The organism is Mesorhizobium sp. B1-1-6, assembly GCF_006443035.1.
Classification (GTDB): domain Bacteria; phylum Pseudomonadota; class Alphaproteobacteria; order Rhizobiales; family Rhizobiaceae; genus Mesorhizobium.
The window spans coordinates 223478-322442 of record NZ_VFWR01000008.1 but is presented as its reverse complement, the minus strand read 5'-3'; the positions used below and the strand labels follow the sequence as shown (position 1 = coordinate 322442).

Genomic DNA, 98965 nt, shown 5'->3' with positions numbered 1-98965 from the left:
AACAATCGAGGCAGCCGAATGCAGGAACTACTTCGAAAACGCAGGCTACGCTTCCGTCAAGATATGAAACGCTCTAGGGTGCCGCCGTTCAGCCACGGCGTCAGGCACCACCACCAGCTTGCCGACGAAATCCTTGGCGATGAAATCGGCTTGGGCGCGGTGGAAATCGGAAAGCCTGTAGACGCCGCCGACCAGCGGCCGGATCTTGCCTTCCTCGATATAGCGCACGATACGGCGGAAATCCGCACGTGTGCCCTGGCTCGAGCCGTGAAGCTGAAGCTGCTTGAGATACATGGTCCTGAGATCGAGCTGGACGACCGGGCCGGCGATGGCGCCTGCGGTGGTGTAGCGGCCCTCGGGCCTCAGGATGCGCAACAGATCGTTGAAGATCGCGCCGCCGACAAGGTCGGCCACGACGTCGATGGGCTGGCCGCCGGTCGCCTTGGCCACGGCTTGCGGCAGGTCGGCCACGCCACGGGTGATCACGGCTTCGGCGCCGATGTCGAGCACTGCCTGCTCCTTGCCCTTGCCGACGACGGCATAGGGAATGGCTCCGCGCGCCCGCGCCAATTGCACGATGCCGGAGCCGACGCCGCCCGAGGCGCCGGTGACCAGCACGCGTTCGCCGGCCTTGAGCCCTGCACGTTCCAGCATCTGCTCGCCGGTGAGATAGGCGCAGCAGAAGGTGGCGAGTTCGACATCGCTCAAGTCAGTGTCGACGATATGGGCGTTCTCGGCCGGTAAAGCCTGGTATTCGGCGTAACCGCCGTCGCGGCCGTGGCCCATATAGTCAATGTCGGCGAGCGAATCGTCGTCGCGATTGTAGATCGAGAAATCAACCATCACTCGTTCGCCGATGCGATCCGGCGAGACCCCTGCGCCAACGGCGGCGACGGTGCCGACCGTGTCGGTGCCCTGGATGCGCGGGAAGGACAGCGTGTTGCCCTGGCGCCGCCATGTCGACACGGCCCCTGCGTCCTCCTCCGTGCCATAGGCGCCCTGGCGCACCCAGACGTCGGTGTTGTTCATGCCGCAGGCGGTGACCTTGACCAGCACTTCGCCGGCGGCGGGCACAGGCACTTTCACGTCGGTGCGGTAGACGAGCTTTTCCGGGCCGCCGTGGCCGGTAAGCTGCACGGCCGCCATGGTGGCGGGGAGGGTGGGATGAGAGGTCATCGCGTTCACTTCCGAATACTTTGTACGTTGGCGCTGCCCCTCACCTTTACCCTCTCTCCGTGAACGACGAGAAGGTGCCGGCAGGCGGATGAGGGGCAGCGCCGATCTCGACAATTAGAGATTGGCGAACACGCTCCTCACGGCATCGGCGGTCTTGGCCACCACGGTGTCAGCCTCCTCGCGCGTCAGGCAAAGCGGTGGGGCGAAGCCCAGAATATCGCCCTGCGGCATGGCGCGGCCGATGACCCCGCTTGCGGCGAGGGCCGTGGCGATCTGCGGTCCGATCTTCTGCGCCGGATCGAAGAACACACGGTCGTCCTTGTCGGCGACGAACTCGACCGCCGCCAGCATGCCGTCACCGCGCACCTCGCCGACGTTCTTGTGGCCGCCGACGGCCTTGGCCAATTCCGCGCGGAAATAGGCGCCGGTCTCGCCGGCATTCCTCACCAGATCCATCTCATCGATCAGTTCGAGATTGGCCACACCCGCGGCGACGCAGATCGGATGCGCCGAATAAGTCCAGCCGTGACCGAGCGAGCCGAGCTTGTCGGAGCCCTGCACCAGCACCTGCCACATCTTGTCGGCGACGATGACGCCCGACAGCGGCGCGTAGGCGGAGGTCAAGCCCTTGGCGATGGTGATCAGGTCCGGCTTGATGCCGTAATGGTCGGAGCCGAACATGGTGCCCAGCCGGCCGAAGCCCGTCACCACTTCGTCGGCGACCAGGAGCACGTCGTACTTCTTCAGCACCGCCTGGATTTTCTCCCAGTAGCCGGCGGGCGGCGGCACGATGCCGCCAGTGCCGAGGATCGGCTCGCCGATGAAGGCGGCGACGGTCTCGGGGCCTTCGGCCAGGATCATCTCTTCCAGCTTGTCGGCGCAATGCTGCGAGAACTGCTCCTCGCTCATCGAGCGGTCGGCGCGGCGGAAATAATAGGGCGCCTCTGTGTGCAGGATCGGCGCGCGCGGCAAGTCGAAGGCATTGTGGAAAAGATCGAGCCCGGTCAGCGATCCCGTCATGATGCCGGAGCCGTGATAGCCGCGCCAGCGCGAGATGATCTTCTTCTTCTCCGGGCGGCCAAGCACGTTGTTGTAGTACCAGATCAGCTTGATGTTGGTTTCGTTGGCATCCGAACCGGAGAGGCCGAAATAGACCCTCGACATGCCCTTCGGCGCACGGTCGATGATCATCTTCGACAGTGTGATCGAGGCCTCGGTGCCGTGGCCGACATAGGCGTGGTAATAGGCGAGGTTCGTGGCCTGGGCGGCGATGGCGTCAGCGATCTTCTGGCGGCCATAGCCGACATTGACGCAGTAGAGGCCGGCGAAGGCATCGATACTTTTTCTGCCGTTGCTGTCCCAGACGGTGACGCCTTCACCGCCGGCCATGATGCGCGTCGGCGATTCACCGCGCGCGTGGGTGCCCATATGCGTCGAGGGATGGAAGAAGTGATCACGATCCCAGGCGGCGAGTTCGTTGGACTGGTCGAGCATTCTTTTGACTCCTTGAGGAACGTGGACGCGGCTTAAGCGACGTCCAGGCAAAGATATTTGAGATCGGTGAAAGCTTCGAGCCCCTGACGCGAACCCTCGCGGCCAATGCCGGACTGCTTGACGCCGCCGAACGGGATCGGCGCACCGGTGATCTTGACGCGGTTGATGGCGACCATGCCGTAGTCCAGCGCCCTGCCCAGGCGCTGCTGGCGGGCGCCGTTCTCGGTCACGACATAGGCGACCAGACCATATTCAGTGGCGTTGGCGCGCGCGGTCACCTCGTCCTCGCTGTCGAACGGCGTCACGGCTGCGACCGGACCAAACGTTTCTTCGCGCATGATCAGTGCCTCGTCAGATACGTCAGCCAGCAGCGTCGGCTGGTAAAACAACGGGCCGGCCTGGTGCCTTATGCCGCCAACGAGGCAGCGGGCGCCATGGGCGAGCGCGTCGGTGACCTGCTCCTCGACCTTCTTGACGGCGCGCTCATGCATCAGCGGGCCGATGTCGCTTTCGTCGGCAAGGCCATTGCCGGTCCGCAGCGCCTCGATGCGCTTGGTGAAGGCGGCGCAGAAACGATCGTAGATCGGCCGCTGGACATAGATGCGGTTGGCCGCGAGGCAGTCCTGGCCGGACGTGGCGAATTTGGCGTCGACGGCGATGCGCACGGCCTTGTCGAGATCGGCGTCGGCAAAGACGATCAGCGGCGCGTGGCCGCCAAGTTCCATAACCAGCCGCTTCATCGTCGGCGCGCTCTGGGCCGCGATCAGCCTGCCGATCTCGGTCGAACCGGTGAAGCTCATGGCGCGCACGCGCGGGTCCTCGCACATTCGCCCGACAATGATCGACGCCTTGCCTGTGACGACATTGAAGACGCCGGCGGGCAGGCCGGCGCGCTCGCCGAGTTCGGCCAGCGCCAGCGCCGAGAGCGGCGTTTCCGAAGAAGGGTGGGCGACGATGGTGCAACCGGCGGCAAGGGCCGCAGCCGCCTTGCGGGTCAGCATGGCGGACGGGAAGTTCCACGGCGTCACGACGCCGACGACGCCGAGCGGCTCGCGCCGCACCGTCATTTCCGCGTTCGCCAGATGGCTGGTTACGCTTTCGGCGTTGAGGCGCTTTGCTTCCTCGGCATACCATTCGACGAAGGAGGCGGCATAATCGATCTCGCCGAGCGATTCCTTCAAGGGCTTGCCCTGTTCCAACGTCATCAGCAGAGCGAGGTCATCCTTCGCGGCGATGATGAGGTCGAACCATTTGCGCAGGATTTTCGAGCGCTCCTGCGGCAACAGAGCCCGCCAGGCAGGGAAAGCGCGCGCCGCCGCGTCGATCGCACTTGCCGTCTGGCGGCCATCGAGCGCGGCGACGAAGGCCACCGTGGCGCCGGTCGCGGGATCGGTGACCTCGAAGCTCTCCGCCGCCTCGCTTGCCGTCCAGTGCCCGTCGACATAGGCAAGCTCGCGCAGCAGCCGGCGGTCGGCGAGGCGGTCGAGCGCCTCATGGCGGTGCGAACGGGCAAAGTGCGCGGACATCATCGATTGCTCCCGATTGGGGTGACGCCGCAAGACTAGGGGCGTCGGCGCGAAGGATGAGGCTGTTTAGGTGCAGCTATATAGAGAGATTCTCTCTATTCGGCCGGAGAGCAGGACGATCTGTCTAGCCGCAGGGGTGGGGCGGGTGCTTTCGCGCGTTCTCCGAGCGTACGGTGCCAGATGAACGCTGGTTTCGATCTCAGGACTGCACCGGCAACAGATCGGCAAGCGGTAGCACGGTCTCGTCCTTCACCGTCTTGATGACGATGTAGGTGAAGTAGCGATCGATGCCGATTTCGCGTTCGAGCAAGGCATCGACCAGCCGCTGATAGGTATCGATATCGCGCGCCATCACCTTCAGAACGTAGTCGACGCCGCCGCCCACCGACCAGCAGGCTACAATCTCAGGTATGTCGCGGATGACACGCTCGAAGCGGTCGAAATCGGCCTGGCGGTGGCTGGCCAGCGTCACCTCCATCAGCACGGTGGCGACGGGTGCGACGACGCGCATGGCAATCGAGGCATGATAGCCGGAGACGATGCCGGCCTTTTCCAGCTTGCGCAGCCGCATCCAGCACGGCGTCGGTGACAGGCCGACCTTGTCGGCCAGCGCCAGCTTGGTGATGCGCCCGTCACGCTGGATCGCGTCGAGGATTCTGAGGTCGATCGGGTCGAGTTTCGCGGCGGCCATCTGTATCCACTTTTTGGTCCGCCGTACCATGACGGCGCATTATTTCGATTGTCAATTGCACTGATTTCGATCTCTAATAAGTCATGACATTGTGGCAACCTGATCCCGCGCTCATCCGGCGGCCCGCCTACCAGTCGCTGGCCGACCAGTTCGCACGCGCCATTCATGACGGGCGGCTCGCAAACGGCGCGCGGCTGCCGACGCATCGCCGGCTGGCCGACGAGTTGAAGCTGTCGGTGCAGACGGTCAGTCGCGCCTATGAGGAACTGATTCGCCGCGGCCTGATCTCGGGCGAGATCGGCCGCGGCAGCTTCGTCCAGACGCAGCGGCGCGAGCCTGAGCCGCCCTATCTGCCGGAGCGGCTGGGCGAAGTGATCGATCTCTCGATCCTGAAGCCGGTCTGCGAGCCGATGCATCTGGAGCGGCTAAAGCAGGCGCTGGGCTGGCTGGCCGACAACCTGCCGTCGAGTTCGGCGCTGTCGTTCCGGCCCAACATGGTGTTTCCCCGTCACCGCGCCGTGGCGGTCGAGTGGCTGAAACTGTGCGGTCTCGATGCCTCGCCGCAGAATATCAGCCTGACCAATGGCGCTACCGCCGGCATGACGGTGGCGCTGATGAGCGTGGCGCCGCCCGGCTCGACCGTCGCCACCGAGGCGATCGGCCACCATACGCTGGTGCCGCTCGCCCGCTATCTCGGCTTCAACCTCGAAGGCCTGCCGATAGACGGCAATGGCCTTATCCCGGAAGCGCTGGACGAGGCCTGCCGGATCTCCGACATCCGCGCCGTGTTCGTGCAGCCTTCGGTGATCAACCCGACGGCGACGCTGATGGATGCGGCGCGGCGCGAGCAGATTGCGGCGGTTGCGCGCAGGCACGACATAGCCATCATCGAGAACGACGTGCTGGGGCCGCTGGTCGAGGACCGGCCGCCGCCGGTCGCCGCCTTCGCGCCTGAACGCACGCTCTACGTCACGTCCTTCACCAAGATCGTGGTGCCGGGCCTGCGCATCGGCTATCTCGCCGCACCCGACCGCTATGTCGCCGCGGTCGCCAACCGGCATCTGGTTTCCAACTGGATGGCGACGCCGCTGGTGGCGGAAATCGCCACCAAATGGGTGACCGACGGCACCGCGATGGAACTGGTGCGCTGGCAACGCACAGCATTGCGGCGACGCCAGGACATCGTCGCCGAGGTGCTGGCCGGCGTCGACTATCGCACCCGGCGCGACGGACTGCATGTCTGGTTGCAGTTACCGGCCGACCGTGCCGAGGAGAGCTTCGTCGCCCAGGCGCGCCTGCAAGGCGTGGCGATCGCGCCCGGCGCTTCCTTCCGCATCTCGCAAGCGCCCTGGCAACCGGCGGTGCGCATCTCGCTGGGTTCGACCACCGAGGGGGAACTGCGCGCCGGCCTCGGCGTTGTCACCAAGTTGCTGCTTGGCGACCCTGAGCATCTGCTGCTCGCAATCTAGCGAGATGTGCCGCTATCCAGACGATGCCGATCGCCAAAGGCGTCCCCGGTGCTGTCATTTTCGGTTCGACTTGATCTCGATCTCGGCACATTGCTAGGCACTGAATGCCCAAGAATTGTCCGGGATCAGAATAATTGTCATGATATTATTTTCCCAATTGACATGATTTGGCGGGTTCCGCATCGTTAAGGGCATAGGCTTCTCCAGCACGGGAAATTCGTTTGTCCGCATCCGCGCCTATCATCAAGGTCGATGGCATTTCGAAAAGCTTCGGCACCTTCAAGGTGCTGGATGGCCTGTCCATGCAGGTCATGCCCGGCGAGAAGCTGGCGCTGATCGGCCCGTCCGGCTCGGGCAAGACGACGATCCTGCGCATCCTGATGACGCTGGAGCGCATCGATGGCGGCCACATCCAGATCGACGGCGAGCATCTCTATCACATGGAGCGAAACGGCCAGCTGCTGGCTGCCGACGAGCGGCATCTGGCCAGGATGCGCCAGAAGATCGGCATGGTTTTCCAGCTGTTCAATCTGTTCCCGCACAAATGCGTCATCGACAATGTCACGCTGGCGCCGATGCTGACCAAGGGCACGCCGCGCGCTGCCGCCGAGAAGCGGGCGATGGAATTGCTCGACATGGTCGGCATGGCCGACAAGGCCAAGGCCATGCCGGCACAGCTTTCGGGCGGCCAGAAGCAGCGCGTCGCGATTGCCCGCGCGCTGGCGCTGTCGCCCCGGATCATGCTGTTCGACGAGGTCACCTCGGCGCTCGATCCCGAACTGGTCGAGGAGGTGCTCAACGTGATGCGCAAGCTCGCGGCCGAAACCGACATGACGATGCTGCTCGTCACCCATGAAATGGGCTTTGCCCACGACTTCGCCGACCGGGTGCTGTTCTTCGACCGCGGCCGCATCGTCGAGGAGGGCAAACCCGATGAGATTTTCCGCCATCCCAAACAGGAGCGCACGCAAGGTTTCCTGAAGAAGATCATCGCGGCCGGACATCGCGTCTGACCGCCATGCCAGAGGCGGCGACACCGTCCGCAAGGGCGGTATTGCCGTCCTGAAATGACTGCAACCAAGAACACAAACATGGAGTTGGGAACAATGAAAAAACTTGGCATTCTGGCCGGCGTCGCCGGTCTTGCGCTGACCGCGGTGCTCGCGGCCTCGAACATCGGATCGGCCGACGACAGCAAGCTCGAGCAGCTGAAGGCGCAAGGCTTCGCCCGCCTCGCCATCGCCAACGAGCCGCCCTACACGGCGGTCGCCGCCGACGGCAAGGTTTCGGGCGCCGCGCCCGACGTGGCGCGGGAAATCTTCAAGCGGCTGGGCGTCGCCGACGTCGCCGCCTCGATCTCGGAATATGGTGCCATGATCCCCGGCCTGCAGGCCGGCCGCTTCGACGTCGTCACCGCCGGGCTGTTCATGAAGCCGGAGCGTTGTGCGGCGGTTGCCTATTCCGAGCCGGTGCTGTGCGACGCCGAGGCGATGCTGGTGAAGAAGGGCAATCCGAAGGGCTTCAAGAGCTATGAGGATGTCGCCAAGGACACCTCCGCTACCATCGGCGCGCCCGGCGGCGGCACTGAGGAGAAGCTCGCGCTCAACGCCGGCGTGCCGCGTGACCGCGTCATCGTCGTGCCCGACGGCCAGAGCGGGCTGAAGATGGTGCAGGACGGCCGCATCGACGCCTATTCGCTCCCCGTCCTGTCGATCAACGATCTGATGAAGAAGGCCAATGACCCGAGCCTCGAAGTCATAGCACCCGTGCAGGGCGCGCCCGTCTATTGCGACGGCGCCGCTTTCAAGAAGGGTGACGAGGCGCTGCGCGACGCCTTCGACGTCGAGCTCGCCAAGATGAAGAAGTCGGGCGAGTTCGCCAAGATCATCGAGCCCTACGGCTTCTCGGCGGCGGCGGCGATGTCGACGACGCGCGACAAGCTCTGCGCGGCGAAATAAGCGCTTTTCCCTTCTCCCCGTCCACGGAGAGAAGGTGGCTGAAGGGCCGGATGAGGGGCAGCGCGCGTTTTTGCGAGCTTGGAGCCGCGCCTCATCCGCCTGCCCGTCCTTCGCGGCAGCTGCGCTGCAGCTAAGGAGGGTGAACCGGCAACTTCTCCCCGTGAGAGAGGAGAAGTTGCTAAAACCAAACGTTGGAAGCCTCTGATCCATGACCCAATGGTCCGGCTATCTCGGCCTGATATTGCAGGGAGCGCTTGTCACCATCGAGCTGACGCTGATGGGGTCGGTGCTGGCCCTCGTGATGGCCTTCCTGGCCGGCATGGGGCGGCTGTCGCGCTTCTTCGCGTTGCGGGCGCTCGCCACCGCTTATATCGAGTTCTTCCGCGGCACATCGATTTTCGTACAGCTGTTCTGGGCCTATTTCGTGTTGCCCCTGGCGGGCGTCGAACTCACTCCGCTGCAAGCCGGCGTGCTGGCGCTGGGCCTCAATGTCGGCGCCTATGCGGCGGAAGTGGTACGCGGTGCCATCCAGTCGGTCGGCGCCGAGCAGTACGAGGCCTGCACGGCTCTCAATCTCGGCCGCTGGCAGGGCATGCGCCATGTCATCCTGCCGCAGGCGCTTCTTGTGATGCTGCCGACCTTCGGCAACAACGCCATCGAACTGCTCAAGGCGACATCCGTCGTCTCGCTGATTTCGCTCGCCGATCTCACCTTCCAGGCGCAGGTGGTGCGCTCGCAGACCGGCAGCACGCTGATGCCGTTCACCACCATCCTGGTGATCTATTTCGCGCTCGCGCTCGTCATCTCCTGGGGCGTGCGGTCGCTGGAGCGGCGCATGGCGCGCGGCCTCGACGGAGTGCGCGTCTGATGGATTGGGCCCTGTAATGGATTGGGACTGGGATTTCGTCCGGCAGATTCTGCCGACGCTGATCGAGGGGGTGAAGATCACCATCCTGGCGACGGTGCTCGGCTCGGTGCTGGCGGCAATCGTCGGGCTGGGCATCGCACTGGCCCGCCGCTCGCCGAACAAGATCATGTCGCGCACGGTCGGCTGGGCGGCCGAATTCATCCGCGGCACGCCGCTGCTGGTGCAGCTCTACTTCATTTTCTACGTGCTGCCCGATTTCGGCATCCTGCTGCCGCCGCTGGTGGCCGGCGTCATCGGGCTTGGGCTGCACTACGGCACCTATACGGCGGAGGTCTATCGCGCCGGCATCGAGAACGTGCCGCGCGGCCAGTGGGAGGCGGCCAAAGCCTGCAATCTCAGCGCTCGGCAGACCTGGACCCACATCGTCATACCGCAGGCAATCCCGCCGATGATCCCGGCGCTGGCCAATTATTTCATCGCCATGTTCAAGGAGACGCCGCTGCTGTCGGCGATCACCGTGCTGGAGCTGATGAACCAGGCCAAGAGCGTCGCCAACACCTATTACCGCTATGTCGAGCCGATGACGCTGGTCGGCGCCTTCTTCCTGATCATCAGCCTTTTCTCGGTTATGCTGCTGCGCTGGCTGGAACATCGCTACGGCAAGATCGAAAGGTAGTTCCCATGAAGCCGCTTCCCGAAATCAGGCTGATGCCGACAAGGCCCGCACTCGAGGTGCGCCCGTTGGAAAAGCGCGTCGGCCTGATCATCCTGGCCACCGACCACACCAGCGAGCCGGACTTCCGTCGCATGGTGGCGAGTGAGAGGATCGGCATCTATGTCGCCCGCATCCCCTATAAGAATCCGACCACGCCTCAGAATCTGCGCAAGATGCAGCCCGAACTGACGGCTGGCGCGGCGCTGATCCTGCCGGACGAACCGCTCGACGCCATCTGCTACTCCTGCACGTCGGCCTCCGTGGTGATCGGCGATGCCGAGATCGAGGCGGCGATCCAGGCGGCCAAGCCTGGCGTGCCCGTGGTCACGCCGCCGATGGCGGGCGTGCGCGGACTGAGGGCTCTGGGCGCGAAGAGGATCAGTATTCTCACCCCCTACACCGTCGAGACGAGCCGGCCGATGGCGGCCTATTTCGCCGAACGCGGCTTCGAGATCGCCAGCTTCACCTGTCTCGGCTTCGAGGATGACCGCGAGATGGCGCGCATTGCGCCGGCAGCCCTCGTCGATCTGGCGCGCGAGGCGACTGACCCGCAGGCCGAGGCGTTGTTCGTGTCCTGCACGGCGCTGCGCTCGGCGCTGGCGGTTGCCGCGATGGAACAGGCTATCGGCCGCCCGGTCGTCACCAGCAACCAGGCGAGCGCGTGGAATTGCCTGCGACTGTGTGGCGATGATGTGCCGCGTCCGGAGTTCGGGCGGCTGACGACCTTGCCGCTTGGACAGTAAGGTCATGTCCTGCATGCACGAGCGACCCATGACGCACGCCGTCGCCCTTTCAGACATCCGCGCCGCGCGCCAACGCATCACCAGCAAGGTCGAGCCGACACCGGTCGTGCCATCCGAGAGCCTGTCGGAGCGGCTCGGCCTTCCCGTTCACCTCAAGCTGGAGCACCGCCAGATCACGGGCAGCTTTAAGCTGCGTGGCGCCTCGAACGCCATTGCTTCGCTCAATGCCGAGCAGCGGGCACGCGGTGTTGTCGCGGCTTCGACCGGCAATCACGGCCGCGCACTCGCCCATGCCGCCAGGCTCGAAGGCATGCGCGCGGTTGTCTGCATGTCGCGGCTGGTGCCTCGGAACAAGCTCGATGCCATCCGCTGCCTCGGCGCGGAAATCCGCATTGTCGGCGACAGCCAGGACGACGCGCAGCAGGAGGTCGAGCGGCTGGTGGCGCAAGAGGGTCTCGTGATGCTGCCACCCTTCGACCATCCCGACATCATCGCCGGGCAGGGCACGCTCGGGCTGGAGATCATGGAGCAGGTTCCTGGCGCCGCTCTGGTGCTGGTGCAGCTCTCCGGCGGCGGGTTGGCCTCCGGGATTGCCGCAGCGGTCAAGGGCGTCAGGCCGAGCACAAAGGTCGTCGGCATCTCGATGGCGCGCGGCGCGGCGATGAAAGCCAGCCTCGATGCGGGGCGCCCGGTGCAGGTGGAGGAGCTGCCGACGCTGGCGGATTCGCTCGGCGGCGGCATTGGCCTCGACAACCGGCTGACCTTTTCCATGTGCCGAGACCTGCTCGACGACGTCGTGCTGCTTTCCGAAGACGAGATCGCCGCCGGCATCCGCCATGCCTATGAACAGGAGCGCGAGATCGTCGAGGGCGCCGGCGCGGTCGGTATCGCTGCGCTGCTTGCCGGCAAGGTGAAGCCAAACGGACCGGTGGTCGTTCTGCTTTCCGGTCGTAATATCGATATGAGCCTGCACAGAAAGATCGTTTGCGGCGAAGTAGTTGCGGAGCGCGCCTGATGAACCGGATGACCATCCTTACCGAGAAAGAACTACGCGAGATCGTAGCTCTCGATCTCGACGCCGTCGCTTGCGTCGAAAACGCCTTCCGGGCGCTCGCTACCCTGCCGGTGGCGATGCCGCCGATCCTGCGGCTCGACATCCCCGAGCATCGCGGCGAGGTCGACGTGAAGACCGCCTATGTGCCTGGCATCGATGGCTTCGCCATCAAGATCAGCCCCGGCTTCTTCGACAATCCCAAGCTCGGCCTGCCCAGCGTCAACGGCATGATGGTGCTGCTGTCGGCAAAAACCGGTCTGGTCGAGGCGTTGCTGCTCGACAATGGCTATCTCACCGACGTCCGCACCGCAGCCGCCGGGGCGGTCGCCGCAAAACACCTGTCGCGGCCGGACTCATCCATTGCCGCCATCTTCGGCGCCGGCGTGCAGGCCGGATTGCAGCTTGAGGCGCTGCGCCTGGTGCGGCCGATCGAAGAAGCCCGCATCTGGGCGCGCGACGCGGCCAAGGCGCAAGCCGCGGCCGGCGCCTTGAGCGAAAAACTGGGCATCGTGGTGCGCGCAGAACCGGATGCGGCCAAGGCGGTCGCCGGCGCCGACATCATCGTCACCACCACGCCCTCGACAGAACCATTGATCAAGGCCGGCTTCGTCTCGGCCGGCCAGCACATCACCGCCATGGGCTCGGACGCCGAGCACAAGAACGAGATCGCACCGGCAATCCTGCGCATGGCCGATCTCTATGTCGCCGACAGCGCAAGGCAGACGCGCCGGCTCGGTGAATTGCACCATGCCATCTCCGCCGGCGTGATGGCGGCGGACACGGAGGTGGCCGAACTCGGTCAGATCATCGCCGGCGAACGGCATGGCCGGCGTGCGGCGGACGACATCACCATCGCCGACCTGACCGGCACCGGCGTGCAGGACACCGCGATCGCCACGCTAGCCCGTGACCGGGCCCGGGTCGCGAAAGCCGGAACCATTTTTGAAAGTTGATGCTGGCCGCAAGAGCATGATCCGGAAAAGTGGGAACCGGTTTTCCGAGGAGATCATGCTCAAACAAAAAATTACCTGGAGCCAGATTCAACGGAAGTTGAAGCGGGTTCCAGGGCCCAACAAACGAGGACCAACAAAATGCAACCGAATTTGAAATTCTCGCGAAGCGAGTATGCGGATCGCCTCGCCAAAACGCGGAAAGCCATGGCGGCGAAAGGCGTCGATCTGCTTATTGTCAGCGACCCCTCCAACATGGCCTGGCTCACCGGCTATGACGGCTGGTCCTTCTACGTGCATCAGGCCGTCATCGTGCCGCCGTCGGGCGAGCCGGTCTGGTATGGCCGCGGTCAGGACGCCAACGGCGCCAAGCGCACCGCCTATCTCGCGCATGACAACATCGTCGGCTATGCCGATCACTATGTGCAGTCGACCGAGCGCCATCCGATGGATTTCCTGTCGAGCGTGCTTGCCGATCGCGGCTGGGGCAAGCTGACCGTCGGCGTCGAGATGGACAATTACTGGTTCTCGGCCGCCGCCTTCGCCTCTTTGCAGAAGCACCTGCCCAATGCCCGTTTCGTCGACGCCACCGCGCTGGTCAACTGGCAGCGCGCTGTGAAGAGCCCGACCGAGATCGACTATATGCGCAAGGCCGCCCGCATCGTCGAGGCGATGCACCAGCGCATCGTCGACAAGATAGAGGTCGGCATGCGCAAATGCGATCTCGTCGCCGAGATCTATGATGCCGGCACGCGTGGCGTCGACGGCATCGGCGGCGACTATCCAGCGATCGTGCCGCTGCTGCCGTCGGGCGCCGACGCCTCGGCGCCGCACCTGACCTGGGACGACAAGCCGATGAAGTCGGGCGAGGGCACGTTCTTCGAAATCGCCGGGTGCTACAACAGGTATCATTGCCCGCTGTCGCGAACAGTGTTCCTCGGCAAGCCAACACAGGAATTCCTCGATGCGGAGAAGGCGACGCTCGAAGGCATGGACGCGGGGCTCGCGGCAGCCAAGCCCGGCAACACGTGCGAAGACATCGCCAACGCCTTCTTCGCGGTGTTGAAGAAATATGGCATCGTCAAGGACAACCGCACCGGCTACCCGATCGGCCTTTCCTATCCGCCGGACTGGGGCGAACGCACGATGAGCCTGCGCCCCGGAGATCGCACCGAGCTGAAGCCCGGCATGACCTTCCATTTCATGACCGGCCTGTGGCTGGAGACGATGGGGCTGGAAATCACCGAATCCATCCTGATCACCGAGACGGGCGTCGAGTGCCTGGCCAATGTGCCGCGCAAGCTGGTGGTGAAGAATTGAAACCGATGTCCGACCTTCGTCCGTCGCCGGTCTCGCCCTCGGTCGATTTCGATCGCGACGGCGCACAGCACGGTTTCCTGCGCCTGCCCTACAGCCGCGACGATTCGGCGTGGGGCTCGGTGATGATCCCGATCTGCGTCCTGCGCAACGGCAAGGGGCCGACGGCCCTGCTGACCGGCGGCAATCATGGCGACGAATATGAAGGGCCGCTGGCGCTCTATGATCTGGCGCGCACGCTCGATCCCGCCCAAGTCAGCGGCACGGTCATCATCGTGCCGGCGATGAACTATCCGGCCTTCCGCGCCGGCACGCGCACCTCGCCGATCGACAAGGGCAACATGAACCGCAGCTTTCCAGGCCGGCCAGACGGTACGGTGACGGAAAAGATCGCCGATTATTTCCAGCGGGAGCTGCTTCCCCGCGCGGATATCGTGTTCGACTTCCATTCCGGCGGCAAGACGCTGGACTTCGTGCCGTTCTGCGCCGCCCATACGCTGCCGAACAAGGCCCTGGAGCAGAGGGCCTTCGCGGCGGTCGAAGCCTTCGCGGCGCCGTTCTCGATGCGCATGATCGAGATCGATGCCGTCGGCATGTACGATACCGCCGCCGAGGACATGGGCAAGGTGTTCGTCACCACCGAGCTCGGCGGTGGAGGCACGTCGAGAGCCGAGACGGTGCGGATCGCCCGGCGCGGCATGCTCAACGTGCTGAGGCATGCCGGCATCGTTGCCGGTGCGGTCGAAAAGACGCCAACCCAATGGCTCGACATGCCGTCCGGCGATTGCTTTGCCTTCGCGGAGGAAGACGGCATGGTCGAGACGATGGTCGATCTCGGCGAGCCTGTCGAGAAGGGCGCGGTGCTGGCGCGCATCCATTCCACCGGCCGAACCGGCATCGCCCCCCAGGAGATCCGGGCAAAAATGTCGGGCATGTTGGCGGCGCGGCATTTCCCCGGCCTGGTCAAGGCCGGGGACTGCGTCTCGGTGGTTGCCGCATTGGTCGACTAACGGAAGGGTGGGCCTGCACGGCGGGCAGGCTTGGACCTATCTCGCATTCTTCCACCCTGGATCCAGATAGCGGCCGGCGAGCCAGCCCGGCCGCGCTCACGGCTCCGGCCGGCGCGTCGCGGCGGCACGTGCCTTGCCATCGCCTCAGACATCCAAAGCCACCGTCATCGAAGAGGCGCCGGCGCGACGACTTGTTCCGGCGCGAACTCGGGTATCAAAGAGTATGACTTTGCTGCCATACTCGCGATAAAGAGGGTGTCGGAATGCAACAAAAATGGGATTTCTGGATCGACCGCGGCGGCACGTTCACCGATGTCATCGGCCGTGATCCCGAGGGCGGCCTGCATCCGCGCAAGCTTCTATCCGAAAATCCCGAGGCCTATGCCGACGCGGCCATCCAGGGCATTCGCGACCTTCTCGGCCTGCGCCCCGGCGAGCCTATACCCGCCGGGCTGATAGGCGACGTAAAGATGGGCACAACGGTCGCCACCAATGCGCTGCTGGAGCGCAAGGGCGACCGCGTGCTTTTGCTCATCACCAAGGGATTTCGCGATGCGCTGAGGATCGCCTATCAGGCGCGGCCCGACATCTTCGCCAAGGAGATCATCCTCCCCGAACAGCTCTACGAGCGCGTCATCGAGGTCAACGAGCGCGTGCTTGCCGACGGCTGTGTCGAACGGCTGCTCGACATCGCTGCCTGTCGCCCGGCGATCGAACAGGCAAAGGCGGACGGCATCGACGCGGTCGCCATTGTCTTCATGCACGCCTGGAAATATCCCGATCACGAAAAGGCAGTCGCAAAGGTCTGCCGCAAGCTCGGTTTCGGCCAGGTTTCGGTCAGCCACGAGGTGTCGCCGCTGATCAAGCTGGTCGGCCGCGGGGACACCACCGTGGTCGACGCCTATCTGTCTCCGATCCTGTCGAGATATGTGCAAAGGGTAGGCCAGGAACTCGGCGTTCTCTCCCCCCTCGAGGGAGAGATGTCAGCGAAGCCGGCAGAGGGGATCGCCGCAGAAGGCACCACCAAGACGTCGAACCCCGTCGATCCGACCCGACCCGGCGGCTTCGCCGCCACCCTCCCCTCGAGGGGAAGGGAAAATCCCCGCCTGATGTTCATGATGTCTTCTGGCGGGCTGACCGCCGCGGACCTGTTCCAGGGCAAGGATGCGCTGCTGTCTGGCCCGGCCGGCGGGGTCGTCGGCATGGTCGAGACGGCAAAGATCGCCGGCTTCGAAAAGGTGATCGGTTTCGACATGGGGGGCACCTCCACCGATGTCGCCCATTATGACGGCGAATATGAGCGCGCCTTCGATACCGAGGTCGCAGGCGTGCGCGTGCGCGCGCCGATGATGCGCATCCACACCGTGGCGGCCGGCGGCGGCTCGGTCCTGCACTACGAAGCAGGCCGCTTTCGCACCGGCCCGGACTCCGCCGGCGCCAATCCAGGCCCCGCCGCCTACAGGCGCGGCGGCCCGCTCGCCGTCACCGACGCCAACGTCATGCTCGGCAAGCTGCAGCCGGATTTTTTCCCGACCATCTTCGGCCCCGGCCAGAACGAGCCGCTCGATGTGGACACCGTTCGCCAGAAATTCACCGCGCTCGCCGCCGAAATCGGCGACGGCCGCTCGGCCGAAGCGGTCGCCGAAGGTTTCGTCACCATCGCGGTCGAAAACATGGCGAACGCCATCAAAAAGATCTCGGTGCAGCGCGGCTACGATGTCACCGAATATCTCCTGAACTGTTTTGGCGGCGCAGGCGGCCAGCACGCCTGCCTGGTCGCCGACGCACTCGGCATGGAGGCGGTGCTGATCCATCCGTTTTCCGGCCTGCTGTCGGCCTACGGCATCGGCCTGTCTTCGGTCTTTGCCTCACGCCAGCAGGCCTTGCTTGCACCGCTGGCGGAAGAATCCAGACGGGCAATCGAAGGCCTGATCGCGGCCTTGCAAACCGCCGTTGTCGCGGAACTCGCCGCACAAGGCATCGCCGAGGACGCGGTGATCGCCAGACCGGCGCTGCAGATCCGTTATGACGGCACCGACACCGCACTTCCGGTGCATTTCGACCATGGCTCGATGTTGCGGGCGAGGGCCGATTTCGAGGCCGCTCACAAGGCGCAATTCGGTTTCGTCTATGAGGACAAGCCGATGATCGTCGAAGCGGTGAGCGTCGAGGGGATGGAGGCGGGCGGCGAGCTGAATGCCGAAGCCTATGCGCCGGCGGGGCAGCCATCAAAAGCCAGGGCCGAGGAGGTCCGGCGGATCTATACGGAAGGAAAATGGCACGAAGCCGACGTCTGTCGGCGCGAGGCCTTGCGGCCGTCCGATCGGGTCGCCGGCCCCGCACTAATCATCGAGCCCAACCAGACGATCGTCGTCGAGCCGGGCTGGCAGGCCGAGATCACGGCCAGGAACCACGTGCTGATGCGGCGCACCAGCAAGAAACGCCGGCAGGCAGCACTTGGCACCGAGGCCGATCCGGTGATGCTGGAAGTGTTCAACAATTTGTTCATGTCGATCGCCGAGCAGATGGGCGTGACGCTGCAGAACACCGCCTATTCCGTCAACATCAAGGAAAGGCTGGATTTCTCCTGCGCCGTTTTCGACCGGAACGGCGCGCTGGTCGCCAATGCGCCGCATATGCCGGTGCATCTGGGCTCGATGGACCGCTCGGTCGAGACCATCATCCGGCTGAATTCCGGCGACATTCATCCCGGCGACGTCTTTGCCCTCAATGCCCCCTATAATGGCGGCACGCATCTGCCCGATATCACGGTGGTAACGCCGGTTTTCGAGGAAGAGCGGCCGATTTCCCCCACAAGAGGGGAGATTAGCCAATCGCCCAAGATCCTCTTCTGGGTGGCCTCGCGCGGCCACCACGCAGACATCGGCGGCACCGCGCCGGGCTCGATGACGCCACTTGCCACCACGGTCGACGAGGAAGGCGTGCTGTTCGACAATTTCCGTATCGTCGATCGCGGAAAGTTCCGCGAGAATGAGCTGCAGACGCTGCTCACCGATCACCGCTATCCGGCCCGCAATCCGCACCAGAATATCGCCGATCTCAAGGCGCAACTCGCTGCCAACGAAAAGGGCGTGGCGGAGCTGCGCAAGATGGTGGCGCATTTCGGGCTCGATGTCGTGGAGGCCTATATGGGCCATGTGCAGGACAATGCGGCCGAGAGCGTGCGGCGCGTGATCGAGCGGCTGCCGGATACATCGGCCTATGAATATCCCACCGACACCGGCCAGGTGATCAAGGTGAAGATATCGGTCGACCGGCAAAAGCGCGAGGCGACGGTCAATTTCACCGGCACGTCGCCGGTGATGAAGAACAATTTCAACGCGCCAGAGCCTGTCGCCCGGGCCGCGGTGCTCTATGCCTTCCGCGTCATGGTCGAGGACATGATCCCGATGAATGCCGGTTGCCTGAGGCCGATCAACATCATCATCCCGGACGGCTCGATGCTGAAACCCGCCTATCCCGCCGCCGTCGTCGCGGGCAACGTCGAGACCTCGCAGCACGTCACCAACGCGCTGTTCGGCGCCATGGGCGCCATGGCCAATGCGCAAGGCACCATGAACAATTTGACCTTCGGCAACAGCAAGTACCAGTATTACGAGACGATCTGTTCCGGTTCGCCCGCCGGCGAGATGAATTCCGGCCGCGGCTTTGCCGGCACGTCGGGCGTTCACACCCATATGACCAATTCGCGCCTTACCGATCCGGAAATACTGGAGCTGCGGTTTCCGGTGATGCTGGAGGATTTCCACATCCGCGAAGGCTCCGGCGGCAAGGGCAGGTGGAATGCCGGCGACGGCACGAAGCGCACCATCCGTTTCCTGGAGAAGATGGAATGCGCCATCCTGTCCTCGCATCGCAACCGGCCGCCGCAAGGGCTTGACGGCGGTGGCGATGGCGAGGCCGGCTCGACCAAGGTGCGCCGCAAGGACGGCAAGGTCGAGGTGCTGAAAGCCTGCGACCAGACGGTGCTTCAGGCCGGCGACGCCGTCATCGTGACGACGCCGACGCCCGGAGCGTTTGGAAGGCCGGAGCCAGGGCCGTCCAACGTTTGATAGAATCGCGGAACCGCTCTATCCATTTTTTGGAATCCGGATTTCCCTTGCCTTTCACACCGGGCCTTCGCCATGCCAAGCAAATCCCCATTGAAGACACTGGCGCCCGATGGACTCGGGCCGACCGTCACCGTCGGCGAGATCCTGGTGGAGATCATGGCCACAAGCCGTGGCAATGGCTTTCTCGAGCCCATCGAGCTGACCGGACCTTATCCGAGCGGGGCGCCGGCGATCTTCATCGACCAATGCGCCAGGCTTGGCGGGCGGGCCGGCATCATCGCCTGCGTCGGCGACGATGATTTCGGCAGGATCAATGTCGAGCGCCTGCGCCGGGACGGTGCGGATGTCACGGCCATCGCCGTCAGCCCCGACTATCCGACGGGCAGCGCCTTCGTGCGCTACCGCGAGGACGGTTCGCGCGACTTCGTCTACAATATCGGCAAATCGGCCGCGGCGCGGGTCGGCTTGACCCCTGAGGCCAGGGCGCTGCTGGCGCGTTCGGGCCATTTGCACGTCATGGGCACCGCACTCAGCATTCCCGTCATTTGGGAGGTGCTCGACCATGCCATCGATGTGGTCAAGGGACGTGGCGGAAGCATCTCGCTCGATCCCAATCTTCGCAAGGAACTGCTCGGCCATGGCCAGACGCGCGAGCGCTTCGCACGGCTTCTCGACATTGCGGATCTGATCCTGCCGTCGGGTGAAGAACTCCACACCGCTTCGGGCAACGACAATGAAGCCGACGCGCTCGCCTCGCTGTTTGCCCGCGGCGCCGGCGAGGTCGTCGTCAAGCGGGGCGCGTTGGGCGCGTCCCTGTTCGGCGCCGACGGCAGCCGCGTCGAGTCGCCCGGCTTCCTGGTCGAGGAGATCGATCCGACCGGCGCGGGCGACTGTTTTGGCGGCGCCTACATCGCCTGCCGCAGGCTCGGCATGCCTGCCGTGACCGCCCTCGATTACGCGAATGCGGCAGGCGCGCGCAACGTCACGCGGCAAGGCCCGATGGAAGGAGCCGGCACGCGTGCCGAACTCGATCTGTTCATTGCCAACACGCCAAGGCGACGCCCGTGACCGATCCATTGCTGAAACTTGCAAATTCCCGGCGTCAAGGCGCGGCGGAAGGCATCACCTCCGTCTGCTCGTCCCATCCAGTCGTGATCCGGGCCGCAGTGCGCGACGCCGCGTTGTTCTCCCGGCCGCTGCTGATCGAGGCGACCTGCAACCAGGTCAACCAGTTCGGCGGCTATACCGGCATGCAGCCCGCCGACTTCGTCGCGGCGGTGACCGCTATTGCCGGCTCCGAAGGCCTTGCGCCCGAGCGGGTCATCTTCGGCGGGGATCATCTCGGTCCCAATCCATGGCGAAGGGAAGATGCCGGCGCGGCCATGGCGAAGGCCGAGGACATGGTGTCCGCCTATGTCCGGGCCGGTTTCCGCAAGATCCATCTCGATGCCTCCATGGGATGCGCGGGCGAGCCGGCGGCGCTGGATGACGCTACGATTGCCAGGCGCGCCGCCCGCCTGGCGCGCAAGGCCGAGGACGCCGCCAGCGGGACCGACCGGCCACTCTACGTGATCGGCACCGAGGTTCCGCCGCCGGGCGGAGCGGATCATCTCATCGGCGAAATCAGCCCCACAAGCCTGTCCGCGGTCCAGCACACACTGGCGGTGCATCGGCAGATCTTCCACGAGAACGGCCTCGCAGACGCCTTCTCGCGGGTCATCGCCGTGGTGGTGCAGCCGGGCGTGGAGTTCGGCAACGAGAACGTGGTCTTCTACGATCGCGCCAAGGCGCTGCATCTGCGCGAATTGCTCGACCAGGAAGCGGGCCTGGTCTACGAAGCCCATTCCACCGACTATCAGACGCAAGCGGCCCTACGCGAACTGGTCGAGGACGGCTTTGCCATCCTCAAGGTGGGGCCGCAGCTGACTTTCGAACTGCGCGAAGCGCTCTATGGGCTGGACCTGATCGCCTCCGACCTGTTGCCCGACTACGGCGCGCGCCCGCTTTATCAGACCATGGAAGCGCTGATGACGGCCGATGCCAAGGACTGGCACAGCCACTACCACGGCTCTGCGGCGCAACAGCGCGTGCAGCGGCATTATTCGCTGTCGGACCGCATACGTTACTACTGGAACCATCAGAAGGCGATGGAAGCTGTCCAGCGATTGACAGCCGCCCTGTCGGGGCTGGCCGTGCCGGTGACGCTGTTCCATCAGCATCTGCCCGCGCTTGACCGCTTTGCCGGGCAGCCGCTCGATCCGGAGGCGGTGTTGGTGGCCGCGGTTCAGCAGGCGCTGGAGGGCTACCGCTTCGCCTCCAGCGGTTGAGCGGCCGATAGCCAGGGGACGCAGTTCGGTCATTTCGACGACTTGTCGGCTTACTTGCTTGAGGTGTGCCTGCACCGGAGTAATAGTCGCGACGGAATGGCGAGGAGGAGGATATGACGCTGAACTTCGACCCAAGGGCGAAGGCCGCGACGCTCTACCATGGTGAATTCCGGCCGATGTTCATCGGCGGCAAATGGGTCGCTGCGCAGTCCGGACAGGAGATGCAGGCGCTCAACCCGGCGACGGGGCAGGTGTTGGCGACGGTGCCGCGCGGAGGCGCCGCCGACATCGACGCGGCGGTGGCGGCTGCGCGCACCGCTTTCGAAGGTCCGTGGTCCGGATTTTCGCCTTACGAACGGCAGTGCGTGCTGCTCAGGATCGCCGATCTCTTCGAGAAGAACTGGGAAGAGCTCTGCGTCTCCGACACGCTCGACATGGGGCTGCCGATCACGCGCACGCTCGCCAACCGGCGCCGGGTCATCGGCATGCTGCGCTTCTATGCCGGGATGGCGACCGCGCTGCATGGCGAATCAATCGACAATTCGATCCCGGGCGAGATCGTCAGCTTCACCCGGCGCGAGCCGGTGGGCGTGGTCGGCGCCATCATTCCCTGGAACGCGCCGACCGCCGCGTCGATCTGGAAGATCGCGCCGGCGCTGGCGACTGGCTGCACGATCGTGCTGAAACCTTCCGAGGATGCATCGCTGACGCCGCTTTTGATCGCGCGGCTGATGCAGGAAGCGGGCGTTCCCGACGGCGTCGTCAACATCGTCACCGGAACCGGGGCCGAAGCCGGCGCGCGGCTCGCCGAACATCCCGACGTCAACAAGATCGTCTTCACCGGCTCGACGCTCACCGGCCAGGCGATCGCCCGGGCGGGTGTTGCCAATCTAAAGCGCGTTTCATTAGAACTCGGCGGCAAGTCGCCGCTCATCGTGTGCCGCGACGCCGATATCGACAAGGCCGTTCCGATCGCGGCGATGGCTGTCTTCGTGCATTCGGGCCAGGTCTGCATCGCCGGTTCGCGGCTGTTCGTGGCGCGCGAAATCCATGACGAGTTCGTGCGCCGGCTCGCTGACTTCGCCGGTAGGCTGCGCATCGGCCACGGCATCGAAGCCGAAACCGAAATGGGGCCGCTCATCAATGCGAGGCAGGCCGGCAAGGTTGAGGGTTACATCAAGGCGGGCAGCGAGGAGGGCGCGGAACTGGTCGCCGGCGGATCGCGCCTGACCGGCGGTCTCTATGACGGCGGCAATTTCATCGCCCCAACCGTCTTCGGCGCAGTGTCCGACACGATGACCATAGCGCGCGAAGAGATCTTCGGGCCGGTTATCTCGGCAATGCCCTTCGATACGCTTGACGAAGCCGTCGCCCGCGCCAATACAACGCCCTATGGGCTGGCCGCCGGCATCTTCACCACCCATCTCGGCACGGCGCACAAGCTCGCTCGCCGGGTCAAGGCGGGTTCCGTCTGGGTCAACATGTACCACGCCATCGACCCCGCCGTGCCGTTCGGCGGCATGAAAATGTCGGGCTACGGCCGCGAGGGCGGCATCGAACATCTGCACGAGTATCTGGAGACCAAGTCGGTATGGATCCAGACCGACTAAGGCCTTTGTCGGTTGTCAGGCGAGCCGGCCTGCGCCGCCGGTTCCCAGGCTGCCGCTCATGCACGCCGGCTGCAAATCAACCGGCGCCCGTTCTCAGGAACTTTTCTTTATCCGGCGATTTTTGGATATAAGATGAAATCCGGTTGGCCAGGAAGGTATTGTCGATGACGACGAAACGCTTCGCGATCTGCGCTCTCGCCCTTGTGATGGGCTGCGGCATCGCCTCTTCGGCGTCCGCCGGGGCCAGGCACCGCCACCACCAGGGCGAACCCGAACGCTATGTTCCCGCTGACGGCGATATTATCGACATACTGTTCGGCGGCCCGCGCTACTATGACCGGCAGCTTGTCACGACGGCCGCCGGCGCCTGTTCCTACCACCGGGTGGGGCCGGATGCGAATGCGCTGAACAAGATCAACGATCACCATTGCGGAAAATAGCGGGCCGACCGCTCCGCAAGCAGGCTCATGACGCTTCCCATCCGGGAAAGCGGTCCGGCCGCAGCCATGTCTGGGCTGGGCTGCCATTGCCGGAAAACACGGCGTCAACCAGCCAGCGCGCGGTGGCGGGGGCGGCATGCATGCCGATGGAACCCATGCCGCCATGCACGAACAGGCCCTCGACGGCCGTCCTGCCAGCGACCGGCAAGCCATCGGACAGCATCGGGCGGTTGCCGGGATAGACGTTCCTGACCTGCGGCGCGCCGAGGCCCGGCAGCATGCGCAGCGTGCGGCTGGCGATCCGGCTCGCCATGTCGGTGTTGCGGACGAGATCGCGGAAGGCCGGCTGGACGGAGGCGCCAAGCCTGGCATCGCCGCCGCCCATGGGGTTGAGGCAGATGGCTTCCACCGCCGGCTGGTCGTCGCGCTGCGCGGCGACATCGGCAAGGCCGTCGAGCCTCATGCGCCGGCCGAGCTCTTCCTGATCCGGCCAGGTCAATTCCTCGACGATCCAGGGCAGCTCGAAGTCGAGTTTTCCCAACTGGATCAACCAGCCGCGGCCGGCGGTGAAGGGCAGGCCGGGCAGCGGTCCGTCGCCGACGGTGCGGCGCAGAAGGTCCGACATCCACAATCCGTTGGCGATGAAGACGAGATCGGCGGGAACGATCCCCTGGTCGGTCAAGATACCCTGGACCTTGCCGCCCCTGGAGAAGATCTGGGCGACGCGCAGGCCAGTACGGATCGTCGCGCCGGCCTCACGGGCGGCGTGGGCGAAGGCATGTGTCGCGCCCATGGGTTCCAGCGTCCATGCACGGCCGACGGAATAGGCGCCTGCCACGTTGAAGCCGACACGCGGGTGGTCGCGCGCCAGTTCCTTGCCCGTGATCTTTTCCATCGCCACGCCGGCTTCCCTGTAGCGGTCGGCCACGGCGGCAGTCGCCTCGAAACTCGCCTCGTCTTCGGAAATCAGCAGATGTGCGATGGCGGCGAATTCGAAGGGAACGGGTCCGTCGGCAAGCTCGGCATAGATCGCGACGCTGGCGTCCAGCAGTTCGACGACCTCTTTCTGCGGGCCGGTGAGCAAGGTGCCGGTGTTTCGTCCTGAGGACTCGGCGGCGATCATGCTCTGCTCGAGGATCGTCGTCTTGAGACCGTGGCGGGCCAGTTCATAGGCGAGCGTGCAGCCGGCGATGCCGCCGCCGATGACCACGGCATCCATTGGTGTCTGGACGCGAGTCGAGTTGAAGGACATGGAGCGCAGCCTCCTCCCAATGAAAGCATCTCGTATACTCGTATACGAGATGCTTTTCAAGTATGCCGCCCACGACTGCCGCAAGTGCCGCCACGATATCGTCTTCGGTCCGAGCCGGGCGCAGGCCAGTCGGCGATTTCCTCAGCAAAGGCGGGTAGCCTATTCAACGACTTGCGGCTGAATCCGCAAGTTCGGCACGAATCTCCGCACCATGTTCGTCGCGTGCCGGACTTTTCGCCGGTGCCTTTGCCGTCCGTTTGGAAAAACGGGGGGCGGAGGCAGCTTGGAGGGCGCCATTCTCGACCAACCAGGAGCCGCGTGCGGCCATGTGCGGATGCAGCGCCGCCTCATGCGGGCTGAGCACAGGCCCGACGCAGGCATCCGTTCCTTCGAACAATTTCATCCACTCGTCTCGGGATTTTTCGGCAAAGATCGCTTCCAGCCGGCTGCCGAGCTCAGGCCAGAGGCCGCGGTCGAACTGAGCGGCGAACTGCGGATCGCCGCCCAGACCAAGCCTGTCGAGGAACAGCGCATAGAATTTCGGCTCGACGCACTGGACGCTGATGAAGCCGCCATCAGACGTGCGGTAGACGCGGCACCAATGCGGTCCGTCCAGAAGGCTCCGGCCACGCTCGGCGGCAAGCCCGCCGGATGGTGCGAGCGACATCAACAGGTTCATCATATGGGCCGAGCCGTCGACGATCGCCGCGTCGACGACCGTGCCTTCACCACCGGCGCGGGCGTTCATGATGGCGGCCAGCATGCCGATCACCAGATAGAGCGCGCCGCCGCCTATGTCGCCGACCAGCGTCGGCGGCGCCATTGGCGGCTCGCCCGGCAGGGAAGCATACCAGAGTGCGCCCGACACGCCGGTATAGTTCATGTCGTGGCCGGCGGTGCGGGCGAGCGGGCCTTCCTGCCCCCAGCCGGTCATGCGGCCATAGGCCAGGCGAGGGTTGGCGGCCAGACACACATCTGGACCAAGCCCGAGACGCTCCATCACGCCCGGCCGGAAGCCCTCGATCAGGCCGTCGGCGGTGGCGATCAGGCGCATCAGCACGGCAACGTCCCCGGCATCCCTGAGGTCGAGCGCGATAGAGCGCTTGCCGCGATCGAGCAGCGAGCGCTCGGGAAGGCCCGGCACGGATGCATGCTTGCGGTGGACGACGATCATGTCGGCGCCGAGATCGGCGAGCAGCATGCCGGCAAAGGGCGCCGGCCCCAACGCCTCGATCTCGACGATGCGGATTCCCCTGAGCATCCCACCCTCCACGGCATTCAAACTTTCGGTAAGGCACACTTTTGGTGTCACGCAGGGGCGACGGTGTGTAACCCTGCTCTTTTGGCATTGAAGCACGTGTCGCCGGTATATACGTCAGGGCCATGAAAAAAATCGGTTTCTTGTCATTCGGGCACTGGACGCCCTCGTCGCAATCGCAGGTGCGCTCGGCGTCGGACGCGCTGTTGCAATCCATTGATCTCGCCGTCGCGGCCGAGCAACTCGGCGCTGACGGCGCGTATTTCCGCGTCCACCATTTTGCCCGACAGCTCGCCTCGCCATTTCCGCTGCTGGCGGCGGTCGGCGCCAAGACCAGCCACATCGAGATCGGCACGGCGGTCATCGACATGCGCTACGAGAATCCGCTCTACATGGCGGAGGACGCGGGTGCCGCCGACATCATCGCAGGCGGGCGCCTGCAGCTCGGCATCAGCCGGGGCTCGCCCGAACAGGTGATCGATGGCTGGCGCTATTTCGGCTACGCGCCGCAGGAAGGCAAAAGCGACGCCGACATGGCGCGGCATCACGCCGAGGTCTTCCTCGACACGCTGCGCGGCGAGGGCTTCGCCCAGCCCAATCCGCGGCCGATGTTTCCCAACCCGCCCGGCTTGCTGCGCCTGGAGCCCCATTCTGAAGGCCTGCGCGAGCGCCTCTGGTGGGGTGCCGCCACCAACGCCACTTCGGAGTGGGCGGCGAAGCTGGGCATGAATTTGCAGAGCTCGACCCTCAAATTCGACGAAAGCGGCAAGCCCTTCCATATCCAGCAGGCCGAGCAGATCCGGATCTATCGCGAGGCCTGGAAGGCGGCCGGCCATGAACGCGAACCGCGCGTCTCGGTCAGCCGCAGCATTTTCGCGCTGGTCGACGACCGGGACCGCGCCTATTTCGGGCGCGGCAATGAGGGCCGCGACCAGATCGGCTTCATCGAGGAAAACACGCGGGCGATCTTCGGGCGCAGCTACGCCGCCGAGCCGGACGTGCTGATCAAGGAGTTGGCCGAGGACGAGGCGATCGCCGAGGCCGACACGCTGCTGCTCACCGTGCCCAACCAACTCGGCGTCGACTACAACGCCCATGCCATCGAGGCGATCCTGACCCATGTCGCGCCGGCGCTGGGTTGGCGCTGACAGCCGAGCCGTGTAACCATCGCTGCTGCGGACAGTTCAGGAGGTTCACTGCATGGCAAAGAAGGCCTTGATTGCCTGGGGTGGGTGGGAAGGCCATACGCCCCAGCGCAGCGCCACTGTGGTGCGCGACATGCTGGAGCGCAATGGATACACGGTCACGCTCGGCGAGGGCACGGGGATGTTTGCCGATCCGGAGTTGAACTCATTCGATCTCATCGTGCCCGTCATCACCATGTCGAAGATCGAAAAGTCCGAGCTGCAGAATCTGACGCGCGCGGTTCGACAGGGAACGGGACTCGGCGGTTTCCACGGCACGATGGGCGACAGTTTCCGCAACGAGCCGGACTATCAGTTCATGACCGGCGGCCAATGGGTCGCGCATCCCGGCGACATCATCGACTATCGCGTGGTCATCACCAAACCGGACGATCCGATCACGAGAGGCATTAGCGACTTCGCCTACCGGTCGGAGCAGTACTACATGCATGTCGACCCGAGCAACGAGGTGCTGGCGACGACCACCTTCACCGACGAGCATTTCCCGGGCATCGGCGGCGTCGACATGCCGGTTGTCTGGAAGCGAAGATATGGCGCAGGCAAGGTCTTCTACAGTTCGCTCGGACACACGGCGGATGAGTTCGCGATGCCGGAAATGGCTGTCATCGTCGAGCGTGGTTTGCTCTGGGCCGCGCGGGGGTAGCTGCCCACTGAAACCGCGACAGCCTACCAATCGGCGACGCGATCGCCGCCTGTGAATTGCGCGCTCTTGCCGGTGTATTCGAACAGTTCGATCTTCACGCCGTCGGGGTCGCGCAGCCAAGCCTGATAGGTGTCGTCGCAGGCGAGTTTTTTCGCGGTGACCTCCACGCCCCTGGACGCGATATGCGTGATCGCGGCGTCGATATCCTCCACCTCCAGGCAGAAATGGTTGATCTGGTTCGTCTCGCTGAACCGCGCACCCTCTTTGTGAAAAACCTCGATATGGCTGCGGCCGCCGCAATTAAGGTAGAAACCGAAAATCTTTCCGTCGCGCAGGAAATTGAACTGGATATCAATGCCCAGGACATCCTCGTAGAAGCGCCGTGTCTCGTCCAGATCATTGGCGAAGATGCAGACATGGGCGAGTTGTTTGACCTTGATCATGGCTGGCTCCTCATAATTTCGCAGGTTCACATAGCCCGGCGCGAAATTGGCCCGCGTGGGCTCATCGTCATTCAATCCCGCCGGTGACCACATAGGCGCCCGCGCTGCGTCCATCCCGCAGCCGCATCACCGCCGTGACGATCGAGCCGTAGGGGCCGCGCCAGACGCTGTGGATCCGTTGATGCTCCGCGGCCGGGACAAACGCCCGGCCGGTCAAACGCGCGCCGGCTCGCCGCATCGCTACGGCCTCTCCGTTGACATGCACCTTGATGCAAGCGTGCTCCGTCTCGGTTGCGTCGACGGGGAGGTCGAGCGTGATGACGATCTCGTCCTGATCGCCGCTGTCGCGCGTCTCGGCCGCAAGCTTGATTGCGAGCGCGGGCGCCTCGCCATTGCCGGCTTGAGTGGGCCGGCGCGAAAACACGTCATCGGCCAGTTCGGGCGTGCGCGGCGGGCGTGTGCGGCGCCGCGTGGAGCGCTCGTAATCGCCGGCTATGCGCAACAGCCTTTCATCGTCATAGGCCTTGCCGGCGAAGGTCAGGCCGACCGGCATGCCGATGTCGGCCATGGTGCCCATCGGCACGGTAACGGTCGGGATGCCGAAATGCCGCCACACCAGATTGCCGTTGGCGACCCAGGTGCCGTTGCGCCAGGCAAGCGCGGCGGAGGCCTCAGTGATGTCGGCATCGGCGGGCCCGACATCGGCGACGGCAGGCAGCACGACGGCATCAAGCCTGTTCGCGTCCAGCCAGTCCTCGAAATCGAGCCGCCGCGTCGCTTCCAGCCCTTTCAGCCCGTCCTCCATCGTCGGAATGGCCCGGAACGGCGTGACGCCTGATTTCGCGCGCTCGACATACTGTGCCAAGTCGAAACCGCCTTCATAACGGTCGGGCAGCGTGCCCGGTGGCTGCGGAAAGATTTTCGGGCCGTCGACCGAAACGAGATCGGGAATGTTCAGATCGTCGTTCGCGCGCAAAAAATCATCCCAGGCTGAGATGCAGAGGTCCCAGATCTCGCGATCGGCGAAGTCCGGCGGCACCAGAGCGCGGTCGACCATGGTGCGCGCGCCGGGGCGATCGCGCTCGTAGTTGGAGACGACAGGAAAATCGACCTCCATCACCTCGGCTCCAAGCCGTCTCAGGTCCGCCGCCGCTTGCTCCCAGAGATCAAGCACGGAGGCGCGGGTTTCGATCGGCCGGTCGGCGCCGCTGTCGCGGCCGATATACATTCTGGGCACGCCAAGCCGCATGCCTTGCAGCGACCCCGCTAGCACCAGATCGGTATAGCGCGGCGGTCGGATTTCGGAACTCTTCGGCAGCGCGATCCAGGGCTGCGCGCGCCAGAAATCGCCCCGCGTCTCGGGATCGTCGGCGACGATCACATCCAGCAATTCGAGCATGTCGGGCACGCTGCGCGTGTGCGGCACGACGACATCCATGGTCGGCACAAGGGGCCAGTTGCCGCGCACCGAAATGACACCGCGCGAGGGCGTATAGGCTACCAGCGCGTTGTTGGTGGCCGGCGCACGCCCGGACGACCAGGTTTCTTCGCCAAGCCCGAAAGCGCAGAAGCTCGCCGCTGTCGCGGTGCCCGAGCCATTCGAGGAGCCGGACGCGAAGGCGGCGGTCAGGTAATCGGCATTGTAGGGGCTTTCGGCGCGGCCATAGACTCCGCGCTGCATGCCGCCATTGGCCATGGGCGGCATGTTGGTGAGGCCGATCAGCACCGCGCCGCCGGCGCGCAGCCGGGCGACGGTGAAGGCGTCCTCGTTGGCGATGAGATGCTCGAAGGCCGGCGAGCCGGCGGCAACAGTCAAGCCGGACACTTTGTAACTGTCCTTGGCGGTGTAGGGGATGCCATCGAGCGGGCCGAGCGTCTTGCCCTGGCTGCGGCGCCGATCCGAAGCCGCGGCGTCCTCGAACATATCAGGATTGAGAACCGGGACCGCATTGAGGCTAATGCCGTGCCGGTCGAAATGCGCGATGCGCCTGAGATAAGCACCGACAAGTTCGACGCTGCTCACCGTGCCGTCGTCGAGTGCGCGCCGCAACTGTTCGATCGTCGCTTCGACGATGTGAAAGCTGGCATCGATCATCTTCTGGCCCCTGGCGATCGTTTCCAGGCATGGATGAGCGAGGCCGCCGGCTTCGGCAAGGGCCAATCGCGATTGACGGTGGTCCTGGCGGGTCGGGCGCGGTGCCGCGATTGCATATCCCGGTTGGCAAAAAGCGGCTGACCGATGCAACCTCTAATAGAGACGGCGCGTCAGGTGCCTTCTGGAGCGGCGAGGTCCGGATCCGGCAACGAGGAGTTGCGCCTCTGGTGTCGTCCGTGGGCAACTATTCGCCAAATAGTGAATATCAGTCCCTCAAAACGACTTGCAAGCGTAAGCTGAAGCTCGCAGAAGTTGCGGCGGAAGCATGCATTGAAGAAAACTCATGCCGCCATCCCAGCATGAAGGGGGAATCATGCCTGACCAGAATGCCCTAATCCGCGCTGCCATAGGGCGGCTGCTTGCCGAAAAAACCGGAGTTGCCGCCCTTTCAATGAAGGAAAGCATCGAGGAATTGCTGGAGCGAACCGGCGAGATGGTGACCGAGGACAGCCTGCAGGATCTGCTGCTCGAGATGGCCGAGGTCCGTGGAATGACGGTTGTTCTCGACGTTTAGCGAAGCCGTTCCGCCACAGCCCGGGCGTGGCGTGCCGGCTCGCCCCGATCGGCCATCCGGCCTGCCTCACCCCAGCAAGCTGCGCGCCGTGCGCATGAAGATCTTCGACCCGATCGGGATCAAATCGTCGGGGAAATCATAGTCGGGATTGTGCAGGGCAGGGTGGCGCTCACCGGCGCCGAGGAAGAACATGGCCGACGTCGCGCTGTGGCCGAACAGGCCGAAATCCTCCGAGGCGCGCATCGGCAGGGCTTCTTGCGTGTGCGCGACGCCCTCTTCGTCGAGGGCGCGTTGCAGATGCTCCACCGCGTCCGGCGCGTTGACGCTGGCGACAAAGATCTCGTGGTAGTCCCGGCTTGCGGACAGGCGATGCTGGCCCGCGATCTTCGTGACCAGCGCTTCCGCGGCGGCGCACAGATCCGCCATGCGCTCGTCGCGCCTGGTGCGCAGCGTCGCCCAGACCTCGGCGTGGGCGGGCGCGATGCCGAACACGGCTTCGCCCATCTCGGCGTGGGTCACGGTGACCATGCCGAAATCGTCGTCGGCGAAAGTTCCGCGCCCGAGCGCGGGCAGGGCAGGCATCAACGCGCTGATCGCCGGCATCGGCGAAATTCCGGTCTCGGGCATGGAGGAATGCGCGGTCTTGCCCTCCAGCACGATGCGCATGCCGCGCGAGGCGCAGTTGACCACGCCGGGCTTGAGCCGCACCTCGCCGAACGGCACGCCGGGCAGATTGTGCAGCGAAAAGGCGAAATCGGGCGCGATCTCGCCGAAACGGGGGTCGGCAACGACACCGGCGGCGCCATTGCCGGTTTCTTCCGCCGGCTGGAACATCAGCACGACGCGACCGCTTGCAGGCCGCTCGCGCCCGAGCTGGCGTCCGAGCGCCGCCAGGATCGCGGTGTGTCCGTCATGGCCGCACATATGCGACTTGCCCGGCACGCGCGAGGCATGCGGCACGCCGGACAGTTCCTCGATGGGCAGCGCGTCGAGTTCCGAACGAAACAGGACGGTTGGTCCGTTTTTGCCGCTGTCGTAGACGGCCGCGACACCATGCCCGCCCAATCCGGTCAGCACCTTGTCGGGATTGGTATCGGCGAGGAAGTCGACGACGGCTTTTGCCGTCTTTTCCTCCTCGTTCGAGATTTCCGGCTGCTGGTGCAGCTTGCGCCGCCATTCGGTCAGCTCGACGATGTCCCGGTTGGTGAGAGTCATGATTTTGGCCTCCGCTGTATCGCTCACGACGCGCCCGATCGACCGGGCGCGTCGGAAGGATAGCTAGCGGCAAATGGCTGAAACCGCCACCGTCTGGCCTATTGATTTATCTCGGGCTCGACGAGCTTTGCCAGGTTCCGCAGCGACTCCTGCCAGCCGAGATAGCAGGCTTCGACCGGGATGACGTCGGGAATGCCGGCCTGGGTGATGTCGATCTCGGTGCCGACAGATACTTTTTTCAGGGTGACGGTCACCTGGATCTCGCCCGGCAGATTGGGGTCGTCGAACCTGTCGGTGTAGCGCAGGCGCTCACCGGGAACGAGTTCGAGATACTCGCCGCCGAAGGCATGGCTGTCGCCGGTGGTGAAGTTGCGGAACGACATCTTGAACGTGCCGCCCACCTTGCCCTCGAAGTGATGAACCGTGCAGGTGAAGCCGTTCGGCGGCAGCCACTTCGCCAGCGCGTCGGCCTCGACGAAGGCGCGATAGACTTTTTCCGGGCTGGTGGTGAGAACACGGTGCAAACGTACGGTGCCGGGCATATCATATCCTTTCATAATGCCTGTTCGATGCCCCAAGGACGAGCGGGGCCCGGCCAGTCCGACACCGGCTCCTGGAAATTTTTCAGAGCCTCGGCCGTGGCCTGCGCGACTGGCTTACGCCAGTTCAGCCTGGGTTGGGACTCGATTTTGCGGCGGCTGGCCCAATCGTCGAAAATGACGAACCGGATAGCCATTATGAGGAGACTGTTTATAACGGTCGCTGAGATCGCTGTGACCAAGGGGAGACGATGCGCTACATACGTCCACTTTCAATCGAAGATGCCGTTGGCCAGTTGGCCGGATCGGCCGGAACGGCGGCCATTCTCGCCGGAGGCAGCGACCTGCTGGTGAGGATGAAGGGCGGCTTCATCGAACCCGAACTGATCGTCGACATCAAGGCGATCGCGGCCTTGAGCGAAATCAGGGAGACGGCCGACGGCTTCAGCATCGGTGCGGCGGTTCCTTGCGCGGTGCTGGGAGAGAACGCGGCCCTGAAGAAGGCCTGGCCCGGCGTCGTCGAGGCGGCCAAGCTGATCGGCTCGAAGCAGGTGCAGGGACGCTGCACCATCGTTGGCAATCTGTGCAACGCCTCGCCGGCGGCCGACAGCGTGCCGGCGCTGGTGGCGGCCGGCGCCAGGGCGGTGATCGTCGGGCCCGCGGGCCGGCGCACCATTGCCGTGGAGGCGGTGCCGACCGGACCGGGCAAGACGTCGCTCGCCAAGGGCGAGATCATCGAGGCGATCCTGCTCGACAGCCAAGCGCCGCGCTCGGGCGACGCGTATCTCAGGTTCATTCCCCGCACCGAGATGGATATCGCGGTGGTCAGCGCCGGCGTGAACCTGACGCTCGACGAGCAAGGTGTCGTCAAGGCGGCCCGCGTGGCGTTGGGCGCCGCCGCGCCCACGGTGCTTCTGGTGCAGGAGGCCGCCGAGGCCCTCATCGGCAGGACGCTGGACGAAGCCGCGCTCGAGCGGCTCGCCAAGGTCTGCTCCGGGGCCTGCCGGCCCATCGACGACAAGCGGGGCACGATCGAGTTCAGACGGAAAGTCGCGGGCGTGCTGGCCAGGCGGGCCGCCACGTCAGCCTACAAGCGTGCAGGAGGCAAGTGATGGCCGGTGTAGCAGTTTCAACCACGATCAACGGCGACAGCGTCGAGTATCTCTGCCAGCCCGACGAGACGCTGCTCGACGTGCTGCGCGACCGGCTCGGGCTGACCGGCGCCAAGGAAGGCTGCGGCACCGGCGACTGCGGCGCCTGCAGCGTCATCCTCGACGACCGGCTGGTGTGCTCGTGCCTGGTGCTGGGCGCGGAGGCGCAAGGGCGCCGCGTGGAGACCGTCGAGGGCATGGCGCATGGCGACCGGTTGCATCCGCTGCAGCAGAAATTCCTGGAGCACGCCGCGCTGCAATGCGGCGTCTGCACGCCGGGCTTCCTGATCGCGGCGAAGGATCTTTTGGCCAAGAACCCCGACCCGACCGAGGAGGAGATCCGCTTCGGCCTCGCCGGCAACCTGTGCCGCTGCACCGGCTATGACAAGATCGTGCGCGCCGTCCAGGACGCGGCAAGCGTGATGAAGGGAGCCTGACGATGAATTTCGATCCGCGTTTTTCCAATCGCAATTTCGCTTCGGTCGGCACGCGTCCCATCCGTCCCGACGGCGTCGACAAGGTGACCGGCCGCGCCCGCTACGGTGCCGACTTCAACATGGCCGGCCAGTTGGTCGGGCGTGTGCTGCGCAGCCCGCACGCGCACGCCAAGATCAGGAAGATCGACACTTCGAAGGCGGAAAAGCTCGCCGGCGTGAAGGCGGTGATCACCGCCGCCGACCTGCCCGACCTCACCGATGGCGATGCCGCCATGTACGACATCCTCGACAATTGCATGGCGCGCACCAAGGCGCTCTATGACGGCCATGCGGTGGCCGCTGTCGCCGCGATCGACGCCCGCACCGCCAGGCAGGCGCTGAAGCTGATCGAGGTCGACTACGAGGTGCTGCCGCATGTCACCGATGTCGACGAGGCGATGCAGCACCACGCCCCGCTGATCAACGAGACCATCTTCACCGAGGGGCTGGAGGAAAAGCCGGTCAAGCCGTCCAACGTCACCAAGCGCAGCCAGTTCGGCCATGGCGACGTCCATCAGGGTTTTGGGCAGGCCGACTTCATCGTCGAGCGCTCCTTCAAGACCGAGCAGACGCACCAGGGCTATATCGAGCCGCATGCCTGCGTGGCCAATGTCAGCTCCGACGGCACGGCGGACCTGTGGGTGTGCACTCAGGGGCATTTCGTCTATCGCCAGCATTGCGCCCAGTTGCTGGGCATGGAAGCCTCGAAGCTGCGCGTCACCTCCTCCGAGATCGGCGGCGGCTTCGGCGGCAAGACCCATGTCTGGGCCGAGCCGGTGGCGCTCGCTCTGTCGCGCAAGGCCGGCCGCCCGGTGAAGCTGGTGATGACCCGCGACGAGGTGTTCCGCGCCTCGGGTCCGACCAGCGCCACCTCGATCGACGTCAAGATCGGCGCCCGCAAGGACGGCACGATCACCGCGGCGGAAGCGACGCTGCGCTACACCAGCGGCCCCTATGCCGGCACCTGGGCCGAGATCGGCGCCATGACGGCGTTTGCCTGCTACCGGCTGGAGAACGTCAAGACCGTCGGCTACGAAGTGCTGGTCAACCGGCCGAAGACGGCGGCCTATCGCGCGCCATCGGCGCCGATGGCGGCCTTCGCGGTGGAAAGCGCCGTCGACGAGCTCGCCAAGGAGATCGGCATGGACCCGGTCGACTTCCGCATCAGGAACGCGGCGCAGGAAGGCACGCGATCATCCTACGGCCCGGTCTATGGCCCCATCGGCATCGGCCCGACGCTGGAGGCGGTGAAGAACCATGCGCATATGAAGGCGCCGCTGGGTAAGAACCAGGGCCGCGGCATGGCCTGCGGCTTCTGGTTCAATTTCGGCGGCCAGACCTGCACCGACCTCAACATCGGCATGGACGGCTCGGTCTCGCTTGCCGTCGGCACGGTGGATGTCGGCGGTTCGCGCGCGTCGCTATCGCTGGTGGCGGCGGAGGAGCTCGGCATCGATTATTCGCAGGTCAAGGCCGTCGTCGCCGACACCTCCAGCCTCGGCTACAACGACATGACCGACGGCAGCCGCGGCACCTTCTCCTCCTCCATGGCGACCATCTCGGCTGCCCGCAACGCCATCAAGGTGTTGCGCGAGCGCGCCGCGCAGATGTGGGACATTTCCGTCGACGACGTGGTCTGGGAACAGGGCCATGCGGTGGCCAAGGGCGAGAAGCACGGCAATCTCGGCAAGCTGTCGCTGAAGGAGATCGCGGCGCAATCCGGCAAGACCGGCGGGCCGATCGCCGGCCATAGCGAGCTCGTCGCGGACGGCGCCGGCGTTTCCTTCGCCACCCATATATGCGACATCGAGGTCGACCCCGACACCGGCTCGACCAGGGTGATCCGCTACACCGTGGTGCAGGACGCCGGCAAGGCGGTGCACCCGACCTATGTCGAGGGCCAGTACCAGGGCGGTGCCGCGCAAGGCATCGGCTGGGCGCTCAACGAGGAGTATATTTACGGCAAGGACGGGCGGCTGCAGAACGCCGGCTTCCTCGACTATCGCATCCCGGTCTGCTCCGACCTGCCGATGATCGACACGCAGATCCTGGAAATCCCCAACCCCAACCACCCCTATGGCGTGCGCGGCGTCGGCGAGACCTCGATCGTGCCGCCGCTGGCGGCAATCGCCAACGCGGTGTCGAACGCCGCCGGCGTGCGCATGACCCACATCCCGATGTCGCCGCCGCGCATCCTGGCGGCGATCGAGGCGGAACGGGAAGGCTAGGCTCCAGCGCGATGGTCGAAGTCACGCTCTGGGGGGCGCTGGGCACCGCCGCCGGGGGCAAGAGCAAGGTCGAGGTCGAGGCCAAGGATATAAGGGAGCTGTTCAGGAAACTGGCTGAACAGTATCCCGGCCTGGAGCCGCTGATCGACCGGGGGATCGCGGTGGCGATCGACGGGGTGATTTATCGGGATACGTGGTCGAAGAAGCTGCCGCCGGGGGCGGAGATTTTTTTGCTGCCGCGGCTGGCTGGGGGGTGAGGGGAGGCTGGCTGTCATGTCAGTCATTTGAGCAGCGGCTGTTTTGCCTCTCATGTGGGCATCCCGAGCATCCCAACGCGTCCAAAACCGACACTGTGTCTCAGGCCGAGAATTTACCGTTAATGCAAAAATGTCCCAGCAAAATTCGCCTACGCTTCTCATCCACCAGCGCGTCGGCATACATAGCCCACAAGCGGTTTTGGCAGCGATCGATTACATTGGAGTATTCCGGGTCGTTCATAAGCTTCCGCCAAACGACACCATCGTGTTGAGCCAGCGCAAAGTTAATCGCCGCAGAAGGGCACATTGGGACAACTGGTATTCTCGGACCAGGGTTTTGCATTAGCCCTCTCCATTCGAAACCAGTGATTTTTAAGTCCGGCCCTGGGGCAAAACCGGGCACGCCAGCAAAAGCGTCTTGAGCATGTCCCCCTCTTTGAAAATGGAACAGAGGGTGGGACTCTTTGGGGAGATTGCCCTCTTGTTTTACCTGAGTGTCGATTCTCCAGTGATCCTCCAGCGTAGCAAAGCCCCCATCAATTGGCAGTTTACCTCGAACGCAAACTTGAATTTCGGAAAATACGTCTTCTATCGCGCTGTCGTTTGAGATCGAGCTTCCAAAGCGAAATGAGATGCTCGCATCAAGCAACTCGGTATTGGCAGGATGAATACCTTGCCGTGGAAGCACCATCGGCACCATGCCTGCAAGCATTTTGCCATTGCGAGATGCCCCCTGAAAAGATCCGTGAAGTCCCGCGATTGCATCAGCAATCATCTCTGTCTCGGGAACCCGGCGTAGTGGGTTTTGAAGTTCAATAACATCTTCGATAATCGAATCTAACACGGTTATCGCAGCTCCGCTGCCAACCGGTCGAGGTCGCGTCGGTTTAACCGCCGGTCGTCCTTGTTTCGAAGCGCCACGCCAATAGACGCATAAAGTGGATCGACCCATGGCGCCAAATCTGCCCGAGGCGTGAGGCGCACGCCATACTTCGGATCAACTGGCAAAAACTCAGGGGGATTTTGCTCGTTACTCAGTTGACACTGCCGCCATGGGCGATGGCCGGGGCTTATAAGAGGCATCTTGAGAGCGGCAAGCTCTACACCCAACTCTTTCGAGAGAACTGCTGCACGTTCTCCCGCAGGTGTTGATGCCAAAGGGTTCTCTGCGCTTTTCAATGACATCCATGCCAGTTCAAGCCCCCGTGCCCACCACCGGGGCGAGAACCCGTGTCCCAATCCCGAATAAGCAAATCCGGCGACGAAAGAGGCTATCTTATCCCAATGTTTCTTAGCACTGTCCGGGTCTATGGCTAGACGCGTAATCAGAAGGTTGTGACCAATAAGAAGGCCTGGAGGGCCCAAGAATGAGCGGATGAACGCCCCCGCGGCAACGTGAGTGGCATGCGAGTGTCCATCTTCTATTCTCGCAAGCAAACCGGGGTGAAGCCATTCCTCGATGCGTTGACCATCAATATTAAATAGCTTATTAAATTCCAATTTCCCTTTATCGAATGCAAGAAGTCCTTCATAGACGGTTCGTGTACTAACAATTCTGCGCGCAAATTCATCGCGATGCTTACCAACATCGGACTTGTTTATCCTATCGTCAAAAAGATCATCGCTAGCCGGGTCTCCTGAAACATTCTTCTGTATCGGAAGAATATTAGCAAATCGAATAACTGGATATTCTGGGCCGCCGGATTTTTGGAAGGCTCGTATGTCCTGCGCCAAACCGAGACCGGTACCGTGCTCACCTGCCTCCCCGGATAGCTCGACGTCCATTAGAACACCCTTTGGATGAGCGCCCGTTAAAAGCAACTCACGGCCGACCGACGGCCGCGCGACAACGATTTCGAGCGGGTCAGATCCTTCCGCGAATGCATCCCGATACGAGGCAGCGCTCGCGTCATCATCGTCAACAAAGAGCCACTTTCCCTCGACATCGCCTCTGTCAACCATTGTCGCTCTCCTCCGGCAGAAGAAGCTGAAAGCACGTTGAATATCCTTCCGGTGGATCTACGACTGCTACGCTGCCGCCGGCATTGGTCGCAATTTGCTCAACGATCCAAAGGCCTAATCCGGTGCCCTGAGCATGTTCGTTGTCGGAAGCGCTCGAAGTCGGCGCACTCTGTCGCGTGACGAATGCCTCAAATATCCGCTCGCGCATCTCAGTAGACACCCCATCGCCGGAGTCGCAGAACCGGAGTCTGACCCTGTTGTCCTCTGTGTCTCGATCCGCCACAACCAAGATCTTCCTTGCGTTGCTTGTACGCTTCATCGCCTTTAATGCATTGGTGTGAAAGTTCAAAAGAACTGACGCGAGCTCCGCTTCGTGCATCGGGGCAGTGTACAGGGGATCCAGCGGAGGTGTCTCAACCTCGATCTTTGTAGCTTGGGTTTCCGCGTGCGCTCGTATCCCCCGCGCAAAGTCCTCAACTGCTTTGCTCAGGCTCACCGGATGAATCTCGCGAAGCGCGCGGCTCGCAACTGTGGCGTTCAGGTAGCCAGTTAGGGTGTCTAAACGAACCAAAGCTTCTCGCGCTCGCGAAGCCAACTCCAAGAATTTTTTATCGTCTTGCTTTGCCGAGACTGCGACCTCAAAAACCCGTTCCAGGTCCAACCTGAAGGCTTCGAATGCCATTCCCGTCTCATGGCTGAACTCAGCAGTCGTCATGCCGAGCGAGGAGAGAAGCCTCATCATTGCGCCTGCATCAGCAACTAGACGTCGCTCGGTTGCAATGATTTGCTCTTGCTGCTCGATTACTTTCTCTGCCGCTGCAGCACTTTCTACTAGAAGCTTTGCAGGCCCGGGATCGGATGAAGAGTTGGCGACACTCTCGGCTGCTTCACGGGCAGCGCGCATAGCAGCACGCGCTTCGGATAAAGCTGTCGTTATCTCCGGCCGTGGAGAAGGTGTGCTCGTCCTAGTCTTGCGTCCGCGGTCGGCTTGGATTTCAGTCGCCGCTGTGATGAGCGTCGAGGAGGTGACGTTTCGAAGCTCCCGGAAAGCCGTAGTTTCTATTAAGCCCTCGCGGGAAGTGTGTTCCTCGAACAGGGCACCTTCCGGGTCAGAAATCTCAACAACACCGAAGAAGTTTCTATTTGCGATCGGCGCGAGGAAGTCTCGACGGCTATAGATCTCGTCAAGTCTCAACCAGTCGTCGTCTCGCTCACCGTAGGGTGTTACCCTAAAGCCATTTCGATAAAGCCTAATGCCTCCTTCACGAGATAGTATATCCCTGACCCGAGTAAAGACTACACTCGGTAGCAAAGTAGGATCAAGGATGACATGATAGGCTTTCATTGCAACATTTCGAAGTGACCCATAGCTTGCCGCTTCAGAATTATCGCGAGCCTCATGGTGTATAGGTCGCCAGTCCCTTAACTCGCCGAAAGCATTTTTTGTTATTCGCCACATGGCCCGACCGCGATCATCGATCCGCATTTCAATAATCACAGGCAAGTGGTCGAGTATCTCGGTCTGCATATTGGCGACGACGGTCTCATCCTGGAAAAGGCCGCCGCCGTCGCGGAACTCCACTGCAAATCCCGGATCGATCATTGGATCCTTAACAGGCGTAACGGGAAAGGGCTGCTGCAGCGCCAAGACACTCCGCCAACAGCTTCTGATTTGACCCGGCGACCAGTCGTCATTCAAGCCTTCAATTCTTAGCGTTGTCCCTGGCGCGGTAGCAGGCGATTTGCGGAGAATGACGCTGACGTCATCGAGGCGTTTCCCCGCTTTGAACTGGGTCCAGTCTGCAACGAGCTGCCATGCTGATGGTCCGCCGTCGACCTGCGTCGTTAGAACGAGGCGATTGCCGAGGCGTTGAGCCGAGAACCTCCCTATCCCTTTTCGACCGGCTCGTGTGCGCCTGTACTTAGGCGATTTGGGCTCAACGACTTTTAAATCCGACGCGAGCCTCAAGAAGCCGTTTACGATATCATCTCGCGACATGCCGACGCCGTTGTCTTGTATCGACAGCACGGCGCCCGGACCTCCCCTGCCGTCGAACGAGACCGTGACAGAGGTTGCGTCAGCGTCATAGGCATTCTTGACCAATTCAACGAGAGCTGTCTCCTGCTTTGCAACGAGTTCGCGCCCAAGCCGATTCACAATTGCTGCATCAGCATGAAAGTTGACGATCTCAGACATTGCTATACTCGAATTGGCGGGCTTCTCCGCGTCGTCTTGCATCACGAACGTGTTCGAGCATTTCTTCGAGCTCACGGGCCGTTGTCAGCCATTCCGCGCCGAGGATCGGCGGAAGCACCATAGCGTCCGCGAGGCGACGAGCTTCGTCCATCTGGCCGCTGCGGAGTTTTTTGTCGATGACGAGAACTGCCTCGGAAGCCACACCGTCGGCAAGCGCAAAGACGGGCATCAATCGCGCTTCTTGCAACTCGAACTTCAGCAGACCACCACCGTATCCTCTGCCAATTCCTTCAGCACATAACTGACCAAATGTCGATAAAATGGAAACGACTGCCGAAAGTCGGTCGTGCTCGCTGGTTGCTTTCTTGAAAGTCACTTGATGTAACGTGTTTGTGCAGAACACACCACCTTCTACCAATGCTAAGCGAGGGCCTTTATCGTTCATGTAAGTGAAAACAGCATCACATCTTTCGATCTTGCCGACCATCCACCAAGGCGATCTTTTATTGAGCCACAGTGTTTCCCGCCTGGCCTTCGCATTGATCAACGCCAATCTTGATCGAACGCCACTACCACGTTCACCCAAGTCACGTGGCGTGAGCATCCACGTTTTCTCACCGTTGTGACCGAGCAAATAAAGATCTTGCTTGTCAACAACAATCCCACAGACATGCTTCGCGCGTGTGATTACGGGAGTGAGATCGTTCTTATCGATCTTATGTCTTGCAACCTCTTGTTGGTTCAGGAGAAACACAGCGTTCCTTCCCGTGACGAGGCCGATAGAAATGTCGGCGATCTCTCCAAGCGGTCGAGAAGCACTTGTTAGCGCGTCAAAAGCGGGGGTCCTGGCGTAGGTTCTGCTCAATGCCCCACGCGGCAAGCCGTCGTGGTTCCAAACACCACGAGTTATCGAGGGAGCCGGTCCGGCCTGATACCCATCCGCCAAAACCAGCACACCCCGTTCGTCGGCGGACCCAACCCACAAGGGTTTGTTCGGGAGCTCCTGCAGAGAAAGTTCCTGAAATTCGTTTTTCAGTTGGAGCAAAAGATCTTCGCCATACCGACTAAAGCTCGCGGCAGCGGGCGCGAGAAAGGCCATTCGGCCACCCGGCCGCAAGAACTTACGTGCGTGCAGGGCGAAGTATACCCAGAGGCCCGCCGCACCCTTGACAGGGTATCGCTTTTTGAGTCGCGTTCGCTGTTCGATGCCAAGCTGGTGGTTCCGGGTAAATGGGGGATTGGCCAAGACCACATCAACCGACGCAGTCATTTTCGGGTCAAGATCGAAAAAGTCCGAACAGATCAGATCGACTTCAGGGCCAGTCGTCGTGCTGAGCACATCGATTACAGATTTGTCGACATCACATGCTATGACTCGGACCTTGGGAGCGAGATGTAACGTTCGTGCATGTTCCAGTGCAGGGAGGAGGAGGCCTCCTTCCCCAACGCTGGGTTCGAGAATGCGTTCATGCCCTGTGCGAACAGCCCAGGAGACAATTGAGTTTGCTTCGAAAGCGGGGGTAAAGAACTGACCTAGCAGCTTGCGACTTGGCCGTTCCTGAATCCCCATCTTCATCCACTCACTTCGCCGTCGGCCAGTTCGCCCCATTCGCTTGCCGATCGTATGGAGCTTGTACGACGGGGCAACCCGTCATTGTGATAGAACAGATGTTTATCGGGGCCAAGTCCTTGGTACTGGCCGCATAGATAAAGGTCACTTGCGCATTCGCCCTCGGCGATGGCCGCGGCCGTGGCTGTCGACGATCTTGACATTGTCGCCGACGCCCTTTGAGCAATGCTACATATATGCCTCCGCCCGACTTCGGCGAAAATCGGCATCTCGCGTAAATCCGCGTTCATCTACAACTCACCCGACTGAGACCATCTGGTCCCAGGGCGCGCTCTTCCTCCGAGTTGATCCTTTCAGCCAGAGTTGTGCCCCTAAGCCCCCAGCGTCGGCTCTGTATTCACCCCCAGAGCCTCCTCCGCCTCATCTTCCTCCCCAAGCACCTCGCCCTTCACCGCCAATGCCCGGCCGATCCAGATCGGGTCGACCAGATGGTCGCGCTTGGGGTTGGTGGTGTTGGGGTGGACGAGGATGCTTAGGCCGCCGTGGTTCAGCATCAGCCAGGGCACCAGCGTGGCGAAGATCTCGGTGGCGAAGGAGATTTGGTACATGGCCTGCTGATGCGGGCCGACCGGCCCGTCGCGCCAGTTGCCCAGGCGCACGCGGAAGCGTTCGCCGATGCGCTCGTGCAGCCATTCGGCGTGCTGCCGCTGCGCCTCTCCGTCATAGTAGATGTGGGCGTGGTAGCTGGCGATCTCGGCGAGCGGCCTGGGCTGCCCGGCCGGCGCTGAACTGGCTTTGCCCATCCCGATGCTCCCTTCGCCTGGTGCCAGACGAAACTCTAGCCGAAGCACGGACATCTTGTCTGTAGCCGTGATCCGCCAGCGCGTTTCCAGCGGGCGATGACATGGCCCGGCTCGACCCTTTGGCCACGGGTCCGCCGTATGGCGGTGAATGCTCAGGTCGTGCGAGTTGCCGGTCCAGACTGCGGGTCGCTTGTAGCGCGTACAACGCGGCGCCGCATTCAGATGTCTGCTTTTGGGTAGGCGCAATCAACGTCCTTGCGACCGACATGCGGCGCATCCTGTCCATCCAGCCCTCAACTGACGAGCACAATGACCGGCGCTAGTTCCACTTAGATTCGCAGGGCATTGCGTGATGCCGCTCGGTGCGCTTCTATCCGTGCCGCGTCATTGGGGGGTAATCATTTGTCTGCCAGGAACCAAACGTCCACCGGTCACGAAGCGAGCGAGGCCGGTTGGCTCGACCTTCATTTTGAATCGTCGCGCCCCGAATATGAGGCGGCCTTGCTCGATGCCGGCATCCGCCCGGGCTGGCGCGTGCTCGATGCCGGTTGCGGCAGCGGCGGCTTCCTGCCGCTCATCGCCAGCGCCGTCGGCCCCTCCGGCTTCATCGCCGCGCTCGACCTCGCGCCCGAAAACATCGCCCGGGTCGAGGCCCTCGCGGGCACGCTGTCCGAGCCGCCGGAAATTGCCGCGCATGTCGGCAGCATCCTGTCGCTGCCCTTCGCCGACGCATCGTTCGATTGCGTCTGGTCCGGCAATGTCATGCAGTATCTGACGCCGGCCGAGTTCGAGCTTGCCGTCGGCGAGGCCAGGCGCGTGCTGAAGCCGGGCGGCATCTTGGCGGTCAAGGATTTCGATTCGACCATCTTGCAGATCCTGCCCATGGACCGGGCGCTGCTGGCGCGCTTCATGGCGGCGAGGCTCCAGGGATTTCGCGACCGGGGCGTGCTCGGCACCGATTGCGGTTCGACGCTTCCGGCGCGGCTGCGCCAGGCGGGCCTGGAGGTCGTCAGCCGCAAGGGCTGGCTGGTCGAGCGCTGGGAGCCCGCGCCTCGCTTCACGCGCGACTATGTTGCCGACCTGCTGGCCTATTTCGCCGGCGTCGCGCCGGGCTATGCCCTGCCTGATTCCGACCAGGCCTATTGGCAGGACCTGAAGCAGCGGCCGGATCGCCTCCTCGACGATCCGGACTTCTGCTACCGCGAGTTCTTCGTCATGACGGTTTGCCGGACATAGCGCTCCGCCGCGACGGCCGAAGCCGCGGGCGGGTGCGCGAGGCCGCAGGCAAAACCGGTTCAGAGATCGAGACTGAGCCAAACCGCATTCGCCAGCCCTCCACCCAAATGGCCGGCTTTCGAGCGAATTTCTTCGCGAACCGTTAATGCGGCCATGGTGTTAATAAGCATCTGCTAATGAACTGGTTCGCGCGGGGGTACGCAATGACCAAGAATCTCGGCAATGCACGCTATGTGCCGCCAAAGGAGCAGCAAGGCTCGGTCCTCGGCAAGGTCGCGCCGGCCTTGTTCCCGCTGGCCGTGGTCGCGCTGGGCTATATGATCGGCAGGCAGTTCTTCGGCCTCTAGGCTCCGCCATCAGGCGCCGGTTTCGGCCGCGGCCTCGGGCCTTACTTCGGCGCGGATGCGGTCGCTTGCCACGAGCACGACCGGGCAGGGGACGGCGGCCAGCACCGCCATGGCGGTGTCGCCGAAGAACAGTTCCTCGCCCGGCCGCTGCGTGACGCCCATCACCACCATCGCCGCCCCCTTGGCCACTTCCCTGGCGATCGCCTTGTCGGGCGTGGCGCGGGCGCGGATGGCGGTGTCGACGGCGACGCCGTAGCGGTCGGCGAGGTCGACGACGTCCTTGAGCACCGCCTCCTCGCGGCGATGTGAAACGGTGCCTTGCCGGGCGCCTTTGCGCGCCTGCGAGACATAGAGCACCTTGACCCGCGCCCGGTGCGGCCGTGCCAGCGCCAGGGCGAAATCGGCGGCGCGTCGCGACACTTCCGTGCCGTTGACGGGAACGAGGATGGTGGTTCCGGCGCGCAGCACCGGCATCTTGCCCCCGGCGCCGGCACCGTTCAGCACCAGGCAGAGCGGACCGTCGAAGCCGCTGGTCATGTCGTTCAGCGCTTCGGTGAACGAGCCCTTCTCGGTCAGCATGGCCTCCAGCCCGACCAGCAGCAGGCCGTAGCCCTTGCGCGCCTCCTCGGCGATCGTTCGTGCGGTGGCCTCGCGTTCGCTGCGGGCGGTCAGATGCACCTTCTCGACCGGCGTGTCCTCGGCCTTGCTCACCGCCTTGGCGCTCCGGGCGGCACCCTTCTTGACCTCCTTCAGCGCGCGCTCCGGGCCCTTGTCGCGGGCCGGGCCGGCAAGCCTGCCGTCCTTGAGGTGGAGAAGCGTGGTCGGCATGCCGCTGCCGCCGCCGACCAAGCCGGCGAGATAGGCGGTGAACTTGCCGACCGGGCTGTCGTCGACCAGCAGCAGCAGCCGCTCCAGCTTGGAGACGAAGCCGCGCTCGTCGAGCAGCTCGCGGTCGACGCGCTGCTTCTCGGCATCTTCGACGGGCAGCCGGCCGAGCGCCCAGCGCAGCATCGGCGGCATGGCGAGCGTGGTGATGACAGCCATGGTGACGATCATGGTGAACAGATTGTGGGACAGGATGTTCATCGACAGGCCGATCGAGGCGACGATGACCTCGGTCGAGCCGCGCGCGTTCATGGCGCTGCCGACGGCGGTCGCCTCCTTCAGCGTCATGCCGGCGAAGCGGCCGCCGATGAAGGCGCCGCCGAACTTGCCGATGCTGGCGATGAGCACCAGCGCCAGCGTCAGCAGCGCCAGCGTCGGGTCGGCAAGCACGGTTAGGTCGGCCGAAAGCCCGGCCATGCCGAAGAAGATCGGCATGAAGAGCGCCGTGATGACGCCGCGCAACTGGCTCTCGATGTGGCTGGACAGGATCGGCGATTCGCCGACCAGTATGCCGGCGACGAAGGCGCCAAGCACGGTGTGGACGCCGATCAGATTGGTGATCAGCGCCATCACGCCCATGATGATCAGGATGACCGATATGACGGCGTATTCGCTGCGGAAGGAGTCGTTGCTCCAGCGGATCAGCGTGAACACCAGCCGGCGGCCGATGGTGAAGGAGAACACCATGAACAGCGCCACTTCGGCCACCGTTACCACCAGCGGCACGATTTGGAGGCTGCCATTGGTGGCGATGCCGAAGGTGACGGCGATGATCAGCCAGCCGATCGTGTCCTCGATGATGGCCGAGGAGATGATGACCTGGCCGAGATTGCGGCGCATGAAGTTCATCTCGCGCACCACCATGGCGACGATCTTGACCGAGGAGATCGACAGCGCCGTGCCGAGGAAGAGCCCGGCGACGACGCGCTCGCTGGGGTCGGGCAGCAGCGTGCCGGGCAGGAACTGCGCCAGCGCGAAACCGCAGGCAAAGGGCACGACGACGCCGGTGACCGAGATCGAAAAACACGCCGCGCCCACCCGGCGCACCAGGCGCAGGTCCGTCTCCATGCCGGTGAGCAGCAGGAGCAGCAGGACGCCGAGCTGCGAGACCGCCTCGATCATGCTCTTCTGCGCGGGGTCGGTCGAGAAGATCAGCTGCTGCGCGCCGGGCCAGAGCCAGCCGAACAGCGAAGGCCCGAGCAGGATGCCGCCGATCAGCTGGCCCATGATCGCCGGCTGGCCGTAGCGCTGGAAGATTTCGCCCAGGCCGCGCCCGACCAGAAGCAGAAGCACGATCTCGGCGACGAAAACGCCCTCCGCCGAGCCGCCCATGCCCGCGGCGTGGCTGCTTGCCTGGGCTGCCCAGGCCGGGCACGGCGAGGTAAAGGCGGCGAAAAGGATGAGAATGGCAGGAAGAAATCCCGTTTGCGGCCAGTGCCTAGTCATCCAACCCCTCAACGCGGATCAAGTCCGCTGCGCATAAACGTGCAATGCCGCGCAAGGTTGCGGCGGGTCGGGCCAATCTGTTCGGGCCAATCTGTCTGGGTAAGTGCCGACATAGGAGACAGCGCTCTTCTCCCCGTCGCCATACGGGGAGGAGGTGCCGGCAGACGGATGAGGGCAGCGCCGACATGGGAAACATACAGGATCCAGATGGTATTTGCCGAAAGCTTGGCGCCGCCCCTCATTGTCCTGCCGGACATTTCTCCCCGTATAGTGACGGGGAGAAAGGCCCATACCGGCTGGACGCCGCCCGCGGATTGCTTCGCCAATTGTCGGCGTAGCGGCCGCGATCGGCGATCTAGCCCGACTTCTTGGCGCCGCCCGGCAAAGCACCCTCAGGCGGTGGCTCCGGGCCGAAGACGCTGCGGCCGCCGAGCAGGTGCGACTGGTCGAACTCGCCGGCGACGATCTCCTTCAGGCTCGGGCCGGTGACGTAGCGCTCCAGTCGCCGCGCCTGGCCGTCGAGCCGCTGCAAGGCGCCAAGCTCCTCCTCGCGGCCGAGCTTGGCCTTGGCGACCGCCGACTTCATGACGGCGATGGTCTCGTCATAGACCTTCAGCGGCACCGGAAAGGGATGCCGGTCCTTGCCGCCATGCGCCAGCGAGAAGCGCGCCGGGTCGGAAAAGCGGCACGGCGCGCCATGCACCACCTCCGCCACCATCGCCAGCGCCCGCACGGTGCGGGCGCCGACGCCCGGAACCAGCAGCAATTCGGGAAAGTCCGTCGGGCCGCTCTCGATGGCGGCGGAGATGTTGCCGTGCAGCCGGCGCATGACGATGTCGCTTTCGCGCACGTCATGGTGCGCCGGCATGACCAGATTGGGCAGCATTGGTTGTGCACTGTCGCGCTTTGCTTCAGTCGCCGCAGGCTCGATGGCGGCGAATTCGTGCACGATCCGGTCGGGACCGAGCTGGCGCAGAAGATCGAGCTGGCCGCTGCGCGAGGCCTCGGCGCGATGGTCGGTGAGGTTGACGATCTCGCCCTGCCGCTCGCCCTCGATGGCCGCGTGCGGCTGGTCGACGAAACTCTTCAGCCCTTCCGACAGCCAGTGGTAACGGCGCGCCTGCCTTCTGTCGCCGTTCATGCCTTGCTGGACGACCACCCAGCGGCTGTCGTCAGTGACGATGAAGCCATGCAGATAGAGATCGAAACCGTCCTGAACGGCGGCGCTGTCGACCTTGGCGACCAGGCGGCTGGCGGTGGCAAGGGCCGCGCCGTCGAAGCCGACACGTTCGCCGATCATCTCCAGCTCATGCGGCGTCTTGCGCGAATGGGCGCCGCGTCCGCCGCAGACATGGATGCCGAGCTCGCCCGACAGCGGCGTCAGCCCGCGCTTCAGCGCGCCGATGACGCTGGTGGTGATGCCGGACGAATGCCAGTCCATGCCCATCACCGCACCGAAGGACTGGAACCAGAAGGGATGCGCCAGCCGGCGCAGCAGCTCGTCGCGGCCATAATGGTGGATGATCGCCTGGCACAGCACCGCGCCGAGCCGCGTCATGCGGTCGCCCAGCCATTTCGGGACCCGTCCGCCATGCAGCGGCAGGTCGGCGCTGCCGCTTCGCTGCGTCACTTGTTTCGATGCTCCGTGGCCGACCGCCCAGAGGCCGGCTCTCTCCCTCTAGATGGCATCCATGCGGCTATTTTCCAAGCCGGCACACAGGCGCTCATTCGCGGTTTGATTCAGGATGGCGCCTCACCCGGTTGTTCGCAAAGCGTTTTTGTCCATCGCGGACTAGACATGCACGTCGCCGAAGGAGAGTTCGCCGTTGTCGTCGGGCGTCAGTAAGGCGACGGCCAGCAGGCCGGCAAAGAGGATGGCGACCAGCGTGACGATGACCAGGCCGGGCACGGGACCCAGGGCGGCGGCGCTGACGGCCTCGCGCAATGTGCCGACGAAACCCACCGGCGCGGCCCGATCGAGCAGGCTCGGCGTCGATAGTTTGAGGATCCAGGCGAGCAGCAGGATCAGCATCATATGGATGTAGTTGCGGCGCAAACGGCGCGCCAGCGCCACCCGCTGCGAGACCAGGAATTTCGGCGTGCGCAGGCTTTCGCCGACGATCAGCAGCCAGTCCGAGGCGAAGTCCGGCTGCGGCGAGAAGATCTGCGCGAAATAGTGGCGCTCGAACTGGCGCACGCGGGCGCGGTAGACGTCGAAGAAGCGGTAGCGCCGTGCCTCGATCCACAGCAACAGCAGCACCAGCAGCATGGCGAACAGCAGCACGCCGTGATGGGCACTGGCCGTCGACAGCGACACCGACAGCATCGCGGCCACGACGGTGATCGCCCAATTGCTGGTCCTGTCGATACGGTCGCGCCATCCCGCCATGCGCGCAATCTCGGCGCGATGGAAATGCGACATCACGGTGACCATTTCGCTGGGCGAAAGCGTCCTGCCGATGGGCGTTGCCGGCGCATCGTTCATAGTTCCCTCCCAACCCAATGAAACGCGTCGAACGCGATCTCGTTCCGCCGGCGGCGGATGGCGCCGACCCAGGCGGACTTTCGGCCACTTCTGTCGCGACGGCGGTGCGCCGAGGCTTTTCAAACGCTTGGGCAGGTTCGCTCAGCTTCTGAGTCCGCGTCCGAGTGGCTCTGGCTCTTGAGAATCCCTTTGCCTTGGGCAACATGGCGGCGAGGCTGGAGTACGAAAATGAACAGGCCGATATCCGCCGCACGATCACAATCTACGTCGCGAAGCGCGGCGATGGCGCTGACGGAGGCGCTGGTCGCCCGCACCTTGCGCACGGTCGAGGATGCCGGGCCGACGCCGGGCATGGTCTACATGACCGACGCTGACTATGCGCGTTTCAGCGATGAAATACTGGCCGATGCGCCGGCCGGGCCGCTGAAACTGTTCGCCTATGGCTCGCTGCTATGGAAGCCGGCGGGCGAGGTGAGGGGAGGCGAGCGCGCGGTGGCGACTGGCTGGCACCGCTCTTTCTGCTTCACCGTGCAGCGGTTTCGCGGCACGATCGAGCAGCCCGGCCTGATGATGGCGCTCGACCGTGGTGGCCAATGCCAGGGCATGGTGTTCGAGATCGCGGAGCCGGTTGCCGACAATCTCGAGGCGCTGCTGCGCCGCGAGATGACCATCCTGCCCGCCGTCAACGTGCCGCGCTGGCTGCGGGTCAGGACCGAGGGCGGCATGTGCCGCGCGCTCGGCTTCGTCGTCGATCCCGCCAATGCGCGCTATGTCGGCAGGCTGGACAAACGGGCGATCGCGGCGACGCTGGCCCGGGCCGCCGGCCATTGGGGCTCGGGCGCGCAATATCTGTTCGAGACCATCCGCCACCTCGACGCCTGCGGCATTCGCGATCGCAACCTGTGGCAGTTGCAGGCATTGGTGGCCGAGGAGATCAACCGCGTCCACGCCCCGGTTTAGCGATCGGCGTTTCCAGCGCAGCGCGACCCGGAAGTTCCGGACGCTTTCCCGCCACTCCAAATCTTCCGCTTGACGAATACATATCCCGACGGTTATACGTTGATCAATAGCCAACGGGTTATCGATTAAATGCCGGATGCTCATGATGCGCTCTTCAGGACGCTCGCCGACCCGACGCGGCGCGCCATCTTCGAACGGCTGTGCCGCCAGGGAGAGCAGACGGTGGGAGCGCTGACGATCCAGTCGGGGGTCTCGCAGCCGGCCGTGTCGAAGCATCTGGGCGTGCTGAAGCAGGCCGGGCTGGTGCGCGACCGCCATGAAGGCCGCCAGACGCATTACAGCGCGCAGCTCGGCGCGCTGGCGCCGCTGATGGACTGGACGCGTGAGATGGCCGGGTTCTGGGAAAGCCGGTTCGACGATCTCGAGGATCTGCTCAAAAGGATGGACCAGTGAACGACACTGCCGCCGACACCCGCACTGTCGTCGTCGAGCGGCAGATTTCGCATCCGCCGGAAAAACTCTGGCGCGCACTGACGCAACCGCATCTGATCGAGGAGTGGCTGATGAAGAACGATTTAAATCCGGTCGTGGGCCATCGCTTCAACCTCAGCACCGCCTGGGGCGGCGTGCTGGATTGCGAGGTGCTTGCCGTCGAGCCGCACAAGACGCTGTCCTACACCTGGAACCTCGCGCACCAGGACCCGGCCTTCGATCTCAGGAGCGTGGTGACCTTTACGCTCACCCCGACGCCTGCCGGGACCCATCTGCGCATGGAGCAGTCCGGTTTCCGGCCCGAGCAGAGGCGGGCCTATGGCGGCGCCAAGATGGGATGGCCGAAATTCCTGGAGAAGCTGGAAGAGCTCCTGGCACGGACGGACTGAAATCCGCCGGCCGGGGTTCATGGCAAGGCTGTTCGAAGGCGGCCGCCGCAACAAAACCTATGGAGGATATGCGATGAAGATCAAGTTGACCCGCGTCTATGTGGACGACCAGGAGAAGGCACTTGCCTTCTACACCGACGTGCTGGGCTTCACCAAGAAGGCCGATTTCAGCAACGGTCCGTTTCGCTGGCTGACAGTGGCCTCGCCGGACGAGCCTGAGGGAACCGAGCTGCAGCTTGCGCTGAACGACAACCCGGCGGCCAAGGCCTACCAGCAGGCCTTGTTCAAACAGGGCCAGCCGGCGCTGATGCTCTTCACCGACGACATCAAGGCCGATCACGAGCGCATCAAGGCGCGGGGCGCGGCCTTCGCCATGGCGCCGACCGAAGTGACCGGCTCGACCATAGCGCAGCTCAACGATAGCTGCGGTAACCTCATCCAGATCACGCAGCTGGCGCGCTGGTAAGCGGCGTTTCGTTCATTTTTCAAGAGGAGATAGCATGGATTGGAACAAATTGGTCCGGCAAACGCATCGCTGGCTATCGATCATCTTCACGGGGACTGTCCTCGCCAACTTCGTCGCCATGGGCTTGGGGCAGCCGCCTGCCTGGGTGGTATATTCGCCGCTGCTGCCGCTTTTCCTGCTGCTGTTCAGCGGCCTCTACATGTTCGTGCTGCCATACGCCGCCAAGCGGCTTGACGGGCGGCAGCGCGCGAGCCAGTAAGGACGGGATGGATGGCGAAGAGGCAGGGGCAATCAGCCAAAGGGGCCGCCAGGCCTGCAACCGCCGGTCCGGTCCTGCTTTCTGGCGGCAATCCGCAGATCGCCAAGGGCGAAGGCAACGCGCCCGTCCAGGCCTATATCGCGGCCATGCCGGGCTGGAAGAGCGAGGCCGGCGGCCGCCTCGACGCGCTCATCGAGCGTGCCGTGCCTGATGTGCGCAAGGCCGTCAAATGGAACTCGCCCTTCTATGGCGTGGAAGGCGAGGGCTGGTTCCTCAGCTTTCATTGCTTCACGAAATACATAAAGGTAGCCTTCTTCCGCGGCATCTCGCTGGACCCGGTGCCGCCTGGCCAGTCCAAAAGCAAGGACACGCGTTACCTTGACATTCATGAGGACGACCAGTTCGACGAGGCCCAGTTCACCGAGTGGGTGAAACAGGCGAGCCGATTGCCCGGCGAACGGATGTGAGATTTGTACGCCGGGCCCGGATTTGCCGCCCGCGACAGAGCGCCTATGATCGGGCGGACGGGGCGGTGACCGCCCTCAAGCCTGAAGGAGAACGGACATGACGAAGAGCGGGTCGCCAGAAGGCAGGTCTCCTTCGCAGCTCATAGACGGCAGGATCGAGGAACTCGGCGACTGGCGGGGCGAGATGCTGAGCCGGCTGCGCGGCCTGATCCGGCAGGCCGACCCCGAGATCGTGGAGGAGTGGAAATGGCGCGGGGTCCCGGTGTGGGAGCATGCCGGAATGATCTGCACCGGCGAGACCTACAAGAACGTCGTCAAGCTGACCTTCGCCAAGGGTGCGGCGCTGCCCGATCCGTCGCGCCTGTTCAACTCCAGCCTGGAAGGAAACACCAGGCGCGCCATCGATTTCCAAGAGGGCGAGGAGGTCGACGAGGAAGCGTTCAAGGCGCTTATCCACGCCGCCGTCGCTCTGAACAAGTCAAAGGCCCGGCGATAGGCTCCGTGTGACTGGCACCGAAGACGCGGCGGGCAGAACGAAGCCTGTCGCGCTCCTTCGCGCCCTTCTGGCCTCATCCGTCCCTCAGCCACACCAGCATCTCGCCGGGCTCGCGGTTGTCCCAGGCGAAATAGGGGATGGCGGTCAGCCGCGTCTGTCTGGCAGCGGGCGGGTCGGTGCGGTAAAGCCCGTTTTGCCAGCCCTCATCGGTGTCGGCCAGCGCTGTGGTCGAAAGCGCCACCACGCCGCCCAGCAGGTCCGGCTCGTCATGCGCCTCGATGCTTGCGGTGCGCGGCAATGCGATGCGGTGCAGGCTGCCGTCATTGTCGGTCGCCTCGACGCAGTAGATCAGCGGGCCACGCGACAGCGCGACGCGGCCGGCGTCCTGGCGCACCTGCGGGTTGGCGTAGAGCCGTTCGATCGGCATTTCGAGATCGAGGCGGACGCTATCGCCCTTCTTCCATGTGCGCCGGATCGCCGCGTAGCCATCGCTGGTGACGTCCTCGAGCTTCACCGTCTCGCCATTGACCTTGAGCGCCGCGCCGGCGCTCCATGCCGGCACGCGCAGATGCAGGGTGAACGCGACCGGCGCCTGCGGCTCGATGGTGATGGCGACCGCGCCGTCCCAGGGGTAGCGGCTCGCCTGCGTCAGTGCCACCGGCACGCCCGCTATGTCGAAACGAGCGGTGGAATCGCCATAGAGATGGACGGCAAGCGCGTCGTCCGCCAGGCTGTAGAAATAGCTGCCGATGGAGGCCACCATGCGCCCGATATTGGGCGGGCAGCACGGGCAGCGGTGCCATTTCCATCTGTTGTGCCGGCCCCGGCTTTCCAGCGGGTTTTCGTAGAAGAACAGCGAGCCGTCGAGCGACAGGCCCGAGATCGAGCCGTTGTAGAGCGCCCGCTCCATGATATCGGCGTAGCGGGCGTTCGGCCCCATGCCGAGCATGCGGCTGGCCCAGAACACCAGGCCGACGGCGGCACAGGTCTCGGCGTAGGCGCTCTCATTGGGCAGGTCGAAATCGCTGGTAAAGCCCTCATTGTGCGCCGACGGCCCGAGCCCGCCGGTGATGTAGAGGTTCTTGCTGGTGAGATCGTCCCACAGCCGGTCGAGCGCCACCCGCAAGCTGTCGTCGCCATATTCGGTGGCGATGTCGGCCATGCCGGAATAGAGATACATCGCCCTGACCGCATGACCGACGACCTTGTCCTGCTCGCGCACCGGAATGTGCGACTGGCTGTATTCATAGGTCTTGAAATGATAGGCCTTGGGATCGGTGCCGCGGGCGCGCGCCTCCTCGTCGAAATAATGCGGTTGCTGGCCGCGCTGGTCGATGAAGTATTTCGCCAGCTCCATGTATTTGTTCTCGCCAGTCACCCGCGCCAGCTTCACCAGCGCCAGCTCGATCTCCTCATGGCCGCAATAGCCCTTCTTCTTGCCCGGCTCGGGCCCGAGCACCGAGGCGATATGGTCGGCATAGCGGCACATGACGTCGAGCAGCTTGCGCTTGCCGGTCGCCTGGTAATAGGCGACGGCGCCCTCGATCAGGTGGCCGGCGCAATAGAGCTCGTGGCAATCGCGCAGATTGGTCCAGCGCAGGCCGGGCTGGATGCGCTGGTACCAGCTCGAGAGATAGCCGTCCGGCTGCTGCAGCTTTTCGTAGAGGTCGATGACGGCGTCGATCTTCTTCTCCAGCTCCGGGTTCTTGGCGCGGTAGAGCGAATAGGCCGCCGTCTCGATCGTCTTGCCCCAGTCGGAGTCCCAGAACATCTGCGTCGTCACCGTCGAGCCGGTGAAGCCGGGGGAAGCCGCCTCGTCGGGCGAAGGGGAATGGAACGGGATGACGACGCCGGGCGAGGGCCGGTCCGGATCGATCTGCTCCAGCATGCCCGCCTCGACGCAGCGGTCGTAGAGGATATCGGCGGTGCGCGCGGCGACGGCATCGGCACGGTCGCCCCAGAAGCCGTGCACGTCGACCTGCGGCGCTGGTAGCGGCCGGAAGGCGAGTTTGGGCCTGGAGGCGCTGGCAGGCCTGGCGGAAGACGATGCGGTCATGAACTTACTCCATTCGGTCGATTACTTGACGGCCCCGGCCATCAGGCCGCGGATGTAGAAGCGCTGCAAAGCCAGGAACAGGATCAGGCACGGCACCATCATCACGGTGACGCCCGCCTGCACCGCGCCCCAGTCGATGGCGCCGAAGCGGCCGGACTGGAGTGCGGTCATCATCACCGGCAGCGTGAACTTGGACTGGTCGGTCATCAGCACCAAAGCGGCGAGAAACTCGTTCCAGGCGCCGAGAAAGGCGAACAGCGCGATAGTGACGACGCCCGGCCAGACCAGCGGCAGCATCACCTTCAACAGCATGGTGGCGTTTCCGGCGCCGTCCATGCGCGCGGCCTCCTCGATCTCGCGCGGCACCGCGTCGAAGGCGTTGCGCATCATGAAGATCGAGAACGGCAGTTGCAGCGTCACATAGACGCCGACCAGCCCGGTCAGCGTGTTGTGCAGGCCAAGCTTGGTGAGCACCAGGAAGATCGGCGTCAGGATCGACTGGAACGGGATCATGATCGTCGACAGGATGAGGACGAAGAACAGGTCCTTGAGCGGAAATCGGAAACGCGAGAAACCGTAGCCGGCGAGCACGGAGACGACGACCGAGACCAGCACCGTCATGACAGAGACGTAGATGCTGTTCTGCGCCGAGACCCAGAGCCCGTCGCCGAACGTGTTGAGCGTGGCGTAGTTCTCCAGCGAGAAGCCTGTCGTCGGCCAGGGCGGCAACGGCGGCTGGCGCGCCTCCTGCGCCGGCTTGAAGGCCGACAGCGCGGCCCACACGATCGGCGCCACGAACAGCACCGAGGCGACGATGCCGGTGGAGTGCCTGACGACGCTGGCGGCGAGCTTGCCTTGAGCGGACACTGCCTGCGCCATCAGTCGAGGCCCTCGGGCTTCCTCAGCAGCCAGAGCTGCACGAGGCTGAGCGCCACCAGGATCACCAGCAGCACCATGGAGAGCGCCGCGCCATAGCCGAGCTTGAACGACACGAAGGACTGGTTGAAAATCCAGTACACCGCCGTCAGCGTCTGGTTGCGCGGGCCGCCGCGCAGGATGATGTAGAACTGGTCGAAGGCGAGGACCGAGCCGGCCACCGACAGGATCAGCGCCAGCGCCAGCGTGCGGCGCATCAGCGGCAAGGTGATGGCCCGGAACCTCGCGAACGGGCCGGCGCCGTCGATGACGGCGGCCTCCTGCAAATCCTGCGGGATCGATTGCAGGCCGGTCATCAGGATGATCATGGTGAAGCCGGCGACCTTCCACACCACCATGGCGATGATCGACCAGAAGGCCGGCTGGAAGGTGGCCAGAAGATTGAATTTCCTGTCGATCAGGCCGAGGTTGTAGGCGGCCGGGCTGAACAGGCCGGAATCGACGTTGAGCAGCCATGACCAGAGCAGGCTCGCCGAGGCGAAACCGACCACCGCCGGCATGAAGAAGGCGGTGCGGTATAGATTGGTGAACGGGCGCGGCCGCTCGATGAAGATGGCCAGCGGGAAGGCGACGGCGAAGATCGCGATGGTGACGATCACAGTGTAGTAGCCGGTGAATTTCAGCGCATTCCAGAACCTGGTGTCGCGCAGGATCGCGACGTAATTGTCGAGGCCGATGAAGGAGTGCCCGCCCATCAGGGGCCAGTTGTGCAGCGACATCCACGCCGTCATGCCGAGCGGGATGACGAAGAACACCATGACCAGCGCCACGGCCGGCGCGACGTAGATGAGACCGATCCATTGCCGCCGCCCGGCGCCGACGAGTTTTCGGGCGCGGGGCGGGGCGGTGGTTGCTGTGATGGTGGTCATGGCTGGCCCGCTTTTCCTTCTCCCCTTGTGGGGTGAGCGGCCGGTTCGCCGGAGGCGAATTCATCGTGCCAGTGGCACGATGAAAGGCCGGCGAACACCGGGAGGCTGCGAAGCAGCGGGGACCCGGCAGAGTGGATCGGCCACCACCCGGCCCTTCGCAGGCTCAGGGCGTTCGAAGCTCGAAAAGCCAAGCAGTTGGCTTTTCGTCCCCTGCGCGGACTGCTTCTCACCCCACAAGGGGAGAAGGGGAGGCGAAGTGCGCTAGGTCCCAAGCTGTCGATGCTAGTGAGTCTTCTCAACGCGATAGCCCTGTATCTGAACCAAACAATATCCAGCCACCCGCTCAGGGAGACGGCCGGCCGGCAGGCAGGCGCCTATTTCTGCGGCGCCTGGTCTATGATCGACTGCATGGTCTCCTGCGCATTGGCGATGGCGCCGTCGACGTCGTCGCCGAAGAACACCTCGTTGACCATCTGCGTCCACGGGCCGTTGGCGGAGTTGATCAGGTCGTTGAAGACCACCGAATAGGGTGTCTTGCCCTTGGCCATGGCCTCGGCTGCGACCTGGTAGCGCGGGTCGAGGTCCTTCAGCGCGTCCTTGGCGATGTCGCCGCGCACCGGCAGGCTGCCATATTTGGCCAGGATCGTCTGGCCTTCCAGCGAATAAGCGAAGTCGAGGAACTCCTTCACCACATCGATCTTCTTGGTGCCCTTGGTAACGACGAAATTATCGCCGCCGGCAAAGGACGACCAGCCGCCATCCTTGCCCGGCAGGAAGGTGATGCCGTAGTCGATATCGGGATACTGGGTGTTGAGCGCGCCGATAGCGAAGGCGCCCGACGGCGAGATGCCGATGTTGCCGCCGGCGAAGGCGGCGAAGAAATTGGCGCCGGTGTCGGTCTGGGCGCCTTCCGGCACCAGGCCCTTCTTGACCATCGAGCGGTAGAGATCGATGGCGCCACGCAGCTGCGGGCTGTCCAGCGTCGCCTTGGAGCCGTCCTGTGAGAGGATATCGCCGCCCGAGGCCCAGACCAGCGGCGTGAAGGTGAAGATGTTGCAGCCGCCGCAATTGCCGGAGAAGTAGAAGCCCTTGATGTTGCCGCCGAGCGCGTTGACTTTTTCGGCGTCGGCTTCGATCTCGGCCCAATTGGCCGGGCCCTTTTCGGGGTCGAGGCCGGCCTGCTTGAACAGCTTCTTGTTCCAGATCAGCACCGAGGCGTCGGCGGAGAAGGGCAGGCCGTAGATGCGGTCCTTGTACGTGCCGGTCTTCACATGAGCCGGCGACAGGCTGGCGAAATAGGGGAGCGACTTGGCCCAGTCGGTGATGTCCTCCAACTGGCCGGCGGCAGCAAAGGAGGGCGTGTAGATCAGGTCGAGCGACAGCGCGTCGGGCGCCGTGCCGCCGGCGGCGGCAGCACCGTATTTCGGAATGATCTCGGCGTTGGGGATGATGTCGAGCTTGATCTGGTTGGTGTGGCCCTTGTTGTAGGCATCGACGATGCGCGGCATGAAGTTCGAGCCGTCGGCGCGCACCCAGATGTTGGCGGTCTCGGCGGCGGCAAATTGCAGCCCGCAGCCGAGTACGGCGGCCGTCAAGGCCAGCCTGGCAATCAAAGTCCTCATATTCTCCTCCTCCACGTTTTGGCCGCGATGCGCGGCTTGCCGCCGATTGCGGCGTTTGGTTCTTCAGCCGTCCGGCAGGCGGCCGCAGGACTGACGCACCACCAGCCGGCACGGCAGTTTCCGGATGCCTGGCGCGGCGGGCTTGCCGCCGACCAGGGAAAGCAAGGTCAGCCCCGCTTCGCGGCCGAGCGCAGCCAGGTTCATGTCGACCGAGGTCAGCGGCGGGCGCGTCGCTTCGGCCACGATCTCCCAATTGTCGAAACCGATGACGCCGACATCGCCGGGCACGTCGAGACCGCGCTCGCGCAAGGCATCGATGACGCCGCGTGCGATCTGGTCGTTGCCGCAGAAGACGGCGTCCGGCCTTTCGCTTGCGCCGTCGGCCGCGCCGTCGAACAGCCTCGCCACGGCTTCGTGTCCCCAGGCCTCCGACCACGAGCCGAGCAGCGGCTCGGTGACCGACAGGCCGTTCTCGGTCAGAACATCGCGATAGGCCTGCGCCCTGGCGTGCACCACGGCAAAGCTCGCCGGTCCCGAGACATGGGCGATGCGCCTGCGGCCGAGCCGACAGAAATGCTCCACTGCCAGCCGCGCGCCGCCAGCGTCGTCGGAGACGAAGGCGACGGCGTCGGGATCGGGCTGGGTGAAGGCATAGATCACCGGAATGCGCAGATTGGACAGGTCGACCGGCAGATGACGGTCGATGCGCTTGCCGGTGGCGATGATGCCGTCGACGCGCTTGTCGAGCATGGCCTCGACATGGAGCTGGCCGAGACGCGGATCCTCCTCGACATTGCACAGGAACACCGAGACGCCGGCGTCGACCAGCGCGTCGGAAATGCCCGACATCAGCGGCAGCGAGAAGCGGCCATAGGTATCGTTGGTGAGCAGGCCGACGGTGAAGGAGCGTCGCCGCAGCAGGCTCTGCGCCAGGCTGTTGGGCCGGAAGCCGAGGCGCTGCGCGGTCTCGCGAATGCGCTCGCGGGTCTCGGCGGTCATGCGGCCCTGGTCGTTGAGCGCCTTCGAGGCGGTGGCGACGCTGACGCCAGCCTCGGCCGCCACGTCACGCAAGGTGACGGGCTTGGGAAAGGCTGGCTGATCGTCCAATGCCATTGCGGCGAAAATCCCGATTGGGAAAAGGTTTTCTCTTACAGGCCGGAATGACCCGGCCAATGGCCGAGCCCGCTCGGAAATGTTTGGAAAAACCTTTTCTCAACCCAAACTAGGCCAGATCCAGAGGCTGTTCAAGAGGAAAAGTGGCTGGTCCTCCGGTGGTGCGAAGTGGCCGCCGGAGGACGGGCTCACGGGCTCGGCGCCCGGCGAGTTCATCAGGCGAATTCCTGATCGGCAGCCGTCAGTGCTGCCCACGGCGCGAGCCGGCCAAAGCAGCAATCGGCGACATGTCTACAAACGACTCTTCGGTCTTAACGCTTGCGCAAATATTATCGGTTAGTTCGCTAGTCATGGCCTCGTGGCGGAGCGGCTACGCTGGAGACGGCAAATCTCTGAAGCCTCGGTTCGATCCCGAGGCGAGGCCTCCAAAAAATCACATGACGTAGAGCCTGCGTCGGACCATCAAGGGCGATGGGCCTTGCCAGCTTGCATTTGCGGCCTGGGCCGGACAGGTCCTAGTCTTCGTCGTGACGCTGACGTGCCGGCAAGAAGACTGCTACCCAGCCGACTTGCGCGCTTTCAGCATCTGACGATCGGGGTCACGTGGCATGCGGCCGGCGTTAAAGCAGCCTATTTGCATTTGGCATGCAGGGCACTCGCCAAAAGAGTGCTATGGAAGGGCGAGAGCTTGCCCGCTCCGACTTTCCCCGACATTCGAGGCCATTTTCGTGCGTGAACCGTCGCTGTTGCCCGTCTTTGGAAAACTTGGCGCCAAGGGACCCCGTGTCGTCGCGGTGGAACCGGTCCCGTCGGCAGGTATCGCTCCACGGCTGCGGGAGGCCCTGGCCGCCCATGGCGGCATGGTGCTGAAGCTGTCGGTCGTCGCCTGGACGATATCGGTCCTGGGCATGGTCTTCTTCATGTTGCAGGGCTGAGGCAAATGGCCAACCGCTACGCACTGCGCATGGACTTGCCCCAAAGCTGGGCCATCATCAACGTCTTCACCGGCCAGCCCGTCGTCGTCAGGCAAAGGGCGATGGTCGGCATGAGCCCGCGCGACGCCAACGCCATGGTCGATCAGATGAATGTCCGGGACGTCAAGCGCCGGGAGAAGGCGGAGCGTAAATCCTGATCCAGCGCCGTTCGCCTGTCGTCTCAGCGGAAGTCGTCGGCCGTCAGCACATACATGCTCTTGCGCGTGCGGTCATAGGCCTTTGACGCTACGTCCCGGATGACACTGCTCTCGGTGTCGAAGGTGGCGAGATAGCCGGCTTCATTGGCTGCCGTCGCCGGCTGCATCCTCGTCATGGCATCGGCGGCGACCGAGAAGGAAATCTGGAACATGCCGTCATAGCCGACGAACCGGATGCGCTTGCCGGCCTCGTCGTAGCTGCGGCTGCGGTTGGGGAAGGTCAGGCTCATGATTTTGCCTCCGTCGTTTTCTTCACCGCGCGTTTCTTCTTCGGCGTCGGGTTCAGGGCCTCGGCCACGCGGTCGGCTTCTTCCTTGGCCAGCCGCAATTGCCTCAGCCTTGCCGTCTTGATCTCCCTGGCCCTCGCTTCGGACATATATTCGGCGGTTGCCTTGTTGCGCTCCGCCGTCTTCTTCTGCTTGTCGACAAAGCGCGCTTCAGCTTTTTCCATGATCGTCTGGTTGCCGTCGGCCATCGAGGAAATCTCCCTTGCGTCTGAAATCGTGAAAATGAACTTGTCCGATAAATAGGCACTCTGCCGGGAAAATTCAAATTTTTGAAATATTTGGTCGTTTTCCGACCCGATGAAACCGGGCGCCGAAATAATACTATGATTATTCAATATCCGCTCGGAATAAATTTTGGCACTCCTATCTATCGAGTGCCAAAGAGCCTATAGAAGGGGGCGGCCGCCTATGCCGGCCCCAGAAAGAAGTTCTCATGAAATTTCGGCCACTCCACGACCGCGTCGTCATCCGGCGCGCCGAAGGCGATATCAAATCCAAGGGCGGCATCATCATTCCCGACAATGCCAAGGAAAAGCCGCAGGAAGGCGAAGTGATCGCGGTTGGTCCCGGCGCCCGCGACGAAAACGGCGCACTTGTTCCGCTCGACGTCAAGGCCGGCGACTTGATCCTGTTCGGCAAATGGTCGGGCACGGAGGTCAAGATCGACGGCGAGGATCTTCTGATCATGAAGGAAGCCGACATCATGGGCGTTATCGAAAAGAGCGTCGAAGCCAAGAAGGCCGCCTGACTGAAGCGCCGCGCCTCTGCGCGGTGACGGCTCCACTCCAAATGCGAACTGGATAAAATCATGTCTGCCAAGGAAATCAAATTCTCCACCGATGCGCGCGACCGTATGCTGCGCGGCGTCGAGATCCTCACCAATGCGGTCAAGGTCACGCTCGGCCCCAAGGGCCGCAACGTCATCATCGACAAGGCCTATGGGGCGCCGCGCATCACCAAGGACGGCGTCACCGTCGCCAAGGAAATCGAGCTTGCCGACAAGTTCGAGAACATGGGCGCGCAGATGGTGCGCGAAGTGGCCTCGAAGACCAACGACCTCGCCGGCGACGGCACCACCACTGCCACGGTGCTGGCCGCCTCGATCCTGCGCGAAGGCGCCAAGCTGGTTGCCGCCGGCATGAACCCGATGGACCTCAAGCGCGGCATCGACCAGGCCGTCGCGGCCGTCGTCGTGGAAATCAAGGCGAAGGCCAAGAAGGTCAAATCGTCGGCCGAGATCGCGCAGGTCGGCACAATCGCCGCCAATGGCGATGCCAGCGTCGGCGAGATGATCGCCAAGGCGATGGACAAGGTCGGAAATGACGGCGTCATCACCGTCGAGGAAGCCAAGACCGCGAACACCGAACTCGACGTCGTCGAAGGCATGCAGTTCGACCGCGGCTATCTCTCGCCCTATTTCGTCACCAATGCCGACAAGATGCGCGCGGAGCTGGAAGAGCCCTATATTCTCATCCACGAGAAGAAGCTCGGCAATCTGCAGGCAATGCTGCCGATCCTCGAAGCGGTGGTGCAGAGCGGCAGGCCGCTGCTGATCATCTCCGAGGACGTCGAAGGCGAGGCTCTGGCGACGCTGGTCGTCAACAAGCTGCGCGGCGGCCTCAAGGTCGCGGCCGTCAAGGCGCCGGGCTTCGGCGACCGCCGCAAGGCGATGCTGGAAGACATCGCGGTGCTCACATCCGGCCAGATGATCTCCGAGGATCTCGGTATCAAGCTGGAGAACGTCACCATCGAGATGCTCGGCCGCGCCAAGCGCGTGCTGATCGAAAAGGACACCACCACGATCATCGACGGCGCCGGCACCAAGGCGACCATTCAGGCGCGTGTCGCCCAGATCAAGGGCCAGATCGAGGAAACCACTTCCGACTATGACAAGGAGAAGCTGCAGGAGCGGCTGGCCAAGCTCTCCGGCGGCGTTGCCGTCATCCGCGTCGGCGGCGCCACCGAGTCGGAAGTCAAGGAAAAGAAGGACCGCATCGACGACGCGCTGAACGCCACGCGCGCGGCGGTCGAGGAAGGCATCGTGCCGGGCGGCGGCGTGGCCCTGCTGCGTGCCAGGACGGCGCTTGCCGGCCTGAACGGCGCCAATGCCGATGTCACCGCCGGCATCTCGATCGTGCTCAGGGCACTCGAAGCGCCGCTCCGCCAGATCGCCGAGAATTCGGGCGTTGAAGGCTCCGTTGTCGTCGGCAAGCTCTCCGACAGCAAGGATCACAACCAGGGTTTCGATGCCCAGAACGAGGCGTATGTCGACATGATCAAGGCGGGCATCGTCGATCCGGCGAAAGTGGTGCGCACCGCGTTGCAGGATGCCGGCTCGATCGCCGCGCTTTTGATCACCGCCGAAGCGATGATCTCGGACATTCCGGCCAAGGATGCCGCGCCTGCGGGCGGCGGTGGCGGCATGGGCGGCTACTAGGATTCGGCCGGCTCGCGAAGGTGGTTTCATAAAAGCCGTCTTTCAGACCTGATCCGTATCTCGCCGAACCGGCCTTTGCCGCAGGCGAGACGACTATCGCCGGGGGATTCTCCCCCGGGCGCGCAGGCCTCTGGCCCAGGAGATCGATCCATGATCGTGTTCGTGCAGAAGCCACAGACGGTCGTCACGACCGAAACGACAGAGGAAAGCCGCTTCGACCGCATCCGCAGGATTGCCGCCGACAAGCACAAGAAATCCGAGCCCGATCCGGCAATGCCACAAAAGGGCGAACCCAAGCGTCCGATGTAATAGCGGCGCCGCCGCCGCTACATTCCGCTCAACCTCAGCACCACATCGCGCGTCAGCGGCGCAAGTTCGACGGAACTGGTCGAGCCGGGCTCCAGCCAGATGATCTCCTCGATCTCGGGGGCGGCTATCGGCTGGCTGTCGATGGAGAGCCCGAACAATTCCGCCTCGACCGTGCTGTCCGGCTCGTTGGCCGAGAACAGGCCGAGCCGGGAGGTGGTGGCGAGGTCGACCGCCAATCCGAGTTCCTCGCGCAATTCACGCACCAGAGCATCGAGCGGGGACTCGCGCGGCTCGATCTTGCCGCCGGGCTGCATGAAGGCGCTGGTGCCGCGCTTGCGCACCAGAAGCAGCCGGCCCGACGCATCCGCGATGACGCCGGGAGCGACCCTTATCTTGCGGCTTTCGTGGCGGGTAGGATTCACGGTAGACTGTTCCGGTGGCCGTTCGGTGCAGGGCGCCTGCGGAAACGGAACCGCGATTCTCAGTTCGGAGACAAGCCATGTTCGCAGCCAAGGCCATCGACACTTCGGACAAGGCCGCGTTCTACCGCGATCTTGCCGCGCAACTGGAGGCGCTGCTCGAGGGCGAGGGCGACTCGATCGCCAATGCCGCCAACACCGCGGCGCTGATCTTCCAGATGGTGCCCGATCTCAACTGGGCGGGCTTCTATTTCCTGGCCTCGGACGAGGAATTGGTGCTGGGTCCGTTCCAGGGCAAGCCGGCCTGCGTGCGCATTGCCGTAGGCAAGGGCGTATGCGGCACGGCGGTCGAACTCGGCACCTCGATGCTGATCAAGGACGTGCACGATTTCCCCGGCCACATCGCCTGCGACGCCGATTCGCGTTCGGAACTGGTCGTGCTTCTCGAAGACGATGAAGGCGTCTTCGGCGTGCTCGATCTCGACAGCCCGCTGCCCGGCCGCTTCGACAAGGCGGACCAGGCCGGCATCGAAACACTGGCCGCGATCTACGTGGCGGCGAGTTCGTTCGAGGATTAGGCGCTCAGCAAAAAGACCGACGGTCGGCCGTCGAGTTCCTTCGCCCCCTCTGTCCGGCAGGACAGGGGCGCCGTAGAGCGCTACCTTTGGGGCTTAGGCCAACTTCACCAGCATCAGGCTGAAGCCGCCGATGAATAGGAAGGCCGAGAAGGCGAGCGCCAGCGGGCGCAGGCCGCGCGAGCGCAGCTGCGAGATATCGGCCTGCAGGCCCATGGCGGCCAGCCCCATGGTCAGCATGATGGTGGTGGCGAGCGCCATCGCCGATTTCACTTCGGCGGGTATCGCGACAAGGCTGTTCAGAGCCACGACGGCGACGAAGGCGGCGACGAACCATGGCATGGGCGGGCGCGCCGCCTGCTGGTCGCTGCTGCTCTTGCGGCGCGCCATCAGGCCCAGCGCGATGACCATCGGCGCCAGCATGGCGACGCGGGTGAGCTTGGCGACGGTGGCGATCTCGCCCGATTGGGTGCCGTTCTGGAAGCCGGCGCCGATGACCTGCGCCACCTCATGGATCGAGGCGCCCGCCCACAGGCCGAAAGCATGCTGGTCGAGGCCGAGCAGCGGCGCCAGCAGCGGGAAGCCGAGCATGGCGACGGTGCCGAACAAGGTGATCGAGGCGACGGCGTAGGTGACGTCCTCGTCGCGCGCGTCGGTGACGATGTTGGTGGCCACGATTGCCGAGGCACCGCAGATCGAGGTGCCGGCGGCGATCAGCTGCGCCAGTTTCGCGTCGACGCCGATCAGCCGGCCGAGCGTGATGGTGAAGACGAAGGTGGCGCCAAGGGTGGCTGCCACGATGCCGACACCGCCGGCGCCGATCGACACCACCTGGCCGAGCGTCAGCTGGAAACCGAGCAGCACTATGGCGAAGCGCAGCAGCCGGCGCTGCGAAAACGCGATGCCGGCCTTGGCGTGCCCCGGCGTGCCGAGCACGTTGGAGTAGATCATGCCGGCGACGACGGCTATTATCATCGGGCTGAACAGGGCAAAGCCGGAGACGTTGCGAGCCGAGAAGGCCACCGCAGTGATCATCGCGACCAATATCATACCGGGCACGGGTCCGGCCTTGGTCGAGTCGAGCGCCTTGCGGCGCTGCGCGGGTTCGGCGGAAATCAGGCTTTTTGGAATATCGTTCGCAATGTGGGATAAGGAAGACAACGTCATGCTCCAGGCGACTTCACCCGGGGAATGCCATTCCCCAACTAATCTTTCCAATGAATTATTTTCGTTAGAATGATCGATTTTTTAGGACGGTTTTCCGGCTTACGTGACCAAAATGCGGTCGTCGGCCAGGGCCGATACGGCATGCCTCTAATCAGGGTTGGTGAGGCAGCGCGGTAAAGAGGCTGGGGCACCGCCAGAAGGTGGCTTGGCGTTGGCTTGACGGGCCACTCATGCTGCGCCAGCTTGGCGCCATGTTCGTTCTTCCCCGCGCCAATGTCATGCGACGCCGAACCTGTACACTGCGAGGCGGCATGATTGCGCGACGACGAGGAGTGGCCCGTTAATTCCGGTTCGTTCTTCCCAGCCCCGCCCGCGCAACCGTCGGCGGGCTGTTCATGTCTGGAGCCCTCGATGAGCATCAATCCTTCCATCCAGTTCCGGCAGGCCGGGCCGGCGGACGCCGCAGCCATCCGGGACATCGTGCGCTTGGCCTATGCCAAATGGGTGCCGCTGATCGGCCGCGAACCGCTGCCCATGCGTGCCGACTATGACATAGCCGTTGCCGAGCATGAGTTCGACCTTGCGATCGAGGAGGGCGAAATCGTCGGCGTGATCGAAACCATGCCGGCCGACGACCATGTCTGGATCGAGAATGTCTGCGTGGCGCCGCATGCGCAGGGAAGGGGGATCGGCCGGCTGTTGCTGGAGCGGGCTGAACGCAAGGCGGCCGAAGCGGGCCGCAACGAACTTCGCCTGCTGACCAATGGCGCCTTCGCGGCCAATGTGTCGCTTTACAAGAGGCACGGCTATAGGATCGACCGGGAGGAGCCGTTCATGAACGGTACGACTGTTTATATGAGCAAGAGGCTCGCTGGATAGACCGCAATCGGAGTTCGACAATGGCTGCCAAAATCAGGCTGAAGCAACTGCCCGGGCTGTACGCGATTTCGCGGCTCGAGCCTGGAGCGAGCATTCCCGGTTGGGCGGACGGGCCAGGCTTCGTCAGCATCACCAGAACCGAGGATGAACTTTCGATCGTCTGTCTGCAGGATCGCGTTCCAGATGCCGTCAAGCGGGATGACGAGTGGGTCGCCTTCAAGCTCCAAGGGCCTTTCGCTTTCGATGAAACCGGCATCGTGTTGTCGGTCATCAGGCCGCTGTCGGAAAACGAGCTGGGCATTTTCGTGGTGTCGACTTTCGACGGCGATCACCTGCTGGTGAAAGCCGCCGATCGGGTCGCGGCGACACGGCTTCTAGGCGAAGCCGGGCATACTCTGCTGTAATTCGTTCTGCTCCAGCTATCGCCCGCCCGGCTGGTTCAACCGCTCGCGGCTCGCTCACCAGTTCGGGGTTGCGTTTGACAGTGCCGGTCGCGCATCGTTATTTCTAGCCAGATATCACGCCGGACGGCTGTGCGGCGCCCCTCAGGAGAAATCATGTCACACAATCAGCAGTTCTACATCGATGGCGCGTGGGTCGATCCTGTCGTGCCCAACACGATCGATGTCATCGATCCGTCGAACGAAGATGCCTTCGCGCAGATTTCGCTGGGCTCCAAGGCCGACGTAGACAAGGCGGTGGCCGCCGCGAAGCGCGCCTTCGGCACATTCGGCTTCACCTCGGTCGAGGAACGGCTCGACATCCTCAACGGCGTCATCGAGGTCTACAAGAAGCGCAGCCAGGACCTTGCGCTCGCCGTGTCGCGCGAGATGGGCGCGCCGCGCCGGATGGCGCTCGACAGCCAGGTCGGCATCGGGCTCGCGCATCTGGCCAAGATGGCGGAAGTGCTGAAGAGCTTCCAGTTCCGGCAGGTCAAGGGCTCCTCGCTGATCGTCAAGGAGCCGATCGGCGTCGTCGGCCTGATCACGCCATGGAACTGGCCGCTGAACCAGATCACCTGCAAGGTGGGTCCGGCGCTTGCCGCCGGTTGCACCATGGTGCTGAAGCCATCCGAGATCGCGCCGCTCGACGCCATCATCTTCGCCGAGATCTTCGACGAGGCCGGCGTGCCGAAGGGCGTGTTCAACCTCGTCAATGGCGACGGCCCCGGCGTCGGCCAGGCGCTGTCCAGCCATCCCGATATCGACATGATGTCGTTCACCGGCTCCACCCGGGCCGGCATATTGGTGGCCAAGGCCGCCGCCGACACCGTCAAGCGCGTGCACCAGGAACTTGGCGGCAAGTCGGCCAACATCCTGTTCCCGGATGTCGACCTCGCCACCGCCGTGACCAAGGGCGTCGCCGGCTGCTTCAGCAACAGCGGCCAGTCCTGCAACGCGCCAACCCGTATGTTCGTGCCACGCGACCGTCATGACGAGGCGACTTCCTACGCCAAGGCGGCGGCGGAAAAGTTCGTGGTCGGCCCGGCCGACGCTCCCGGCACCAAGCTCGGCCCTGTCGTCAGCCAGGCCCAGTTCGACAAGATCCAGGACATGATCCAGAGCGGCATCGACGAGGGCGCCACGCTGGTCACGGGCGGCCCCGGCCGTCCGGCCGAACTCAACCGTGGCTACTATGTCAGGCCGACCGTGTTCGCCGATGTCACCCACGACATGCGCATCGCGCGCGAGGAGATTTTCGGGCCGGTGCTGGCCATCATGCCCTACGACACGGTCGAGCAGGCGGTCGAGCAGGCCAACGACACCGTCTACGGCCTTGCCTCCTATATCCAGGCCAAGGATATCCAGAAGGCGCGCGACGTCGCGGCGCGCATGCGCTCCGGCAACGTCTACATCAACTATCCCCAATGGGACGCCGGCCTGCCCTTCGGCGGCTACAAGCAATCCGGCAACGGCCGCGAATACGCCGAATACGGGCTGGAGGATTTTCTGGAGATCAAGGGTATCGCGGGGTATGAGGCGGCGGAGTAGGCGGACAAGAGCCGCCCTTACAGAACGTGGGTTCCTCGGCCCCGCAAAGCGGGGGAGAGGTGGCGGCGAAGCGGTCGGAGAGGGGGCTGCGGCGCTGGAAGGTTTTCACGGCATATCCACGCCGCGCCATTCCCCCGCTCCGTCTCGGCTTCGCCGAGCCACCTCTCCCCCACCTTTGTGGGGGCGAGGAACCCTGGTCTGTTATGCCGCGCCACCTTTTTAGGTGGCCGCTCTGGTCCTGTTTCCTTGCCAATTGGCAAATACATGCTATATGTCTGCCAATAGCGGGAGCAGAAAATGCAGCTTCAGTCCATCGTCACCACGCCGGCCGCGGTCGGCAGCGCCATCTCGGATGAAGAGGCGGGCGCCCTGGCGCGCACCACGGTCAATCTGTTCAAGGCGTGGGGCCTCACCGACCTCGAGGCCTGCATCCTGCTCGGCGGCATGTCGGCGCGCACCTGGGCGCGCTGGAAGGAAGGCGGCATCGGCCGGATCGACCGTGACCTGCGCACCCGCATGGCGCATCTGATGGGCATCCACAAGGGTTTGCGCTATCTCTTCACCGAGCCGGCGCGCGGCTATGCCTGGATCCGCAAGCCCAATGCCACGTTCGGCGGCCAATCGGCGCTCGACCTGATGCTGCGCGGCGAAATCTCCGACCTTGCCGCGATGCGCGAATGGCTCGACGCGGAGCGTGGTGGATGGTGAGTGGGCTCGCGGTCCGGCGCCGCGTCCACTGGCCCCAGACCTTCCGCATCATCCGCTCCATCCATCCGCCTATCGACCTCTTCGAGGACATTGCCGACCCGCGCGATTGGGAAGCGCTGGCCGCCGTCGAGGAGAAGACCAATCCGCGCATCCGGCTGGAACTCGGCGACCTCGGCAAGGTTCCTGCCGAAAGGCGGGTGTCCGGACCCGGCGCAAGTTTCGTGATGGCGCCCTTCGTGCATTGCTCGACCTTGCGGCCCGGGCGGTTTTCCGATGGCAGCTACGGCATCTACTATGCCGGCGACAGCGAGGAGGTGGCGCTGGCCGAAACCATCCACCACCACCAGAATTTTATGCGCGCCACCAAGGAGGAGCCGGGCTGGACCGCGGATTTCCGCGTGCTGATCGGCAGCGTCGATCGCGACCTCGATGACGTCAACGCGGTGCCCGGCGCGCTCGACCCGGACAACTACACCGCCTCGCAGGCCGAAGGCCGCGCCTTGCGTGCGGCCGGCAGCGACGGGCTGGTGTGGAACAGCGTGCGCATGCCAAGCGGGCAGTGCATCGGCATCTTCTGGCCGGATGCAATCACCGTTCCCGTCCAGGGGAGGCACTACAGCTACCACTGGGACGGCCGCCGCGTGGATTTCGTGCGCCAGCACGATACAGGCAAGGTGCTGGCGGTCACTTGAAGGCGGCGGCGCCGGTCAGTGCCGCAGGATCTTGCTCAGGAAGGCGCGGCTGCGATCGGTCCTGGGGTGCGAGAAGAACTCGTCGGGCGTGCCGCTTTCGACGATGGCGCCGGCATCCATGAACACCACGCGCTGGGCGACCTTGCGGGCAAAGCCCATCTCATGCGTCACCACCATCATGGTCATGCCTTCCTCGGCAACCGCGACCATGACGTCGAGCACTTCCGAAATCATCTCGGGGTCGAGGGCGGAGGTCGGCTCGTCGAACAGCATGATCTTGGGGCGCATGCCGAGGCAGCGGGCGATCGCCACACGCTGTTGCTGGCCGCCTGAAAGCTGCGCAGGATAGGCGTTGACCTTGTCGGCAAGCCCGACCTTGGCCAGCAGTTCGCGGCCGGCCTGCTCGGCCTCCGCGCGCGGGATTTTGCGGACATGGATCGGCGCCAGCGTGACGTTTTCGAGCGCGGTCTTGTGCGGGTAGAGGTTGAAGGACTGGAAGACGAAGCCGATCTCGGTGCGCAGCTTCGTCATGTTGGTGGCGGGGTGGCCGAGCCGCTGGCCGTCGACGACAAGGTCGCCGTCCTTGATCGTCTCCAGCCCGTTGATGCAGCGGATAAGCGTGCTCTTGCCCGACCCGCTCGGGCCGCAGACGACGACCACTTCGCGCGGCTCGACGCTGAGCGTGATGTCCCTCAGCACGTTGAGCGTGCCGAACCATTTGTTGACGCCGCGAAAATCGATCATGCCCGTTTTGGTCATGTGGTCGGAACCTTTGGGTTCGATGTCATATCTGCACCTCGCCATGGGCGGCACCGATGCGCCGTTCGAGCCGGCGGGCGAGCATGATCAGCGGATAGCAGACGAGGAAATAGCCGACGCCGACGAGGAAGAACACCAGCAGGCCGTTCGGCACGCGCTGCACCACCAGCCAGCCGACGCGGGTGAGGTCGGTCAGGCCGATCGCCGAGACGACGGAAGAATCCTTGATCAGCAGCACATATTGCCCGACCAGCGGCGGCAGCACGATGCGCATCGCCTGCGGTAGCACCACCTGGCGCATGCGCTGCCAGCGCGACAGGCCGGACGCCAGTGCCGCCTCGACCTGGCCCGTCGGAACCGAACGAATGCCGGCGGCGACGATCTCGCAGATGAAGCAGGCGGCGAGGTTGGTCAGCGCGATGATGCCGGCGGTGAAGGCGTCGAGCTCGATGCCCAGCTCCGGCAAGATGAAGAAGATCAGGAATATCTGCACCAGGAACGGCGTGCCCCGGATGAGGTCTACCCAGGCACCGATGACGCCGGAGATCAACCGGTTGCCGCCGGTCCGCAAGATGCCGAGGCCGAAGCCGAGCAGGGTGCCCAGCACCAGGCTGATCAGCGACAGCACCACGGTCATGCCGAGGCCGCGCAGCGCCAGCGGATAGCTGCCCGCAAGGCTTTGCAACTGTTGCCAGATCATGTGCGCGCTCCCGCCGAACCGAGCCAGCGGCCGGAGAGAACCGCCAGCCCTTTGAGGCCGTAATAGAGCAGGAGGTAGAAGGCGGCGATGGTGAGAAATCCTTCCGCCGGCATGAAACGGTCGGAGGCGAGCAACTGGCCGGCGCGCGTCAGCTCGGCAACGGAGATCAGCGACAGGAGCGCCGAATCCTTGACCAGCACGATCGCTTGTCCCAGCAGCGGCGGGATCGTCACCTTGAACGCCTGCGGCAGGACCACCAGGCGCATGCGCTGGACATAGGTCATGCCCGAAGCAACACTGGCCTCAACCTGGCCGCGCGGGATCGACAGGATGCCGGCCCGAATGATTTCAGCGACATAGGCGCCGCTGTTCAGTGACAACGCGAGGATGCCGACGACGAGTTCGGGCAGCACGAAACCGAGGCGCGGCAGGCCGAAATAGAGAAAATAGAGCTGCGCCAGCAAGGGCGTGGCGCGTACGGCGTCGATATAGGCCTTGGCCGGCACCCGAAACAGCCAGCCGCGCTGCAGGTTCATCCCGCACAGCAGGATGCCGACCGCGAGCGCGCCGAAAAAGGACAGCGCCGACAGCCACACGGTCGTGACCAGGCCCTGCCCGAACAGGGGCAGGTATTCGACGATGGTGCGGAAGCTGAAATTCTCGAGCATGGGCGTGAATGGTGATTAGGGAGTAGTGAGTAGTGAGCAGTGAGTAGTGAGGCGGATCCGGAATTCCCTATTCACTACTCACTAATTCGCTACTCACTAATCCCTAATTCCCTAATCCCTAATCAGTGATCTTTCTTCCAGTCTTCCGAATTGACCCAGTAGTCGAGGTTCTTCTGCAGGCGGCCGTCGATGGTGACCTGGTTGAGGAACAGGTTCATCCAGATCAGGAGATCCGGCTCGTCATAGCGGGTGGCGAAGGCAAGCGGCTCCTTCGAGAGGAGGTCCGGCATGATTGTGAAGGTGCCGGCCGGATAGGCCGTCGACTGGCCCTTGACCGCCGAGACATCGTTGACGCCGCAATCGGCCTGGCCGTTGTTGACGGCGTCGAGCAGCAGCGGACCGCCGCCCTTGTAGCTCTTGATGTCGGCATCGGGGAAGGCTGCCTTGGCTTCCTTCTCGCCGGTGGCGCCGAGCAGCACGGCGATCTTGGTGCCCTTGGCCTTGCAGTCGTCGGCGGTCTTGAACTTGCCGTCGGCCTTGGTGAAGACGGTGCTGCCCGTATACATGTAAGGCGTGGTGAAGGCGACCTTCATGCCGCGTGCCAGCGTCGGCGTCATGTCGGCGACCAGAAGGTCGGCCTTGCCCGAAAGCAGCGCCGGGATCAGGCCGTCCCAGTCGAAGTCGAGGAAGGTGATCTTGACGCCCATTTCCTTGGCCATCAGTTCGGCCAGTTCCACCGAGCTGCCGGTGCGTTCGCCATTGGCGCCGACCAGCGAGAAGGGCGGTCCCTGTGTCTGCACGGCGACACGCAGTTCGCCGCGCTTGGTGATGTCGTCGAGCGATCCGGCGCTGGCGGCGGCGGTGAGGCCGGCCAGTGCGAGGCCGGCGATGAAAAGCTTGGCAATGTTCATTGGTTTCATTGGGCATTCCTCCTTTTGTCGTCTTGTTGTCCACCCTACAGGGTGCTTTTTGAGCGGCGGCGCCGTTGCCGGCGGCGGCCACCGTTCGAAAATCCGTCTCCTTAGTGCCGGGCCGCCGTTTCGGCGACCGCGATGCCGCGGCTGGGCAACGCGCCGAAGAAAGGCGCGTCCGGCACATGCAGCAGCGGGTTGAGCAGGCCGAGGCTCTCGAGAACCGCTATCCTCATGCCGGCTCCTTGCGAATGCTGTCGTCCGACCAGCAGCCTTCCGGCAGACTGACCCATTTGTTGCAGGACGCCATAACCACGAAGGTCTCGCTGCGCACGACCTCGCCCGGCTCGCCGGCGCCCGGGATCAACTCGCTGGTGACGCGGTAGAGATCGGCGACGTCGCCGGCCACCGTCACGTCGACGATGATGTCGAAGCGCCCGGTGACGACCGAGGCCGAGTTGACGAAGGGCAGTTCGGAAATGCGCTGCGCCAGCTCGCGGGCGCGGCCGCGCCCTTGCGCGTTGATGCCGACGATGGCCGAGATCAGTTCGGGCCGCTCCGTCAGGTTCAGGAGCCCGACGATCTTGAGCAGGTTGCGGTCGAGCAGGTTGCGCAGCCGCGTGCGCACCGTCGGCACCGAGATCGCCAGAATCTCGGCAAGGCGGTTGATGCCCGGCTGCGCGTCCTGCGACAGCTGTTTGACCAGCCGCCGATCGGTCAGATCGAGATGTTCCCGCAAGTCCCCCGTCTTTCATAAAACGAAAAAAGCTAGGCGATTTTTTTGCCTATGTGCAAACAAGCTATTTCATGGATTCCTCAAAGGCAAGGCATGATTCCACGCGAATTCAGCATGTGGCGGCGGCTTCACACCAGCGCGGTCACCAACAGCTTGGCCTGCGGCGTCAACGTGTCGAAGCGGCGGGCGCAGAGATTGAGCTGGCGGGTTCCCCAGTCGTCCGTCAGCCGCAGGCTGCGCAGGCTGGGCGCCGAGCGGCGCACCGTGCTTTCCGGCACGATGGCGACGCCCGCGCCCTGCGCCACCAGCCTGCAGACATTGTCGAGGCCGGGCACGCGGATGCGAAAATGCAGATGACCGCCCAGGCGCGCGGCCTGGCGGGAGATGTGCTCCTGCAAGGGATGGCCGGCGCTCAGGCCGACAAAGGTTTCACCGAGAATGTCGGCGAGGCCGGTCGCGCGGCCTTCGAGGCCGGACCGGGTCCGCGAGGCGATCACCACCAGCCGGTCAACGAAGAACGGTTTCTGCTCGAGATGGGAAAGGCCGGCCCAGGTCGCGGCAATGCCAAGATCGGCGGCGCCGCTCGCCACCGCCTCGGCGATCTCGTGGCTGGGGCGCTCATCGAGGTCTATGTCGACGCCGGGATGCGCGACCAGAAAGGCCGGCAGCCTGTCGCGCAGAAGTTCGCTGGTGGCGGCCGTGTTGGCGAGCAGGCGGACCCGCGCGCGCAGGCCCGTGGCATAGGCGCCGAGCTCGCCGGCCATCGCCTCGATCTGATTCTGCACCGCGCGCGCGTGGTGCAGCAGCGCCTGGCCGGCGGCGGTCGGCACCACGCCGCGCCGGCGGCGCTCCAGAAGCGGCGCGCCGAGCCTGTCCTCCATGCCCTTGATGCGGGCGCTGGCCGAGGCCAGCGCGAGGCCCGCGAGCTCGGCGCCATGGGTGATGCTGCCGCGCTCGGCGACCAGCAGGAACAGCCGGAGATCGACGAGGTCGAAGCGCATCTTTTTCCTCCCGCAAGACGGCCCGGGCGATGGCCGCTATCACGCGATCGATGGCGCAGCGGGCCGACCGGCTTGCGGTACCAGCCTTCGCCTCAGCCGAAGGCTGGTACCGCGATTTCCACATTGTGGGTGACGGCGAATTTCGTCAAACAGTTTCGGTGGAGGTCCAGGATGAGAAAACCAGCATCGAACCGGCAAGGGCTCGGCATCGCTGAAAGCGCGGCGATGCTGCTGGCGGTTGCCGTCGCCCTTCTGGCCGTGGCGCGCTCGGATTCCGGCATGCCAGGATGCGCCATGACATCCGCCCCTGTCAGCAGTGCCGCCGGACCGGCGGGGCCGGCAGCGGGGATCGACGCCGCCGACATGCTGCTCCATGATTGAGCCGCTGCCGGACACGCCATCATGCTGAGCGCCGCCGCCGTCGCCTGGATCTGCGCCGTCTTCCTTGCCGCCGGCTTCGTCAAGGGCGTGGTCGGGATGGGCCTGCCGACGGTGGCGATGGGCCTGCTGGCGGTGACCATGGCGCCGGCCGAGGCGGCCACGCTTCTGCTGATCCCGTCGCTGGCTACCAACCTGTGGCAATTATTCACCGGTCCTTCGTTCGGCGGGCTCGTCAGGCGGCTATGGACGATGATGGCCGGCGTGGTGATCGGCACCGTTGCCGGCGCCGGCCTGCTCACCGGCGCGCATACGGCGGCCGCGTCCGGCGCGCTCGGCGTGGCACTGATGCTCTATGCCGTTCTCGGCCTCGCCAAGGCCGGCTTCTCAACGCCGCCACGCCACGAGGCCTTGCTATCGCCGCTGGTCGGGGTGGCAACTGGCCTGGTCACCGGCGCCACCGGCGTCTTCGTCATTCCGGCGGTGCCCTACCTGCAATCGCTGCGGCTGGGCAGGGAAGAGCTGATCCAGGTGCTCGGCCTGTCCTTCACCGTGTCGACGGCGGCGCTGGCCATCGGGCTGTTCAGGGCCGGCGCCCTGGCCTCGCCGACGGCCGGGCTGGCGGGTTCGGTCGCGGTGCTGGCGCCTGCGCTCGCCGGCATGGCTGTCGGCCAGGCGCTGCGCCGGCGCATGAGCATCGAGACTTTTCGCAAAGTGTTCTTCGCCGGGCTCTTGGCGCTTGGATTTTATCTCATGGCCGAGGCGGCGTTCTGAGCGCCGCTTGCAGAGCGCCGACTGGCCGGACCCGGCCTACCGCACCACCAGGACCGGGATTTCGCTGTAGGATACGACTTCCGCCGTCTGGCTTCCCAGAAGCAGCCTGCCCAATCCGCGGCGGCCGTGCGAGGCCATGACGATCAGGTCGCAGCGTTCGGTCTGCGACAGTTCCAGGATCGCCTCGGCGGGCCTTCTGTCCTCGATGTGCACGACCTTGGCCGACACGCCCAGCCCCTCGGCGGAAGCCTTGCATTTGTCGAGCACCTCCTTGCCGTATTTGCGGGCTTCTTCCTGATAGGCGGCCAGCTCATCGCCCGCGGCGTAGCCGGCCATGGCGCCGCCCCAGGCGAAGATCGGGAATTGTTCCGAGACGGTGACGAAGGTCACGGCGGCGCCGAGGCCCTTTGCCAGCCCGAGGCCGTGGGCAACGCCCTTGTCGGCCAGTTCCGACCCGTCGGTGGCGATGAGCAGATGTTTGTACATGATGATCGTGACCTATCGTGCTTGGTGAACTGTGGACCACACATAGTTATGCCCGGCGCCCAGTCATTGTGCCAATGCGGCGGGGATCAGGGCCAGGGAATGTGGTGGGCATTTCATGGACCGCACCCAAACGTTCCACCCCGGACTTTCGCGCCGGCTGGATTCCCCTTCGCCGCATCGTCCTCTAAGGTGCGGCAACTTCGAAAGGCCCGTCATGAGCAGTGCGTTTCCTCAAATCCATCTGGTCCGACATGGCGAGACGGCGTGGAGCCTGTCGGGCCAGCACACCGGCCGCACCGACATGCCGCTGACGGCAGCCGGCGAGGCGGCCGCGCGGGGTGTGGCGGATCGGCTGAAAGGCCTGCCGTTTTCGGCCGTGTGGTCGAGCCCCTCGCAACGCGCCTACAACACCAGCGTGCTTGCCGGATTCGGGGCGCAAAGCGTCAAGATGGACGACCTGCAGGAATGGGACTACGGCGCCTATGAGGGGCGTACCACCAGGGAAATCCTGGCCGAACGGCCGGGCTGGAACGTCTTTCGCGACGGCTGCCCGCAAGGCGAAACGGCGGCCGATGTGGGCGCCCGCTCCGACAGGATCATCGATCGCCTGCGCGAGGCCAACGCCGACACGCTGATCTTTTCCAGCGCGCACTTCCTGCGCGTGCTCACCGCCCGCTGGCTCGGCTTGCCGCCGCAGGACGGCGCGCTGTTCGTGCTCGACACGGCCAGCATCAGCGTGCTCGGCTACGAGCATGACCTCGGCGAGCCGGTGGTGCGCAAGTGGAACGGGAAGTAGGCGGCCTAGCTGTCGAACTTCCGGATCGCCTCGGCGGTTACCGGCGTGAAGAAATTCACCAGATTGTAGTCGGGGTCGCGGAACAGCAGCGAGCGGTTGCCCCAAGGCATGGTGGTAGGCTCCTGGACAATTGCGCCCTTGATGGTTTCCGCCAGCCTGGCAAATTCTGCATCGACGTCGCCGACTCGGAATTCGATGATGGCCGTGCGGTTGTCGGCTGGGCGGGCGATGTCGCTGCCGAACAGCATCAGGGTGCGCGTGCTGCCGATCGCCAGCGTGCAGGCCGGCGTCGCCAGTTCGGCGAAATCCTCCGTGTACATCGTCACCGGCATGCCGGTGATCTCGCCATAGAAGCGCACGAGGCGCTGGACATCGGACGTGATGATGCGGACAGAGACGAAATTCATCGCATTGGCTCCCTGATCGTCGAAGCCGCGGCTGGGCTCCCGGCCTTCTATATGCCGGGGCTCCTGACAGCTTTCCGTCAGGAGACGGAAGTGCCGGCGCGATTTTCAGATATGCCGAACGACAGTGCCAACCCTGCGCCTATTCACCCCGCCAGCAGCGCCAATTCATCGGGCGTCAAATGCCTCGCCATACCCTTGGCGAGATCGCCGAGCGGCAAGCGGCCAATGGCCACGCGGATCAGGCGCTTGACCTCGATGCCGTGGGCGGCGAGCAGGCGCCGGATGTGGCGATTACGGCCCTCGTCGAGCACGATCTCCAGCCAGGCGGTGCGGCCGCCGCTGCGCAGCAGCTCGATCGAGTTGGCGCTCAAGGTCTCGCCGTCGATACGCGCGCCGGCGCGCAACGCTTCCAGCACCGCCGCGTCGGGCACCGTGGCGATCTGGACATGGTAGGTCTTGGGCAGGTGCGAGGCCGGGTCCATCAGCCGGTTGGCGAAGCGGGTGTCGTTGGTCATCAGCAGCAGGCCTTCGCTCGCCTTGTCCAGCCGGCCGACCGGCGAGACGAAAGGCAGGTCAAGCCCTTCGAGACAGGCATAGACGGTGTCGCGCTCGAGCGGGTCGTCGCGGGTCGTGACCAGCCCGCGCGGCTTGTTGAGCATGAGATAGACCTTGCGCTCGGCAACGATTTTTTCGCCGTCGACGGCGATGCGGTCGCGATTCATATCGACGCGCAGGGAAGCATCGCGCGCGACCTTGCCACCGACGCGCACGCGGCCCTCGGCGATCAGCCGCTCGGCCTGGGTGCGCGAGCACAGGCCGAGCTTCGACAGCGCGCGGTTGAGGCTGACGCCGGTGCTTGCCGGTCTGTCGGTGTTTTCTGTCCGCCGTGGTGTCATCTTGCAGTCGCCGGTTCGGTCGACTGATGGCATGGGCGAGGCTGGCTTCGCAAGCCGGCGGAGGGAGTTTCAGCACCCGCTGTCGCGCTCTACGGCGCCCCTCTCTGTCCTGCCGGACATCTCCCCACGAGTGGGGAGATTGGCCGTCATCACGGCCTTCGCCAATCTTCGACGTTGCAGAAATAGAGAGCCGACGATCAAGCTGCCGATCTCCCCCCAAGTGGGGGAGATGTCCGGCAGGACAGAGGGGGGCGCCGTAGAGCGCCCAGCTCGCGGTATAGGCACATCAGGCCGCTTGGTCGGTCTCGCCCGCGATCCCGTTCAGCACGGCAAGCGCGTCGGCTGGCAGCTCCAGCTCCGCCGCCGCCATGTTTTGCCTGAGATGCGCGACGGACGAGGTGCCGGGGATGAGCAGGATGTTGGGCGCGCGGTGCAGCAGCCAGGCGAGCGCCACCTGCATGGGCGTCGCGCCGAGTTTTTGCGCGACATCGGCCAGCGTGCTGGATTGCAGCGGCGTGAAGCCGCCGAGCGGGAAGAACGGCACATAGGCGATGCCGGCCGCGGCAAGCTCGTCGACCAGTGCGTCATCCTCGCGATGCGCGATGTTGTACTGGTTCTGCACGCAGACGATGTCGACGATGCCGCGCCCCTGCGCGATCTGGGTTGATGTGACATTGCTCAAGCCGATATGGCGCACCAGACCCTGACGCTGCAGTTCGGCGAGCGTATTCAGTTGGGGTTCGAGCGAGCCTTCGGCCGGGCCGTGTATGCCGTGCATGGAGCGCAGGTTGACGACCTCCATGGTGTCCAGTCCCAGATTGCGGAGATTGTCGTGCACGGCCTGCGTCAGTTCCTGCGGCGACATTGCGGGGATCCACGATGCATCGGCGCCGCGCCGGGCACTGACCTTGGTGACAATCGTGAGATTGGCGGGATAGGGGTGCAGCGCCTCGCGGATGATCAGGTTGGTGACGTGCGGACCGTAGAAATCGCTGGTATCGATATGGTCGATACCGCTCGCCACCGCCTCGCGCAGCACGGCGAGTGCACCGTCATGGTCTTTCGGCGGGCCGAACACGCCCGGTCCGGCCAATTGCATGGCGCCGTAGCCCATGCGCTTCACGGTGCGGTCGCCGAGCTTGAAGGTTCCGGCCTTGCTGATGTCGGTCATGGTCTCAATCTCCTTTGGATCGGCCAGGTATAGACAATGCACGCCTGCGCGATAATATGGCGCAATCGGCACAGGCTGTGCGGAAAGGCGTACAATGACGGATCTGGGCGACCTCCAGGCATTCATGGCGGTGGCGCGCGCCGGCGGCTTTCGCGAGGCGGCCAGGATCAGCGGCGTCAGCGCCTCCAGCCTCAGCGAAACGGTGCGGCGGCTGGAGACGGGGCTCGGCGTGCGGCTCCTCAACCGCACCACGCGCAGCGTCGCTCCGACCGAGGCCGGCGCGCGACTGCTGGAGCGGCTGGGCCCCGCGCTCGGCGAGGTCGAGGCAGCGCTCGATGTCGTCAACGGCTTTCGCGGCCGCCCGGCCGGCACGCTGCGGCTCAACGTGCCTGTCGTGGCGGCGAAACTGGTTCTGCCGCGCCTTCTGCCGCCCTTCCTTGTCGCCTATCCCGACATAAGACTGGAGGTGACCGCCGAGGACAGTTTCGTCGACATACTGGCGAGCGGCTGCGATGCCGGCATCCGCTATGACGAGCGGCTGGAGCAGGACATGATCGCCATACCGATCGGCCCGCGCCGGCAGCGCTTCGCCACCGCTGCCGCAACGGCCTATCTCGACAGGCGTGGCCGGCCCGACCATCCGCGCGACCTGCTCAATCACGCATGCCTGCGCGGCCGCTTCGCCAGCGGCCTGACGCCGCCCTGGGAGTTCGAGCGCGACGGCGAGATAGTGAGCGTCGAGCCGACCGGGCCGCTGCTGGTCAGCACCGGCACGGCTATGGCGCTTGCGCTCGATGTGGCGGTCGCCGGCGGCGGCATCGTCTCGCTGTTCGAGGACTGGCTGCGCCCCTATTTCGACGATGGCCGGCTCGAGCCGGTGCTGGAGCCCTGGTGGCAGGAGTTTTCCGGCCCGTTCCTCTATTACCCGGGCCGCCGGCTCATCCCGGCGCCGCTGCGGGCATTCATCGACTTTGTCGGCGGGATGCGGTGGTAAGGCGCCGCGATGACGGTTTCATGGGACGCATGGCAGGACGCAACCCGCTGCGCATTTCTGGAATGTTCCAGGAACGAGCAGGGATCATCGCGGCGGGTCCAATGACACCTTGGCGCGCTTCGCCAGCTCGCGAATCCGCTCCGCGACCGCGCTGTCGACCGGATTGTAGACGGTCAGGCTCAGATCCGGGCGGCCGTCGACCGCGAATCCCGAATATTCCAGCTCGATGTCGCCGAGCACGGGGTGTTTCAGCCGCTTGGTTCCGTCGCCATGGCTGAGCACGTCGTTCTCGCGCCACAGGGCGGCGAATTCGGGGCTGGCGCTGCACAGTTCGTCGACGAGTTCGCGTACCTCGGACACCGCGCCGGCACGCGCCGCGTCGGCGCGGAAGGCGCCCACCACGAAACGGGCGAGGTTTTCCCAGTCGTGCTGCTTTTCGCGGATGGCCGGGCTGCGGAACATGAAGCGCAAAATGTTGCGCTGGTCTGCGGGCAGGGCGCTGTAATCGGTCAGCACGACTTGGGCGGCGCGGTTCCAGGCAACGACATCCCAGGTAGCGGTCCTGACCAAGGCGGGACTCGCTTCAAGCGTGTCGAGGAGGCGCTGCAGCCGGGGGCTGATGCCTTCCGCGCCGATATAGCGGACCTCGGGCGGGCGTCCGAGCCCGAGCATGAAAAGGTGCTCGCGCTCGGCCTCGGTCAGCATCAGCCCCTTGGCGATGCGGTTCAGCACATCGGCCGAAGGCGCGCCGCCACGACCCTGCTCCAGCCATGTGTACCAGGTCGGGCTGATGTTGGCGCGCTGGGCCACTTCCTCCCGGCGCAGCCCCGGCGTGCGCCGGCGCCCTGAAAATCCGAACGAGGCCGGATCGAGCCGGGTGCGCCGGTCTCTCAGAAACGCCGCGAGCGAACCGGCGGAATTGGTGGGCATCCTGTTAGCCATTATACCACGATAAGATCACTACTTTAATGGAATAATAGACCGGCGATACTGCGCAGGCAATCGTGCAGGAGAATTCGCATGCGTATCTTTTTGACCGGCGCGACCGGTTTCATCGGCTCGGCGCTCGTTGCCGAGCTCATCAAGGCGGGCCATCAGGTGGTCGGCGTCACCCGCTCCGAAGCGGGGGCCGAAGCGCTGACGGCGGCGGGCGCCGAAGTGCATCGGGGAACGCTCGATGATCCCGAGGGCCTGCGCGACGGCGCGGCAAAGGCGGAAGCGGTGATCCACACGGCGTTCGACCATGATTTTTCGCGGTTTGCCGAGAATTGCGAGAAGGATAGCCGCGTCATCGCGGCACTCGGCCAGGCATTGGCCGGATCCGACCGGCCGCTGGTGATCACTTCCGGCGTCGGCGTGGGCAGCCCCGGACATGGCGAGCTTGCCAGCGAGGACGTCTTCAACGCCAGCCATCCCAATCCGCGCATCGCCTCGGAGCTCGCCGGCAATGCCTTGCTGGAAGCCGGCGTCAACGTCTCGGTGGTGCGGCTGCCGCAGGTTCACAACCCGGTCAAGCAAGGGCTCATCACGCCGCTCATCGAAATCGTGCGCCAGAAAGGCGTTTCGGCCTATGTCGGCGAGGGCCGCAACCGCTATGCGGCGGGCCATCTCCTGGACGCGGCGCGCCTCTACCGGCTGGCGGTGGAAAAGCGGCAGCCCGGCGCGCGCTATAACGCGGTCGGCGAGGAAGGCGTCGAAGTGCGCGCGATCGCCGAGGTGATCGGGCGGGGCCTCAACGTGCCGGTCGTTTCGATCGCTCCGGAACAGGCGGCGGAGCATTTCGGCTGGATGGCAATGTTCGCCCCGATGGATCTACCGGCCTCCAGCGCGCTGACCCAGGCGCGGCTCGGCTGGCATCCGACCGGTCCGACGCTGATCGCCGATCTCGAGGCCATGCGGTACGACGTATGATGCGCCGATAAAGCGTCGTCAGCCGACGGCGTAGCGCAAATGGACGAGCCCGTGGGCGAGGGCTTCGCAGCTTTTGAGCGACAGTTGCATCTTGCCCGCGAGGCCGGTTTCGCCGAATTCGACGAAACCCTGGTTCGCCGCCCGCCCATCAAGAGCGGGAGCGACGAGAAGGCTGAGCTCATCGACAAGGCCGTCCGCGAAGAAGGAGCCGTTGATGCCGGCGCCGCCCTCGAGCAGCAGCCGGCGAATGGCGAATTCGCGGTTGAGAACTTCGAGCATCCGGCCGAGATCCATGTCAGCCGTTTCCGCCACGATATAGGACACGCCGTCGGCAGCGAGCTCGGCCAGGTGGCTGTCGGCGACATCGTGCCCAAGCAGCACCACGACATGGTCGCCGCCAATGTCGGGTTTGGAAAAGTGGAGCTTGCCCGATGGATCGAGCGCCACCGCGTAGCTTCCCGTACCGGTTTGCGCGACATGATAGGGTCGGTCGACCTTGCCCGCATCGGCCGGCGGGTGCGCGCCGGCCTTGCTCATCTCGGCCATGGTGACGCGGCCGACGATCCAGCCGTCGCCCGCAAAATCATTATGGATATGCTCGTAGAGGCTCGACCATTCGGCCCGGGTTCCGTCCGGGCTGGCCGTGTAGCGGCTCGGGTGGAGACTGCCGTCCAGCGACGCGATCATATGGCAGATGATGTGCGGTTTCATGCGGGTGTCTCCAGGGAATGGGCTCAGGCGCGGTTCAAACTAGGGCCAGCGCCGGAGAATGGAAGCTGGGCACCCGGCTCATCCAAATTCCGACCATTGCCGTCTGGCCCTGTTATATCGATGTTGCACAAATGGTTGAGCCTGGGCTAGCATCCGTTTGCTGGTGCCGACGGGAGGCAGTTTTTGCGACGGCGATCAGCTGGAGCGGCATGCGTTAGCAAACGCAAGGAGGATGCTCCAACACTTTGAACCGACGCATGATCCTTCCTGAAACCGTCCCGGTTTCCGGGGCCGTGCGTTCTTGTGGAGGAGGATCCCATGAACAGACGTGAATTCCTGATGACGTCCGTGGCCGCGGGCGCCATGGTGCTTGCCGCGCCCTCGGCATTTGCGCAGGACAAGCTCACCATTCTCGGCTCGGTGCCCAGTCTCGGCTTTCCGTTCTTCGTGCACATGCTGAACGAGATCAAGGCGGAAGCCGCCACGCAAGGCGTCAACCTGACCGAGAGCGATGGCCAGAACTCGGCCACCAAGCAGACCGCCGACATCGAGGCGGCCCTGGTGCAAAAGGTCAACGCCATCGTGATCTCGCCGCTCGACGTCAATGCGCTGGCGCCGGCCATCGAGGAAGCGGTCAAGGCGGGCGTTCCCGTGGTCACGATCGACCGCCGCGTCGACGGCGTCGAGGGCATTCTCGCCCATGTCGGCGCCGACAACGTCAAGGGCGGCGAGGCGGAAGCGCAGGCCGTGGTGGCGGCATTCCCCAACGGCGCGAAACTGTTCCATCTGCAGGGCCAGCCCGGCGCCGGGCCGGCGATTGACCGCAACAAGGGCGTGCACAATGTGCTCGATCCCTTGAAGGACAAGTACCAGATCGTCTTCGAGCAGACCGCCAATTTCGCCCGCGCCGAGGCGCTGTCGGTGACGGAAGCCGGCCTTGCCGCCAACGGCAAGCCGGACGCGATCGTCTGTGCCAATGACGACATGGCGCTGGGCGCGCTCGAAGCCTGCGCGGCGCGCAACTTCACCGACGTCAAGATCTACGGCTTCGATGCGCTGCCGGAAGCGCTGGTCGCGGTCCGCGACGGCAAGCTCGCCGGCACGGTCGAACAGTTCCCCGGCCAGCAGTCGCGCACCGCCGTGCAGATCGCCGTCGCCTACGCCAGGGACAAGACGGAGCCGAAGGAGAAGCTGGTGCTGTTGACGCCGATCGTCATCGGCAAGGACAATCTCGACAAGGCCGAGAGGCTAAACGAGACGAAGTGAGCGCATGGAGAGGTCGGCGGGGCAGCACCCCCTCTGGCCTGCCGGCCATCTCCCCCGCAAGGGGGAGATCGGCAGTGTCGATGTCCGCATTCTCATTGCGGCGTTGAAAATTGGCGAATGCGGAACAGACAGCCAATCTCCCCCCTTGCGGGGGAGATGTCCGGCAGGACAGGGGGGTGTTCACGCGCCGACGGGTCCGGAAACTGCATCGAGGGAAGCACCCATTCCATGGCTGAAGCCGCACCCGTCCTGCTCGCCGTCGAGGGCGTCACCAAGCGTTTCGCCGGCGTCACCGCGCTGAACGATGTCTCGCTCGACGTCAGGCCCGGCGAAATCCTCGGCCTGCTCGGCGAAAACGGCGCCGGCAAATCGACGCTGCTGAAAATCCTGTCGGGCGTCATGCCGCCTTCCAGCGGGCATGTCATTTTCGACGGGGCCGACTACCGGCCGTCGAGCCCGCAGGATGCCAAGCGGCTAGGTATCGTCACCATCTACCAGGAGCTCAGCCTGATCCCGACGCTGACGGTGGCGGAGAACATCTTCATCGGCCGCGCCCCGACCGGTCCGCTCGGCCTCGTCTCCTGGCGCAAGATGGAGCAGGACTCCCGCATCATCATCGCCCGCGTCGGCCTCACGATCGATCCGATGACGCCGGTCTCGGCGCTTTCGGTGGCCGAGCAGCAGCTCGTCGAGATTGCACGGGCGCTGTCGCTGAAGAGCCGGCTGATCATCATGGACGAGCCGACATCAGCGCTGACCGAGACAGAGGTGCAGCGGCTGCTGTCGATCATGGACAGGCTGCGCAAGGACCATGTCGCCATCATGTTCGTCACCCATCGGCTGGAGGAGGCCGCCGCCATCTGCGACCGCATGACGGTGCTCCGGGACGGCAGGTTGGCCGGCAATCTCGACCGCGAAGGCGGGCCGATCCGATTGCCGCGCATCATCGAGAAAATGGTCGGCCGCGCGGCGTCCGAGCTCTATGCGCGGCCGGCGCAGCGCACGGTGGCCGGCGACGTCGTGCTGTCGGTGCGCGGGTTGCGCACGGTGCGCGATCCCGAAGCGCCGCACGCCATCGTGCTCGACGGCGTCGATATCGACCTGAAGGCCGGCGAGATCCTGGGTGTCGCCGGCCTCGTCGGCTCGGGTCGCACGGAGCTGGCGCGCGCCATCTTCGGCGCCGACCGGATCGCGGGCGGCACGATCGCGCTCAACGGCAGGCCCATCGCGCCGGCCTCGCCGGCGGATGCCATAGCGCTCGGCATCGGCCTGGTGCCTGAGGATCGCAAGCATCAGGCGATCTTCGCCGCGCTCGGCATCCTGCCGAATTTCTCCGTCGCCTCGCTCGGGCGGTTCAGCAATGGCTTCGGCTTCATGGCCGAGCGGCGCGAGCGCGATGCGCTGGCGGGGTTCCGGAAAATGCTATCGATCCGCATGGCGTCGGCCGAGCAGGCGATCGAGGGCCTATCAGGCGGCAACCAGCAGAAGGTGATCCTGGCGCGCTGGCTGGCGCGCGACCCCAAGGTGCTGATCGTCGACGAGCCGACGCGCGGCGTCGATGTCGGCGCCAAGGCCGAGGTGCACCAGATCCTGGTGCAATTGGCAGCGCGGGGCATAGCGGTGATGATGATTTCGTCCGAGCTGCCCGAAGTGCTGGCTGTGTCGGACCGGATCGTGACCATGCGCAAGGGGCGCATCACCGGGCAGATGCCGGGCATCGAGGCAAGCGAGGAAAAACTGATGGAACTGATGGCGCTCGACCAGCCGGGAGCGGTTGAGGAGGAGGCACGATGAGCGTGGCCGAGGAGCAGAGCCGGCGTGGCGGCATCAGCATTGCGCGGCTCTTGATGAATTTCGGGCCGCTGCTATTCCTGGCGGCGCTGGTGGTCGTCTTCACCGTGCTGAAGCCGAGCTTCATCGATCCGATCAATCTGTTCAACATCACCCGCCAGATATCGATCACCGGGTTGATCGCGCTCGGCATGACCTTCGTCATCCTTACCGCCGGCATCGATCTCTCGGTCGGCTCGCTGCTCGCCTTCTGCGGCATGGTGGCGGCCGTGGTCGCCAAGGGCGGTACTGCCAACACGCTGTCGCTGTCGACGTCGGGAACGCAGGGCTATGGCTGGTTCGCGGCGCTGCTCGCCGCCGTGGTGGTGGGGGCGGTGGCCGGCGGTGTTCAGGGCTTTGCCATCACCAGGCTGAAAGTGCCGCCCTTCGTCGTCACGCTTGGCGGGCTCACCGTGTTTCGCGGCCTGACGCTGACCATCTCCAATGGCGGCCCGATCTCGGGCTTCGACGCTTCTATGCGCTGGTTCGGCACCGGGCTGATCGGCCCCGTGCCGGTGCCGGCGATCATCTTCGCGGCGGCCGCCATCCTGTGCCACATCGTGCTGCGCTACACGCGCTATGGACGCGCCGTCTACGCCGTCGGCGGCAATGCCGAGGCCGCACGGCTGTCGGGCTTGCGCGTCGACCGCATCCTGGTCTCGGTCTATGTCATCGTCGGCTTCTTCGCCGGGCTCGCCGCCTTCGTGCTGTCGGCCAGGCTGAATTCGTCCGAAGCGGTGGCCGGCATCGGCTATGAGCTGACGGTCATTTCGGCCGTCGTCATCGGCGGTACCTCGCTGTTCGGCGGCATCGGCTCGGTGGGCGGCACCGTGGTGGGCGCCGCCCTGATCGGCGTGCTGCAGAACGGGCTCCAGTTCAACAACGTCTCGTCCTACACGCAAAGCATCGTCATCGGCCTAATCCTGATCCTGGCGGTGGCGTTCGATCGCTGGCTGAAGTCGCGGGTGAGGCGCTAATTCTTTCTCCCTTGTTGTCGGAGAAGGGGAAATCGCCGCTCTGGCAGGAGAGCTCGCCACCTTTCTTGCAAAACAACCCCCCTTTGCTAGAAGGATTTCGGGCGGGTGGCATTCTGAGAGAACCTCATGTTTGCCGATATCATCAGACCGATCAGCTTGAGTTTTTCGCTGCTGCGGCGGTTCTGGCCGCAGCTCGTCGTGCTGGTGCTGGCCGGTGTTCTGGCCGGCGATCTCTTGCTGCAACTGGCGGCCAAGGTGGCGCTCGCAAACCATTTCGCCGGGCTCGCCATGCTGACGCTGGTGGCGCTGGCGCAACTGGTGGTGACGGTGGCGATGTTCCATGTGCTGCGTCCCGGCTTGCCCCATGTGCTGGCCGCGCAGCGTGGCGCGGAAAAGGCCACGGTCGCCGAGGGGCAGGGAACCGCGGACCGGCGCGGTTCGCGGCTGGTGCGCATGATCACCATCGCGCTGTTGCCCTTCTTCGCCTATTACGCGGCCTGGGGGTTCCTCGGCGACATCGTGCGGCAATATTCGCGCGAAACGCTCGACCAGGCCGGCTTCGGCCAGAGCGCCAATGTTCTGGACGTGCTGGATTCGCGCTGGCTGCTGGCCTCGGTGGCGGTGTCCTGGCTGGTGCGCCGGCTGGCCAAGTTCATGCAGGCGAAAACGGGCGCCGCCTCGTTCTGGCAGATCGTGGTGGTGATCTGCGAGACCAACTGGATCTTCGTCGGCCTCTACGTCATCAGCCGCTGGAAGGACAGCGCGCTGCAATGGCTGATGAGCCGCAATTTCTGGTCGGTTCTGCAGGCGTCGACCGACGGGCTGGCGAGACCGGTGCCAGCGGCGACGGCCGCGCCGATGGTGCCGGTCGAGATCACCTCGATCGCGCCCTCGACGATCGCCGTCAACCTGTTCTTCTACATGCTGTTGCCGCTGATCTGGCTGGTGATGGCGGCGCTGATCTATGGCTATGATGTGCGCGACGATACGGCACTGATGCGCGTGCACGGCCGGCTGGAACGCGTCGGCAAGCGCTATGCCGGCCTGCCGAGATTCCTGCGCGATTTCGTCGAGCATTTCGTCGCCGGCTACCGCTCGCGCTATCTGCCGATCGCCAATGGTGTGCGGCTGACGGTGAGTTCCAGCCTCGTATTGCTGTGTACGCTGATCGTCGGCTATCGCCTGCTCGACTGGGGCGCGGCCTGGCTGTGGCTCGGCGCGACGCGGCTGATCGGCCCGCACGAGCTCGACGTCTGGCAGATCCTGTCGCATGGCGTGACGCTGTTGTTCGGCAGCCCGTTCCAGGATTCCTCCACCGGCATCCTGGTCGAGCCGCTGCGCATCTGCTTCCTCGCCGCGGTGCTGGAGACGGCGTTCTCGCTTTCGAAGGGGGGCGGTCGTTCCCGGTAGCGACGGGAATGACCGTAGCGTATCCTTGTCGCGCCTTGCCATGTACGTGTGATGGGGCGAAAGTGCGATCTTTCCTGGTCTCGTAAACAGACCGCCTGTTTGCACTCGCAAGATCGAAGAGAATGCCATGACTTACTTCTTCCGCCGTCGAAGTGAGGCAATGACCTTCGGCCTGCCTGTTGTCTGCTGCGCGCTGGCGTTAATACTGCAATCGAACATAGAGCCGATCGAAGATTACCGGACGGCGATTGTGGTGATCGTTGCCGGCATATCGATCGTTCTTACCTTGGCAACCGTCTTTGCCGTGTTGCGACATGCGGAGGCGATAGCCCGACGTGTCGGACAGCCGTACGGCACCCTAGTTCTTACCTTGGCTGTAACGACCATCGAAGTGTCGATTATCGTTTCGATGATGCGGCATGGCGCCAACAATCCGACCTTGGCGCGAGAGTCCGTGTTCTCCACGGTCATGATCGTTTGCACCGGCATTGTGGGCATGTGCCTGACACTTGGCGGGTGGCGGCACCGCCACCAGGACGTCCGAAGGCAAGGGACAAGTTCCTTTCTCTCGGTGCTGACCGCGATCACGGTGCTGACGATGGTGCTGCCGAACTACACGCTTGCCACCAGCCCCGGGACATTTTCTCCCACGCAACTGGCCTTCGTCGCACTGCTGTCGCTCTTGCTCTACGGCAGTTTCGTTTTCGCCCAGAGCTACAGCCAGAAAGAGGACTTCCTGGAGGTGCAGCTGCGTGAAAGCGCTCCGGAAAGCCATTCTCCGCAGGTCCACGGCGTGCCAACGCATTTCGTCTTCCTGCTTCTGGGACTGGTCGGGATCGTCCTGCTGACGGAACGGGTCGCGGCTGGCGTTGAAGATGGCCTTACCTACCTGCAGATCCCGCAATCGGATGCGATCGTCGGCGCGATGATTGCGTTTGTCGTGCTGCTCCCCGAGGCGATCTCCGCCATCAAGGCATCGTGGGGGAATGAGCTCCAGCGCGCATTGAACGTCGCTTTGGGCTCGGCGTGCGCGACCATCGGACTGACGATCCCGGCAGTGGCGGCGGCCAGCCTCATCACCGGAAAGTCGCTCAACCTCGGTCTCGGTCCGAGCGACGTGATTTTGCTGGTTCTGGCCCTTGCGGTGAGTGTCGTAAGTTTCAGTACCGGACGCACGACGGTTCTCACCGGACTTGCTCACCTCGTCGTCTTTGTTGCCTACGTCCTGTTGATCGCCGTGCCGTGACTCCGGACTGCCGGCGCTGTCGCTACTTCGGCGGCCGTTGAAACCGCAGGTACCACGGCCGCCCGCTTCCCAGCCCAATGGCGGGACGGATGGTCTTGATGGCATCCTCCGGCACGATGAAGGTGTCGCCGATGGTGATGACGTCGCCTGTCTTGGCGCCGGAGAAGATCGCCGAGGTGCAGTTCATCACGCCGTCCGGCAGTCTGACGCCCGAAATCATGTCGGGGAGCCAGCGGCGGCCGGCGGCATCGGTCAGCATCAGCCTGCAGCCCAGCCATTGCTTCTGCAAGTCGGGATCGCCGACGGTGACGGAGAAGGTGGCGATGACGGCGAAGGCCTGATCGGGCAAGCGGCCGGCCTTGCCGCCGCGCAGGTCCGCCAGTTTCCAGTCGCTGCCGCCGAAGTGCGCGGACTGGCCAAACTCGACATCCCTGGCGATGAGGTCTTCGCCGCCCAGCCATTCGCGCAGGCTGTCATGGCTGGTTTCTGCCAGCGCCAGCGGCAGCAGGATGACAAGCGCCGCCAGGTTGCGCCTGCGCCATTTTTTCTCGGCCTGCCGCTCGGCGGCCGGCCCCATGTCGGTCGCGACGGCGCTCATGGCTTGCCCTGCGGTGTCTGGCCCGGAGAAGTCTGGCCCGGTGGTGCATCCAGATCGTATTGCGGCAGGATGCCGGCCGGTTGTCCATCGGCGCCGGCAGACAACCCGTCGAAGCTGATGCGGGCCTGCGCGTCGAGCGCGCCGAATTGGCGTTCCGAGACCAGCAGCCTGGCGCCGCCGATCTGGTCGGGCGGTACTTCGAAGACGAACAGGCCGCGTTTTTGCAAGCCGGGATCGACGCCGTGCGGCGGCATGTCCTGGCGATAGCCCAGCCGCTCCGTCTGGCGGTAGCGCAGACCGGTCGGACCTTGCCAGGTGCCGTCCGCGACCGTGATGGAGGCGTCGGTCGCGGTGAGGCTGGTCGTCACCACCGCCCACACGCCGCTCGTCGTCAAAAGCTTTTGCTGCCCGAACTGGTTGGTCTTCAGCGCGCGGGCAAAGACAACCTCGTCAAGCCGCACGTCGAAGCTGCGTGCCCGCACCGTGTCGTGCATGGCGCCGTCGACCGGGATAGGCGCGGTGAGGTCGGCATAATGTGGCTTGGAAAGCTGCATACCGTAGCTCAGCGCCACGGTGGCGGCGAGAATCACGAGATTGCCGAGGACCCGCATCCTCATGAGCCGGCTCCCGGAGTGTCCGTTGCCGGCATATCGGCGAGCGGCAAGGTCACGGTGCCGAGACGGTAGGGATTGTACCAGCCGGGCGTGCCGTAGAGATTGTCGCGCGGCTTGAAGATCTCCGCGGTGACGCCGAAGGCGAGCGTCGGCGGCACGGCGGCGTCGCCGGCCAGCGGCCAGACATAGGCCAGGCGCTCGGTCATGCCGGGGTGCAGTTCCGGCGCCAGGGTCGAATCGCGTATCAGGGCGATCATCGGCATCGAGTCCGGCAGGGTGATTCCCTCCGGCTTGAAGACAGCGAAGTAGGCCTTGTTGGATTCGGCCGTGCGGTTGGTCATGTCGGCCTCCAGCACCAGTGCCTTCTGGCCCGGTTTCAGCGGCACGCCATGGATGTCGGCATGGCTGACATAGGCTCGCACCGGCTTGATGCGCCAGCGGCCGGCATCGACGGCGGCATCGGACGGCAATTGCGGCGGAGGGTGGGCGGGCCGGGCGCCAAAGGCGCCCATGAGGCCGGCCGCCAACAGCGCGGCGATGGTTCCCGCGCCTGCCGTCATCCAGGCCTGGACTCTTGAACGGGCAGTCTTGAACATTCCCTGATATGCACGTCGAACGATCAGCCACCCGCAGGCAATCTAGAAAGAAAACGCTCGGATGGGAACCCGCAAATGGCGGCATTGCCCAGCTCTTCTCGTGGCTGCGTCTCTCTCGTGGCGCAGTGTGGTCGCCGACGGCTTGGCGAGCCCGCCTATGCCGCCTCCAAGGCCCAGATGCGGTGGCCGTAGCGGCGGAAGAAGCGCGCCAGCAGGCGTTGTTGCCTCGCCCTGGCGAGGTCCGCCAGGCGCCGTTCCTGGCGCCAGCGCGGCATGTTGCGCCAGAAGGCGATGAAGCGGGCGGCGTCCTCGATGGCTTCCTGTGCCGATAGCGCCGGGCCGATCGCCGCCAGGAAAAGTGCTTCCGATTGTTTCAGCGCGTCGACGACCGCCTTGCGCCTGAAATGGCCGAGGCGCGCCTGGCGGATGCCGTGTTCGCGGATTCTCGCGAAAGCCTCGATGAGGGCGTGACTGTCGCCGTCATAGCCGCAGGCGTGAGCGAAATCGGCGGCAAGGGCGTCCATCGTCTCTCCCGGGGTGCTGCACGCGCGTCGACTCGGCTTTGCAAGCCATATAGAAGCATAACTCAAAAATTGGCGAAAGAGAAACTTTTGCGGAGCCCTGAAAGATGTGACTCGACTCTCGTTTCAAAACACAGGAATATACGAACAAACAAGGAACAAAGAGGCGAGCCGCGATGGCATTGACGGGCAAGGGATCAGTGATTGCGGATGTCGTTTCGATATCGGTCGAATGCGCCGATTGCGGCCGCAACAGGTGGTGGAAGCCCGATCAGCTGCGGCGCTTCGGCGTGACTGGCAATACGCCGCTGGCAGCGCTTTCGGGCCGGCTGGTCTGCTCGGCCTGCCGCGCCGACGGGCTGCCGGGCACGGCGATCCAGATCCGGGCGGCGTTTATCGACGAGCGCCAGCGCGTGCGCAGCGAGGCGCTGATGCTGAGCGAGCGCGAGATGCCGCTGGAGGGATCGGGGCGGGCGTGAGGGTGGCATCGACGCTGGGTTTTGCCTGCTCTCCTTGTGGGAGGAAGAATTGCCCCGTCGCCCTCAATAGCCCAGCAATTCCTTCAACGGAATGACCCGCCAGACCTGCTTGATGGCGTAGCGGTTGAAGGTCAACGTCTTCGGCGGATTGTACTGTTCGACCACCAGTTCGGCGGCGGTGCGCTTGACCAATTTCTTGATGAAGGCCTTGCCGTTGCGTTCGTTCTCTTCTGGGAACGTTTCGATCACCACGTGATCGCCCGGGACGGCATCGCGGCCGCCGCAATAGATCAGGTCTCCGGGCTCGTAACGCGGTACCATGGAATCCGACAGCACGTGCAGCGCGAACACCTTGGCCAGGTTGCGGATGCCGGGTGGGCGCTGGACATAGCCGGCGGGCTCGCCGTTGAAGGTGAAATCGCCGTCGTCGCCGCCAACCGCGGCGCCCAGCACCTGGATGTCCATCGGCCCGGCGGGGGGCGGCCCGGCATCGGTGACGATCTCGGCGTCGTTGACCGGTCCGGCATCGTCGAGGAAAACCACCTCACCCTTGCCGAGCGCCACCGGGTCGACGCGCAGAAAGGCGGCGGTCTTCAGGAGGTTTTCCGTCTTGGGCAGGTTGCGACCGGTTTCCCAATTGCCGACGGCGGCGACGTCGGTGTCGTTGTGCTCGGCGATGTGGCGCATGACCAGGCCGCGCTGCTTGCGCGCCTGGCGGATTGCCGCGCCGACCTTGACCGACAGTTGCGTTTTCACCATGGCACCCATGTGACCAACAAGCGCTGCTTTCGTCCATGAAAGAATGGCTTGCATAAGATTTTGAGTTATGCTTATATCCGTTCATGCAAAAGCTCAACCCCTTTCGAGTCGAAAGCGCCCTCAGGCCAGCTTCACGCGAGCCGGCCAGCGCTCATTCCCTTTCGCCCCGGCTGTCCTGCTCCCCGGCCAGGGCGAAGCGTGAGGCTGATTGCCCCGATGCATCAGCCGCACGTCCGGTCCGCCCGTCACCGGCGGCCGGAACGGCCGGAGCCGCCGCTCCCCGCGGCTCCGGCCCCAATTCAGCGCGGCGCGGGTCCGCTCCCTGATACGCACCGAGGACGGCACCGTGATCCTGCTCGACAGGCTGACGGGCAGGGCGGTTTCCGCACCCGACCGGGTGACGGCAGAGGCGCGGCTGGCGCGCCTCGCCGCGCTGGACGGCCGGCCGGGCTGAGGCCGCCAATCCAACGGCCGACAGGCCGGATCGAACCCGACAATGCCCACCGCCTGCGGCGGGCCGACACCGACACTCGCTGGCCGCGTCGCGCGCTGCCGCGGCCGCGCAATGGACGGAGACCAGGACATGGCACTTTACGGCGACAAGGAATTGCAGGCGATCGCCGGCTGGCTGACGGACGGACTTTCCGCCTCGCGCATCGCGGCTCGGTTCAGCGCGTCGCGAGGCAGCCCGGTGTCGCGCGACGCCATCATCGGCATCGTTCACCGCAACGCCATGCTGAGTTCGATCGGCTTTGCCAACAGCAAACGCATCGCGGCAGCCGAGAGGGCGAATGACAAGGCCGCCGACCGCGCCGCCAAGGCCGGACGCAAGCGCGTGCCGAAGGGTGAAGGCGCGGAGCGCCTCGCAGCGCGCGAGGCCGGCGTGCTGATCGCGGACGGGCAAGCCTACCGCCTCGAGGTACCGGTGCCGCGGCGAAGCCCGATCGGCCGCCAGCCGCATGGCGTGGCAATGCGCTTCGTCGACTGCCTGTTCGGCCGCTGCCGCGCTCCGCTTGACCTGACGCTGGAGCAAAATCCGGAAAACGATGCTCCCGGAGGCCGGCCGGGCGTCCACATGCTGTGCTGCGGCATGCGCACAAGAGCGATGAAAAGCTACTGCACCTATCACCAGGCGCGCTTCCACCGGCGTGTCTGCGAGGCGGGGTGAGCTACCTTCCCCCGTTCTCGGGAGACGATGCCGGCAGGAGGCAACGCCGGTCAGGATTGGGAACACATCCGAGAGCTTGGGAGATTGGTTCAGATGCAAGGTATCGAAGCGTTGGCGCCTCTCATTGGCCTGCTAAGCATTTCTCTCCATAAGACGGGGAGAAAGAAGCTTGCTGCAACGCTGGCTTTTCTTTTGCAGTGTTGGCGATCTGGCGAGAACGGCGGCCACGCAACGCTTTTATTTTGGCAGATCGTGGCCCTGCTTTGGCATCCGCACGCTCATTGCATCAGGCATCGCTGGCCGGCCGTCATCGCCGGCCAATATGCGGGTAACCCGCGCGAAGCCGGTGAACGCTTTCATCGCGTCGGCGTGCGAAATCTGCGCCGCGATGGCTGCGCTGCACGCGTTGAGCGCACTGCGGTAGACATGACCACGCCGTTCAATCGGCCAGCGCTGCAGGAAGTCGGCTGCCTCAGCGACGCCGTCGATCACCTCGACATGCCCGTCCAGGCATACTTTGAGCGGAGATCCTATTTTCATGGTACCCACGGCGGTTACCTTGGCGTTGCGCGCGGCTCGGAAGCCAGCCCCTATCAACGTGCAAGGCGGCGGCGCGGTTGCATCACGTTTTCAGCCACCTCACGGGCCCGCGGCGGCGTCGAGCCATTCATGGGCGCGGCTACGCGGCTTAGCCACCAGCAGCCCCTGCTGCCCGGCCGCCTTGGTGAAAGCCTCGAAGGCGACGCGCTGGCGGCAGCTGCCGTCGATGGCGAGCCTGACCAGCCTTGCCGCATCCAGATAGGCGGTGGCCGTCTTGTCAGGCCATTGCCGGCGAAGCGCGGTCGCCGCCTGGGCGATGGAGCCCACCAGCATGGTCTTGTTGTCGCAGAAGCGCAAGGTCACCGGCATGAAGGCGGTCATGGGCATACCTCCTGTTGGTTTGGTGCGGCACAACGCCCAGCCTCGCCGCTGGTTCCGGCGCACGCAGCCAATTTCGCCAGGGATCGCTGCCGCGCCAGCCAGCACCTCAATCCACTCCCCACAAGGACGCAGCCATGAGCAAGAAAGCCGCCAGATCAGCCAAACCGCAGACGCCGAAGCTGCCGAAGGGCGAGGCCGAGCAGGTGCGCATCCGCCGCGAGGTCGGCCATGATTTCGCGTTGCGGGACGATGAGTTCGGCCGCAAGCGGCTCGCAACCGGGACATCGGAGGCGCGGCGCGTCTATGAGGTGTCCAATGACGGCCATACCTCCACCGGTGGTATCGTGCGGGTGCGCAGCATCGATCCGCTGCTGGGCATCACCTCGCTGTCGCGCCAGCAGCGCGAAGCCGGTCTGCGCTACCGCGAGGATTTCCGCGCCAGCCAGCAGGCTGATATCAAGCCGATGCGCTGGAGCGAACGCGTCGACGGCGACAGGACAAGCGGCGGCATCACCGACAGCGTGCTCAATGCCGGACGGTCGCACGCCGCCGCGACCCGCGCGCTCGGCCATTGGGAGGTGGTCGACGTGGTCCGGAAGATCGTGTGCCTGGAGCAGTCGGTCAGAGGCGTGGCGGGAGAGATGAGCGAGGGCAGGGACGTGGCGGCAAAGCTGTTGAGAATCGGGCTCGATCTGCTGGCGATGCACTACGGGATGATGATGCGACGATAGGGTTGGGCCCCGAGGAGTTGCGGCGCGCACGACAAGCGCTCCGCTCCAGGGCATGGCGCTGTGCATGACATCCGGCCGGCGCGATGCCGGCCGGATTGGTTGTCAGGTCAACGCCTGCAGACGCGGACTCTCTCGATGACCCGATGGTGATGACGCCAGTGCTTGATCACCTCGGTGTGGCAGCGACGATGACCGTAGTAACGCGGACGGTAGCTCTCGTCATACATGCTGTAGCGGCGATAGTAGCCGTCATCGTCGGAATAATCGCGATAGTGGTGACGATATCTGGGAACATAATAATCGTCGTCATAGCCGTTGCCGATGCCAAGCGTGATGCTGGCGGCATTTGCCGGGGCGATCACGGCCACCGCCGAAGCGACGGCAATCACGGATGCGAGCAAGAGTTTCTTCATGGCAACCTCCTCTTTAAGGCTCATCTAATAAACGCTGCCCTCGCGGCCCTGTTCCCATAAAGCCGGTAAACCAATGTTTCGTGCCCGCGCGCGCTGTGAGGGGGCGGCGCCTTGGCAGCGCGCCTTTGAAGAAGGGACGCTAACCCCTTCTAAAACAGCGCCTTCTCCAGCGGCTTCTCCAGCGTCTCGGCGAAAGCGGTCGCCAGATGGTGGCGGTCGCGGAAGGCGATCTTGCCGCCGATGAAGACATGGCAGGTGGTCTGGTTGCAGAACTGGTCGGTCATATCGACATAGCGGGCGTTCGGAATGCTGCGCACGACGTCGCGCTCCACCGCGGCCATGGCGTCGTTGGCGGCATAGGCGCGCGTCTGATCACAGAGCGAGGGCGTGTCGCCGCGCCACAGCGCACGCGCCACGCAGGTGTCGACCTGCTCGTCGTTGAAGGGCACGTCGCGGATGAAGGCGACTTTCAGCCCGGCCTTGCTGAACGTCTCCAGCGTCGAACGCAGGCCAGCCTTCCACTCCGCGTCCTGACTGTCGGGCTCATCCTTGCCGGCGGCCATCTTGCGCGAACTGGTCAGGGCGATTTCCGAGATCACCACCAGGGCCGGCCTCAGCGCCAGGATCTCCTTGATCGACTGCTCGCGCCACTGGTCGCATTCGGCGTAGTCGCGCTTCAGCTTGCTCGACCATGTCGACAGCCGGGACGCCCGGCACGAGGATTTGAGCCAGGTAACCACCCGGTAATCGCGCTTTTCGGCCGCCTGGATCAGCGGCGTCGACCAGTGGTCGGCATGTGAATCGCCAAACAAGGCGATCGTGCCTTTCACATTCTTGGCGCCAAACACGCAGGGCTTCGGGGTGATGGTCTCGTAGTCGAGCACGCAGCCGCCCCTGGCGCGCGCGGTGGATGGACGCGCCGCACTTTGGGCGATGACGCGCTGCTCCGGATCGAGTTCGTGAACGGCAAACTTGGCATTGGCGTAGGCCGCGACCACGCCGGCGCCGGTCAGCAGCGCCGCGGGCACGAGCGCGCGGGCGGCGCTTGCCATCAGCCAGCCGTTGCGGCGCACGGGGTTTTCGATGACGTGATAGGTGAAGATGGAGAGCATCAGCGTCAGTGCCAGGCAGGCAAACCTGTCCAGCCCGGAAAGCTCCGCGGTGACCATTCCCGCATAGACGATGACCGGCCAGTGCCAGAGATAGAGCGAGTAGGAGAGCTTGCCGATCCATTGCATGGGCGGCAGCGACAGGAGAGCCGCGGGGCCGCCGGCCAGCTTGCCATCCGCTTGGCGCTCGCCTGCCCCGCTGACCAGCAGCAGCACCGTGCCGACGACCGGCAGCAGCGCCAGCAGGCCGGGGAAGGGCAGCGCCTCGTCCAGCAGCAGATAGGCGGGCACGATCAGCGCCAGGCCGAGCCAGCCTTGCGCGGCGCGCAGCCGCGGGTGGCACCGGAGAAAACTTGCCGGCACCATCGTGGCAAGCCCGCCGGCGGCGAACTCCCAGGCCCTCAGCGGCGAGAAATAGAAAGCCCAGGGCGGCGAAACGCTGGTCAGCCGGGCGCAGGCCACGAACGACACCAGGCCGGTGACACCGATGACCACGATGGCCGCGCGCCGTCCCGGCCGCAGCCATGCGGCGAGAACAAGCAGCGCCGGCCATGCGAGG

The 98965-nt window shown here is 64.5% G+C and carries 104 protein-coding genes (1 of these 104 only partly in view); 55 read left to right on the top strand and 49 right to left on the bottom strand.

From position 1 onward, the window contains the following. Nucleotides 1-45: 45 nt before the first annotated feature. The 4 genes from FJ979_RS18495 to FJ979_RS18480 form a co-directional block, all read right to left on the bottom strand. Nucleotides 46-1185 (bottom strand): alcohol dehydrogenase family protein, encoded by a 1140-nt coding sequence (locus FJ979_RS18495; protein WP_140582669.1) that lies wholly within the window; start codon nt 1183-1185, stop codon nt 46-48. 105 nt (nt 1186-1290) lie between these two features. Next, nucleotides 1291-2670, bottom strand: coding sequence for an aspartate aminotransferase family protein (locus tag FJ979_RS18490; RefSeq protein WP_140582667.1), 1380 nt, complete (start codon nt 2668-2670; stop codon nt 1291-1293). Between the two features lie 32 nt (nt 2671-2702). Continuing rightward, nucleotides 2703-4196, bottom strand: coding sequence for an NAD-dependent succinate-semialdehyde dehydrogenase (locus FJ979_RS18485; protein ID WP_140582700.1), 1494 nt, complete (start codon nt 4194-4196; stop codon nt 2703-2705). Between the two features lie 199 nt (nt 4197-4395). Further along, a complete protein-coding gene (locus FJ979_RS18480; protein ID WP_140517347.1) occupies nt 4396-4887 on the bottom strand; it encodes an Lrp/AsnC family transcriptional regulator in 492 nt (163 codons plus the stop codon). Nucleotides 4888-4970: 83 nt separating this feature from the next. On the opposite strand from FJ979_RS18480, the gene FJ979_RS18475 reads away from it, so the two are divergent. From FJ979_RS18475 to FJ979_RS18405, 15 genes are all read left to right on the top strand, one after another. Beyond that, nucleotides 4971-6356: a PLP-dependent aminotransferase family protein gene (locus FJ979_RS18475; RefSeq protein ID WP_140499275.1), complete on the top strand. Its 1386-nt coding sequence runs from the start codon at nt 4971-4973 to the stop codon at nt 6354-6356. A gap of 221 nt (nt 6357-6577) precedes the next feature. Further along, nucleotides 6578-7369, top strand: coding sequence for an ectoine/hydroxyectoine ABC transporter ATP-binding protein EhuA (gene ehuA, locus FJ979_RS18470; protein ID WP_140499274.1), 792 nt, complete (start codon nt 6578-6580; stop codon nt 7367-7369). 93 nt (nt 7370-7462) lie between these two features. Then, on the top strand, nt 7463-8314 hold the full coding sequence (gene ehuB, locus FJ979_RS18465; protein WP_140499273.1) for an ectoine/hydroxyectoine ABC transporter substrate-binding protein EhuB: 852 nt from the start codon (nt 7463-7465) through the stop codon (nt 8312-8314). Nucleotides 8315-8522: 208 nt separating this feature from the next. Then, nucleotides 8523-9182 (top strand): ectoine/hydroxyectoine ABC transporter permease subunit EhuC, encoded by a 660-nt coding sequence (gene ehuC, locus FJ979_RS18460; protein WP_140499272.1) that lies wholly within the window; start codon nt 8523-8525, stop codon nt 9180-9182. Between the two features lie 16 nt (nt 9183-9198). Then, nucleotides 9199-9858, top strand: a complete 660-nt coding sequence (gene ehuD / locus FJ979_RS18455) for an ectoine/hydroxyectoine ABC transporter permease subunit EhuD (protein WP_140565560.1) — start codon at nt 9199-9201, stop codon at nt 9856-9858. Nucleotides 9859-9863: 5 nt separating this feature from the next. After that, a complete protein-coding gene (gene eutA, locus FJ979_RS18450) occupies nt 9864-10640 on the top strand; it encodes an ectoine utilization protein EutA (RefSeq protein ID WP_140517339.1) in 777 nt (258 codons plus the stop codon). Between the two features lie 28 nt (nt 10641-10668). Next, entirely contained in the window at nt 10669-11655 is a 987-nt protein-coding gene (gene eutB, locus FJ979_RS18445) for a hydroxyectoine utilization dehydratase EutB (RefSeq protein ID WP_140582664.1), read from the top strand. Further along, complete coding sequence (gene eutC / locus FJ979_RS18440; protein ID WP_140521360.1) at nt 11655-12647, top strand: ectoine utilization protein EutC; 993 nt, start codon at nt 11655-11657, stop codon at nt 12645-12647. The genes eutB and eutC overlap by 1 nt, the downstream gene beginning before the upstream one ends. 138 nt (nt 12648-12785) lie before the next feature. Then, nucleotides 12786-13964: an ectoine hydrolase DoeA gene (gene doeA / locus FJ979_RS18435; RefSeq protein WP_140499261.1), complete on the top strand. Its 1179-nt coding sequence runs from the start codon at nt 12786-12788 to the stop codon at nt 13962-13964. A gap of 5 nt (nt 13965-13969) precedes the next feature. After that, nucleotides 13970-14971 carry a N(2)-acetyl-L-2,4-diaminobutanoate deacetylase DoeB gene (doeB, locus tag FJ979_RS18430; RefSeq protein WP_140499259.1) on the top strand — a complete coding sequence of 334 codons (1002 nt, stop codon included), beginning with the start codon at nt 13970-13972 and terminating at the stop codon, nt 14969-14971. A gap of 263 nt (nt 14972-15234) precedes the next feature. Next, the gene (locus FJ979_RS18425; protein ID WP_140582661.1) at nt 15235-19044 is read left to right on the top strand and encodes a hydantoinase B/oxoprolinase family protein; all 3810 of its coding nucleotides are present in this window, start codon (nt 15235-15237) and stop codon (nt 19042-19044) included. 72 nt (nt 19045-19116) lie between these two features. Continuing rightward, nucleotides 19117-20112, top strand: coding sequence for a sugar kinase (locus FJ979_RS18420; protein ID WP_140559887.1), 996 nt, complete (start codon nt 19117-19119; stop codon nt 20110-20112). Next, on the top strand, nt 20109-21371 hold the full coding sequence (locus FJ979_RS18415) for a D-tagatose-bisphosphate aldolase, class II, non-catalytic subunit (protein ID WP_140559886.1): 1263 nt from the start codon (nt 20109-20111) through the stop codon (nt 21369-21371). Before FJ979_RS18420 ends, FJ979_RS18415 begins: the two co-directional genes overlap by 4 nt. A gap of 113 nt (nt 21372-21484) precedes the next feature. Then, nucleotides 21485-22981: an aldehyde dehydrogenase family protein gene (locus FJ979_RS18410; protein WP_140559885.1), complete on the top strand. Its 1497-nt coding sequence runs from the start codon at nt 21485-21487 to the stop codon at nt 22979-22981. 164 nt (nt 22982-23145) lie between these two features. After that, nucleotides 23146-23421 (top strand): hypothetical protein, encoded by a 276-nt coding sequence (locus tag FJ979_RS18405; RefSeq protein WP_140559884.1) that lies wholly within the window; start codon nt 23146-23148, stop codon nt 23419-23421. 25 nt (nt 23422-23446) lie between these two features. Here FJ979_RS18405 and FJ979_RS18400 read toward each other — a convergent pair whose 3' ends face one another. Then, nucleotides 23447-24673, bottom strand: coding sequence for an FAD-dependent oxidoreductase (locus FJ979_RS18400; protein ID WP_140559883.1), 1227 nt, complete (start codon nt 24671-24673; stop codon nt 23447-23449). A 163-nt stretch (nt 24674-24836) separates the two neighbouring features. Then, nucleotides 24837-25934, bottom strand: a complete 1098-nt coding sequence (locus FJ979_RS18395) for a CaiB/BaiF CoA-transferase family protein (protein ID WP_140582659.1) — start codon at nt 25932-25934, stop codon at nt 24837-24839. Between the two features lie 122 nt (nt 25935-26056). Between FJ979_RS18395 and FJ979_RS18390 the strand changes: the two genes are divergently transcribed. Then, nucleotides 26057-27079 carry an LLM class flavin-dependent oxidoreductase gene (locus FJ979_RS18390; RefSeq protein ID WP_140582656.1) on the top strand — a complete coding sequence of 341 codons (1023 nt, stop codon included), beginning with the start codon at nt 26057-26059 and terminating at the stop codon, nt 27077-27079. Nucleotides 27080-27131: 52 nt separating this feature from the next. Next, on the top strand, nt 27132-27779 hold the full coding sequence (locus FJ979_RS18385; protein WP_140499244.1) for a ThuA domain-containing protein: 648 nt from the start codon (nt 27132-27134) through the stop codon (nt 27777-27779). Between the two features lie 23 nt (nt 27780-27802). On the opposite strand, the gene FJ979_RS18380 is transcribed toward FJ979_RS18385, so the two are convergent. Both FJ979_RS18380 and FJ979_RS18375 read right to left on the bottom strand, forming a co-directional pair. Further along, the gene (locus FJ979_RS18380) at nt 27803-28222 is read right to left on the bottom strand and encodes a VOC family protein (protein ID WP_140499242.1); all 420 of its coding nucleotides are present in this window, start codon (nt 28220-28222) and stop codon (nt 27803-27805) included. A 67-nt stretch (nt 28223-28289) separates the two neighbouring features. Continuing rightward, on the bottom strand, nt 28290-30317 hold the full coding sequence (locus FJ979_RS18375) for an amidase (RefSeq protein WP_140582654.1): 2028 nt from the start codon (nt 30315-30317) through the stop codon (nt 28290-28292). 373 nt (nt 30318-30690) lie between these two features. Between FJ979_RS18375 and FJ979_RS18370 the strand changes: the two genes are divergently transcribed. Continuing rightward, complete coding sequence (locus FJ979_RS18370; RefSeq protein WP_140582651.1) at nt 30691-30891, top strand: hypothetical protein; 201 nt, start codon at nt 30691-30693, stop codon at nt 30889-30891. 66 nt (nt 30892-30957) lie between these two features. Here the strand turns inward: FJ979_RS18370 and FJ979_RS18365 are convergent, their stop codons facing one another. After that, on the bottom strand, nt 30958-32106 hold the full coding sequence (locus FJ979_RS18365) for an amidohydrolase (protein WP_140582648.1): 1149 nt from the start codon (nt 32104-32106) through the stop codon (nt 30958-30960). Nucleotides 32107-32204: 98 nt separating this feature from the next. Beyond that, entirely contained in the window at nt 32205-32648 is a 444-nt protein-coding gene (locus FJ979_RS18360) for an SRPBCC family protein (protein WP_140499234.1), read from the bottom strand. 248 nt (nt 32649-32896) lie between these two features. On the opposite strand from FJ979_RS18360, the gene FJ979_RS18355 reads away from it, so the two are divergent. From FJ979_RS18355 to FJ979_RS18340, 4 genes are read left to right on the top strand one after another with little or no spacing between them, the layout of a single operon-like run. Beyond that, nucleotides 32897-33757 (top strand): xanthine dehydrogenase family protein subunit M, encoded by an 861-nt coding sequence (locus FJ979_RS18355; protein WP_140582646.1) that lies wholly within the window; start codon nt 32897-32899, stop codon nt 33755-33757. Beyond that, nucleotides 33757-34233, top strand: coding sequence for a (2Fe-2S)-binding protein (locus tag FJ979_RS18350; RefSeq protein WP_140517305.1), 477 nt, complete (start codon nt 33757-33759; stop codon nt 34231-34233). Before FJ979_RS18355 ends, FJ979_RS18350 begins: the two co-directional genes overlap by 1 nt. Nucleotides 34234-34235: 2 nt before the next feature. After that, nucleotides 34236-36500, top strand: a complete 2265-nt coding sequence (locus tag FJ979_RS18345) for a xanthine dehydrogenase family protein molybdopterin-binding subunit (protein WP_140565536.1) — start codon at nt 34236-34238, stop codon at nt 36498-36500. Between the two features lie 11 nt (nt 36501-36511). Then, nucleotides 36512-36757, top strand: a complete 246-nt coding sequence (locus FJ979_RS18340) for a MoaD/ThiS family protein (RefSeq protein ID WP_140565534.1) — start codon at nt 36512-36514, stop codon at nt 36755-36757. Between the two features lie 100 nt (nt 36758-36857). On the opposite strand, the gene FJ979_RS18335 is transcribed toward FJ979_RS18340, so the two are convergent. The 5 genes from FJ979_RS18335 to FJ979_RS18315 all read right to left on the bottom strand — a co-directional run bounded on the left by FJ979_RS18335 (nt 36858) and on the right by FJ979_RS18315 (nt 43289). After that, nucleotides 36858-37601, bottom strand: a complete 744-nt coding sequence (locus FJ979_RS18335) for a hypothetical protein (protein ID WP_140565531.1) — start codon at nt 37599-37601, stop codon at nt 36858-36860. Between the two features lie 2 nt (nt 37602-37603). After that, nucleotides 37604-38719 carry a hypothetical protein gene (locus FJ979_RS18330; protein ID WP_140582643.1) on the bottom strand — a complete coding sequence of 372 codons (1116 nt, stop codon included), beginning with the start codon at nt 38717-38719 and terminating at the stop codon, nt 37604-37606. Then, the gene (locus FJ979_RS18325; protein WP_181181787.1) at nt 38712-40916 is read right to left on the bottom strand and encodes a sensor histidine kinase; all 2205 of its coding nucleotides are present in this window, start codon (nt 40914-40916) and stop codon (nt 38712-38714) included. The genes FJ979_RS18330 and FJ979_RS18325 overlap by 8 nt, the downstream gene beginning before the upstream one ends. Then, on the bottom strand, nt 40909-42492 hold the full coding sequence (locus tag FJ979_RS18320) for a class I SAM-dependent methyltransferase (RefSeq protein WP_181167672.1): 1584 nt from the start codon (nt 42490-42492) through the stop codon (nt 40909-40911). Before FJ979_RS18320 ends, FJ979_RS18325 begins: the two co-directional genes overlap by 8 nt. Nucleotides 42493-42857: 365 nt before the next feature. Further along, complete coding sequence (locus FJ979_RS18315) at nt 42858-43289, bottom strand: DOPA 4,5-dioxygenase family protein (RefSeq protein ID WP_140565517.1); 432 nt, start codon at nt 43287-43289, stop codon at nt 42858-42860. A 402-nt stretch (nt 43290-43691) separates the two neighbouring features. On the opposite strand from FJ979_RS18315, the gene FJ979_RS18310 reads away from it, so the two are divergent. Both FJ979_RS18310 and FJ979_RS32585 read left to right on the top strand, forming a co-directional pair. Next, on the top strand, nt 43692-44525 hold the full coding sequence (locus FJ979_RS18310) for a methyltransferase domain-containing protein (RefSeq protein WP_246679331.1): 834 nt from the start codon (nt 43692-43694) through the stop codon (nt 44523-44525). A gap of 203 nt (nt 44526-44728) precedes the next feature. Continuing rightward, on the top strand, nt 44729-44872 hold the full coding sequence (locus tag FJ979_RS32585) for a hypothetical protein (RefSeq protein WP_181165259.1): 144 nt from the start codon (nt 44729-44731) through the stop codon (nt 44870-44872). A gap of 9 nt (nt 44873-44881) precedes the next feature. Here the strand turns inward: FJ979_RS32585 and FJ979_RS18305 are convergent, their stop codons facing one another. The 3 genes from FJ979_RS18305 to FJ979_RS18295 all read right to left on the bottom strand — a co-directional run bounded on the left by FJ979_RS18305 (nt 44882) and on the right by FJ979_RS18295 (nt 49688). Then, nucleotides 44882-47203: a cation:proton antiporter gene (locus FJ979_RS18305; RefSeq protein ID WP_140582638.1), complete on the bottom strand. Its 2322-nt coding sequence runs from the start codon at nt 47201-47203 to the stop codon at nt 44882-44884. A gap of 355 nt (nt 47204-47558) precedes the next feature. Then, nucleotides 47559-48833: a DUF763 domain-containing protein gene (locus tag FJ979_RS18300; protein ID WP_140582635.1), complete on the bottom strand. Its 1275-nt coding sequence runs from the start codon at nt 48831-48833 to the stop codon at nt 47559-47561. Nucleotides 48834-48995: 162 nt separating this feature from the next. Then, a complete protein-coding gene (locus FJ979_RS18295; protein WP_140499219.1) occupies nt 48996-49688 on the bottom strand; it encodes a DUF2270 domain-containing protein in 693 nt (230 codons plus the stop codon). A 228-nt stretch (nt 49689-49916) separates the two neighbouring features. Here FJ979_RS18295 and FJ979_RS18290 point away from each other — a divergent pair, with 228 nt between their 5' ends. The 7 genes from FJ979_RS18290 (at nt 49917) to FJ979_RS18260 (ending at nt 53217) form a co-directional block, all read left to right on the top strand. After that, complete coding sequence (locus tag FJ979_RS18290) at nt 49917-50648, top strand: gamma-glutamylcyclotransferase (RefSeq protein ID WP_140582632.1); 732 nt, start codon at nt 49917-49919, stop codon at nt 50646-50648. A 129-nt stretch (nt 50649-50777) separates the two neighbouring features. Then, complete coding sequence (locus FJ979_RS18285; protein ID WP_140499215.1) at nt 50778-51101, top strand: metalloregulator ArsR/SmtB family transcription factor; 324 nt, start codon at nt 50778-50780, stop codon at nt 51099-51101. Beyond that, entirely contained in the window at nt 51098-51529 is a 432-nt protein-coding gene (locus FJ979_RS18280; RefSeq protein WP_140582629.1) for an SRPBCC domain-containing protein, read from the top strand. The genes FJ979_RS18285 and FJ979_RS18280 overlap by 4 nt, the downstream gene beginning before the upstream one ends. Nucleotides 51530-51602: 73 nt before the next feature. Further along, the gene (locus tag FJ979_RS18275) at nt 51603-51995 is read left to right on the top strand and encodes a VOC family protein (RefSeq protein ID WP_140516267.1); all 393 of its coding nucleotides are present in this window, start codon (nt 51603-51605) and stop codon (nt 51993-51995) included. A gap of 34 nt (nt 51996-52029) precedes the next feature. After that, a complete protein-coding gene (locus FJ979_RS18270) occupies nt 52030-52254 on the top strand; it encodes a hypothetical protein (protein WP_140582627.1) in 225 nt (74 codons plus the stop codon). An 11-nt stretch (nt 52255-52265) separates the two neighbouring features. Beyond that, nucleotides 52266-52721 carry a DUF1801 domain-containing protein gene (locus tag FJ979_RS18265; RefSeq protein ID WP_140521384.1) on the top strand — a complete coding sequence of 152 codons (456 nt, stop codon included), beginning with the start codon at nt 52266-52268 and terminating at the stop codon, nt 52719-52721. Nucleotides 52722-52818: 97 nt separating this feature from the next. Beyond that, nucleotides 52819-53217, top strand: a complete 399-nt coding sequence (locus FJ979_RS18260; protein ID WP_140499206.1) for a DUF1801 domain-containing protein — start codon at nt 52819-52821, stop codon at nt 53215-53217. 73 nt (nt 53218-53290) lie between these two features. Here FJ979_RS18260 and FJ979_RS18255 read toward each other — a convergent pair whose 3' ends face one another. The 5 genes from FJ979_RS18255 to FJ979_RS18235 form a co-directional block, all read right to left on the bottom strand. Then, entirely contained in the window at nt 53291-55273 is a 1983-nt protein-coding gene (locus tag FJ979_RS18255; RefSeq protein WP_140582624.1) for a glycoside hydrolase family 127 protein, read from the bottom strand. Between the two features lie 21 nt (nt 55274-55294). After that, nucleotides 55295-56152, bottom strand: a complete 858-nt coding sequence (locus FJ979_RS18250; RefSeq protein ID WP_140582622.1) for a carbohydrate ABC transporter permease — start codon at nt 56150-56152, stop codon at nt 55295-55297. Beyond that, a complete protein-coding gene (locus FJ979_RS18245; protein ID WP_140582619.1) occupies nt 56152-57078 on the bottom strand; it encodes a sugar ABC transporter permease in 927 nt (308 codons plus the stop codon). Before FJ979_RS18245 ends, FJ979_RS18250 begins: the two co-directional genes overlap by 1 nt. Nucleotides 57079-57452: 374 nt before the next feature. Then, nucleotides 57453-58700, bottom strand: coding sequence for a sugar ABC transporter substrate-binding protein (locus FJ979_RS18240; RefSeq protein WP_140582616.1), 1248 nt, complete (start codon nt 58698-58700; stop codon nt 57453-57455). A 63-nt stretch (nt 58701-58763) separates the two neighbouring features. Then, nucleotides 58764-59813 (bottom strand): LacI family DNA-binding transcriptional regulator, encoded by a 1050-nt coding sequence (locus FJ979_RS18235; RefSeq protein WP_140565487.1) that lies wholly within the window; start codon nt 59811-59813, stop codon nt 58764-58766. Nucleotides 59814-60541: 728 nt separating this feature from the next. Here FJ979_RS18235 and FJ979_RS18230 point away from each other — a divergent pair. After that, nucleotides 60542-60748 (top strand): hypothetical protein, encoded by a 207-nt coding sequence (locus FJ979_RS18230; protein WP_140499194.1) that lies wholly within the window; start codon nt 60542-60544, stop codon nt 60746-60748. Nucleotides 60749-60753: 5 nt separating this feature from the next. Continuing rightward, nucleotides 60754-60945, top strand: a complete 192-nt coding sequence (locus FJ979_RS18225) for a hypothetical protein (RefSeq protein WP_140582613.1) — start codon at nt 60754-60756, stop codon at nt 60943-60945. A gap of 23 nt (nt 60946-60968) precedes the next feature. Here FJ979_RS18225 and FJ979_RS18220 read toward each other — a convergent pair whose 3' ends face one another. Continuing rightward, nucleotides 60969-61235: a DUF1488 domain-containing protein gene (locus tag FJ979_RS18220; RefSeq protein ID WP_140499190.1), complete on the bottom strand. Its 267-nt coding sequence runs from the start codon at nt 61233-61235 to the stop codon at nt 60969-60971. Further along, the gene (locus tag FJ979_RS18215; RefSeq protein ID WP_140499188.1) at nt 61232-61480 is read right to left on the bottom strand and encodes a hypothetical protein; all 249 of its coding nucleotides are present in this window, start codon (nt 61478-61480) and stop codon (nt 61232-61234) included. Before FJ979_RS18215 ends, FJ979_RS18220 begins: the two co-directional genes overlap by 4 nt. Before the next feature lie 245 nt (nt 61481-61725). On the opposite strand from FJ979_RS18215, the gene FJ979_RS18210 reads away from it, so the two are divergent. From FJ979_RS18210 to FJ979_RS32580, 3 genes are all read left to right on the top strand, one after another. Continuing rightward, the gene (locus FJ979_RS18210; RefSeq protein WP_140516246.1) at nt 61726-62040 is read left to right on the top strand and encodes a co-chaperone GroES; all 315 of its coding nucleotides are present in this window, start codon (nt 61726-61728) and stop codon (nt 62038-62040) included. A gap of 60 nt (nt 62041-62100) precedes the next feature. After that, nucleotides 62101-63729, top strand: coding sequence for a chaperonin GroEL (gene groL / locus FJ979_RS18205; RefSeq protein WP_140582610.1), 1629 nt, complete (start codon nt 62101-62103; stop codon nt 63727-63729). Nucleotides 63730-63879: 150 nt separating this feature from the next. After that, complete coding sequence (locus FJ979_RS32580) at nt 63880-64038, top strand: hypothetical protein (RefSeq protein WP_181165260.1); 159 nt, start codon at nt 63880-63882, stop codon at nt 64036-64038. Nucleotides 64039-64055: 17 nt separating this feature from the next. Here FJ979_RS32580 and FJ979_RS18200 read toward each other — a convergent pair whose 3' ends face one another. Further along, nucleotides 64056-64460: an NUDIX domain-containing protein gene (locus FJ979_RS18200; protein WP_140521393.1), complete on the bottom strand. Its 405-nt coding sequence runs from the start codon at nt 64458-64460 to the stop codon at nt 64056-64058. Nucleotides 64461-64537: 77 nt separating this feature from the next. On the opposite strand from FJ979_RS18200, the gene FJ979_RS18195 reads away from it, so the two are divergent. Further along, nucleotides 64538-65035, top strand: a complete 498-nt coding sequence (locus FJ979_RS18195) for a GAF domain-containing protein (RefSeq protein WP_140582607.1) — start codon at nt 64538-64540, stop codon at nt 65033-65035. 93 nt (nt 65036-65128) lie between these two features. On the opposite strand, the gene FJ979_RS18190 is transcribed toward FJ979_RS18195, so the two are convergent. Next, a complete protein-coding gene (locus tag FJ979_RS18190; RefSeq protein ID WP_140582604.1) occupies nt 65129-66193 on the bottom strand; it encodes a YeiH family protein in 1065 nt (354 codons plus the stop codon). Between the two features lie 417 nt (nt 66194-66610). Between FJ979_RS18190 and FJ979_RS18185 the strand changes: the two genes are divergently transcribed. The 5 genes from FJ979_RS18185 to FJ979_RS18165 all read left to right on the top strand — a co-directional run bounded on the left by FJ979_RS18185 (nt 66611) and on the right by FJ979_RS18165 (nt 70469). Next, nucleotides 66611-67078 (top strand): GNAT family N-acetyltransferase, encoded by a 468-nt coding sequence (locus tag FJ979_RS18185; RefSeq protein WP_140582602.1) that lies wholly within the window; start codon nt 66611-66613, stop codon nt 67076-67078. A gap of 20 nt (nt 67079-67098) precedes the next feature. Continuing rightward, on the top strand, nt 67099-67482 hold the full coding sequence (locus FJ979_RS18180) for an ACT domain-containing protein (RefSeq protein WP_140582600.1): 384 nt from the start codon (nt 67099-67101) through the stop codon (nt 67480-67482). Nucleotides 67483-67635: 153 nt separating this feature from the next. Further along, the gene (locus FJ979_RS18175; RefSeq protein WP_140582597.1) at nt 67636-69069 is read left to right on the top strand and encodes an aldehyde dehydrogenase family protein; all 1434 of its coding nucleotides are present in this window, start codon (nt 67636-67638) and stop codon (nt 69067-69069) included. 297 nt (nt 69070-69366) lie between these two features. Further along, complete coding sequence (locus tag FJ979_RS18170; RefSeq protein ID WP_140559857.1) at nt 69367-69777, top strand: MbcA/ParS/Xre antitoxin family protein; 411 nt, start codon at nt 69367-69369, stop codon at nt 69775-69777. Beyond that, on the top strand, nt 69771-70469 hold the full coding sequence (locus FJ979_RS18165) for an RES family NAD+ phosphorylase (protein WP_140582595.1): 699 nt from the start codon (nt 69771-69773) through the stop codon (nt 70467-70469). Before FJ979_RS18170 ends, FJ979_RS18165 begins: the two co-directional genes overlap by 7 nt. A gap of 15 nt (nt 70470-70484) precedes the next feature. Here the strand turns inward: FJ979_RS18165 and FJ979_RS18160 are convergent, their stop codons facing one another. The 7 genes from FJ979_RS18160 to FJ979_RS18135 all read right to left on the bottom strand — a co-directional run bounded on the left by FJ979_RS18160 (nt 70485) and on the right by FJ979_RS18135 (nt 75244). Continuing rightward, nucleotides 70485-71228: an amino acid ABC transporter ATP-binding protein gene (locus FJ979_RS18160; RefSeq protein WP_140521398.1), complete on the bottom strand. Its 744-nt coding sequence runs from the start codon at nt 71226-71228 to the stop codon at nt 70485-70487. A gap of 25 nt (nt 71229-71253) precedes the next feature. Then, the gene (locus tag FJ979_RS18155; RefSeq protein ID WP_140582592.1) at nt 71254-71928 is read right to left on the bottom strand and encodes an amino acid ABC transporter permease; all 675 of its coding nucleotides are present in this window, start codon (nt 71926-71928) and stop codon (nt 71254-71256) included. Beyond that, on the bottom strand, nt 71925-72596 hold the full coding sequence (locus FJ979_RS18150) for an amino acid ABC transporter permease (protein ID WP_140582589.1): 672 nt from the start codon (nt 72594-72596) through the stop codon (nt 71925-71927). The genes FJ979_RS18155 and FJ979_RS18150 overlap by 4 nt, the downstream gene beginning before the upstream one ends. Before the next feature lie 122 nt (nt 72597-72718). Continuing rightward, nucleotides 72719-73507, bottom strand: a complete 789-nt coding sequence (locus FJ979_RS18145; RefSeq protein ID WP_140516312.1) for an ABC transporter substrate-binding protein — start codon at nt 73505-73507, stop codon at nt 72719-72721. Between the two features lie 110 nt (nt 73508-73617). Further along, complete coding sequence (locus FJ979_RS33365; RefSeq protein ID WP_263486285.1) at nt 73618-73743, bottom strand: hypothetical protein; 126 nt, start codon at nt 73741-73743, stop codon at nt 73618-73620. Then, entirely contained in the window at nt 73740-74246 is a 507-nt protein-coding gene (locus FJ979_RS18140) for an Lrp/AsnC family transcriptional regulator (protein ID WP_140499160.1), read from the bottom strand. Before FJ979_RS18140 ends, FJ979_RS33365 begins: the two co-directional genes overlap by 4 nt. A 125-nt stretch (nt 74247-74371) precedes the next feature. Next, nucleotides 74372-75244: a LysR substrate-binding domain-containing protein gene (locus FJ979_RS18135; protein WP_140582587.1), complete on the bottom strand. Its 873-nt coding sequence runs from the start codon at nt 75242-75244 to the stop codon at nt 74372-74374. Between the two features lie 171 nt (nt 75245-75415). On the opposite strand from FJ979_RS18135, the gene FJ979_RS18130 reads away from it, so the two are divergent. Together FJ979_RS18130 and FJ979_RS18125 are read left to right on the top strand one after the other, a co-directional pair. Further along, nucleotides 75416-75625 carry a hypothetical protein gene (locus FJ979_RS18130; RefSeq protein WP_140499156.1) on the top strand — a complete coding sequence of 70 codons (210 nt, stop codon included), beginning with the start codon at nt 75416-75418 and terminating at the stop codon, nt 75623-75625. A gap of 21 nt (nt 75626-75646) precedes the next feature. Beyond that, the gene (locus FJ979_RS18125) at nt 75647-76396 is read left to right on the top strand and encodes a sulfite exporter TauE/SafE family protein (RefSeq protein ID WP_140582584.1); all 750 of its coding nucleotides are present in this window, start codon (nt 75647-75649) and stop codon (nt 76394-76396) included. A gap of 36 nt (nt 76397-76432) precedes the next feature. On the opposite strand, the gene FJ979_RS18120 is transcribed toward FJ979_RS18125, so the two are convergent. Next, nucleotides 76433-76882 carry a universal stress protein gene (locus FJ979_RS18120; RefSeq protein ID WP_140499152.1) on the bottom strand — a complete coding sequence of 150 codons (450 nt, stop codon included), beginning with the start codon at nt 76880-76882 and terminating at the stop codon, nt 76433-76435. 214 nt (nt 76883-77096) lie between these two features. On the opposite strand from FJ979_RS18120, the gene FJ979_RS18115 reads away from it, so the two are divergent. After that, nucleotides 77097-77678: a histidine phosphatase family protein gene (locus FJ979_RS18115; protein ID WP_140559853.1), complete on the top strand. Its 582-nt coding sequence runs from the start codon at nt 77097-77099 to the stop codon at nt 77676-77678. 5 nt (nt 77679-77683) lie between these two features. On the opposite strand, the gene FJ979_RS18110 is transcribed toward FJ979_RS18115, so the two are convergent. From FJ979_RS18110 to FJ979_RS18095, 3 genes are all read right to left on the bottom strand, one after another. Further along, a complete protein-coding gene (locus FJ979_RS18110) occupies nt 77684-78085 on the bottom strand; it encodes a VOC family protein (RefSeq protein ID WP_140559852.1) in 402 nt (133 codons plus the stop codon). A gap of 143 nt (nt 78086-78228) precedes the next feature. After that, nucleotides 78229-78981: a pseudouridine synthase gene (locus tag FJ979_RS18105; RefSeq protein ID WP_140582581.1), complete on the bottom strand. Its 753-nt coding sequence runs from the start codon at nt 78979-78981 to the stop codon at nt 78229-78231. Nucleotides 78982-79267: 286 nt separating this feature from the next. Next, a complete protein-coding gene (locus FJ979_RS18095) occupies nt 79268-80152 on the bottom strand; it encodes an aldo/keto reductase family oxidoreductase (RefSeq protein WP_140582576.1) in 885 nt (294 codons plus the stop codon). Between the two features lie 94 nt (nt 80153-80246). Here FJ979_RS18095 and FJ979_RS18090 point away from each other — a divergent pair, with 94 nt between their 5' ends. Next, nucleotides 80247-81146 carry a LysR family transcriptional regulator gene (locus FJ979_RS18090; protein WP_140582574.1) on the top strand — a complete coding sequence of 300 codons (900 nt, stop codon included), beginning with the start codon at nt 80247-80249 and terminating at the stop codon, nt 81144-81146. Nucleotides 81147-81230: 84 nt separating this feature from the next. Here FJ979_RS18090 and FJ979_RS18085 read toward each other — a convergent pair whose 3' ends face one another. Beyond that, nucleotides 81231-82076: a helix-turn-helix transcriptional regulator gene (locus FJ979_RS18085; RefSeq protein ID WP_181165261.1), complete on the bottom strand. Its 846-nt coding sequence runs from the start codon at nt 82074-82076 to the stop codon at nt 81231-81233. Nucleotides 82077-82166: 90 nt separating this feature from the next. Between FJ979_RS18085 and FJ979_RS18080 the strand changes: the two genes are divergently transcribed. Beyond that, a complete protein-coding gene (locus FJ979_RS18080) occupies nt 82167-83057 on the top strand; it encodes an SDR family oxidoreductase (protein ID WP_140582569.1) in 891 nt (296 codons plus the stop codon). Between the two features lie 18 nt (nt 83058-83075). On the opposite strand, the gene FJ979_RS18075 is transcribed toward FJ979_RS18080, so the two are convergent. After that, on the bottom strand, nt 83076-83768 hold the full coding sequence (locus FJ979_RS18075) for a RibD family protein (RefSeq protein WP_140516205.1): 693 nt from the start codon (nt 83766-83768) through the stop codon (nt 83076-83078). 318 nt (nt 83769-84086) lie between these two features. Here FJ979_RS18075 and FJ979_RS18070 point away from each other — a divergent pair, with 318 nt between their 5' ends. The 5 genes from FJ979_RS18070 (at nt 84087) to FJ979_RS18050 (ending at nt 90497) form a co-directional block, all read left to right on the top strand. Then, the gene (locus FJ979_RS18070) at nt 84087-85034 is read left to right on the top strand and encodes a substrate-binding domain-containing protein (RefSeq protein WP_140516203.1); all 948 of its coding nucleotides are present in this window, start codon (nt 84087-84089) and stop codon (nt 85032-85034) included. A gap of 228 nt (nt 85035-85262) precedes the next feature. Next, nucleotides 85263-86828, top strand: a complete 1566-nt coding sequence (locus tag FJ979_RS18065; protein WP_140582566.1) for a sugar ABC transporter ATP-binding protein — start codon at nt 85263-85265, stop codon at nt 86826-86828. Further along, nucleotides 86825-87841, top strand: coding sequence for an ABC transporter permease (locus tag FJ979_RS18060; RefSeq protein ID WP_140516199.1), 1017 nt, complete (start codon nt 86825-86827; stop codon nt 87839-87841). Before FJ979_RS18065 ends, FJ979_RS18060 begins: the two co-directional genes overlap by 4 nt. A 126-nt stretch (nt 87842-87967) precedes the next feature. Continuing rightward, the gene (locus FJ979_RS18055) at nt 87968-89251 is read left to right on the top strand and encodes a hypothetical protein (protein ID WP_140582564.1); all 1284 of its coding nucleotides are present in this window, start codon (nt 87968-87970) and stop codon (nt 89249-89251) included. A 127-nt stretch (nt 89252-89378) separates the two neighbouring features. Beyond that, nucleotides 89379-90497 carry an ionic transporter gene (locus FJ979_RS18050; RefSeq protein ID WP_140582561.1) on the top strand — a complete coding sequence of 373 codons (1119 nt, stop codon included), beginning with the start codon at nt 89379-89381 and terminating at the stop codon, nt 90495-90497. A 22-nt stretch (nt 90498-90519) separates the two neighbouring features. Here the strand turns inward: FJ979_RS18050 and FJ979_RS18045 are convergent, their stop codons facing one another. The 4 genes from FJ979_RS18045 to FJ979_RS18030 form a co-directional block, all read right to left on the bottom strand. Then, nucleotides 90520-91095 (bottom strand): hypothetical protein, encoded by a 576-nt coding sequence (locus FJ979_RS18045; protein WP_140582558.1) that lies wholly within the window; start codon nt 91093-91095, stop codon nt 90520-90522. Beyond that, complete coding sequence (locus FJ979_RS18040) at nt 91092-91712, bottom strand: hypothetical protein (protein WP_140582556.1); 621 nt, start codon at nt 91710-91712, stop codon at nt 91092-91094. The genes FJ979_RS18045 and FJ979_RS18040 overlap by 4 nt, the downstream gene beginning before the upstream one ends. After that, on the bottom strand, nt 91709-92269 hold the full coding sequence (locus tag FJ979_RS18035) for a hypothetical protein (RefSeq protein ID WP_246679330.1): 561 nt from the start codon (nt 92267-92269) through the stop codon (nt 91709-91711). Before FJ979_RS18035 ends, FJ979_RS18040 begins: the two co-directional genes overlap by 4 nt. A 191-nt stretch (nt 92270-92460) precedes the next feature. Next, a complete protein-coding gene (locus tag FJ979_RS18030; RefSeq protein ID WP_140582550.1) occupies nt 92461-92829 on the bottom strand; it encodes a hypothetical protein in 369 nt (122 codons plus the stop codon). A gap of 173 nt (nt 92830-93002) precedes the next feature. On the opposite strand from FJ979_RS18030, the gene FJ979_RS18025 reads away from it, so the two are divergent. After that, nucleotides 93003-93305 carry a hypothetical protein gene (locus tag FJ979_RS18025; RefSeq protein WP_140516187.1) on the top strand — a complete coding sequence of 101 codons (303 nt, stop codon included), beginning with the start codon at nt 93003-93005 and terminating at the stop codon, nt 93303-93305. A gap of 63 nt (nt 93306-93368) precedes the next feature. On the opposite strand, the gene FJ979_RS18020 is transcribed toward FJ979_RS18025, so the two are convergent. After that, complete coding sequence (locus FJ979_RS18020; RefSeq protein ID WP_140582698.1) at nt 93369-94073, bottom strand: helix-turn-helix transcriptional regulator; 705 nt, start codon at nt 94071-94073, stop codon at nt 93369-93371. 574 nt (nt 94074-94647) lie between these two features. Between FJ979_RS18020 and FJ979_RS18010 the strand changes: the two genes are divergently transcribed. Next, entirely contained in the window at nt 94648-95232 is a 585-nt protein-coding gene (locus tag FJ979_RS18010; protein ID WP_140582546.1) for a GcrA cell cycle regulator, read from the top strand. A gap of 237 nt (nt 95233-95469) precedes the next feature. Here FJ979_RS18010 and FJ979_RS18005 read toward each other — a convergent pair whose 3' ends face one another. Continuing rightward, nucleotides 95470-95772, bottom strand: coding sequence for a DUF982 domain-containing protein (locus FJ979_RS18005; protein WP_181168575.1), 303 nt, complete (start codon nt 95770-95772; stop codon nt 95470-95472). Between the two features lie 99 nt (nt 95773-95871). Beyond that, on the bottom strand, nt 95872-96153 hold the full coding sequence (locus FJ979_RS18000) for a DUF982 domain-containing protein (protein ID WP_140499114.1): 282 nt from the start codon (nt 96151-96153) through the stop codon (nt 95872-95874). A 134-nt stretch (nt 96154-96287) separates the two neighbouring features. Between FJ979_RS18000 and FJ979_RS17995 the strand changes: the two genes are divergently transcribed. After that, nucleotides 96288-96884, top strand: a complete 597-nt coding sequence (locus tag FJ979_RS17995; RefSeq protein ID WP_140521422.1) for a DUF6456 domain-containing protein — start codon at nt 96288-96290, stop codon at nt 96882-96884. Between the two features lie 107 nt (nt 96885-96991). On the opposite strand, the gene FJ979_RS17990 is transcribed toward FJ979_RS17995, so the two are convergent. Together FJ979_RS17990 and FJ979_RS17985 are read right to left on the bottom strand one after the other, a co-directional pair. After that, the gene (locus FJ979_RS17990) at nt 96992-97297 is read right to left on the bottom strand and encodes a hypothetical protein (protein WP_140499110.1); all 306 of its coding nucleotides are present in this window, start codon (nt 97295-97297) and stop codon (nt 96992-96994) included. A 149-nt stretch (nt 97298-97446) separates the two neighbouring features. After that, nucleotides 97447-98965: the 3' portion of an acyltransferase family protein gene (locus tag FJ979_RS17985; RefSeq protein WP_140582543.1), read on the bottom strand. It continues 443 nt past the right edge of the window; 1519 of the gene's 1962 nt are visible here — the last part of the coding sequence; its start codon lies off the right edge, out of view — the gene reads right to left on this strand; the stop codon is at nt 97447-97449.

Excerpts from the sequence above, each read along its gene's own strand:
- FJ979_RS18035 (WP_246679330.1), bottom strand. The coding sequence starts at position 92,269 with ATGACGGCAGGCGCGGGAACCATCGCCGCGCTGTTGGCGGCCGGCCTC.
- FJ979_RS18425 (WP_140582661.1), top strand. The coding sequence starts at position 15,235 with ATGCAACAAAAATGGGATTTCTGGATCGACCGCGGCGGCACGTTCACC.
- FJ979_RS17990 (WP_140499110.1), bottom strand. The coding sequence starts at position 97,297 with ATGAAGAAACTCTTGCTCGCATCCGTGATTGCCGTCGCTTCGGCGGTG.
- FJ979_RS18125 (WP_140582584.1), top strand. The coding sequence starts at position 75,647 with ATGCTGAGCGCCGCCGCCGTCGCCTGGATCTGCGCCGTCTTCCTTGCC.
- FJ979_RS18410 (WP_140559885.1), top strand. The coding sequence starts at position 21,485 with ATGACGCTGAACTTCGACCCAAGGGCGAAGGCCGCGACGCTCTACCAT.
- FJ979_RS18090 (WP_140582574.1), top strand. The coding sequence starts at position 80,247 with ATGACGGATCTGGGCGACCTCCAGGCATTCATGGCGGTGGCGCGCGCC.
- FJ979_RS18175 (WP_140582597.1), top strand. The coding sequence starts at position 67,636 with ATGTCACACAATCAGCAGTTCTACATCGATGGCGCGTGGGTCGATCCT.
- FJ979_RS18045 (WP_140582558.1), bottom strand. The coding sequence starts at position 91,095 with ATGAGCGCCGTCGCGACCGACATGGGGCCGGCCGCCGAGCGGCAGGCC.
- FJ979_RS18050 (WP_140582561.1), top strand. The coding sequence starts at position 89,379 with ATGACTTACTTCTTCCGCCGTCGAAGTGAGGCAATGACCTTCGGCCTG.
- FJ979_RS18360 (WP_140499234.1), bottom strand. The coding sequence starts at position 32,648 with ATGCCCGGCACCGTACGTTTGCACCGTGTTCTCACCACCAGCCCGGAA.
- FJ979_RS18330 (WP_140582643.1), bottom strand. The coding sequence starts at position 38,719 with ATGGTTGACAGAGGCGATGTCGAGGGAAAGTGGCTCTTTGTTGACGAT.
- FJ979_RS18250 (WP_140582622.1), bottom strand. The coding sequence starts at position 56,152 with ATGGCGCAGGCAGTGTCCGCTCAAGGCAAGCTCGCCGCCAGCGTCGTC.
- FJ979_RS18160 (WP_140521398.1), bottom strand. The coding sequence starts at position 71,228 with ATGACCAAAACGGGCATGATCGATTTTCGCGGCGTCAACAAATGGTTC.
- FJ979_RS18290 (WP_140582632.1), top strand. The coding sequence starts at position 49,917 with ATGAACAGGCCGATATCCGCCGCACGATCACAATCTACGTCGCGAAGC.
- FJ979_RS18400 (WP_140559883.1), bottom strand. The coding sequence starts at position 24,673 with ATGTCCTTCAACTCGACTCGCGTCCAGACACCAATGGATGCCGTGGTC.
- FJ979_RS18155 (WP_140582592.1), bottom strand. The coding sequence starts at position 71,928 with ATGATCTGGCAACAGTTGCAAAGCCTTGCGGGCAGCTATCCGCTGGCG.
- ehuC (WP_140499272.1), top strand. The coding sequence starts at position 8,523 with ATGACCCAATGGTCCGGCTATCTCGGCCTGATATTGCAGGGAGCGCTT.
- FJ979_RS18025 (WP_140516187.1), top strand. The coding sequence starts at position 93,003 with ATGGCATTGACGGGCAAGGGATCAGTGATTGCGGATGTCGTTTCGATA.
- FJ979_RS18260 (WP_140499206.1), top strand. The coding sequence starts at position 52,819 with ATGACGAAGAGCGGGTCGCCAGAAGGCAGGTCTCCTTCGCAGCTCATA.
- FJ979_RS18490 (WP_140582667.1), bottom strand. The coding sequence starts at position 2,670 with ATGCTCGACCAGTCCAACGAACTCGCCGCCTGGGATCGTGATCACTTC.
- FJ979_RS18215 (WP_140499188.1), bottom strand. The coding sequence starts at position 61,480 with ATGGCCGACGGCAACCAGACGATCATGGAAAAAGCTGAAGCGCGCTTT.
- FJ979_RS33365 (WP_263486285.1), bottom strand. The coding sequence starts at position 73,743 with ATGAGGATAGCGGTTCTCGAGAGCCTCGGCCTGCTCAACCCGCTGCTG.
- FJ979_RS18420 (WP_140559887.1), top strand. The coding sequence starts at position 19,117 with ATGCCAAGCAAATCCCCATTGAAGACACTGGCGCCCGATGGACTCGGG.
- FJ979_RS18375 (WP_140582654.1), bottom strand. The coding sequence starts at position 30,317 with ATGATCGATGCCAGCTTTCACATCGTCGAAGCGACGATCGAACAGTTG.
- FJ979_RS18195 (WP_140582607.1), top strand. The coding sequence starts at position 64,538 with ATGTTCGCAGCCAAGGCCATCGACACTTCGGACAAGGCCGCGTTCTAC.
- FJ979_RS18080 (WP_140582569.1), top strand. The coding sequence starts at position 82,167 with ATGCGTATCTTTTTGACCGGCGCGACCGGTTTCATCGGCTCGGCGCTC.
- FJ979_RS18115 (WP_140559853.1), top strand. The coding sequence starts at position 77,097 with ATGAGCAGTGCGTTTCCTCAAATCCATCTGGTCCGACATGGCGAGACG.
- FJ979_RS18150 (WP_140582589.1), bottom strand. The coding sequence starts at position 72,596 with ATGCTCGAGAATTTCAGCTTCCGCACCATCGTCGAATACCTGCCCCTG.
- FJ979_RS18165 (WP_140582595.1), top strand. The coding sequence starts at position 69,771 with ATGGTGAGTGGGCTCGCGGTCCGGCGCCGCGTCCACTGGCCCCAGACC.
- FJ979_RS18075 (WP_140516205.1), bottom strand. The coding sequence starts at position 83,768 with ATGAAACCGCACATCATCTGCCATATGATCGCGTCGCTGGACGGCAGT.
- FJ979_RS18485 (WP_140582700.1), bottom strand. The coding sequence starts at position 4,196 with ATGTCCGCGCACTTTGCCCGTTCGCACCGCCATGAGGCGCTCGACCGC.
- FJ979_RS18040 (WP_140582556.1), bottom strand. The coding sequence starts at position 91,712 with ATGAGGATGCGGGTCCTCGGCAATCTCGTGATTCTCGCCGCCACCGTG.
- FJ979_RS18325 (WP_181181787.1), bottom strand. The coding sequence starts at position 40,916 with ATGTCTGAGATCGTCAACTTTCATGCTGATGCAGCAATTGTGAATCGG.
- FJ979_RS18030 (WP_140582550.1), bottom strand. The coding sequence starts at position 92,829 with ATGGACGCCCTTGCCGCCGATTTCGCTCACGCCTGCGGCTATGACGGC.
- FJ979_RS18135 (WP_140582587.1), bottom strand. The coding sequence starts at position 75,244 with ATGCGCTTCGACCTCGTCGATCTCCGGCTGTTCCTGCTGGTCGCCGAG.
- FJ979_RS17995 (WP_140521422.1), top strand. The coding sequence starts at position 96,288 with ATGAGCAAGAAAGCCGCCAGATCAGCCAAACCGCAGACGCCGAAGCTG.
- FJ979_RS18390 (WP_140582656.1), top strand. The coding sequence starts at position 26,057 with ATGAAAAAAATCGGTTTCTTGTCATTCGGGCACTGGACGCCCTCGTCG.
- FJ979_RS18235 (WP_140565487.1), bottom strand. The coding sequence starts at position 59,813 with ATGGCATTGGACGATCAGCCAGCCTTTCCCAAGCCCGTCACCTTGCGT.
- FJ979_RS18220 (WP_140499190.1), bottom strand. The coding sequence starts at position 61,235 with ATGAGCCTGACCTTCCCCAACCGCAGCCGCAGCTACGACGAGGCCGGC.
- FJ979_RS18475 (WP_140499275.1), top strand. The coding sequence starts at position 4,971 with ATGACATTGTGGCAACCTGATCCCGCGCTCATCCGGCGGCCCGCCTAC.
- doeB (WP_140499259.1), top strand. The coding sequence starts at position 13,970 with ATGTCCGACCTTCGTCCGTCGCCGGTCTCGCCCTCGGTCGATTTCGAT.
- FJ979_RS18305 (WP_140582638.1), bottom strand. The coding sequence starts at position 47,203 with ATGACTAGGCACTGGCCGCAAACGGGATTTCTTCCTGCCATTCTCATC.
- FJ979_RS32580 (WP_181165260.1), top strand. The coding sequence starts at position 63,880 with ATGATCGTGTTCGTGCAGAAGCCACAGACGGTCGTCACGACCGAAACG.
- FJ979_RS18395 (WP_140582659.1), bottom strand. The coding sequence starts at position 25,934 with ATGCTCAGGGGAATCCGCATCGTCGAGATCGAGGCGTTGGGGCCGGCG.
- eutC (WP_140521360.1), top strand. The coding sequence starts at position 11,655 with ATGAACCGGATGACCATCCTTACCGAGAAAGAACTACGCGAGATCGTA.
- FJ979_RS18265 (WP_140521384.1), top strand. The coding sequence starts at position 52,266 with ATGGCGAAGAGGCAGGGGCAATCAGCCAAAGGGGCCGCCAGGCCTGCA.
- FJ979_RS18085 (WP_181165261.1), bottom strand. The coding sequence starts at position 82,076 with ATGCCCACCAATTCCGCCGGTTCGCTCGCGGCGTTTCTGAGAGACCGG.
- FJ979_RS18405 (WP_140559884.1), top strand. The coding sequence starts at position 23,146 with ATGACGACGAAACGCTTCGCGATCTGCGCTCTCGCCCTTGTGATGGGC.
- eutA (WP_140517339.1), top strand. The coding sequence starts at position 9,864 with ATGAAGCCGCTTCCCGAAATCAGGCTGATGCCGACAAGGCCCGCACTC.
- FJ979_RS18275 (WP_140516267.1), top strand. The coding sequence starts at position 51,603 with ATGAAGATCAAGTTGACCCGCGTCTATGTGGACGACCAGGAGAAGGCA.
- FJ979_RS18225 (WP_140582613.1), top strand. The coding sequence starts at position 60,754 with ATGGCCAACCGCTACGCACTGCGCATGGACTTGCCCCAAAGCTGGGCC.
- FJ979_RS18355 (WP_140582646.1), top strand. The coding sequence starts at position 32,897 with ATGCGCTACATACGTCCACTTTCAATCGAAGATGCCGTTGGCCAGTTG.
- FJ979_RS18010 (WP_140582546.1), top strand. The coding sequence starts at position 94,648 with ATGGCACTTTACGGCGACAAGGAATTGCAGGCGATCGCCGGCTGGCTG.
- FJ979_RS18000 (WP_140499114.1), bottom strand. The coding sequence starts at position 96,153 with ATGACCGCCTTCATGCCGGTGACCTTGCGCTTCTGCGACAACAAGACC.
- FJ979_RS18180 (WP_140582600.1), top strand. The coding sequence starts at position 67,099 with ATGGCTGCCAAAATCAGGCTGAAGCAACTGCCCGGGCTGTACGCGATT.
- FJ979_RS18365 (WP_140582648.1), bottom strand. The coding sequence starts at position 32,106 with ATGACTCTCACCAACCGGGACATCGTCGAGCTGACCGAATGGCGGCGC.
- FJ979_RS18145 (WP_140516312.1), bottom strand. The coding sequence starts at position 73,507 with ATGAACATTGCCAAGCTTTTCATCGCCGGCCTCGCACTGGCCGGCCTC.
- FJ979_RS18385 (WP_140499244.1), top strand. The coding sequence starts at position 27,132 with ATGGCAAAGAAGGCCTTGATTGCCTGGGGTGGGTGGGAAGGCCATACG.
- FJ979_RS18130 (WP_140499156.1), top strand. The coding sequence starts at position 75,416 with ATGAGAAAACCAGCATCGAACCGGCAAGGGCTCGGCATCGCTGAAAGC.
- FJ979_RS18105 (WP_140582581.1), bottom strand. The coding sequence starts at position 78,981 with ATGACACCACGGCGGACAGAAAACACCGACAGACCGGCAAGCACCGGC.
- FJ979_RS18480 (WP_140517347.1), bottom strand. The coding sequence starts at position 4,887 with ATGGCCGCCGCGAAACTCGACCCGATCGACCTCAGAATCCTCGACGCG.
- FJ979_RS18055 (WP_140582564.1), top strand. The coding sequence starts at position 87,968 with ATGTTTGCCGATATCATCAGACCGATCAGCTTGAGTTTTTCGCTGCTG.
- eutB (WP_140582664.1), top strand. The coding sequence starts at position 10,669 with ATGACGCACGCCGTCGCCCTTTCAGACATCCGCGCCGCGCGCCAACGC.
- ehuD (WP_140565560.1), top strand. The coding sequence starts at position 9,199 with ATGGATTGGGACTGGGATTTCGTCCGGCAGATTCTGCCGACGCTGATC.
- FJ979_RS18210 (WP_140516246.1), top strand. The coding sequence starts at position 61,726 with ATGAAATTTCGGCCACTCCACGACCGCGTCGTCATCCGGCGCGCCGAA.
- FJ979_RS18240 (WP_140582616.1), bottom strand. The coding sequence starts at position 58,700 with ATGAGGACTTTGATTGCCAGGCTGGCCTTGACGGCCGCCGTACTCGGC.
- FJ979_RS18070 (WP_140516203.1), top strand. The coding sequence starts at position 84,087 with ATGAACAGACGTGAATTCCTGATGACGTCCGTGGCCGCGGGCGCCATG.
- FJ979_RS18295 (WP_140499219.1), bottom strand. The coding sequence starts at position 49,688 with ATGAACGATGCGCCGGCAACGCCCATCGGCAGGACGCTTTCGCCCAGC.
- FJ979_RS18185 (WP_140582602.1), top strand. The coding sequence starts at position 66,611 with ATGAGCATCAATCCTTCCATCCAGTTCCGGCAGGCCGGGCCGGCGGAC.
- FJ979_RS18380 (WP_140499242.1), bottom strand. The coding sequence starts at position 28,222 with ATGATCAAGGTCAAACAACTCGCCCATGTCTGCATCTTCGCCAATGAT.
- FJ979_RS18285 (WP_140499215.1), top strand. The coding sequence starts at position 50,778 with ATGCCGGATGCTCATGATGCGCTCTTCAGGACGCTCGCCGACCCGACG.
- FJ979_RS18255 (WP_140582624.1), bottom strand. The coding sequence starts at position 55,273 with ATGACCGCATCGTCTTCCGCCAGGCCTGCCAGCGCCTCCAGGCCCAAA.
- FJ979_RS18110 (WP_140559852.1), bottom strand. The coding sequence starts at position 78,085 with ATGAATTTCGTCTCTGTCCGCATCATCACGTCCGATGTCCAGCGCCTC.
- FJ979_RS18170 (WP_140559857.1), top strand. The coding sequence starts at position 69,367 with ATGCAGCTTCAGTCCATCGTCACCACGCCGGCCGCGGTCGGCAGCGCC.
- FJ979_RS18270 (WP_140582627.1), top strand. The coding sequence starts at position 52,030 with ATGGATTGGAACAAATTGGTCCGGCAAACGCATCGCTGGCTATCGATC.
- FJ979_RS18065 (WP_140582566.1), top strand. The coding sequence starts at position 85,263 with ATGGCTGAAGCCGCACCCGTCCTGCTCGCCGTCGAGGGCGTCACCAAG.
- groL (WP_140582610.1), top strand. The coding sequence starts at position 62,101 with ATGTCTGCCAAGGAAATCAAATTCTCCACCGATGCGCGCGACCGTATG.
- FJ979_RS18095 (WP_140582576.1), bottom strand. The coding sequence starts at position 80,152 with ATGACCGACATCAGCAAGGCCGGAACCTTCAAGCTCGGCGACCGCACC.
- FJ979_RS18020 (WP_140582698.1), bottom strand. The coding sequence starts at position 94,073 with ATGGGTGCCATGGTGAAAACGCAACTGTCGGTCAAGGTCGGCGCGGCA.
- doeA (WP_140499261.1), top strand. The coding sequence starts at position 12,786 with ATGCAACCGAATTTGAAATTCTCGCGAAGCGAGTATGCGGATCGCCTC.
- FJ979_RS18005 (WP_181168575.1), bottom strand. The coding sequence starts at position 95,772 with ATGAAAATAGGATCTCCGCTCAAAGTATGCCTGGACGGGCATGTCGAG.
- FJ979_RS18245 (WP_140582619.1), bottom strand. The coding sequence starts at position 57,078 with ATGACCACCATCACAGCAACCACCGCCCCGCCCCGCGCCCGAAAACTC.
- FJ979_RS18340 (WP_140565534.1), top strand. The coding sequence starts at position 36,512 with ATGGTCGAAGTCACGCTCTGGGGGGCGCTGGGCACCGCCGCCGGGGGC.
- FJ979_RS18060 (WP_140516199.1), top strand. The coding sequence starts at position 86,825 with ATGAGCGTGGCCGAGGAGCAGAGCCGGCGTGGCGGCATCAGCATTGCG.
- FJ979_RS18120 (WP_140499152.1), bottom strand. The coding sequence starts at position 76,882 with ATGTACAAACATCTGCTCATCGCCACCGACGGGTCGGAACTGGCCGAC.
- FJ979_RS18315 (WP_140565517.1), bottom strand. The coding sequence starts at position 43,289 with ATGGGCAAAGCCAGTTCAGCGCCGGCCGGGCAGCCCAGGCCGCTCGCC.
- FJ979_RS18320 (WP_181167672.1), bottom strand. The coding sequence starts at position 42,492 with ATGAAGATGGGGATTCAGGAACGGCCAAGTCGCAAGCTGCTAGGTCAG.
- FJ979_RS18345 (WP_140565536.1), top strand. The coding sequence starts at position 34,236 with ATGAATTTCGATCCGCGTTTTTCCAATCGCAATTTCGCTTCGGTCGGC.
- ehuB (WP_140499273.1), top strand. The coding sequence starts at position 7,463 with ATGAAAAAACTTGGCATTCTGGCCGGCGTCGCCGGTCTTGCGCTGACC.
- FJ979_RS18370 (WP_140582651.1), top strand. The coding sequence starts at position 30,691 with ATGCCTGACCAGAATGCCCTAATCCGCGCTGCCATAGGGCGGCTGCTT.
- FJ979_RS18350 (WP_140517305.1), top strand. The coding sequence starts at position 33,757 with ATGGCCGGTGTAGCAGTTTCAACCACGATCAACGGCGACAGCGTCGAG.
- FJ979_RS32585 (WP_181165259.1), top strand. The coding sequence starts at position 44,729 with ATGACCAAGAATCTCGGCAATGCACGCTATGTGCCGCCAAAGGAGCAG.